The following is a 115,343-nucleotide window of genomic DNA, read 5'->3' on the forward strand; positions in this document are numbered from 1 at the left end:
ATCCACTCAAAACCAGAGAAAAAGCTGGGGCGCACGCTGCGCGTGCGCCCCAGCTTTTTTATATTCTAAGCAAACTTGCATTGCTATAGCAGTTCTAAATCATTTTTAAATTTTGGGGTTTGTGGAAGTGCATCCCTTCGGGGTAAGCTTCCACAAACAATTTAGGATTGCTATAATTTGTTGAAATTAAATACATGATGGGTAAGCGATCGCATAATCCATCATGAGATGTCATTAATTTAAATAGTTGGTTTAGAGGAGTTTCTGAAATTAAGAGCAATTGTTATGACTATAGAAAGCCTTCTAACACTTTATAAGTTGCCCGTTCTTCTGTTAATGATTTTGACTCCTTGGATCGCTTATTACATTTGTGTACTCATTCCAGGTACTAAAGAAGAACCTTTTGTATTAAGCGTAAATTTAAGTCTTGCCGCCTTTGCTGCTATGGTTTTTGCTGGTTACATCGCCTATGCCAGTAACACAGGAGGATGGGGAAGAATAGGCAAAGAAGCTGATATCCTCCTATTATTATCTGCCCCATATCATGTAATTTGCTCAATTATTCTTGCGAAGAAGCGCTTACCCCTCAACAGGATTCCTGCCTTTAAGTTTATTCAGGGGTTGATGTTGATGTCATTAGTTTTTATATTCTTTTCGTGGATTTCCAATCGAATTCATTTCTATTTCTTCTCATATATTCCCTTCAATGTATTCTTGATGGTCTTAGGGGGTGTTCTGTTGATAGGATATATCGGATATACCAAGGTCTTTGGAGAAGATTAAGACAATTTTTATAGCATTGCTTATTGATGTTGGACTTGGGCATAAATTAAAAACTGGTGGCATTTTATGGCACTCAAAATTGGTAGGGTTGAAGTTGGGCTGCGTTTATTGGTCTCTTTCACGACCATCGCGATCGCCTATGGATATTTAGGTAGTTACATCAGCACATTAATCACTGATCATAATTACCCGATCGCAAGTTTGTTATTGGGTTTAGCCGTTGCGGGGATATTTGCCATACCGCAAAGTCTGGGTGGACTACTTGCCGCGATCACATCGGTGATAATTGTCTATTGGCAAGCTGGTCTGATTCCCAGCCTGATCACCTTGGGTGTCTGTCTAGTCCTGTACTGGTTAGGTTTTGCGGATGTTGGTTATAGTGCTGAGCCTGACAAAAAACTTTCAATCATTGAAATTCTCTCGACAATAGTTACCTTTGCGCTGTCGATTGCCTTTACCATTTCCCTATTTCAAATTCCATCAAGTTGGATTGCTAGTTTGGCGATCGGGTTACTTGCCGCGACGATCACCCTAATTGGTAAGCAAATCCAGTACCTCGAATTAAGCACGATTAAAAATTTCATCATTCTGGGCATCCTTACAAGTAGCAGTCTCGCGATTGGCTTTGCGATCAGAGCAATTTTTTACACCCCTAAACCAACAGATTTTTTGTAACTGTAAAGCCCTTTTCACCCTGAAAAGCAAGGAAAAATGGTAAAAATCGCAAAGCGATTTTTACCATTTTTCTCTTTGTTGAACTGACGTTATGTAAACTTGCATTTCAATCTTTTGGAGCTTTTGGGCAAAATTGGGGGTGTACTTTACACTGCATTCATACCTGCCTAACTTGTAAATATGACTATGACTATCTCTGCGGTAAAACAAGATCTAAAACAGGTTTTGCTATGGATTGTTTTATGGATTCTTGTACCCTTTGGCATTTATTTCTGTTCTCATCTTGTGCACCCAGATTGGTATAAGCACTTTGTCTATCAAGCCTCAGGATTTTTGCAAGGGCGGCTTGATCTGTTTAATTTGCCAGAATATTATGTGGATTTAATTTACTGGAAGGACAAAATCTATCTGCCTAATCCACCCTTGCCATCAATTTTACTGATGCCTTTTGTGGCGATTTGGGGCATTGCCACAGAACAAATTCGAGTATGTATGTTGTTTGGGGCTGTCGATGTATTTTTAGTATGGACATTGTTGGGGCGGATGAACTTGCAAGGTGCTATGCGCGTTGGCTTAACCATTCTCTATGGCTTTGGGACTGTGCATTACAGCGCAAGCATCATTGGCACAATTTGGTTTTATGCCCATGTTGTCGCTGAGTGGGGAATGTTATTAGCTTTGGTGGAGTTTTTTGGGAAGCGAAGATTTGCGCTGATAGGATTCTTTATGGGGCTTGCCTTTCTCTCGCGTCAGGCTACAGTTTTGGGATCGCTATTTTTCTTAGGTTGGCTACTATGGGAACGTCCCGAAAAATGGATTCAAAAAGGCATCAGCTTTGGAGCAGGTTTTACACCACTTTTTTTATTCCAATCTTGGTTTAACTGGGCAAGATTTGGCGATCCTATGGAGTCGGGCTATATGCTGCAAAACTATTATTCATCAGTCCAAGCACCTGCGATTGAGAAGTATGGTTTGTTCAATAAAGCCTATATTCCTAAGCACATCAAGCTGATCTTTACAGAAATGCCTGAATTCTTACCACAATTTCCCTTTGTGCGCCCAAAACCAGAAGGGATGAATATCTGGCTAACGACACCTGCATTTTTCGCTCTGTTTACGGCTAACTGGTTTGATGTATTTGTAATTTTGGCGGGATTATCAGCATTTTTAATCTCGCTGCCTGCGATGATCTATACAGCAACGGGTTGGGTGCAGTTTGGCTATCGCTATGCCCTCGATTATTTGCCATTTTTATTTGTAGCGATCGCTAGTGGTCTACAAAGAATGCCTCAAGCCTTGGCATGGATATTAATTACTTTATCTGTGATCGTCAATGTATGGGGCGTTTATTGGGTAGTCAAACTAGGATGGTAATTCAATAAGAACAAGGTGATCTAAGACGAGTTCATTTAATAAAAACTTGAGTTCATCTTGGGCTTGGCGATCGCTGAGTTTGCCAACGGGTGCAACTGAGCCACCGATAATGGTCGAAACTTGGCGATAGGCTTCTAATCTGGGTTTGTGGCTACACCAATAGGTGACAATCTCTGCAAATTTACAGGGACGCTGCCAGAGAAATCGCAAGCAAAGAGTTACGGTGAGGGCATCAAGATGAGGTCGATGTAATTTTTGCAGATTGGGATTGGGGCGCATTTGGGCGATCGCTTGATCGAGGGTTTGAAAAAACTGAGATGTTCGCAAAACAGGATGCAAATGCATCATTGCTGAATTCCACATCCCTTCTGACCATTGACTGATCTCTACATATTCAGGCGATCGTCCTGAGTGACCGCACCAAATATCCAATAGACGGTTAACGGGTTGAAGCAGTTCAAAGGCATGGAGATTTTGCTCAGCCGTAGCCTTAGCCAAAAATTGAGTGAATTGCTCTGGCATTCCATTGGGAAATATATTTTGCCAACGCCAGTCCGCAGGATTGATCATGCTCACAAATTCTAAATTTGCCGATCGCAGCATTTGAAAAACATCTGGAATCGTAAAACCCTTATCTTCCTGCATCACATAATTCATCAAAACAAAGCCAAAGGATTTATCAGAGGGAGTCCAAGTACTTGCTTTGAGCATGGTTCCATCGCCTAAGGCTTCCATAATTGTGTAAATTTGTCTGTACTCTGTTTCCGTGGGATTACCGTCCAGAAATCCTAACAATTTGGCAAAGGTTTGGGCGCGAAAAAAATCGGCGCGTTGATATAGGCTATGAACATTAGTTCGTAATAAACCTTCAGATTTGAGAACCGATCGCATCGCTTGCAATCCTTCTGCTGGTGAGGGCAAAAAATAGAGCGTGTCTTCGCAGTTAATATAGTCAAATTCGATCCCCTGTTCTTCTTTGAAGCGTGGAAGCTCAGCGATAGGCAAATTATAAAATTCGGCATTAGGGAAACCATGATAAGTGAGGCGATCGCTTGCCAATTTTAAAGAAGCCTCCGATAGATCTATTCCCACAATCCGCGCCTTAGGATTTGCCATCGCTAATGCCAAGGTAGTTACACCCGATCCACATCCAATATCAAGGATCGTCAAATCTTGGCGATCGCAAACCCGTTGAGTTTTGGCATACCAAGCCGTGACAAAAGAATGCAAAATCAAACCACGATCGCCATCTCCTCCCATTTGCGATGCAGGTAGATTGGGATAGGGCATTAAGTCAAATTGCTGACGAATTTTTTCATTGGGGTTTGTATTCATTCTATTTAGAAATAGCAGGTTGGGCTTTGAGCTATATCTTTACCATAAACATAGAAAATACTGAATGAAAAATTATAAATTTTAGTGATTTACTCTAGCCTCGAAAAAATATGTCACTAGAAAAAAGATTTGTTAAACTAAGCTGTCACTTATCTAAAACAAAACATCAATGCAATGTCCTTTATGTGATAGTACACAGTTTAATAAACATGGCAAAACTATCAACGGGAGAAAAAATATAGTTGTAAAATTTGCAACAATATTTGGATAGATAGAAATGACTAAAATCTCTACTTCCCTGAAATTAATTTTCAAAGATTTAAAAATAAAAATTTAGGTCGAAAAGCATTGATTAAATTTTACGAAATAAACTATATTCTCAGATCTCTGATGCTCAAGTACAAGCTTGGCTATGCGGCTATTATAATTGTCTTTTGTACTATAGTCACATTTATTATTTCTTATTCTATAAGTGGTCATTTAGATGGCAGAAGTGGAGAAATGTTCTATGTACAAGCTGAAGCATTTTTGCAAGGTAGAGTTAATCTTGATGTCAATTGGGATCTTGATTTGATTCCATTTAATGGTAAATTGTTTCTCGCAATTCCACCATTAAATAGTTTCCTAATCCTACCATTTGTCTATTTTTTTAAAGGCAAAATTACAGAAACCATATTTTCTTTAATTCTCTATTTTATTCTTATTATCATTCAATTTATATATGTGGAGAAATTCGCCGCAAATCAAAAAATTGGTCAACGTAGTCTATTATTTATCTTTTTAGCACTGGGGACGATGCTGCTACCCTGTACAGTCATTGCCTCGTCTTGGTTTAATGCTGTCCTCGGTAGCTGCTTGTTCCTATCGTTAGCTTGGTTAACTTTTTATCATTCTAATAGTTTAAAACAAGATATTATTGCCATTACTTTACTAGCGATCGCCTCAATTGGTCGATTTCATTTAGCAGTAATTTTCCCAGCCTTTATTCTTAAAGCTTGGTTTCGTCGTTATTCAGGAAATCTTAAAGCACTGGCTGCTTTATGTATTCCAGCAGTTATGTTTATCATGTTTGTCGCTTGGTGGAACTGGGTGCGTTTTGGTAGTCCATTTTCGATTAAGTATGAAGAGCTTCTCTATGCAGACTTTTTTCAAGAAAATATTCAAAAATATGGGTTTCGGAATTTAATCTATATTTTCCCAAATATTTATCACGGCATTATTGCTATCCCAAAACTTGTTACTCAATTTCCCTTTTTCAAGATTGATGATATGGGTAATGGTATTTTGGCAATTAGTCCTTTATTTATATATGTTCTGAGAGATAACAACAGAGGCGATTCTTGGAAGAATTTTGCTTGGTTATGTATGGCGATCATTGCTATACCTGTATTTACACATTGTTCAACTGGTTGGCAACAATTTGGCTATCGCTACTTTTTAGATTTCTTTCCATTTGCTTCTTTTCTATTACTGAAATCTAAAGTTGACCCTACTCGTGCGCTTCCACTCACCTGTATCTTAATTTCTATTTGGTTTAATATGTTTGGTGCAGTTCTATTTCTAAACCCTAAACTATTTGGCGCTTAATCTTAAAGTTTGAAGTGCTATCAAATTTCTTATGTCTAAACTTGATATTTCTAAGTTTAAACTCCATAAATATCCATGTCCTATATGTGGTGGAGCAAGCCATCAAAAATTATACTCAATACATGGGTTTGATATTGTGAGATGCTCTACATGTAGTATGTCATTTGTTAATCCTAGAATTAGTAATAATTGTCTCTTTGATGTTTATCGCCATGAATATTTCCATCGCAATCAAGATGGATATAATGACTATGAAAGCATCGCCAATTTAAGAATTAAAACCTTTGAGAAATGGTATAGAGATCTTGCTCCATACTGTATCAACAAAGGAATTGCGCTAGATATCGGTTGTGCCGCGGGATATTTTCTTGATGTTTTACAAGAAAATCAGTGGCAGGTTGAGGGGATAGAACTGGAGCATCGTATGTATGATTTGCTTATTCAGAAAGGATATACGATCAGTAATGAGCCTCTAGAATATTTCACTGCCGCACATCAATATGATCTGATCACAATGTTTGATGTAATTGAACATTTACCTGAGCTACAAAAAAATTTTGCGAAAATTAGTAGTTTACTTTCTGAGCAGGGTATTATTGCGCTGTCCACACCTAATATTGATAGTCTCCAATATCGAATTTTTAGAAGACGATGGTTTCAGTTTAAACCTGTGGAACACTTATATTACTTTTCTCCTTCAACATTAAAACGATTGGCTCAAGCTCATGGATTGCGAATAGAAGTGATGAAAAAATCTGGTCAATACTCGGATATTCCCTTTATTGTCGATAGACTAGAGCATTATGGATTTTATAATCTGGCAAGATTATTTAGCCTGATTGTTAAATTGTTTGGTTTGGGTAATCTGAATTGGTATGCTGATACTGGAAGTATATTTGTTATTCTTCGTAAAGTTGAGTGAACTGAAAATGTAATTAGAAATGTAATAAGAATGTAAATAATGATCACATTACAAAGGTTTCTATTTCTCTCAAAAAATATATTTAACAGGGGATCTGGGGGAGATGAGCATATTGAGAAATCTCATGTTGCGGTAATGGATGGTTTACGGGGAATTGCCATTCTACTAGTATTTATTTTTCATGTCTGGCAATTATCTTGGCTGGATTTTACAACGGTATTTAATAGTCCCGTATATATAAACTTTATCGCCCGATTTGGATTTCTTGGGGTTGAAACTTTCTTTTTTATCAGTGGATTTTGTCTTTTTTATCCCCATGCTCGCCATTGCTTTGAGCAGTATCCACTAGCTTTATGGCGAGATTATTTGCGTAAACGCGCCTTAAAAATATTGCCTTCCTATTTGTTGGCAATCCTATTAATTCTGGTTTTATTTGAGTGGGAATTTCCTAAAGAGCAATTGTCTTGGCATTTAATTACCCATTTTCTCTTTATCCATAACTTTTTCCCTGAAACCCATTACTCGATTAATGGAGTATTTTGGTCTTTGGCTGTAGAAGTGCAGTTTTATCTAATCTTTCCTATACTGGCGAAGTTTTTCCGTACCCGACCACTACTGATTACGTTCTTGATGACAGGATGGGCGATCGCCTATCGCCAGTACATTATGGCAACACAGCAAAGTAGTGGAATGTTGACCCCGTATCTAAGCCAGATGCCTGCATTTTTAGATTTATTTGCGGCGGGAATGTTGACTGCCTATATTTTGGTCTGGCTCCGCAATCTGCAAAATATAGACCGTTACATGCCAATTTTTTCGATGATTATGCTTTTAGGTTTAGCTAGCTTTATAGCTCTCATCAAAGATGTTGGGACTGTGGCAAGTTTGCCTAATGGCATGATCCTGTGGCAAGCCCGTAATCGATTATTTATAGGGATAGCGTTGATGTTTGCCGCGATCGGTGGACATTTTGCTAATCCTTGGATACAAAAGATTTTGAATAATCGCTTTTTAGCATTTTTCTCCTTGATTTCTTATAACCTATATATCTGGCATCAGTTTATCGCTGCCAAATTATTTCATGCACGTTTTCCTGAGCCACTAACCCCAGATCCCCATGATGATCCACAATGGCAAATAGTTTTTACAGTCTTTGCTATGGGTTTAGCCATTGTGATTGCAACATTGATTACTCTGTTCTGGGAACGTCCTTTTTTGCGTCAGAAATTTAACTTTTTGCAGGCGAACCAACGTGAATAAAAAATTGCTGATCGGTATCTTTGCTCTGACTGTAGTTAGTGGCTGGATTACCTTTACTCACATTGATGGGTTTAACCAGATTCAGGATATTGTCCAAGATGTGGGACTGTGGGGCGATGCGATTTTTGTAATTGCCTATGCGATCGCCACTTTACTGATTTTGCCTGTGACTGCCTTTAATATTGCAGGTGGGGCGCTTTATGGTGGTGTAGAAGGTTTATTGCTAACCTCCTTAGGAGCTTTACTTTCAGCATTGCTAGGTTTTATTCTGGCGCGATCGCTTAGTCCAGAATTCACAGAAAAATTCGCATCAACCAATGAGCGATGGTCAACGGTGAGTGCAAATCTTGTGTCAGGAGGGATCGCCTATTCCTTTGCCGCAAGATTACTGCCCCTAATTCCCTATGGTGTAGTTAGTTTTGCCGCAGGTTTGAGTCCCATTAAGCGTCGCGATTATTTACTGGGAACTCTGCTAGGTACACCTTTAGGGATTGCGCCCTTTGTGTTTTTAGGTAGTACAGGAGTAGAAATGAGTACGAATCATGATGTGCTACCTTTGCTGGCGAGTAGTATGGGGCTAGCAATATTGATTGTGGTAGGGACATGGTACAGATCCCAGAAAAGCTAAACAAAGTCAATGCGTAGCATTGACTTTGTTTAGCTTTTCTGAGCGATGAGTTAGTACAGGACAAATATGCAGAACATAGAAAACAAACTCGATAAGAATGTTGATAGCCTTGAGCAAAGCCGATCTCAAGGATGGGATTGGTATTTGGTGTTAGGAAGCTTAGGAATATTTGCGATCGCCTTATTTCTCCATTTTTGGCAACTAGGCAAAATTCCCTATCCTGTCTTTGATGAATCCCTTTTTGGGCAATATGCCAAAGAATATCTAGAAGGAAACCCCACTTGGGAAGGTCATCCGCCCTTGGGGAAATATTTCATCATGTTGGGGTTGCTGCTTTTTGGGCAGAATGAAATCGGCTTTCGGATTCTCAGTGCAATTTTTGGTTCGGTTCTGCCCCTATTGGTGATTGGACTGATTTATCGTCTTACGGCAAAACGGAACTTTGCTCTGTTGTCAGGTTTATTTTTATTCAGCGATGGTTTGTTTTTGGTTGAGTCGCGTTTAGCCCTACTCAATGTATTTTTAGTTGCCTTTGGATTAGTCTCACAGATGTTTGTGTTAGGCGGATTAGCGGTACAGGGCAAACTACGCACATTTCTGCTATGTTGTGCGGGACTGATGCTAGGAGCAACTGCTGCGGTGAAATGGAACGGATTAGGATTTAGCCTGTTGCTATTTTTAGTTATTCTGCTCGTATGGGCGATCGCCAAATTCTTTCCCAAAAATCTTGCCAAGCTGGGGATACTTGCCGAACTTACCAAACTGCATTGGTGGCAATATCTCCTATGCTTTATCTTCATGCCGATCGCCTTTTATCTGGTGCAGTGGATTCCCCTGTTTTTACTAAATTCAGGTGGGAATGTTGCCGAAAATGCTTGGCAGGCGCTCAATGCTTTTCCAAAATTCCTAGTTGCAGTTCACAAACATATTCTCTGGTGGCATTCCACTGATATTGTCACCAGCATCGATCCTGACCATCCTGCCCATCCTTACTGCTCCTCAGCTATTTCTTGGGCAGTTTTAGCCAGACCTGTCGGTTACTATTTTCAAAGTCAAAATGAATTCTTTGCCGTGATCCAAGGACTGGGCAATCCACTTTTGTGGTGGTTCTCGACCTTGGCGATCGTCATCATCACCTTTGGTTCGATTTTGCCACAATTTCGGAAGTCCACGAATATTGGTAGTACTAACTATTTACTACTGGGATATTTCGCCAACTATGTGCCTTGGCTAATTGTAAAGCGCTGCTTATTTCTCTATCACTATATGTCTGCTGCGGTGTTTAGCTTTGTAGCTCTCGCATGGCTAGTCTGTCAAATGCTAGAGCAGAAGGGCATAATTCGTTATTTAGGCTATGGAATTATTGCCACCGTGATTGTCAGCCAGATTTTCTTTATGCCGATTTGGTTAGGGCTCCCTATCTTACCTAGTGAGTTCTATCAGCGCATGTGGTTTATGCCCGATAGAATTGCAGGATTTAACTGGATTTAAAGATGCAAAATTAAGTCCTAGAAAAAGAACACCGCTTTGCGGTCTTCTTTTTCTAGGTTTTAACGACATCGGCGATCGCGATATGATCGCGGCATTCCTGTTTGAGTTGCCAGCATTCCCAAAACATTTTCAGGATGACTTTGATATTTGCCCCCGTCGCTACGCCAAATTTGCGAGGAAAATGCCGTACAGGTAGTTCAATGATTGGCTCAAGCATAGGCAATTGCTGCAATTTTAAGAGAAATTCAGCGCTAAATAAGGCTCCATCGGACTTGATCGGTCTAATCGCTTGATAAATGCTACGGGGAAATAGTTTAAAGGCACAGTCAATATCTCTGACTTTGATGCCTAGTACCCACTGAATAAAAATGTGATAGAGCCAAGCATTTAGCGATCGCACAAATACATCGGCACGTTTTGCCCGATAGCCAATTACGACTTGCGAATGATGCTGTGAATTTTGAATATAAGGCAGAAAACTATCGAGGTCGCTAATGGCAAATTGCCCATCACCATCGGTCAGGAAAATATATTCATGGAGAGCCTGATCAAATCCACTGCGTAGGGCTGAGCCATATCCTAAATTGTGGGGATGATTAATTAGGCGAATCCTTGAGTTTTGGGAGGCTAACTTCATGACGATCGCCTTAGTTGCATCGATAGACCCATCATTTACCACAATAATTTCATATTGCATCGGGCGATCGCTCAAGTAATCAACGGCATTGGCAATCACCCGACCAATATTTTCCGCCTCGTTATAGGCAGGAATTACTACAGACAGAGATAGTGAATGGTTCATAGGTGAATAGCTCATAGTGCTGAAAGTTTGTTTGGCAATGGTTGCGATCGGAAGGTGTGGGAAAGAAGGACTACAAATAAGATGACGTTTAAGGCGCTTACTGTGTAGATTACGCTCTGAAACCACATTGTGGGAATCGTATTAAATAAAGCTTCATGGTTATAGCGCAGATAAACGTAGCCCACATTTATCGCCCCCGTAACCGTAAAGCCCCCATAGATCCATTTAATTGTGGGAATCACCGCAATCGCGATCGCCAAAAAAGCTAGTCCATACAACATATAACGTTCGTGCATTCGGGTCGGCAACATAAAAAATCCGATCAGTAATGTGGAGATCGCGAGAGCTTGAGCACCAAAATGACGCTGCTGATAGAGAAATATCCCCAACCACAGCATAAGGATTCCCAAAAAGGCTAAACCAATTACCTTGTAGTTAATTCCCAGAAATTTTGTATAGTCCCGTTCCCAATTTGCCCAACCCCAAATATTAAAAGCATTCACCGAGGCAAAGTCATAATAATCGGCAGTACTTTGCAAACGTTGGTAGAGCGCTAAAAATGGTGTAGCAAGACCATCTTTTAGCCCATAAAATGGCTCTACGATTAGCCAGATCAGGGCAAGTCCCCCAATTGCGATCGCCACCCATTTCCACCAAGCTTGTCGAAACCATTGCGAAAGTACCAAAAATGGCGCAAGAAAAAGTCCCTGCGGTTTAAAGATCACCATCACCGCAATTAAGAGTCCCGATCTAACCAAATAATTTTGTTGAATTAAATAAAAAGCTCCTAACATCAACAAAATCATTACCCCGTCAACCTGTCCCCACAGTGCTGATACAAACAACATCAATGGATTAAAGGCGTAGAAGAGAGCGAGTTTATGGGCATTGTGCAGTGAAGTATGCGGTTTGAGGATTTGGGCAATCAACCATGCCGCGCTGATATCCGCCAATATCGGTGGTAACTTAATCATTGCCATGAATAATAATCCATCCCGATGACTCAGAGTTGGATCAACAAGCTGATAAATCTTGCCAATCAGCCACAGTATATAGAGATAGGCAGGGGGATAGTCGCAGTTGGAGTAGCCATAGAAATGGGATATACCTTGCTGCACTAAATCTAGTGACCAAGCCTTAAAGAGATTCATATCAATCCAAAAGGCTATGGGAAAACTGATCAATATCAGGCGAAAAACTAGGGCGATCGCCAATCCTAGATGAAACCGACGGGAATCTAGTTCTAATGGGGCTTTTGCAATATTGGTCATTTTTTCGGATCTGTCACCAGACAAGTAATATAGCAATCGCTAGTCCAGAAAATCGGAACAATTGATTAATTGTCTCTATATGATCAGCAAAGATGAGTGGCGGCGCTTTGCGCCGCCACTCATCTTTACCCTAAGCAAAACTTTCGTTGCTATAGCAGCATAGGTAATGTGGCGCATCATCCCATCTTGAGGACTATGCCTGTTTTTTGATCAGATCAAAATATTTGCAACTTTTACAACTTGCTTGGGTAATATATTTCAGTCAGGTTGGTAGAAACTTTTATGTCCGACTCCAAGCAAAGCCGCAAACTCAATCGTTTTTTTGCCGAATTTCTTGCCAAGATTAGAAAATGGCTAAACAAAATCGGCAGCCCAATTCGGATTAGTCGCCGCTTTATCCGTCTATTGCTCAATGGCAGTAGTGGAAAAAAACGCAAGGCGGGCGGTTTCATCTTGCCAACTGTGACTTTGGTGACTTTAGTTGTCAGCTTGCTGGTAGTCTCCACAGTTGCCCGCTCAACTGACCGTGCTAGAGAAGCTTCTAATGCTCGAGTTGAACAAGTATATCGCAGCGCTAACTCGGCGATTCTCGATCGCGCTAGGGCAAAGATTAGCGCCCTAATCGAAGATCCCACTCTACCTGGGGGAACTCCACCTGAATCTTCCCTCTACCAAGCTATTACTAGCGACAATGGTAACTACACCTTTGCCGATGAAGTTCGCCTCCAAATCGTCGATCCCGCAGTAAAATCTCCATCTAACGTCATTAACTGGGGAGCAGTTGCGATCTCTGATAATGATGCTGTTGGTACGACTTGGAAGTTCCCTGTTGATACTGACAGCAATGGTAAGTTTGACTCCTTTGCAATTTACACTATTCTGTTCCGTACAACGCCACGGGATACGGTTACTAACCTCAATACCCGTGCGGTTAGCCCAATCGAAGTCCGCACACCACCGATGGACAATGGGGTGCTAAGTGGTGCTTGTGTAAATGCGGCTTCCTCTGGTGCTAGTACGACGGAAGGTTGGGTAACGACATCGGATAACGCTCTCAAAAAGAGTTTCTTTGTCTATGCACTAACGGTTCCAATTACTACGCCACTCAATGATCCATCTAGCCCTCTTACCGCAGCAGAGCAAGCGGGTGGAGCCTTTGAAACTTATGCTGGTAATCCATCTTTCAGTGCGCTCGAACTCCAACAAGACCGTGCGCGATCGCCTCAAAATAATAATGCGGTTTGGTTTGAAGGGGACTTAGAAATATCACGGGCAGCAGCCTTTGACTTGAACGGAAGAATCTATACAGCTGGGAATCTGATGTTGGGGGTTGAAAGTTCTCCGATCAGGCTTTTCCAAGTTAGTAGTCCTTCTTCTTGCTATTACAAAGAAGAAAATAGCAAAATTTCTGTAGCAGGGAATGTTGTTGAAGGGGATGCTCTCGTTAGTGACAACTCATTGAGTGTAAATTCAACGGTTGGGGTGCATTTGTTCCGAGGAGGTGGGGTAGATCCTACGGGTGGGAATCCTAATACTTTGGTTGGAACTAATGCTGGAGCTGCTGCAGGACAAATCAAGATTATTGATAACTCAACCCAAAGCGTAGAAGACAATGATTCAAATCGGGGACGTGATGTTGCTTTTAATGACTTTGCCTATAACTTTCGGGTAGATGCACTGGTTAACTTAGCTGATGCCACATTTTCAGGGGCGAATGTCATTACTTCAGGATTACCTTCCTACGCATCGATTACAGATAAGGATGTTCTGACCAGTGATCCACTGCCTGTCAAGTTAGATATTGTGAAGCGAGTAATTGATGAAGGTCTTACTACAGAAGCTGACTTTAGAGTTGCTCGCAGAAAGGCTTTAGATGCCTATTTTAGATTGCGGACACGCAAAGTTCCCTATCGTGAAGTTCCCTATGGTGCTTCCGATAGCGTAATTTACGGTGGAGTTACACCCGCAATTACTACAGTTACCACAGCTAGCGGGTCAGAATGGCAGCCTCCAATCGAGTGGATGTTTCCTGCCTATTCCAATGCAGCTCCAATGACAGGAGATGTCTCTGTAGCCGCCGATCTCGTGAATATTAAGGCTGGTAAATCTTTAATAAGAGGAAGTGCTGGCACAAATCCAACTACGGTTCCGCCTACAGTGGCAAAAATTGGTGACTTGACCCTAGGAAAAACCAGTACGATTTCATCAGCATCGATCGCTGCTTTGCCTGCCACCAAGCCCGAAGATGAGAAGGTTACTTACGAGCAATTTTTGGGCGATCGCGTATTAGTTGGTAATAACTTACCTGCACTATGGCTCAAAAATGATGGTGGCATCAATCGCTATGTAGGTTTGACGGAGGCAAATTACCTCACCAGTAACGATTCAATTCGCTGGAACAATACGGAGACTTCGGCGATCGCTGCCTCCACTGCTAACAGTCGCTATCGCTTTACCCAATCAAATTCGCTCAAGTCTTTGGGTGTGTCAGATCGAGGCGGTTTCTGGGAACTCAATGCGGCTGACAACCCCGGATTTGACGCTACTGGTAAGTCAACTCCCACCACCACACCAGTTAGTGGTGGTCTCAGAGTTGTTACTAGTGCAGGGGTGTATAGTCGTAAAGCAACCCAAACATTTCTACCCGCGCCACCTGCTTTAGTTGATAACCCGATTACCTCTAATGACACTTCCACTTCATCACCAGAATCTGATTTTCGTTACAGATTAAATGAAGCGAATTTCCCAGTTGTCTGGAGTGATGCGATGCCAATGACTGGCTCGGTCAAACTAGATACTTCCGTAACTCCTAATGTCTATCGTCCTTGGAATTGGACTGCTGGGCGTTGGGCAAATTCTACGGATGCTGCAACTGTTACTATCGATGCTCTGGGCAATACTGCACCCAATCCTGACAATCGGAAGGGTGATTTGCAGATGCGAGCCACTGCGGTCTATCACTACAAAACATCGGCATATGACCCAGCCGCTCCTGCTACATACCAAGCTCCGATCGCCTGTGTCAGTAGCTACTACGATCCCACTAATTCCGTTACTGCTCAAGATGTTTCTGTAGCAGGTGGGCGCTCAAATAATGGATATTCCTATGCTGTTGGTCAAACTGCTGCTAACATCACATCTGGCATCACCTTTACCAATTCAACAGGGCTATTTACAGTCACTTCTGGAGCTGACGATCCTGCGGACGCAGGTGTTGCTCTATCATCTCGTCTGGCATATCAAGCAAACTTAATGTTCCCTAATGGTAGATTTGCCAATGAACCATTACGGAATGCACTCATCAAAGTTTCAGGAAGCCAGACTCTGACTTTGCCTGACCAGTCAGCCATAGACTCGACACTCTGTTCACTACAAATTCTCGATGGAACGATCGCTAAGAGTACGACTCTTTTCCCTAACTTTGCAGTGAAGGAAGCCGCATTCTTAGATGGTCGTGAAGTGAAGGCTCTTAATCAAGATGAGTCATTAACCACACCAATTGCGAATAGTACCAATCGTTCCGATCTCTATAATCTCGAAATAGAACAGCGTGAGCCGCTAGAGATTCGGGTGACGGATCTCGATATGGAAATATTGCGATCGACAACTATCTCAGGGACTAACAACACTACTAATGGCGTAAATCCAGACTACTTACTACCCTACAGTGGCGTTGTCTATGCGACTCGTGATGATTCACTACCTGACCTCAGTTATTTTGATACTGACACAAGCGGAAATCCTGTCACTACTTTGATGAGCAAGCGGCGATCGCTAAGTTCAACCGATTTTCGTCTTGATCCCTCCCGTCGCCCCAATGGCATTCGTCTACGGAATGGAACTCGTCTCTGGCGTGGTACTGGTACTACGCAGCCAAATTATAGTACAGCCACCCAAGGCGAAAAGGGATTGATTTTAGTTTCTAACGATCCTGTATATGTCAAGGCTGACGGTGGTGGATTTAACCTGCATACGGCTGAGGAGTTTACAACTGCACTGGCTAGTGATTGGAGTAATTTCTACACTCGAACCACTCTAAATCCTAACTTTGCCTATCGTCCAGGACAGGCTCAAGCCTCATCAGGAGGATCTGGTGGTGATCAATGGCGACCAGCGACGGTAATTTCTGATGGTATTACGGTGCAGTCGGGTAGCTTCGCAGAAGGTTTCCGCGATCAAGGTGACTATGACCTTCGCAATAACCGTAACTCCTCGACCAATACGAACTGGGAAGATCGCAGTCAAACTACTAAATTACTCAGTCAAACGGTTGGGTTAGGCAGTGCTTCTCTCTCAGAGCGCCAAGATTTACCATCGATCAAGCGCCTGAGTATGGGCTTCTTGAACAATAACTTTGTCACTAGTTACAACTGGCTGCCTGATGCAACTGTTGCCGATACAATCTCAGGAAATTCGGGAACCTACCCCGCCTTTACCGCTCTTGGTGCTGCAACTGCTACCTCTGATGTTGACTCCAATCTCTGGCCTGGACTGGGTAGCACGAACACTAATAGTTATCTCTCTAATGGTGTCACTCCTGTCCAGCGTCGGGTGATCTTTGGTGAATATGGCATGGAGATTTGCCGTAAGGTTCCTGCCTCGGAATGTACTTTTAGTGATTGGGTCAAAGATGGTGCAGGGACAACAGCACTACCAAATGCTACTGGTACGACTGCACCAACACCAGCGGCTGCACCTCGATATATTGCGTCTGCGGATGAGCGGTTCCCCCGTCGTTTGTCATTCTTGCGCTATGACGATATCTATAATGATGGGAACCAAGCACTTATCATGGCAGCAGGTTCTTGTCCTGACCTCAACAACTGGTGGCCGATGCCCATTGGTGTTGTTAATGGGAATACTGATGCAACGGCGGCTTCTAATGCTGGCTATACCTATCCACAGGTACTAGGCGATCGCACTACACCCTTTAGTCTGTCTAACAGCACCGCCTATGGCAATGTTGGCTGTCCTTCAATACATCCTGTAGTCAGATTTGATAACAATAATGACATTGGTGACGTTGAGGGTAGAAGTATCTATACCTTGCCCCAAAGTCCTCCTGATGCGGGTGACCCCTTGCTTTCAGGCGCAATCACATCTTCTAACCCTCAGAACCCACCTCTACGCCAAGGTGATCTCCCCACAAGTTATCCTGCCCCAACTACTGCTAATACAACAGCATCCGACTATGTAAAGACCAATGACTATGCCCCGATTGTGGCTAGTGGCAATCTGCCCGAACCAAACTTTATTGTTCCTAATACCAATAACTCTACCGACAACCCCGTCACATGGCCCGGACATACCAAACGAAATGTTGTTCGTCAGTATCCTCCAGCCACTGGCACAAGTACAACTCTAGCTACTAATGATGGATCAGGCAATACCGCTTCCAATCCTCCGACAAACCTAAGATTGAACAATAACGCTATTTATCGCCCCTATACATTTAGGGTAATTGTTGATAATCCCAACACTGCGAATAACAGCGATCCAGCTACTGGAACTCCTGCAACTCCGATCACCGTGGAGATTTCTACGGAAGATCCTAATCCCACCTCATTAACGGGATTGGATAGTAACGCATCACATATTGCTAAGCGCGGACTGTACTTAGGCACAGGGGCAACAGGGCTGCAACCTCAGGTGAAAAACACTTCCTATGGAGGTAGTGCTACTCAAACTACGCCTGCTAATCAGATTGGGCTTGAAGAAGCGATCACCGCTCGTGGATCTGGTACTGGTACTGACTATCTCTCGACTATTTATCGATGGAATGGTACAACTTGGGTTCCTGCCGACTATGTGGGTACTCCTGCGGCGGGCGGTAAACAAGTTCTCAAATTCCCCGACACCACTAATCCTCAATGTTCAGCAATCACTTCTGGCACTACTACCTGTTTCCAATGGGTAACAGTCTTGGTTGTCCGCGATAGTGCGGTTGAGGAAAGAGAAAGATTCCGTGTGCGGATTGATAATCCGAATGAGAAGGATACAGGTGCTGTATTAAGAACCGTTACTGCTCCTAGCACCACAAGCAATGCCAATGCTTGGGATTATCGTTGGGTCAGGATTGACAATGACGATGCGCCATCAACTGGTGGAACACCAACACCAACACCAACGCCAACACCAACGCCAACGCCAATCCCAACGCCAACACCAATCCCAACGCCAACACCAGTACCAACACCAATCCCAACGCCAACACCGAAACCAACACCAACACCAGTACCAACACCAACACCAACACCGAAGCCTGTCACTCCAACACCAGTACCAACACCAACACCAGTAGCAACACCAACACCGAAACCAACACCAACACCAACACCGAAACCAACACCAACACCAACACCAACACCTATTCCTATTGGTCCTGGAACGATCTTCCCTCAAAGAGCCTTTAGTCATACACGCTTGCCATTCTCGGCAATCATGCCTCGTATTCCTGAATCTAGCCCCTTAGCTGCTGCCTATCCCGCAGCTCCTACTGGCACAACTAACTATCCTTTCCCCAGCTATGCAGGATCATCTGGCTATTCATTTGTTCCTAACACTAAAGGCAATAGTGCTTGGGGCGTACCTGTAGCCAACCAATTCCCCGACATTGCCCCTGATCAAGCACCTTATGTCTCTGGTGGTACTGCGGCAACTGAAAATGCTCAGACTCCGATGTTGCCTGGAATGTCTAAGCTTGTTCCTCAGAGGGTAGCGCGATCGCTATGGTATAGAACTACCTCTGCCAACAGCGATCCGACTGGTGATAGTGCTGACACCCAATATGAAAACACGCGCAACCTATTTATCTACAACACCAGCTATGACTCAACCGCAGCTAATCCCGCATCCAATGGCACATTTAACACCAATCAACCTGCGCCATTAATCTTGCCTGAAACAGTTTGTATCAATCCCACAACGGGCTTGGTAGATAAAACCTGTACTGATGCAGGAGCGACCCTCAATCTCAATTTACCTGCTAACACTACATTCCCCAATGGTAGTGCGACCAACCAACCTGCATCGTCATTTACAGTTTGTGGTGCAACGGGTGCTTCACGTCGATATCAAGCAACTCAGCAGCTTGGTACGACATTCCTCAATGACATTACAGGTAATAGTTGTCCGACTACATTGGGCAATCCAAGAAGTGCGATCGTGAGTTTTGCCTCAGGTTTGACTACTACTAACTTCACCACTGGTCAAGCAGTATCGCTGAGTGGGTCTGGTACTACTTGGTCGGTGAATGCCCTTAGCAGCACTAAACCTAATGTCTTAGATTTAACGGCTGCTAATTTCACCTCACTGCTTAATTCGACCCTTACCTTAAATGCCAATGGCAATACCGATCCGACATTCATACTACGCGCACCTGATTCTGCGGATATCACCATTGATGGTTTGTATGTCAAGTTGCAAGGTGTCGATCCTAACAAGGTATTTTGGCTATTCCCTAGATTGGGACCAAAAGCTCTAACGATTCAGGGTACTACTGTTAGCAAACCCACTGTACTGGTCGGTAACTTTATTGGAACGATGCCCGCCACTGGTGGAGCCAGAGATACTGTAACAGGGTTAAATATTGGACCCACTTACAGTGGTCAGGGTGTTGCGATTAGAAGTGCGAGATTCTTAGGATTTAGAGCAGTTAATGTCAAACAAGCTGCGACCGAATCAGCAGTTACACCTGTGGTCTCACCAGCAGCGATCGGAGTTGACTCCACAGCGATGATTACTGCCATGACTACCGTCAATCAGCCCGTCGTTGTTCCCGTGATCCAACTTCACTCACCGATCTCCAAAACAGTCGCAGCTTCTACCCCCGCTGCTACTGCCGCAGCAATGCCACAGCCCACTGGTTATAACCAGAAGTATCTGAATGGTATTAATGGTAATCCTGCCGCCGCCGCAACCCCAGGTGATGGCACAGGTCAATGGACACAGCGAGCAAGTGCCGCTACAGTCAATATTTACTTCGTAGCAGGTAACACCCCATCGCGTTCCTATGTGCCATATACCACATCGGCAACAGCTGTTACACCTAACACAACAATTTATACAGGTGAGACAGGCGGTGGCTTGCACAACTTTGTCCGCTTTATGGAGAACTGGACAGGTCAAACCCTACAGATCTCAGGTGGATTTATTCAAAATACCCGTAGTGTCTTTGCCACTGCACCATTCTCGGCAACTGCACCTTACAGCAGCCTTTCCGTCACTGGATGTACTACGACTTTGTCCTATGCGACCCGTGACACCTGTATTGAGACCAGTAGCGATATGCAGACTTGGTTTACCAATCCTTCTGCCGTTACTGATCCCCTCAGCAACTTTGCCAAGTATTACCAGTCCGTCACAGTGCAGTCAGTGCCTTTCTACTCACCACCTCGCAGAAAATGGGGATTTGACGTTGGTTTGCTAGTCCAACAGCCCGACTTGTTCGCGCAAAGGTTCTCGCAAGCGTTGCCTAACCCCAACGAGTTCTTTAGAGAGGCAACCAAAGATGATCCTTGGATCAAAACTATGCTCTGTGCCTTACAGCCTGATCCCACTAAACTTGAGACAGACAATACCGCAGCCGATATCATCAATGTTGGCTATAAGCAAAAACTAGGTACTAAACCCTCAAATTACACAAGCTATGCACTTGGTAGCAAAGAGCGTCCATCCGATTGCGATACGCTAACTGCAAACAAGGTCTATAATCCTGCTTAGATCCTCTAAAGAAAAAGTGTTTTTTTCATACGTCCTGAGTCTATGAAAAAAACACTTTTAGATCTTTTTTAAATAAGTTCTTGGCAGTAAAATCTAGAGCTTAGAATTTACGGAAAATAACTAAACAGACTAGTTGTATCAATCGCTCCTCATTAAGGTGATCCGCTATGCGAAAAATAAATACTCGTTTATTCCTCATCAAGTATTTGCTATCTACGCAAGCAGGATTTTCGCTGCTAGAGGCTCTTATGGCAGTGGTCGTAGTGAGCATTCTCATGACTGCGATTTTGCCTATGATCGTATTGACTACTGCTACAAGAGTCCAGTCGCGGCGAGTTGACCTAGCTACACAGGCAGCCCGTGGCTATGTCGATGGTGTCCGCTCAGGTGTAATTGACATCACATCGACAGGGGCATCCTTTCCATTTTTGAATACCGACACTGCCCGAAATCAATATTTCCAAAGTACACCAGCACCAAACAATACTAATATCAGTAGTCTGAATGCGATCCAAGGGGTCAAGATAGATACTAATTCCAATGGCTTTAGTATTAATGATCCGCAGGATTTAGTGATTCAGCCGATGCGTACTACTGGTACAGATTTATCAACGCAGGGCTTTTATATGCAGGTGCGGGTATACCGAGCTGATGCTTTTCAACAGGATGCTTCAGGAAATCTCACAGCACTGCAATCAGGACTGACATTGCAGACAGGAAATGATGAGTCAGCCTGTCCAAATGGTCGTCAAACCATCACTAATACTGGCGGAGCCAAAAATTGTCCTTTGGTAATTATGAAGGTTGATATTAATCCTCCAACAAGTACGCTTAGTCAGATTAAAAGTCGTTTATAGAGATGACTTGGATATTTGAAATTTTATAGATTTTTATTGAATATTCATTCTTAATAGCAACTTCTATCCCAACTTTTTGGACTGCCATGATTTTCTCAATACGTAAATTATTCAGGGTTAATCGTTCTTATCAAAGGCTGCATGGCGATCGCCATTTGCGGCTGTGGTTTGAGCTAAAGATATTTTTTAAACGGTTGCTCTCAAGAATATTCACTACAGGCGATCGCTGGACTGCGCGAGTTAAAGGTTTCACTTTAATTGAACTATTGATTGCGATTTTGATGGCTACTGTGATCATTAGTACATTGCTTGCCTTTACCGTCAATATTATGGATACGGATCGCAAGGAACAAGCAAAGGTGGAATCTCAAGGAGAAGTGCAAGCTGCTCTCAACTACATATCTGACGATTTACAAGAGTCTGTCTATATCTATAACGCTGATAGTTTAAATAACAACAGTCCCAACGGGATCAAAGATCAGCTTCCCAGTTTTACTAATAGCACTCCAGTTTTAGTCTTTTGGAAGCGTAAATACTTTGCGCCTACAGATATCGTCAATGTAGGCGGCGCAAACACCAAAGCTGTAGGCTGCTTGGAATATGGAACATCAACGACGAATGGAACTTGTAGTCCAACTACGCCAACTGGATCTGGTCGATATACCTATTCTCTGGTGGCTTACTATCTGATCTATGACAATGCTAATGGCGCAAATACAGACTGGTCTAATGCCGCAAGATTAGGACGTTGGGAAATCAGTGATGGTCTGCGTGCATCTTGCCAAGCGGATTACAATGCTACACCTACAGCTTGTAATGAGCCGAAGCCAATTGACAGGGTGGATGTGACTCCATCGACATCTACTCCATCTTCAGGAGTTAATTTTATTAATTATTGGACTTTACCTGATCGAGGTTTTAGACCATTTGATATTCAAGGTGGAACTTTAGAATTCCTCATGAATAAATGGACAAAAACTAGTGCAGCCTACACTGGTAGTTTGACAACCTTGATAGATTTTATTGATGACACGCCTTACAACACCTTGCAAGACAATACTACCCTTGGTGATACCCCCATTGATATTGTGATTGGTCCAAATACAACAGTTTCAGGTAAGACAGTTAATTCTGACTGTTTGGATCAGGGCAAAGGAGTTGGTGGCACATTAACAGCAGCAAATACAACTACTCAAAGAATTCCTGGTGCATTTTCTACTACTTCCTCTAATGCGGCGGAAAAGCTGAGTAGCTTTTATGTATGTGTGAACTCTAGTCAAAATGTTGCAAGGATCTATTTGAGAGGTAATGCTATAGCAAGGTTGAGACCAAATCAAATCGAAAGTCAAAGAAGTATCTCTACAGACAACACTGCATTTTTAACAACAGGTAATGTCAGAGCTTTTGGACGAGGTAAGGTTTTTACTCAATAGTTTTTTATTTTTCTATTGGGGGACTGCCCCAAGCAAGACCTCAATTCGCAAATCCTTTAGGAGAGATTCCAATGCTGTGGTTATCTAAACATAATAGAAAGTTATTGTTGCTATTAGTACGAAATCGCGATCGCGGCTTTACCTTGATTGAGGTTTTAGCAGTATTGGTGATCGTTGGGGTTTTATCAGCGATCGCGGCTCCCGGCTGGCTAGGATTTTTGAATAATAATCGTCTCAGCGCTTCTCAAAGTCGAGTTTTTAGTACGATCAAAGATGCTCAATCTACGGCTAAGAGAACTAATACACCTACAACTTTTACAATCGCTAACTCATCGAATGGAGCTTATGTTGTCACTAGCCGATCACAAGCTCAATATTTAGAACAAGGTGTACAGGTTCTATCGGTTAATAAACAGACTGCACCAACATCGGTTACATTACCATTAACAATTTCGTTTAACGCACAAGGACTGCCTACTACGGTTAATAATGCTGCCTTTACTGATTTTCCCCTGCGGATCACTTTAAATACTCCCGATACTCCCAACCGCAAACGCTGTACCACGATCACGACAATTTTGGGTTCAGTCAAATCAGGATCTGATACAGACTGCCCTTAAAATTAACGTCATTTCGACGAGGGCAGAAAATGGAAAAAATCGCTAAGCGATTTTTTCCATTTTCTGCCATTTGTGCGGCGCGAAGCGCCGCACAAATGGCGTTATCGAACTTACATTAAAATTAACCTCAGTTCGGGTTAAGCTGGCAAATTTTAAAAGCCCAAAAGAAAAAGCTTTGCTACGCAAAGCTTTTTCTTTTGGGCTTTGAGAGAGGGTTTGCGTAGCAAACCCTCTCTCAAAGCCCGTTTCAAAATTATCCCGAACTCGCGTTAAAATTATCTGTAAATAGAGTGTAAATATAGGAATAATTTGCTAAACTGACAATTACCCGATAATTACACTTAAAAGTCATAAGATACTATGTTACGGACTGTGAGGGGATATCGCCAAAGAAGCCGCGATCGCCATCGTAAAGTTAGGGGCTTTACACTACTGGAAATCTTAGTTGTCATCGCAATCATCGGCATTTTAGCGGCGATCGCGTCTCCCTCTTGGCTAGGCTTTGTCAACAACCAAAGGTTAAACGCTACCCAAAGCCGTACTGTTAGCATTTTGCGCTTAGCTCAGAGTAATGCCAAACGGAGCAACACAATGTGGCAGGCTTCTTTTAGAAATACGCCCAATGTTTCTCAATATGCAGTGCATCCTGCGCCTACTGCCAATACCAATCAAGCATATTGGGATAATCTACCTTGGCAAAACTTTGACGAAGGAGTGCGGATTGTCGAGAATACAGAAACTCCACCCAAGACAACATTGACGCAATTGACGGCAGTTCCTGAGCCAGATGTATATCGTGTACAGTTTACAGAACAGGGGAATCCTAATGGAATTGGAGAATTGGGACGGATTACGTTTGTCGCTAGAGTGGGCGATCGCAAAAAATGTGTGATTATTTCAACTTTACTAGGCTCAATGCGCCAAGCTGAAAGTTCGGGATGCAATCAAACTTAGCAAAATATCTTTATCTCTTTCGAGGTTTAGGAATAATTGTCTCAATGGGTAAATCTTCGCTCAATAGATAGGTAACGGCTTTATCACTAAGGAGCATGGCTTTGGAGAGAAGCGATCGCGCAGTGCTATGGTCAGGTAAATATAGCTTGAGGATTTTGCGCTTGATTAATGGAGCTGTTGTGGAAAGTTTACTTCTAGCATTGCGCCACTCGGCATCAGAGCGACAAAATAGGCGCAGAGCAAGATCAACTGTTGGCTGTCGGCAGTTGGTATCGTCATTATTCAAAAACGTAAAGAGTCTTTCATAACGACGGCTAATTTCGGGGGCAAGGCAGAGAATGAGTAGATCGCGCTCGAAATGACCTAGCTCTAAGCGATCGCACAGGGTCGGAATTGCTAAGCGAATATTATGGTGTTGGCTTGCTTCAAGGCGATCTCCATAGCGTCCGAGGGGATGGTGAATTTGGGGCGGGTGATTAGGAACTAAACTGCCACCTTTAGAAGGATCGATCGCGATAAAGCCTTTCCACCAATGACTGGTCGAGCGATCAATAGTTGACTTTGCCACACGATCAACCTCTTGATTAGTTTGACGTTGTTTTGATAGCGATCTCATCAACACACGATCAAGCCATGCCAGTTCCGCCTTGAGATACGACCAGTTATCCGCAAAGGGCTGCACATCAGGGAAAGTAGGAACTTCACCTGTCTCTGCGATCATGCTACGCCTCGGCGCAAAGTTCCACGAATTAATACCCCTACGCATAAACCAAAGCTCAATAGGGCGATCGCCGCATTAGCGATCGTCATATTTCCCCAAGGGGCTGTAAAGACAACGCTATTCCATGCCCATGTACTGTGGCTATAGACATAGCGAATTGGCTCAATTGCCCAAGATAAAGGATTGAGACTAGCGATCCATTGCAACCAAGTGGGCATAAATGCAAGGGGAGCAAGGGCTGTGCTTGAAAACATCAAGGGCAAATTAACTAAGAAAATAAAGGCAAGCATCTCTTGATGACCCGGCATCGCAAAAGCGAGACCTAGACTCAACATCGTAAAGTCAATAATTAGCAAAATCAAAATCAAGGACATAACGCCTAAACCGCTTAGACTGGGCAGCCCCGCCCCCATCAAACCACTCACTGAGACGATCGCTAGGGTTTGCACCATACTCAAAGCGATAATAAAAATTGCTGAGGCGACAATAATCGAAAATCGCGATACGAGTGGTGCAACTAAGATGCGATTTAAAAAGCCAAATTCGCGATCGAATAACATTGGCAATCCCGAATTCAGAGCGCTACTAAAGGCTGTAAAAACAATTATTCCCGCCGCTAAAAACTGTACATAGGTCTGACCATCACCCACTAAACCTTTAGGCAAACCACTAAACAATGCTCCAAACAGCAGCAACCACATTAAAGGTTGTAATACCCCTGCAATTAGTGTTGTCGGACGACGACGCAATTGGATAAATAGACGCTTGGTTAAGGCTGATACTTCTTGCCGAAAATCTGCCGACCATACAGTGGGTTGAGGGCTTTCGGGCGTAGCGAATTGCTGGATTTGTGTTTCTTGGGTTGATAAAGGTGGAAGGGAGGTTTGAGTCATATCGTTAATCTGCACAAATTTAGCCACATCATCCATCATAACGTTTTGTCAGGGAATCACTTCGCGATCTCAGCTAACTCACAATTACAGCGCTTTGCGCTGACTTGAAGCCTAGAGGAATTTTTGAAAGCGCAGCTTTGCCACGTTTTCAAAAATTTCTTTGTGCTAACTAATTTAAGCCTCAACAGGCTGTAACTAAGGATTCTCCGCTTGAGATTTTTTGTGGTGCGGCAAAGCTACACTACAAAAAATTGGTTCTTTAAGTAGGTGGACGCAATTAAATATAAAATCCCAAAACCTGTGGTGCACGCTGCGCGTGCGCCACAGGTTTTAGCTCTGATTTTTAATTATGCCTAGCTACTTACATCCAGACAAAGAAATATTAGGTAAAAGTACTTGGTTGCGCTAATCTAGGTTTAGTTTTGTAAAGTCACTAATCCGTCACTTTTTCCTAAGCACATTTTCTGATGACAGCCTTAAACCTTTTGCAAGCTCCGAATACTCCTTCTCGCGCTCAGCAACCTCTGAGGATTACAGCTTTTGGCGATAGCATTATCTATGGCTATGGCGATCCTGTTAATGGTGGCTGGGTAGAGCAACTGCGGCGGCAATGGATGGGGACAGCCGCAGGTCATGTTCTCTACAACTTAGGAGTCAGAGGTGATACGGCTGCCCATGTCAATCAACGCTTAGAGCGCGAATTTTTACTGCGGGGTGAACTTCGCAATAAGCTTCCTGATTTGATGATTTTGTCTGTTGGGGTGAATGATTCCGCAAGAGTTGCCAAGCGCGAAGGCAGAAGCATTACCGATTACGATCGCTTTACTTTAGAGATGGTTAACTTGCTCGACAAAGCACAGAGTCTCTGTCCCGTGATCTTTGTGGGCATGGTTCCCGTTGACGAATCAAAAATGCCTTTTCTCGATTGCTTACATTTCAATCACGAAGATCAATTCCGCTATAAGGAATTCACAAAATCCGCTTGTCAAATGCGAGATATTCCCTACTTAGATATCTTCGATCTATGGCAAGAACGGGGACAAACTTGGATGGGCGATCGCATCTGTCAGGATGGTTTACACCCAAATACTAATGGTTATCTGGCGTTGTTGGAGGATATTCGTAACTGGCAGCCATTAATGCAGTTGGAACAACTGGGATCTGTAGCCTAAGTTGATGTCGAGATACTTACTCAAGCATCAGGCGATCTCCTACTTCCCAATCAATGCTGGGTCTAGGACAGAATTTATTTTGTTATACTTACAACAATAATTGTGAATAAATAGGGAGGCAGGGATTAACATGCTAGATTTCCAGCTATCTGTACAACCACAAACAGAACGAAGACTAAAAAAAATCCTTAGCCAAGTTCAAAATACAGAAGCATTTGCTCTAAATATTATTGCTTACCAAGTTTCTGAACTCCAAAAGGGAATTCTAAATCTGCGTCTGGAATTAGATGATTTTGAGAGAAAATATAATATGACATCTGCCGAGTTTCATCAAAGCTTTTCGGATGGGCGTTTAGAAGATGAAGCGGATTTTATGATATGGGCGGGACTGTATGAAATGCTTTGTCAAAATCAGGTACAGCTTAGCGAACTACGATGATTGAAGATTATTTTGTGCAGCTTGAAGAGATTATCAAAGAGTTTCCCAATATACGCTTTGTCTCAATAACCAAAAAAATTTACAACATTTCGCAGGGGTATATTAGTGGTTCAATTATTTTTGAGAATAATTATCGCTTAGACTTTGTGGAAGTCAAGAATATTGAAGTTCTGAATAAAATAAAATATCGATATCATTACATGAATGATGAGCAGGTAATGATTTTTCGCTATGATAATGCTCCTCATCATGCAAATATTCCTACTTTTCCACATCACAAGCATGATGGAGATAATATTAGAGAAAGTGCTGAACTAAGTTTAGATCAAGTGCTTTTAGAAATATCTCGTCATCAGAGACAGCTATGAATATACATATCGCCCAGAAATGTAATGTAAGTAGCGAAGAGGGTAGAGCATTTGCAAATAGAGATTTTGGTGGGAAATTGAGGAATAGTAGTGCAAATGCTCAACCCCTACGTTAATTTTTGGCATATAGATTTGATCGATTAAAATGGGGGGTAATCTCTTACTACCCTAACAATATGATTGCAGCTAGAGACAACTTCCCTCAACTCACTCCTCAAGAATACTTTGCTTGGGAAGAAAAGCAACTACATAAGCATGAGTATATCGAAGGTGAAATCTATGCTATGAGTGGCGGTAGTGTTAATCATGGACGTATTGCTATTAGATTTACTAGCTTATTTGAGTCTCATCTAGAAGGGAGTAGCTGTATTGTCGGTAACTCTGATATCAAGGTGAAAATAGCTAAATCCGAAAAATATACTTATCCTGATGTCAGCGTCACCTGTGATGATCGCGACAAAACTACCACTCAATACATTACCTATCCATCTCTAATCGTTGAAGTTTTATCACCCAATACTGAATCCTATGATCGCGGTGGGAAGTTCAGACTATATCGTAACAATCCTGTATTAATAGATTATTTACTGGTTAGTTCCACCAGCATCGAAATAGACCTCTATCACAAAAAAGATAATGGGGAATGGATAATTATTAACTATCAAGAAGGTGACATGATCGAGCTAAAGAGCATTAATCTCATCTTTGCGATCGCCCAAATTTACCGAGGACTCACCCTGACTCCAGAAGATGATTTAGCGCAGGCTTAGCCTATGCCGCATCTAAATTTTCTGAATTGGTGCAATTTTAGGATCGATGATTTTTTTGCCTTGACCTGCGAAGGAAACTGCTAAATACATCTTGTCACCAGTACCTAGCAAATTCGCGACTTGACCTTCGCCAAATTTATCATGCATCACGCGATCGCCTACTTGCCAATTAACACTAGGCTTGGGTTTGACAGCATTAACCTTGGCAGGAGGTACGGATCTGAGGGAACCTTTGACGCTGGTAGCTTCAGCGCGTTGACTTGCCTTACTGATAAATTTATCGATGCCATGTCCCGTGAGATATTCTTTGGGAAGTTCGGCTAGGAATTGAGAAGGGATGGCATATTCACGATTGCCATAGAGACGACGGGCTTGAGCATGGCTCAGGAAGAGTTTCTCTTGGGCGCGAGTGATGCCCACATACATGAGGCGACGCTCTTCTTCTAATGCCATTGGATCATTAATGGAACGGAAGCTAGGAAATAGTCCTTGCTCTAAACCAACGAGAAATACCACAGGAAATTCTAAACCCTTAGCGGCATGGAGCGTCATCAGCGTCACTTTCTCCGCATTCTCGCTACTGTCATCGAGGCTAGAGGCTAGGGCTGCATTGGCTAAAAAGGCATCAAGGGAAGCATCTTCATTTTCTTCAGCAAATTGCACTGCTGCATTATAAAGTTCCTGTAAGTTCGCAAGGCGATCGTTTGCCTCATCATTGCTTTGAGCCTTCAGTTCATCGACATAGCCAGATTCTTGGAGAATCCCTTGAATGATATCCGCCGCAGGAGTGACGGGTACTTTCGCTTGCCATTTCTGCATCAGTTCCACAAAGGAGAGAACGCCACGCGCCGATCGCCCTGCGAGGGTTTTAACTGTAGTTTCATCGCTGATGATTTCCCAAATGGGGACGCTGAGTTCTTGGGCAGCCTGTTGCAGCTTATCGAGGGTTGCCTTGCCGATGCTGCGTTTAGGAACATTAATGATTCGCATCAAGCCAAGGGTATCGGAGGGATTCGATAGCAAGCGCAAATAGGAGAGAATATCTTTAATTTCTTTGCGATCGTAAAATCGTAAGCCACCTACGACTTTGTAGGGGATGTTCCAACGCACTAGCATTTCCTCAAAGGGGCGAGATTGGGCGTTAGTACGGTAGAGGATGGCGAAATGTCCGAGATTGGCGCTTGGAGTTTTGGACTTAACCCGACGAATTTGTTCAATTACAAATTGGGCTTCATCCACTTCATCATCGGCGCGATATAGCTCGATCAGGTCGCCATCGGGACGGGTTGCTTTGAGAACCTTATCAATGCGTTGGGAATTGTTGTCAATCAGTTGATTGGCAATTTCGAGAATATTCGCCACAGAACGATAGTTCTCTTCGAGCTTGATCATCGTTTTAGTATGGGCATCGGGCAAGCGATCGCCAAAAGCCTCTTGAAATTCCATCAAGATTGTGAAGTCGGCTGAACGGAAGCTATAAATCGATTGATCCGCGTCACCAACGACAAAAATGGAACGATTCTCCCAAGTGGGTTGATCGTCATTGGTGGATAGTAAGCGAATTAAATCGTATTGGGTGCGATTGGTATCTTGGTATTCATCAACGAGAATATGTGTAAAGCGATTGTGCCAATATTTAAGAACTTCAGAATTTTGCTGAAACAGTCGCACTGGCAAAAAGATTAAATCATCAAAATCGAGGGCATTATTGGTGGCGAGCTGATTTTGATAGAGATTGTAAACTTGCGCGATCGCCCGTTTGCGATAGGGAGAATCATCGCTTTGTTTCTCGTATTCTTCAGGAGTCCAGCCTTTGTTTTTAGCATTACCGATCGCAAAGCGTACCGACTTTGGCTCAAATTTCTTTTCATCGAGATTTAGTTGATTCACCACAATATCTTTGACTAAAGATTGCGCGTCCGAATCATCAAAAATCGAGAAATTCTTTGCCCAACTTCTACCATTACTATCTTTGTATTTATCAATATCTAGCCGTAAAATTCGACAGCACATACTATGGAAAGTCCCCATCCAGAGACCATCTTCAGCAAAACTATTGATATAGCGCTTATAAACTTTCTTCCGTAGTTTCTCCTGTTCCCATTCATTAATTTCGCTGAGAGCCTTCCCTAATTCTCTTTGAGCAATTTCTTGGACTAACAAAGATTGAATGCGTTCATTCATTTCTTTGCCCGCTTTATTGGTAAAGGTCACTGCAAGGATTTGCTCAGGTGCAACACCATGATTGAGCATTAAGTTGGCAATACGATAGGTCAATGTTCTTGTTTTCCCTGACCCCGCACCTGCAACTACTAGCATTGGCCCGTGAAGATGGCTGGCTGCTTTTTGTTGAGCAGGGTTGAGATGATGCAAAAAATTGGAACTCATGGGTGCAGGAGGGGAAAACTTAGGTAGACTCTAATACAGTATGCCAAAAATGTTTACTCATACGTTTGCACAGTGGATATTTACTGCACGCGCCCCAATTGTACTAAGCCTTTAAATTCCTTTGCTGACCTTGATAGTGGCAATACTCTCAAAACAATTACCCAAAAGTTTTGTACGAGTTGTGGGATGCCCCTATTGCTGGGTGGGCGCTATATCGTCGAGAGTCCGATCGCCAGAGGTGGTTTCGGTGCGACCTTTTTAGCCCGCGATCGCTATACGCCTGCGATGAAGCGCTGTGTGGTGAAGCTATTACAGCCCATTGGTTTCACCAGCGCTCAGATGGTGGTTGCTAAGCAAATGTTTGAACGTGAGGCAACGGTTTTAGAAGATTTGGGGACACATCCGCAAATCCCTGATCTGCTTGCCTATTTTGAGGTGCAGTCGGGACAGGATGAATTTTTTTATTTAGTCCAAGAATTTGTCGATGGCTTTACCCTAGAGCAAATTGTCGAGCAGCATGGGGCGATCGCTGAGGCAGATGTTTTAGAAATTATGCACAGCCTTTTGCCTGTCTTGACATTTATTCATGACAAAGGCTCGATCCATCGTGATATCAAACCTGCCAATATCATGGTGCGTAAGTCCGATCAGTCCTACTTTCTCTTGGATTTTGGTGCGGTGAAGCAAGTGGCAGGAGTAGCCCAAGGTCAAAAATCTACGGGCATCTTTACCCCCGGCTATGGCGCACCTGAGCAGATGCGCGGCGATACTGTATTTCCCTCAACGGATCTCTATGCCTTTGCCGTGACCTGTCTCTTTTTATTAACGGGTAAGGAGCCAGACGAATTATTCGATGTGAGTTACAACAAATGGCAGTGGGATCGCTTTGTTAAGCTTAGTCCTAATTTTAATAATGTGTTACATAAAATGTTGGAGTCGGCTCCCAGCGATCGCTTTACTTCAGCAGCAGATGTTCTCCAAGCCCTGAGTTCTCAAGCATCAGTACCATCAGTACCAATGGTGCAACCATCCGTACAAACCCCTGTAAAGCCAGCGCATCAGACCAGTATCCAAGTCCCTGTTCCTGCCCCTCTGCCCAATTCTGCCCCCGCAGTCCCCAAACCTGCTGCCTCGCGATCGCAAAAAACGCCTTGGTTACTATCAGCATCGATTCCTACTCAATTTATTGGCGCTTTTTTGTTAGGGGTAGAGGCGATGTTGCTATGGCAAGTAAGTACGACAGTTGGCATAGCTGTGATCGGGACTCCAGCTAATTTAATTGCTTTTGCAGCCGTATTGCTAGGCATCATTCTACTGAGAATTAGTTCTATTCTCGACAATAAAGATTTATTTGTATTCGTCAATTTGCTAAGTTTCGCCGCAGTATGGGGAGGTCAAATATTTGCCAAAGTTCAGTTTCAGAACTTCCCAAATTGGAGCGAAATTGCTCAATATTGTGGAATTGCAGGATTTAGTGCGATTGCCCTGATGGCAGCCTTTCGCCTCATCTTCCAATTACTCTATTCATTTCTATAATTCCAAAAGGCTCGCATAGCGAGCCTTTTGGATTAAATGACTCGATCATTACCGCCATCAATGGGAACTTGAGCCGCAGTCGTACAGGCAAATAACGCTCCACACATCTCCGCCGCAAGTTCAGCAACATGGTGACTCGTCACTTCTACTTTAAGCAGATTATTGGTTTTATATTCCTCAATCGTTAATCCGTAATGCTTGGCGCGAGAAGTTAATACTTCCTCTGTCCAGATGCCCGTATCAAAGACAGCATTAGGATGCAGGGTATTAATGCGAATGCGATCGCTACTCCACTCAAGAGCCGCTACTCGCATTAATTGGGTGAGCGCCGCCTTAGATGCTGAATATGCTGCAGCAGCAGGCCCGGGGGCAGGGACATTTTTCGAGCCGATCGCTACAACTCGACCACCGTTAGGCGCAAGTTTCAGCAATGGATAAGCTTCACGCATGAGGACTAGATTGGCTTCAAGATTGATCTGCATCACCTTTTGCCATGTGGCGGTATCGAGATTTTCGATGCGACATCCTGATGGGAAAATCCCTGCATTGAGAATGAGGATATCTAGACCACCAAAGGCTTTAACGGCTTGATCGAGCGAATTCGCGATCGCACTTTCATCACTGACATCGCAAGTAATGCCGACAAAATCGGGGCGATCGTAAAGCTTCTCAATGGCGGGATTAATATCTAAACCCACAACTGCCGCACCTCGCTTTAATAAGGAATCCACGCAAGCTTTACCAATGCCTGAAGCTGCACCTGTGACTAGAGCAATTTCACCAGTGAAAGCAGGAGAGGAACCACCTTTTTTCAATTTCGCCTGTTCTAATTCCCAATATTCCACCGCAAAGATATCGCTAGCGGGTAATGCTTGATAGCCGCCCAAAAGTTGCGATCGCTGAATGATTTCTATCGTGTGTTCATAGATATCCGCGACGATCTGGGCATCTTTTGCGGATTTACCAACGGTGACTAAGCCTAACTGGCGATCGAGAATCACGCGAGGTGCAGGATCGAGAATCGTGACTGGTTGGGCTGATTTAGGCGCTTCTTCGGCAAAATAAGCGCGATAGGATTCGGCATAGGCTTTGACATCTCTACCGACTAGGGGCAAGCGCTTCGTGCGAATCACATGATCGGGAGTCGCGCAACCCTGTTGGGAAATGATCTGCACATCTTCTCTTTGAGCAAAGGCTAAACTTTTCTCATCAGTATGGGAACTTAGAACGACGGGAAACCCTGCGACTTGAGAAACTTCAGAACGTAGCTTGGCAATCTCTAATCTCTGCTCACTTTCCCTAATCAAAGAAGCTGGTGGTGAGATCTCCCAAGCATGATGTTTTTTGAGATAAGCCTCTGCGCGATCGACTAGTGCAATCATACGTTCATAGGATTCTTGGGCGGTTTCGCCAAAGGAGAAAATACCGTGATTCATTAACACCATACCAATGGTGCGATCGCTTTTCTCCGCCGCAAATTTCTCGGCACAGACTCGCGCTAGGTCAAACCCCGGCATCACATAGGGAATGATCACCACATCATCGCCATAGATTTCTTGAATGCGTTCCCATCCATTGGCGGTATTGGTCACGGAAATGACCGCATCAGCATGGGTATGATCAACAAATTTATAAGGTAAACTCGCATGGAGAATTGTTTCAACCGATGGCGCAGGTGCACTTGCCTTGGTCATTTGCGTCTTCAGTTCATTCACCATTTGCGAATCGGAGAGAACCTGTAACTTTGCTAATTTCAATAAATGCGCCATCCGTACAGGTGCAAAACCTGCCTCTGCGATCGTTTCTAGATCCCAACCACTTCCTTTAACATACAGAATCTCTTCTTCTTCACCAACGATATTTTTTTCGCGGATTTTGACGGAAGTATTGCCCCCACCATGTAAAACAAGCGATGGATCGCGCCCCAACAACCTTGATGTATATACCCTTAAGCCTAAGTCGGTTTTATATTCAGCAGCTTCGCGATCGCTCCACAAACTTTTCATTTTTAAAATTCCTAGATATTTTTTAAATAACGTACAAAGAAAAAATTTATACTGTCCAATCTTCAATCCTTAGATTTGGTATCTTTTCAAAGTCTCTTCGGTTTCTTGTCAAGAGGATACCGTTATTGGCAATCACAATTCATGCTATACGCATATCCTGCGTGCCAACACGAATACGTTGAGCTTTTAGTGATTGATAAATTTCGCGGGCTTGAGCATCGTATTGCAAGACATCAAAATCTGACAGCATTAAAATTGTATCTGTGAGAAGTTGATACGCCGCAGATTGATTCTCTCCATCTTTTATTTCAGAAATCTGAGCTAGACGACCTCTTAATTGTTCTTCAACATTGATAACAGTTGTATTTAGCTGTATTTGAGTTGCTTGAAGTTTCGCAATTAAATATTGGTTAGCACGTCCATAAAGACTAAGGTGATCTGTGTCAAAAATGTAGCTCTTCATCAGACATCTACTTCTAGATTTGCTTCCTCACGGATACTTGTCAATTTCTCCATGAAATCATCAAAGATAGGATCATTAGCCAATATTCCTGCATACTTCCTCTGAGGAATGGGATGAGACGACTCAATGTTTGAGGTTATCTCTACGCTTACAAATTTGCCCCTAGCTAGTTGAGCTTCTAGAGCCGACTTAGCCTTAGAAATTGCTTCTTCCTCGGTTTTGCCCTCAGTTGTTACGCTCGACATACCCACAACTGAAGCTACAAAGCTTTGTTGAGACTGACTTTGGACAAAAATTTGATATTGCATAACGGCACACTTTTTGACACCTTCAACTATTCTAGTTGATTGATTAATTGGATAAGGTGGGCATTGCCCACCCTACTATTGAGATGCTTAGATGGCGACAATGCACTCAATTTCGACAAGGGCATCGAGGGGAAGGCGAGCGACTTGAACCGTAGAACGGGCAGGGAATGGAGCTAGAAAATACTTACCGTAGATCGCATTTACCTTGGGGAAATCTGCCATATCTGCGAGAAACACGGTGGTTTTAATCACGTTGGTGATATCTGCGCCTGCCTCAGCGAGAACGGCTTGAATATTTTTGATCACCTGTTCGGCTTGTTCTTCGACTGTGTTAGCAACGATTTTGCCAACGGCAGGATCGATCGCAATTTGTCCCGCCATGAACATTAATTTGCTAGTTGCCGAAACAGCGATCGCTTGGTTATAAGGTCCAACGGGTTCAGGAGCATTGGCGCTACGGATAACTTCTTTTTGACTCATCGTTATTATTTAATTACATATTTAGGATGGGATTATATAACGATCTCAAAGTCAAAATACTATTAGCAGCACCTCCTTGCTATATCTTTTGAAGGTTTTGCGTTATTCCAAACCTAAATCCTTCTTCAGTCTTGCCAAATAACCATCCTTACTGAGCAGAACATTAGGGCAACCGCACACGTTTCTTAACAATTAACGAGATTTAGACAGCGACTATGTTTAAGGCACTTAGGACATCCTTAAGATAGTTATTGTTCCAGCCAGCTTTAAGACGTTTAGTCTTGACCCCGACCTTACTAGTTTTATCTCTTGACAACAAATTTAAACTGATATGACGTATAACAGCTAAGTTTTCGGCAATATAGCCTCGACAGGATTGAGAAGCATCCTCATTAAAGCCAACATCGAGAATCCAATGTAGTCGATTTTCAATACTCCAGTGATTTCTGACAGATTGGGAAAATCTGTGGACATCACTCTCAAGACTAAGCAGATAGTATCGCTGTTCAGTAGAAATAGTTCCATTTATAATTCGATCTGATTCAACCATACCAATACTTTTCAAACCTATCCATTTCTCCGCACCAATTAAGTATTCGGTATTACCCATTGTCCAATAGCGACGGGTTTCAATGCGCCCATGTCCTTTCTCAACCGTTTCATAGAACTGATGTTCAATATTTTTGAAGTTCTGTTCTCGTGCAGAGGTAAATAGTTCACGCACATCTTTATGGAGATTACCTTGATTGCCTTTCAGCGCTAACACATAATCTGCTCCCTCTTCGATGATTGTTTTCGCGATTTCGGTCTGACATCCCATTGCATCTATGCTCACCACTGAACCTCGTATCGCTAACATTTTTAGCAATGATGGAATCGCTGTTATTTCATTGGATTTCTCGTCTACTTTTTTCTGTCCCAATACCAAATGTTGTGATGCTGACCACACACTCACCATATGAATCAGACTACGTGAATTTCCTGATCCCTTTGCCCCTCTCAGAGTTTTGCCATCTATGTTAATCAATTCTCCATCGGTTGATTTATGGACTGCTTCCATCCAACTAATAAAGCTTTTTTGCAATTCTTCTGGCTTTAGTCTCGCAAATAATCTCTCGAATGTATCTACTGATGGTATGCCGTTGGCTAATTCCAAAAATGTCTTTAACCATTCTTCTTTCTCTTTGCCATATTCGGCGATTGCGATGAAATTATCAGCTCCACAGATCACTGCACAAATCGTGATTATCAATATGTCGAGCAGCTTATGCAGGATACCGTGTGCTGCTCTGGGATCTTGCAAGTTCCCAAAGTGGGTTTCGATTAATCCGATGGGGTTGACTGTATCTAGCATTTTGGGCTGCTCATTCTAAATATTCTCTATTCTCTCGTTTCTACCTTTTTCTCCTTGTTAAAAATGCTTACTAGTTTGTTAAGAAACGTGTGCGGTTGCCCTAAGCAGAACATGATATTCCTTGACTGCTAGCTCTTTTTGTGGGATCAGTTTGAACCAAGCTGCGAAGAAATCCTTAAAATTGCGTACGTCGTAGACAACTTCATTCAAAATAGATTCATTCTCGTTCTGTGCTTTCAAATTATTCCATTTCTCATCAGTGTTACCTTGAATGCGATCGCCATTGGTATCGAAAATGATGCGCTTCCCTGCGTGATAAAATCCTTGTGCTTCAAATGGAACGTGGGGAACTAGATCGCCTTGATTGACAACGCGAAAATGTGTGCCATTAAAGTTTGTATCCAACTGATTTGCAAAATTCTTATTGCCAACACGAGGCGTACCAAAGGTATAGAGACCTCGCACATTAACTTTTTCAATGGATAGCATTGCTGTCATTAATACTGCTAAGGCTCCACCAAGGCTGTGACCAGTAATCCAAATATTTTTGGTTCGGTTGGGATCGAATTTATAAATTGCGGAGATAATTGAGATTACGACAGGGTAAAGAGCATCTTGAAATCCTTCATGGACGCGACTATTCAACAAAGGTCCTGGATCGGTAACAAGTTTGATATTAGTAATCCAATCTGTAGTAGATTCGCTACCTCGAAAAGCAATAATAAGGTTTCCCTCCTTTTCGGCAACAAAACCTTGAGTGTCAATAGATACTCCCAGATTTTTATTGAAGAATTGAAAGTTAGTAAATCCCCATGATGCTTGATTAAATGGTTGACTATACTTGTTACCATCCCTTTCCCAATACTCTTTATCATCTTTAGGGTTATAGGCATAGGCAAGCGCACAGGCAGAGGCAAAGGCAATTGCATCCTTGGGACTGTACTCGTTTGTCGTGGAAAATTCAGGAGTAAAATACTGCGCTAATTCTGGCATTTTATAAACCTCTTGCTAGAAGCATTTAGTCACATTGATAGTTGATTTAAATAACCCAAGTTGCTACCTATTCATTTAAGACTAAAGTTAAAATAAAAAATGCTAGATTTTTATATAAAAATAGCGTCATTTTGGACTTAGCGAGGCTGTTTTTAACTTGTTTTGAGCCGATTTTTAATAGGTAGCAACTTGGGTTAAATATAACTTTAGCCAGCATTTTTATGATACAAATCCCAAAATATTAAGAGGTGTTGCAACGCAACACCTCTTAATATTTTGGGATTTGTCAAAGAAGATTTTAAGTATTTTTATTTTCCTTGAGCATTTTTGCATATTCTTGATCCGTCAAATCCTGCTCAGTGGTGTAGGCAAGATTATTTTGATCGATTACCTCTTGCTTAGTGGCAAAGGTACGCGCAAAGTTCAGCTTTTCGCGCAGAGTCGATGAGGGATTTTGGAGTTGCTCAGCACGGGCGGCACGTTTTTGGTTGCGATCGCTAATCCCACCATTCAAATACTGCAAGACAAAATAGCGCACCAAAGGCGTAGACAAGAACAAAACGGCATAACCTAGCAAGAATCCATAGGCAGCTTTGATAAAGCCTAAAAATCCAACCAGAGATGTGGCTAATCTGGGATTACCTAACAAACTGCCCAAATAGAGCGAGGCAACTAGATAGAAAACACCTAAACCGATCGCTAGGGCAATCTTGCCTTGAGACGCTTGGCTAAACTGCCAGAGCTTTTCTTGCAAATAGGAATGATTAACCTTGGCTTTGCGCTCGGAGGCAACTTTTTGTAAGTCAGGAAACTTATAGGCAAGGGTTCCCGCATCACTAACTTCGGGGAAACCGTTAAATTTGGACAAGACAGGAATCACAAAATATTCATCACCTTCTAGGCGGCTAGTTTCATCGAGATAGGGGGCAATTTGCTCAGCAACGACGACACCATTATTACTGCGAATCATCGCTGCAATCTCGCGCCAACGACGCTCTTCGAGATCAGCGTTAGGATTGCCATCACCAAATAAAAATGAAAATACGCTTTCTAAAAAGCCCATTTCATCGGGATCGCGTTGGCGGATGCGCTCTGGCTCGTAGTAGTAAGGATCGAACATGATAAACGGATTACCAAAGGGATTGCCCCAGCCCCCTAGCCAGATAAATCCGCCGCCACCACCGCGATCACTACGACGATCATCACGGTCATTGTCATTCTTTTGGCTATTCAAGGCGATCGTAGCGGCAATAATGCCTAGCACCACGATAATAATCGAGACAATTAGCAAAATGCCAAAAGAAATCCGAATTCCGTAAAATACCCATTTCCAAACACCTTTAAGCCATTCCTTGACCTGTAGCCAAAATGAACGACTGACTAGGATTTGGCGGAAATTTGGCGCAAATTTATAGGCGATCTCGCCCGACTCGGCAACTTGGAGATTGCCACCTGTTTCCGAGGCAAGGGCTAATATTTCCCGTTGAGCGGTATTTAAATCAAGTCCAGACTGTGCCGCCACATCCCCTATCGTGACCTGATAGTTGAGCTTTTCGACGGCTTCCATTACTGCTGTACGAGTTGCCATAGGCTTTCACTAATCTAACTGCTAGCACTATTATGATTGAAATATAGCTTTTTTAAAGTAAGAGGGTGTCTTGTCTTCGGCAGGATACGCTCTAGTAAGCAAAATCTGAGATGCGTTATATTCTCATCTCAGAGATCCAACAGCAGTTTTTAAGGTATTTGTCATGCAGCAAGAACCAATGCGATCGCCTGCAAATCTAGATTTCACTTCAGAGACAACGGGGGAGGATGACTCTGAGTTTGTATTAACGCCTGCACAGGAAGCCTCCATGTTCTCGGAATATGGCACTGGTGATGATTCTGCTGACGATCTCCAAGATCCCGATGCTGAAAATGCAAATGCAGATCACTTAGCTCAGTCTAAGGATTTATTGCAGGGCGCTGATCCTAACTCGGAAATGAGACATTTTCATAATCATTACATTGGCAATATGGATCTGTTTGCCGATAAGCAAACGGTAATGAAATATTTAGATGCCCATCAAGGATGGTTTCGACGCTGTGCCCATCCCTTTAAAGCTGATCCGATCGGGGAAACTGGCTATGCGATGGGGATTGGTAAGGTGGGAGCCTTAGGCTTTCAGGTTGACGCAAGGGTGGGGCTAAATTTGTTGCCTCCCGATGCCAATAGTGTTTATCGGATTGTGACTATTCCCATTCCCGATCAGAAACCGCAGGGCTATGAAGTGGATTTTCAAGCGGAGATGCGCTTGGAGGAAAAAACTTTGGAATTACGGGCTGGGGAAAAGCTCGGTAATGATCCCTTAATTACATCGATTGAATGGGACTTAAATCTGACGGTTTCCCTTCACTTTCCCGCCTTTATCCAGAAATTATCGATGGATATGATTCAGAAAACAGGGGATAGCGTCCTCGGTTTCATTGTCCAGCGTGTCTCTAAAAGTCTGACTGCTAAGGTGCAAGACGACTTCCATAAAACCCACGCCATCAAGGTTCCGAAACAGATTAAGCTCAGAAGATAGCCTTTGTCCAAGGAAAAAGGAGAAAGGAAAAGAGAAAAATGCTTTATACTTTTGCGATTTTGCTTGCGCCAGCACCAGATGAGCGACCGTTGGGAATTACGGGCAAGCCCATTCAATATTTGCAATGCGATCGCCTGATTGCAGCAATTGAAACAGATGTGGATATCGAAGCGATGAAGCTATTGCCTGAGCAATCTTTGATGCAGGCGATTATTCACCATGATCGCTTAATTTGTGAACTGTTTAACCAGCGCACACTTTTACCTTTACGCTTCGGCACAGCTTTTGTTTCTATCGATGCCTTAGAGACCTATTTACAAACGGAGGGTGAGAGGCTATTCGCCAGTTTACAAAGACTAGATGGCTATGCCGAATATTTGATTACGGGCAATGCGATCGCGCCTAAGCTGGAGGTAGCGACAAATCTTAAGGGTAAAGACTATCTACTCGCAAAGCGATCGCAATATTTACAACAGGAACAATGGCGATCGCAACTACAAAAGGAGGTTCTGGACTATCGTCAGACCATTACTGACCATTTAAATCCTGATAATTTAAATCCTGAATATTCGCCTGAATTTCAGCACGTGGAAACGCAAGGTTCAGAGGATGTGCGTGTTTATGCCTTATTGCCGCGATCGCAGGTTGAGTATTTGCAAGAGGCTTTGCGATCGTGGCAAGAAAAACATCCCCATTGGCAAATTTCATGGAGCCAAGCCCTACCGCCCTATCATTTTTTAACGTGAGTTCGATAGCACCATTTGCGCGGTGTGAAGCGCCGCACAAATGGCGAAAAATGGTAAAAATCGCTTAGCGATTTTTACCATTTTTCGCCTTCGTTGAACTGACGTTTTTTTAAGTTTTGTTTAGGACATAAAAGCCCAAGAGATGAATGGCAGCACTTTGCGCTGCCATTCATCTCTTGGGCTTTTATTCAAGCATTTCTATGGATTTTGGAGCCTAGCAATATTGCCTCATATTGTGTGTAAATAATCGCTATAACACTTCCAAAATTTTTGAAGCGGCTGTTCCATCACCATATAAATTATTGGTAGATGATGGTATTGGTTGACACATTTGATTTTTGATTTTTTGATAGATTTCGCTACTGGATGTCGGTGCGACTAAGTGATTCCATCCTGCATCAACTAGTTCCACCCACTCAGTTTCATCACGTAAAGTGATACAAGGTACTTGATAGAAATAAGCTTCTTTTTGGATACCACCAGAATCTGTAACGATCATTTTTGAGTTTTTTTCCAGCAGAATCATATCGTAATAACTAACTGGATCTATTAAGCGTAATGTTTCTGGGATTTTGTCTAGCATCTGTAGATCTTTTAAGATTTTTTTAGTTCTTGGATGCAAAGGTAAAACCACAAGAATTTCTTGACTGAGTTTACTCAAAGCCTCAATAATTGCAGTTAGGCGATCGCTGGTGTCAGTATTTTCCGCTCGATGTATTGTGCTTAAGATATATTTTTGAGGTTGTAGCTTCAAGCTATCCAGAATGTGACTAGCTAATTCTGCCTTTTTAACATAATAAAGAGACGCATCATACATAACATCTCCAACGAGATGAATTAGATTACTTGCAATACCTTCTTTATATAGATTTTGATTAGCAACTTCTGTAGGAGTAAACAATAAATTAGCAGCATGGTCAGTTAGCACTCGATTTATTTCTTCAGGCATCTTACGATTAAAAGATCTTAAACCTGCTTCCACATGGGCTATGGGAATATGTAGTTTTGTTGCTGCAAGTGCTCCTGCCAATGTAGAATTTGTATCTCCATAAACTAATACCCAATCTGGTTTTTCTTTAACTAAAACTTCTTCAATTGCTCCGAGCATTTTGCCTGTTTGGATACCATGTGTACCTGAGCCAATACCGAGATGGTAATTAGGTTTAGGAATATCAAGTTCCGTAAAAAATACATCGGACATATTTTGATCGTAATGTTGTCCTGTATGTACTAAGACCTCGGTAATATGTTCTAGAGATCTAGCAATTCTAGATACTGCAGCAGCTTTGATAAACTGAGGTCTTGCTCCAACGATTGTTAAGATCTTTAATGAAGAATGTTGCATATTAATTAGGTTAAAAAGTTAGTGCTAATGAAGGGTGAAGTTCAGTATATATGACATGAAACAATTGCTATACATGACGCATACGCTGAAGAATTTTGCTTGCGATCTCTTCCCACGTAAAATTCTTTTCTGCATAATTACGGGCAGTTTTACCCATTATTCCCAATTGATCGGGATTTGAAATCATGGTGATCGCATGATTTGCTAAATCGTGATAGTTGCCATTTTCATGCAAAGTAATAAATCCTTGTGATTCTAGCTCCCGAACACCACGAAAGTTAGAGGATAAAATAGGCTTTCCCGAAGCTGCATAAGCATATAGCTTAATTGGAGAAAAGCCAATATTTGAAAATTCTAATAACGGTAATAAAGCTATATCAAAACAATTAATATACTCATTAGACTGCTCATAAGGAACTTCATTCATAAAGGATACGCATTCAAGATCACGATAGGTTTCCTGCAAATAACCTAACTGGCGACCACTACCTACTACCAACAGTTTTGCTTGAGGGTATACTTCACAAATAATAGGCATTGCTTGAATAGCCAGTTCTGCACCTTTCCAACGCTCAAGATCTCCAATTAAACCCAAATAAAAGTAAGTAGGATCAAGTTTATATTTCTGGAGAATCTCTTGTCGTGGCAAAGGATAAAAGATTTTAGGATCAGTACCATTACCTGCTACCAATACTTTTTCTTGAGGCAACCCATGTTCAATAAGTTTTTCTTTTATTCCTTCGACTACAGTAATTACAAAAGTAGCTAGACGCGCATCAAGTAATTGCATGTACTTAATTACATCAAGCCAAGGACGAGAAACTCCCATTTGCACTAATTCATCAGCAAACCAGCCATTTTGTTCGGTCACAATATGACGAAATCCTTTGATGCGTAAGGCAGCAACCGACAGCGCTGAGATGATGCTACTACGCAAATATACCCAATCATAGCGATCTGATCTTTGCAAAAGGATTGTCAAAATTTGCGCCAGACTATTAAGACTGGTTTTACCAACAGGAATAATTCGGGTTAAAGATGACGTAAATGTGACATTATCAAAAAATTTATCAGCAATTAACTGATTTTGATGAGAATCACCTGTACTTGGAATGATTGCATCAACCGTATGTCCTGCAAGTCGAAATTCCTTAGCGATCGAAGTAAAGTGAACTGTCCCCCCATTAGGTAGTGATAGGTTTAATGTAGAAATCATCAAAATTTTCATAGGCGCTTTCATATTTTCACATCAAATACCTTTAACCACCGACTGAAGCTAATTACACGCCAGATCACACCTTGCATTCCTGAATTACCATCAAGTGTTGCTTGAAAGATTTTTTGAAGCACATCAGGCTGTACCCATTGACCTAAACTTGCTATTGCCTTTTGCAACTCTATCTCAAAGCGATCGCTTAATCCATGTTTTATCCATTGAGATTCAGGTGTGACAAAGCCCATTTTGTCCTGACGAGTGCGGATTGATTCAGGGATGATATTACGCATTGCCTCACGCAAAACTGCTTTAGTTTGCCCTTGCCGAATTTTGGTGGTGTCATCAAGAGAATAAGCAAATTCAACGAGTCGATAGTCTAAGAATGGCACGCGCGATTCAACAGAATGGGCCATTGAATTACGATCTTCCCAATGCAAAAGCATAGGTACGCTGGTAGAGGTGATCTGTAGGTGTGATAGCTGATGAATTGATGTTGGGGTAGTGAGCGCAAATTTAGCACTCACCTGTGGCGCAACCCCCAAAGCTTGTAAGTAACTACCATTGAGCCAACTAGGCACAGCAGTCTCTGACGCATAGCCTAATAGACGACGTAGCGGTTGGCGCACCCATATAGGGAGTAGTGGCTCGATCATGCGTTGGATTTCCGTTGCATTTTGGTAACGGCGGCAGGTAATTAACTCATTAACTAGTTTGCACCAATGCCATTTTCTAAATAAATTTGCAAATAGGGCTGCATAAAACTTCGTATATCCCGCTAATAATTCATCTGCCCCCTGCCCATCAAGCATAACTTTTACACCAGATTGTCCCGCCTGTCGAAATACACACCATTGAGCGAAGATACTGGTTGAACCAAAAGGTTCATCTTGCTGCCATGTTAGATGATCAAGTTCCTCAAATAATTCGCTAGCATTGGGGAAAATGAAGTTTGGGTGTACTTGTGTTTGGGCAATTACATCCTTAATGTACTGTCGCTCATCGTAGCGAAGATCATCAAAACAGGAAGAAAAGGTTTGAAAAGGAATATTATTTGCTGACTCTTGGCGTAATTGATCGCTAAGGCAAACGATTGATGTGGAATCCAGCCCACCTGATAGACAAGAACCAACGGTGACATCTGCTCTTAACCTTAGTTTGACTGAGTCCTTCAACAAATTTTGAAGCTGTTGCTTTGCTTCTGGCATTGAGAGATCTTGTTGGTGTGATGGCAGGCTATACCACTGTTTTACGGTGAGCTTGCCAAAATCAGCATCTTGGCGATCGCTATTGAGCGTTAAATATTGCCCACCGCGTAATTGCCAAACATCTTTAAACATTGTTTCACTAGTGTGATCAAGCATTCCATAGGCAAGGAAGTCGTAGCAGCGTTGGGGGTTTGCTTGAGCTTTCCAGTTAGGCAGTTTTGTAAACTGTTTAATTTCCGACGCAAAAGCAATGAAGTTAGGTGATTGCTCCCATATATATAGTGGTTTCACCCCGAAGCGATCGCGGGCTGCCCATAGTAATTGTTTGCTGCTATCCCATAACAAAAAGGCAAACATACCGTTAAAACGGTCGAGGCAAGCATAACCCCATGCTTGATATGCAGCCAAAATCATCTCTGTATCAGAATGACTACGGAACTGATATCCCAGATCTACTAGTTCAGCTGTCAGTTCCAAATAGTTATAAATTTCACCGTTATATACCAACCAATATTTTTGATCGCCACTAGCCATTGGTTGATGCCCTGCCGATGACAAATCAATAATTGATAACCTACGGTGTCCTAAACCTAAACCACAATCATCATCAAAATAATAGCCACTATCATCAGGTCCTCGGTGAGCGATGACTTGGGTAAAATCCCGCAAAAGTGATCTGTCTACAGGTTTTTGAACACGATTCCAAATTCCACTGATGCCACACATTAAATATTATTGATATATTTTGAACAAATACTAAAAAAGAGAGCAAGCAATTACTTCAAATTAGATTTTTGCGAGCGACAAACCAATAGTTTTGACATAGTGGTGAAAATATTTTTGAAAGTAAATTATCAAGATTATTGTAGAGTTTTGCTAATTGTATTGAATTCGCAATTTTAGGTGGTAAATTCCCCAACCAATTTCTGGGCAAGAAGCCATATGTTTTTATTTCTACGACTTCTAATCCTGACTGCTGGCAAAGCTTGTAGATATCCCCAGAGGTATATCGATATTGATGATGATATTTATGTGGAATTAAGGATGCTAGTGCCTCGACCCAACTAAATTGGTTAGGGAAGTGATAGCAAATAAAGTAACCATCGGGTTTTAAGATTCGATAAATCTCTTTGAGATTTTCTATTTCACAACCACCAGTTTCACGGACATGCTCTAAAACTCCCACAGACACAACAGTATTAAACGAAAAATCTTCATAGGGCAGCTTAACTGGCTCATCGGCATTGCCCTGTGTGAAATAGTAATCATTACTTTGCAATCTATTTAGGGGTGGGCAGGGATTAAGGGAAAAACCCGAAGTATGGTATCCCGACTGGAGCAGAAAGTACGAGAAATGACCATTACCACAACCCCAATCCAATACATGCTTGCCAATTTCGGCGTAGCGTAACACCAAATTATAGAGATGATTATATTGATAAGCACTCACTAGACTTTTAAACTGGAGAAGCTGGTAATTTTTATCTTTAGCTTGCAATTGCACAAGTTCTGATAGTACTGAGTTTAGGCGTTGTTTCACTAGCACTTTCATATCTTTATGGCTCACGACTCCAAATTCCATTGATGCCACACATGAGTTATTTTGATCAACGCTGATAGACTTATTAAACGCTTGCTTGTCTAACTTTACTTGATTATGTGTGTATGAAGGCTATAAACGTGGAGCAACCATCCACTTTTGCAAATTTGCAAACCAAAATTAAAGATCATTCAGCGCTAGTAGGCGTTATCGGGCTTGGTTATGTTGGCCTACCTTTTGCTGTCGAAAAAGCAAAGGTAGGCTATTCTGTGATTGGCTTTGAGCAAAATCCTCAGCGTGCAGCACAAGTGAATGTAGCTGACAACTATATTCCTGATGTCAAATCCGAAGAGCTAAAAGCCATAGTTGACAGTGGCAATCTCAAAGCTGTGACAAGTTATGAATTAGTGTCACAAATGGATGCGATCGTTATTTGTGTTCCTACGCCACTTACGAAAAACCTCACACCGAACTTGAGCTATATTGAGTCGGTTACACAAGAATTAGCCAAATATTTGAGAGCAGGGCAATTAATTACGCTTGAATCTACTACCTATCCTGGAACAACTGATGAGGTAATGCGACCAATCTTGGAACAGGTGAGTGGACTAAAGCAAGGAGAAGATTTTTTCTTAGCCCACTCACCTGAGCGAGTTGATCCCGGTAATCTACGCTACACCACCAAAAATACGAATAAAGTGGTTGGTGCGTCCGATCCACATTCCCTAGCAATTGCCAAGCTATTTTACGAACAGACTATTGATCATGTGGTTCCTGTTAGCAGTGCGAAAGCCGCTGAGTTAGTCAAAGTCTTTGAAAATACGTTTCGGGCGGTCAATATTGCCCTTGTTAATGAGTTGGCAATCCTTTGCGATCGCATGGGGCTTAATGTCTGGGAAGTGCTAGATGCGGCTAATACTAAGCCCTTTGGTATCATGCCATTTTATCCAGGTCCAGGGGTGGGCGGTCACTGTATTCCCATCGATCCTCACTACTTAGAGTGGAAAGCAAAGGAATTTAATTTTGAAACCCATTTCATTGCCTTGGCAGGTGAAATTAATCGGCGCATGCCCGAATTTGTCAGGGAGAAGGCGTGGCGTGTACTTAACCAAGTTGGGGTTGCTCCATCTCGATCCACTATTTTAGTAATGGGTGTCGCCTACAAAAAAAATATTGATGACTGGCGTGAATCTCCCTCAATCAATGTGATTAAGCGCCTGCTAGAAGATCATGCCCATATTGTTTACCACGATCCCTTTGTGCCTGAGATCAAAATTCGTGGTCAAATTTTTCAGTCAATTCCGCTAACAGACGAGGCGATCGCCAATGCAGATATAGTCATCATTTTGACAGATCATAGTCAAATCGATTATACGAACCTCGTTGCTAAAGCTAAGGCAATTCTTGATACCCGTGGCGTGACAAGACATCTACAAGGTAATCTCTCTAACGTTACACTTTTATAAAATTTATAAACTGGAGTCTTGAGACGACTCTCAAAAATTACCTATGCAAAAAGTTATTGTGGTTGGGGCAGGTAGTTGGGGCAAAAATCTTGTCCGTAATTTTCATGCCCTCGGTGCATTGGCGGGTGTTGCCGAAATGAGTCCAGATCTGCGTGCAGGGATAGCAGCCAATTTTCCCGATGTGACTCTTTACAACGATCTGCAATCCGCCTTAGAAACGGATGCAGCGATCGTCCTTGCAACGCCTGCACCATCTCATTACAAACTTGCCTTGCAGGTTTTACAGGCAGGCAAAGATGTATTTATTGAGAAGCCGATGACCCTTAAAACGTCAGAAGCTCGGCATCTTGCAGAGTATGCAGACAGCCAAAATCGCATTTTGATGGTGGGACATTTATTGCTATATCAACCTGCGATCGCGTGGATGCGCGATTACTTAGCTACGGGTAAGGCGGGCAAAGTTTTTCATGTCTCTACCCAGAGAGTCAAACTTGGTAAAGTTCGTCGCGAAGAAAATGTCTGGTGGTCTTTTGCCCCCCATGATGTTTCAGTGATTTTAGATCTATTAGGAAATTCTTCAACAAGCCTCAAATTGCAAACTGTTCAAGCCAATGGTCATGCGATGTTACAGTCGGGCATTGCTGATAATGTGCATGTCGATCTGCAATTTGCAAGCGGTCAAACTGCCCATGTCCATACCTCTTGGTATTACCCCCTATCTCAGCGCTCGACCATTGTCCTCGCGGAAAAGCAAATGCTGGTCTATGACGAAGTTGCCCAAACCGTAACTATTCACAACAAAACTATTGATGCCGAATTAAACAATCAGGATCAAGGTAGTGAGATTGTGGAAATAGCCGCAGCAGAACCACTCAAAATTGAATGTCAACATTTTCTTGATTGTCTTGCTACAGGTCAGCGTCCAAGATCCGATGGATGGAATGGGGTAGCGGTTGTGGAAGTTTTAGAAAAAGCACAGGAGGCAATGTATGGTTGAGATAAATTCTGCTAAGGTATCCTCAAGTTCTGATTATTTTGCCCATGAGTCAGCTTATGTGGATGCAGGTGCAAATATTGGTACAGGGACAAAAATCTGGCATTTCTCCCACATTATGGGCAAAGCCAAAATCGGGAATAACTGCATCCTCGCCCAAAATGTATTTGTCGCTGATAACGTGATCATTGGCGATCGCTGCAAAATCCAAAATAATGTATCGCTCTATGAAGGCGTAATTTTGGAGGACTATGTGTTTTGCGGACCTAGCATGGTGTTTACCAATGTGAAAACACCACGCTGTGAATATCCTCGCAACACTAGTGCTGACTATGCAACGACAAGAATCAAACATGGATCGAGTATCGGTGCAAATGCTACGATTGTCTGCGGCATCACCTTAAATGAACGCGCCTTTGTTGCCGCAGGTGCAGTAGTTACTAAAGACGTTCCCGCCTATGCCATGGTTGCAGGAGTTCCCGCAAAAATCATTGGCTGGATGAGCGCCTACGGCGATGTCCTTGAATTCGATGCTAAAGGATATGCAGTAGACTCAATCGGTGACAAATACCAAAAAATATCAGATATAGAAGTCAAAAAATTAGCATGAGCGATTCAAAAGTACCAATTCTCGACCTCTCTCCCCAGTACCAAAGCCTCAAATCTGAAATTTATGCGGCAATTGATCGAGTATTGGAATCAGGTCAATTTATCATGGGGCCCGATGTCAAACAGTTCGAGCAAGAGGTAGCAAATTATTTAGGTGTTAAACATGCGATCGCCGTTAATTCTGGGACAGATGCTCTGGTGATTGGCTTGCGATCTCTCGGCATTGGTGCTGGCGATGAAGTGATTACTACGCCTTTTTCCTTCTTTGCTACGGCTGAGTCGATTAGTAGTGTTGGCGCAACACCCATTTTTGTCGATATTGATCCTAAGACTTTTAACATTGATCCTGCCAAAATCAAGGACAAAATCACATCTCGGACTAAGGCAATTATGCCTGTGCATCTCTATGGTAATCCTGCGGCAATGACGCAAATTATAGAGATTGCCCAAGCTCATGGATTGAAAGTAATTGAAGACTGTGCCCAATCCTTTGGTGCTCGTTATGCAGGTTCCTGCTCAGGTTGTGAGAACTCTTGTAGTGACTCGATCCGCGCAGAAATTACAGGCAAAATGACAGGGACAATTGGTGATGTCGGTGCATATTCCTTCTTCCCTTCTAAAAATCTTGGGGCTTACGGAGATGGGGGACTCATCGCTACCAATGATGATGCGATCGCTGATCTTGCTAGAATGCTCCGCGTTCATGGCGCTAAGAAAAAATATCACAATGAAATCATTGGCTATAACTCACGTCTCGACACCTTACAAGCTGCTATCCTGCGGGTCAAACTGCCCCACATTGATGAGTGGAACGCAGGTCGCCGCCGTGTCGCCAGTCTATACACCCAACTGCTAGCAGATATCCCTGAAGTAGTTGCCCCCGAAGTAGTAACTGGGCATGTATTCCATCAATATACAATTCGGATTCTCAAAGGCGATCGGGACAAAATTGCCAGTACCCTTGCAGCACAAGGTATTAGCACCATGATCTATTACCCCATTCCTCAAGATCAACTCCCTATATACGCAGGTAAGTATCCGCCTAATCCTATCAGTGACGAACTTGGTACACAGGTATTAAGCTTGCCAATTTGGCCAGAACTGGATGAAGTAACTATCACGAGAATTATTGATTCTCTCAAGTTGGCTATTTATCAATAAGCTATAGATTTTTGTGTAATTCAATCAAAATACTTAATTAATGGACATTCGCGGTAAAAATATTCTAGTTATTGGTGGAGCTGGCTTTATAGGCAGCCATGTAGTTGCTGAGCTTTTAAAAACCGATGTAGGTCAAGTAGTCATTTATGATAACTTTGCTCGTGGGAAATTCAGTAACATTGCCACTTACTTACAGGATTCCAGATGCACTATTTATCCTAAAGGAGGGGACATAAGAGATATCGATGTCCTCAATGATGCAATGCAGGGAATTGATGGTGTTATCCATCTGGCAGCAATGTGGTTGCTTCACTGCAAGGATTTTCCGCGTACTGCTTTCCATGTCAATATTGAAGGCACTTTCAATGTGTTGGAAGCCTGTGTAAAAAACAATATCCAACGATTGGTTTATTCGTCATCCGCATCAGTATATGGTGATGCTGTAGAAGTACCGATGACTGAGGAACATCCCTTTAATAATCGTAATTTCTATGGAGCAACAAAAATCGCTGGTGAAGCCATGGCAAGAGCTTTTCATGATCGCTATGGACTTAGTTATGTAGGTTTACGCTACATGAATGTATACGGGCCACACCAAGATCAAACTGCTGCCTATACAGGCGTAATCCCAATCATGTTGAACAAAATAGATGCCAATGAAGCACCAATAATCAATGGGGATGGCAGTCAAGCCTATGACTTTATTTCAGTTCAGGACACCGCTAGATGCAATGTACTAGCTCTACAAGCAGATATTACGGATCAGTTCTACAACGTAGGTACAGGTATACAGACCAGTATTCGAGATTTGTGCAATTTGATTTTGGAACTCAAGCAATCAGATCTCAAGGTTACTTATAACCCCTACAGTGCTGATGATGCTCGTCGATTAGTACAAAACCGAATCGGTTGTCCAGAAAAGGCTAAGAAGGATCTAGGCTTTGTTTATAAAGACTCATTACGAGATGGTCTGCTAAACCTAATTTCTTGGCGTGATGCTAATCGGGGACAATACTAATGGAAAAGCGGAAAATTGCGATCTCTTTACCTAGTACTGGAGATGACGAGTGGCAAGCAGTCCGTGAACCTCTAAAAACTGGATGGCTCACTCAAGGTCCGAAAGTAGCTGCATTTGAAAAAGCTTTTGCCAAGCGTCATCAAGTTAAGCATGCGCTTGCTACAACTAGTTGCACGACTGGCTTACATTTAATCTTAGCTGCGGCTGGTATTGGTGCTGGTGATGAGGTAATCATCCCAGCATTTACTTGGGTATCTACAGCAAATGTTGTCCTTTATTGTGGTGCAACACCAGTATTTGTCGATGTTAGTCCAGTCACCAATAACATAAATACAGAAGACCTTGTTAAACGCATTACTCCTAAAACCAAAGCAGTAATCGCAGTACATTTGTTTGGATTATGTGCTGATATTCCATATATTCGTTCAGTACTGCCACCTGAAGTACTTTTAGTTGAGGACTGTGCCTGCGCTGCTGGTGCTAGCCTCAACGGTATACATGCTGGTGGGTTAGGAGATGCTGGAGCATTCTCTTTTCATCCCCGTAAGTCTATCACCACAGGTGAGGGTGGTATGGTGACCACCAACAATGACGCTTTAGCAGAAACTGCGAATATTCTCCGTAATCACGGAGCAAGTATTTCAGAAGAACAGAGACATACTGGCTCTAGTCCTTATTTGTTGCCAGAGTTTAATTTGTTAGGGTTTAACTATCGGATGACCGACATTCAAGGGGCTGTAGGTTTGGTTCAGTTGGGCAAATTAGATCGATTTATCGCTGAGCGACAACAATGGGCTGAGTTTTACCGTGAGCAATTGTATGACATTTCTTGGCTACGATTGCCATGCTTCCCGACCAATGGCAATCATGCTTGGCAAGCCTTTGTCACCTATGTAGATCCAGATAGAGCGCCAGTATCTCGTAATCAAATCATGGAGCAATTGCAATCTAAAGGTATAGCGACTCGTCCAGGTACTCATGCTGTCCATATGCTGGGGTATTACCGAGATTTATTGGGCTTAAAGCCAGATGACTTCCCTGGGGCTAAACAATGCAATGACAATACAATGGCTATCCCTTTGCATAACCGCATGACTGCGGAAGACTATGAATATGTGGTCAAAGCGCTGAAGGAAATTTAGCTTATGTGCGGTATCACTGGCATTTTTAATCTTACTGGTGAGCCTGTCTCACCAGTGATCTTGCGAAAAATGACTGATGCGATCGCCCATCGTGGTCCTGATGGCGAAGGATTCTATATTGATTGTTTCCTTGGTTTAGGACATCGGCGCTTAGCAATCATTGATCTTTCAGCAGCGGGACATCAGCCCATGATATCGAGAAATCAAGAAGTTGTTCTAAGCTATAACGGTGAGATCTATAATTTTCAAGAACTACGGGTAGAACTTGAGTCTTTAGGTCATCAGTTTCGATCACGTACCGATTCTGAGGTAATTCTCAATGCTTGGGTGGAGTGGGGTGCAGCCTGTGTTAACCACTTTAATGGTATGTTTGCCTTTGCCATTTGGGACAAGCGTGATCAGTCGCTATATTTAGTACGCGATCGCTATGGTATCAAACCTCTTTACTATGCATGTTGGGGGCAGACTTTCCTATTTGGCTCAGAGCAGAAGGCAATTCTGGCACATCCTGAGGCTAAACGAGAGTTAGACAAAAAAGCTTTACTAGAGTATTTTACCTTTCAAAATATCTTTACTGATCGCACCCTATTAGAAAACGTAAAACTACTTCCTGCTGCTAGTATTGCTCGTATTGCACTCGGTAGTAACGGCATTCCCAAAATTCATCACTATTGGGATTATCGATTCCGTGAGCCAGATCATCCACACGATCCTAGAGAATATCGCGAAGAACTAGATCGCCTCATGCGTCAAGCGGTCAGCCGTCAACTGATAACGGATGTGGAGATAGGAGCGTATCTTTCTGGTGGCATGGATTCGGGAACCATCACCGCTTTAGCATCCCGTGAATTACCTTATATTAAAACTTTTACTTGTGGTTTTGATTTAAGTTCAGCTTCAGGTATTGAACTAGCTTTCGATGAAAGAGGTAAAGCTGAAGCAATGTCGGCTAGATTTAAAACTGAGCATTATGAAATGGTACTCAAAGCAGGTGACATGGAGCGATGTTTACCTAAGTTGGCTTGGCATATTGAGGAACCAAGAGTGGGGCAGAGCTATCCCAATTACTATGCTGCTCAGTTAGCAAGTAAGTTTGTTAAAGTTGTGCTATCTGGTTCAGGTGGCGACGAACTCTTTGGTGGCTATCCATGGCGCTATTATCGTGCGACTGTTTGTCGAGATTTTGAAGACTATATAGATCAGTATTATTTCTACTGGCAAAGACTGATCCCTAATACCTCAATTGCTAAGGTGTTTGCCCCTATCTGGAATGATGTGAAAGATGTCTGGACACGAGATATTTTTCGAGATGTTTTTTTTACCCATGATAACCAACTTGAAAGACCAGAAGACTATATCAATCACTCACTATACTTTGAAGCTAAAACTTTTTTGCATGGCTTATTTGTGATTGAAGACAAGCTCAGTATGGCGCATGGGTTGGAAACTCGTGTTCCTTTTATGGATAACAATCTGGTGGATTTTGCTATGAGTTGTCCAGTAAACCTAAAGCTCAATAAACTGTCTTCGGTAATGCGGATTAATGAAAATGAGATAGGAAATAAACAAGTCAAGTATTTCCAAAAAACAAAGGATGGCAAGCAGATTCTTCGTGATGTTATGGCAAAATATGTTCCAGAAGATATCACTAATGCCGCAAAGCAGGGTTTTTCAGCCCCAGATGCTAGTTGGTTCAAAGGTGAAAGTATCGACTTTGTGAAACGAAAGCTAATAAGCGGAAATGCCCAAATATATAACTGGTTAGATCGAGAGACGTTGCAGAATCTAATTGGTGAGCATCTTTCTGGTGAAAAGAATCGTCGATTGTTGATATGGTCGTTATTAAATGTTGAAATATGGCTTGAAGGGAATTAATTTATATAACCGATAGGTCATCAAATTTGCAAATTAAGTTTAGGGTTATATGAAGCATATCCTTAAGATATATGAAGATGCTTTTCAAAAGTATGGTGATTCGCAGCAAGCTGTACTTTGGCCTAAGGGACGACAAGAAGTTCGGTTTCATTCGCTAACACGTCATATCAGAGAAGAACGAAATTTCTCATTGCTTGATTACGGTTGTGGACTTGCACACCTAAAGCCATTTCTCGATGAGCGTTATAAAAATGTGGATTACTATGGTGCTGATGCTGTTAATACGTTTGTCGAAACTTGTCGGTTAAAGTATCCTAAATCCCAATTCCTTCACGTGGAATCTCCAATTGATATTCAGGGAGAATTTGATTATATCGTTTCTTCTGGAGCGTTTAATATATTGTATAACGCTGATTTTACAGTGCACCGTACAATCGTTTTCGAGATAATCAAAGAACTGTTTCGTAAAACAAAAGTCTATCTCTCAGTGAACATGATGACGGATATAGTCGATTTTCAGCAATCAGGTGCTTATCATCAAAATGTCTTAGACATATATAGCTTTGTTTCTGAAAACTTGTCGCGCAGATTAATACTTGATCAGTCATATATGCCCTACGAATTTACGCTAACAGTTTGGAAGGATCAGCACATTCAGCGACCAGCAAACCTTTATGAAATTAGATGATCTGTCTATTGTTCAAATCAACTCAGTAGATGAGAATACCTATAACAACTTTGTGACAGGTCATTCCGAGTCAATGCTTTATTACTCTTTACCGTATATCAGAATGATTGCATCAATTACTGGCGGAGAAGAGACAACTTTAGTAGCGGTAGATAAATCCAATACAATCAGAGGCGTATTACCCATAATTGAGAGAAATGGTTTATTGGGGCGTGTATTGAATTCTTTGCCATATTATGGTAGCCACGGAGGCATATTAGCATCAGATTCGATAGCATCAGAGGCTCTAGTAAATGAATACAATAAGCTTGTATTATCAGATGAAATCTGCACTGCGATGGTTGTTGGTAATCCACTCTCTACTACATCTGTATCTGGATTAAGTTATTCGATTACGGATTATCGTATTGGACAGTTTACATGTATTGATTATAAAGAAAGCCATGCTGAGCAACTGATGCAGTCTTTTCATAGTAAGACAAGAAATATGATTCGTAAAGGAGAAAAATCCTATATTAGAACAAGTGAAGAGAATAATATGGTGGATTTTCTCATGAGAATTCATTTCGGTAATATGAAATCAATCGGTGGACGAGCAAAGTCGGAAACATTTTTTCGTCTCTTTCCAAGATATTTTCAAGCAGGCAGGGATTATAAAATTTTTGTTGCCCGCATTGGGGGGGAACCTGTAGCAGCACTACTACTATTTTATTTTCGCAATACTGTAGAATACTTCATGCCTGTGATATGTGAGCCATACCGTGAAAAACAGCCGCTTAGTCTACTGATCTATCATGCAATGGTAGAAGCATCAGAACGTGGTTTTTGTCTGTGGAATTGGGGTGGAACTTGGGCTAAACAAGAAGGGGTATATCACTTTAAGAAACGATGGGGTACTTATGATATTAACTATAAGTATTACATTCAAGTTAATAATCAAGATGTTTTTAATTTAAGTCGAGAAACTATACTAGAGCAGTACCCAGATTTTTTTGTCGTTCCCTTCAATTTACTTACATCATTGGATTGAACTATGACGGGAAAGATTGTAATAAGTGGTTCGGGTATTTCAGGATTGTTGTGCGCCCTACTTCTTTGCCTCAAAGGTCAAGGCGACAAGATAATTATTATTGAAAAAAACAATGAGCTAGGTGGTTTACTTAGGCGTTTTCATTATGGAGAATGGGGCGATTTTGATTATGGTATGCACAACTTACTAGAAACGGGTATCGATGAACTTGATGCCCTCCTTTTTAGTCTTTTGCCTGAAGAAGAATGGCAAATATTAGATGATAACAAACGCGATCTTGCGGGGATTTACTTTAATGGCAAACTCCAACAACACACACCTTACATAGACTTGCGAAGTCTTTCACAAGAAGATTATCATGCTTGCCTTGCAGATTTTTTGGCACATCTCGATAAGCAGAACCTAAAGAATGCTGCGGAAACTCATTTGACTGCATATGATTATGCTATACAGCGCTTTGGGGAATTATCAGCAAGCAAAACAATTCTTCCTTCTATTGAAAAAGTGCATAAGAAGAAAGCCTCTGAGCTTGATTTTATGGCAACCATATTCACCCCCATGACACGTCTTGCTTTCTGCGATGAAATTCTTGCTCGTGAATTAACTTTGTCACCTTTGCTCCGCGACCATATTGCTTGGTCTGACCAACGCACACTTCCCAAAGAGCGTACATCTGGGCGAAGAGCTCTTTATCCAATAAACTATGGTATGTACCGAATTGTGGAAGCGATCATTTATAGAATTAAAGATGCGGGTGCAAAAATATTCACTCGTTCAGAAATTATTGAACTTAAAAAAAGTAATGGAAAAGTTCGGAGTGTAACATTTAGCTGTAATGATCAGAATCAAAATATTGAAAATGTTGAACAACTGATCTGGACAGGAAATATCCCGATGTTGGGGAATTACCTCGGCGTAGATTTTACGGGTTTAAAATATGACAAGCCACTAAAAACAATCGTTGTCAATATGGTGGTAGACGTTCCTCCGAAATCGATGGGAGATCTATACTATTTTTTCTGTTACGATAAGCTATTTCATACTTATAGGCTTACCAATTTTAGGAATTATTGTCACGGTGCAGGTCGAAATGGTGGTTATCCCATTTGTATGGAGATGCTAATGGACGATGAAACAGTAAAAATGTCTGATCCATCTCAAATTGCTAGTCATGAGTATAAGCTTTTTGGCTTTTTAGAAAATTCAAAAATCCTTTTCTCCAAAGCTGAATTTCTAGATAGCGGATTTCCAATGCCTACAGTTAATAACATCAACAACATTAGAGTAATCCGTAACGCTATCTATGATATGAATTTGGACAATGTTCAACTTCTTGGGATACTAGCGAAAGACAATTTGTTTTTTCAGACGGATGTGCTTATTGACGTTTACCAAAAAATGATTTGGAATTAATTTATGGAAAAACTATCTCTCGGACAGATTTCTTTTTATTGGCGGATGACATCAAAACCTAACGTCCCTATAAATCCTGTTCCTGATTTTGTTGAATTTGAATTCGATTTTCTTAAGGATTATCAACTTATTATTCAAAGTCGTAACGAGAAAACGTGGACTTATCTAGAAAGGATTTATCGTGAAAACTACAATGTAGGATATTTGCAAGAAGGGCATTCTCTAGCGGACCAATATGGCGGCGATTTTATTGCCTGTATCGAAAGCGCGTTAGCCAAGTATAGTCCAAAAGCAAAGCGGATTACAGAGATAGGAGCAGGTGGAGGCTATATTCTCAAAAAGTTTAAGGAGAAGGGCTATGAAGTAGCGATGATCGATCCTAGTCCTATTGCTGCTGCAAAAGGTAAAGAATTTGACATTGAGGTTATTCCTGAATTTTATCCAACTCAGAGTTCCATTCCCAACTCAGATGTTATCTTGCATTACGATGTCCTAGAGCATATTCCAAATCCATCTGATTTTATTTCTCACCATATTGCTAATCTTAACCCTAACGGAATAGTTGTCTTTGCTGTTCCAGATTGTTCGCCCTATATCGCATTTGGCGACATTTCAATGATTTTGCATGAGCATCTCAACTATTTTGATGCGGAATCATTGCGTAATGTAGTTGAGGCAGGAGGTCTAGAAGTATTAGAAATTCTTAAAGGTGGATATGGTGGTGTATTATATTGCATAGCTAGAAGTTCTAATGCTAATCCCCAGGTTTGGAGTTCAAAGAGTGGTACAAATAAATTTAATGATTTTATATCTAGTGTGAAGTCACTTAGCAGCCAGTTAGATCAATTTATAACTGAAGGTCTCATGGCAGGAAATACTCTTGGGTGTTATGTCCCTCTACGTGCTATTCCTTATCTTTCGAGAATTGGTGTGACTAGTGGGTTTCGCTTCTTTGATGATGATTCGGGTATTTACGGGAAATATTTTGATGGCTTCCCAGTTCCAATCGAGAATATGAATGATTTGAAAGAAAATCCAGTTTCGCATTTAATAATTCTGAGTTTTGCTTTTGGGAATAAAATCAGAGATCGTATTAATGAACAAATATCTGATCATAAGATAAACATTTTTTGTCTGAGCGATATACTACCAAATCTATGATTATTTTTACTGTAGATATTGATTGGGCAAATGAAATTGTTATAGCTGATACACTCAATCTTTTTTCAAGTTACAACGTAAGATGTACTTTGTTTGCCACGCATAACTCCCCAGTATTAAATAAATGTGATCGTTCGTTTTTTGAAATAGGACTGCATCCAAACTTTAATACACTTCTACAAGGAAAAGGTGGAAACCCAGATAATATTTTAGACGAATTACAAACTATATATCCTGAAGCAATTGGTGTTCGCTCACATAGCCTTACTCAAAATGGCTGGTTGCTAGATAAATTTAAAGAAAAAGGTATGTGCTATGAAGTTAATCAATTTCTACCTTACCATCAAGGACTGAAACCATTTAAACTATGGAATGGCTTATGGCGTATTCCGTTTAACTGGGAAGATGATTATCATTTTGCATTTGGATATGATTTTGAAGATACCCGAATTGATCTTAGAGACGAAGGTTTGAATATCTTTAATTTTCATCCTATTCATGTTTTTCTTAATTCAGAAAACAATATTCGCTATCTTGCAGTAAAAAATAATCTTGAAAATATCGATATATTGAATAAAATGCAGAATAAATCAAGCACAAAAGGAACACGAGATGTTTTGATTTCACTACTCGAATATGTACATAAAAATAATATTAATACATTATTGCTTAAGAATATTTATAAGTCTTGTGAAGCTATTAACGAAACTTTACTATAAAAATATTTTGTATTAAAACTTTCAAATTCTTGTTGAATTAAAGACCTATTAAGCAGAAAATATTTAATTAGTTAGGAGGAATGAATGATCTTATTGTTGGAGTCGGAGCTGCGTTAATGCGTATTGCAATTATTGGTAGAACTGAAATTCTTTATGAAACTGCATTACTGCTGAGGAAAAATGGTTATGAAGTAGTTTTAATTTTTACAGCAAAAGAATCTCTTGAGTACACTAAAACCTCATCAGATTTTCTAGCACTTGCAGATGAGTGGAAAATACCATTTATTTGCAGTCATCACATTAATGAGATGATAGATGTTATGCAAGATATGGAACCTATAAATATTGGTGTTAGCCTAAACTATACTGGGATTATTCCACAGTCAATAATAGATCTTTTCTCAATGGGTATTCTCAACGCACACGGTGGTGATTTACCCCGTTATCGTGGTAATGCCTGCCAATCATGGGCAATTTTAAATGGAGAAAGTTATGTAGGCTTGTGCATTCATAAAATGATTGGTGGTGAAATTGATAGCGGTGATATTATTGCGCGTGATTACTATCCACTAACTCTTAATACCAAAGTTACTGAAGTTCACTCATGGATGAGTGAGAAAATTCCTCAACTATTTGTGATCGCTCTGCAAAAACTTGAAAAAAATCCCAACTATTTTTTAGAGCAACAATCTAAAGAGCCTAGAGATTCATTACGTTGTTATCCGCGCAAGCCAGAAGATGGTCGAATAAATTGGGATAAGAGTAATGTAGAGATTTTACGACTTATTAATGCTTGTAATAGACCTTACGCAGGTGCATTTTGTGAATTTAAAAGCAAAAAAGTAATCATTTGGGATGCTGAATTAGCCATAGATGAAAACTTTTTAGCAATATCAGGACAGATTACTTTTATAGGTGCTGATTTTATTGAAGTTGCAACGGGTAGGGGTAAGTTGAGAATTAAAGAAATTGAAATAGAAGGACAATTAAAAAATCCAAGTCTTGTCTTTCGTTCCATTAGACAAAGACTATCTTGAAGATATTCAAGAATCTTCAAGATTAACTTACAAAGCTTAATCAATATGTATGCATTGGCAAATTAATGAAGGATAGATGTTAAAATACTCATCTAATGTAGACAAAAAAGATACAAATATGTCGATCTAGATTTAAATTTTTAGTACCTGATTTTCATAAGTTGTTGCTTTTATTCTGTGTTTTCTTATACAGACTAGATTAAATAAATTTTTTGTTTATATTGTATGGAGAAAACATTGAAAGTGCGAATAACCTTTATACTCTAACTAAGTGATTTTCTGAGGTTTTCCTGCTCAATGGCTCTTACACAAAAAATAATTGCGAAAGGTGAAAAACTCTTCAAAAAATATCTTAAGTGTTTCTGGAATCAAGCAAAGAACTTAAAGAATCTTCGTGATTATTCAACTTGTCCACCTACAGACCTTGAGAAAATTGCTTTGGCTGATGAGTATATCGCTGAAGCGAACCGATTTATTAATTTGGGAAAGCCCGCTAATGCTGTAGATTATTATCAGAAAGTTCTGGCTATATACCCAAACCATGCAAGGACATTTTTTTTTCTTGGGATGGCTCTTGTTGAGTGTAATAAAATTGATGCTGCCAAGGATGCATTTTGTAATTCGGCTAGATTTTTTGAAAGAAAAGAAACTGAGTTGATTTGGGGAACTGTTCCATTAATCAATAACAAGTACTTATCAAATGCAATGTCAGATATTGGTTGGAAATCAAACACCCTTGTTACTCATTATTACTCAGTGTATAAGAGAGAAGATTTTGATATCTACTTTGAGGAGCTCATACCAACATGGCTAACTAATGAGATATTAAAAACGCGATTATCTCCATATTTTTCAATGCTCTATATCCTAGAACATGCAAGTATTGTATTTATTCCATTTTTAGGTGGAGCCTTTGGCTCTACACCATTATGGGATTTTGAATCACAATTGCTACAACAAGCAGGTATTAAGACTGTTCTAGCTTCCTATGGTGGAGATACATGGCTTTATTCCCAAATCCTCAATCCTTGTCTTAGGCATGTCTTAATTTCAGATTATCCTCAAGCAGGAAGATCTGAAGAAACTATTGCCGCTAAGGTGAGATATTGGCAAGAAAATGCCGACATTGTAGTCTTTGGGGTAGTCGATGGTATTAGTCGATGGGACGTGCTACCAGTTAATTATGTATGCATTGATGAATCTCAATGGCAACCTAAAAAATATTATTCTCAGAATGACGGAATTAATGGAGTTGTGAGAGTCATCCATACTCCCAATCACAGAGCAGTTAAAGGAACAGAATTTTTACTTCATGCCGTTGAACAGTTGAAGGCTGAAGGCTTACAAATTGACTTAATTTTGTTGGAAGGAGTACCAAATGAACGAGTAAGGGAACTTATGCAAGAGGCTGATATCTTAGCAGAGCAGTTTATTCTTCGCTATGGGCTCAGTGGTATTGAGGGAATGGCATCAGGTTTGCCAGTCATGTCACCACTAGATTTTGAAGTATATACTCGGTTACTTCGTCGCTATTCTTATTTAGATGAATGTCCTATAGTATCTACTACACCAGAAAACTTGCTCATAAACCTAAGGACTCTAATCAAACATCCAGAACTAAGACAAGAGCTAGGTATTGCTGGCAGACAGTATGTGGAGAAATATCACTCCCGTAAAGCGGCACAATATATATTTGGATCTGTTTGTGAAAAGCTTCTCTATGGTAAAGACATAAATTTGATGAATCTTTTTCATCCACTCTTGTCTTCATACAATAAGAGTTCTCCATACATACATCATCCTCTACTGGAAAATAATTTGCCTAAAAAGTACCTAGAATATTAATAGCCTAATTTGCTATAATTTTAGTCTGCAAAAAACATGTTCTTACGTCAGAATAGTAATTCTAACTCATTTTTGAGATGAAATTATTAGAGGGCGTTTATACCCATTCGATGTCTATTCTCCATAATAACTTAGAAATCCTTGCCATGGATACTTTATTTAAAGATTTAATTTAGGAAAAACAATTTAAATAATAGAAAATAGCAAATATCATGACTAATCTCAACAATACTGAAGAAAGTTTTAGGAACAAATGGTCTAATAATCCTGATACAGCTTTTTTAGAAACACTTCGTGAAAATTCAGATATTTTTAATTGGATTTTGACTAGAAATGGATTTAAAAACAAGCAATCTTTACAAAACTTTCTGTCTGCGAAGAAAAAAATCCTAGATGCTGGTTGTGGCAATGGTAGAGTTACTGCATTACTAAGAAAGTATTCCGATCCTATTGTAACAAAAATAGTTGGGTTTGATATAGTCTCTTCTGAGATTGCAAAAGAAAATCTATCAGGCAGTGAAAATATCTTTTTTTACAAGAAGGATCTTTTAGAAGACTTATCTGATTTAGGTCAGTTTGATTTTATCTATTGTCAAGAAGTTCTTCACCATACAAATAATCCAAAACAATCATTTCTTAATTTAGTTGATTTACTTGAAAATGAGGGAGAAATTGCAATTTATGTATACAAGCAAAAAGCTCCAGTCCGTGAATTTGTGGATGATTTTATAAGAGAAAAAATAGCAGGCTTGCCATATGAAGAAGCAATGAAGATCTCTGAACAAATTACTATGTTTGGTAGGGCTTTGGCTGAACAAAATAAGTTAATAAAAGTACCTACTGTTGAAATTTTAGGAATAGAGGGGGGGGAATATGACATTCAAAGATTAATTTATCATTTCTTTATGAAATGCTTTTGGAATGCTGAAATGTCAATGAGAGATAATATTGTAATCAACTATGATTGGTATCACCCGCAAAATTGCACTAGACATACTGTTGAAGAGATAAGAGGATGGTTTGAAAATGCCAACTTGTACGTAACTCACGAGTATGTTGATTTCTATGGCATTACTATGCGAGGTTCAAAAAAATAACTTATCAGAAATAAAAATAGTAATATAAATTGCATCTGTCCCATCACAACAGCAGGCTTAAATTATTCGTAGATTTTGAGTTTGAGGAAGCTTCTACAAAATATTTAAGATTGCTATGTATCAACTATTGTGTTTTGTAAAATTTAAGAAACAATTATTAACTATGATGCCACGGATACTGATTACTGGTGGAACTGGGTTTATCGGGAATCACCTTCTTACAAGATTGCAGCAAAGATTTCAAATATATGCTTTTACGAGAAATATAGCTGCTACTTCTAATAATGACGCAGTTCATTGGATTGAGCAAGACCTAACCAAGCCTCTGGATTTTAAATTATTGCCTGAAAGTATTGATGGAGTGGTACATCTTGCTCAGTCCAAAGATTATCGCTCTTTTCCAGAAATGGCAATAGAAGTTTTTCAGATAAATACTTATAGTACTATTCAATTATTAGATTATGCGAGAAAAGCTAATGCTAAAACTTTTATTTTAGCATCCACAGGTGGGCTTTATGGCTATGGAGAATTACCATTTCAAGAAGAAGAAATAATTCATCCTGAAGAGTTCCACAAGATGCCCCTTTCACATTATTTTGCATCGAAATTTGCTGCAGAGCTATTTGTTAAAAGCTATCAGAACTTATTCTCAACTATTATTTGTAGATTCTTTTTTGTCTATGGCGCTAGACAAAGTGGACAACTTGTAGCCAATCTTATAAGAAAAATACAGTCTGGAGAATCAATATCAGTCGCAGGTAACCCAGGAATTATGATGAATCCTATCTGCGTTTTTGATGCTGTCAGAGTTATTGAATCTGCACTCCTTTCAACAGAGTCTGGGATATTCAACATTTCTGGCGATGAAAAAGTAACAGTTACCGATCTCGTCCATCTGATCTCTAAAGTAACTGGAAAATCATCAGAAATTGTTTATAATTCAGATATTACAACTGGTAATGTATTAGGGGATAACGCAAAAATGAAAAAAATATTAGGCGTGTATCCACAGATATCATTGTTAGAAGGACTACGTATGATGATTGATTAGCGTATATACGAGATAGTACATAAATGTCTTCTTTTACCCATGAACACTATAGATACATAATGCATTCTGCATTGCAAAGTGGTTATAAGTTTATAAGTTATAGTGATTTAAGACACCATCTTACAAGCACACAAAATATTTGCTTATTACGCCATGACTGTGACAACGATCTCAGTGCTGCCTTATCAATTGCGCGAATTGAATTTGAAATGGGAATCCGTAGCACTTATTTTGTAATGCTGAGATCTGCAATCTATAATCTTATGAGTTTCCCCTGCAAGAAAATTGTTAAAGAGATAATAAGTTTGGGGCATTGGGTAGGGCTTCATTTTGATGCTCAGCCATATGAAAATTTGGAAAGTTATGAAATAGCTATTCATGTTGATCAGGAAAGAGCATGGTTGTCAGAAGAATTTAATGTATTGGTTGATGTTGTATCATTTCATCAACCCTCATTTAGGATTCTAGATAACCAAATTAAACTAAATTGCTTAAACACCTATGATCGTTTTGATATGGCTGGTGTTCACTATCTATCTGATAGTAATATGAGTTGGAAAGAAGGGTGTCCAAGTGATCTATTTTATCAACATCAGTATCAAAAGTTGCAATTACTTTTACATCCTGAATGGTGGACTAAAAAAGAAATTAACCTAGATCAAAAATGGATGATGATTCTCTTTAATCAGTTTGATATTATTCAAAATAGTCTCATGGAACGTGAGGCGACTTATAATAGTCTAAGATTATTTCAAATTGATCATGTAGATATTGCAAGTCTTCAATAGTAATTTCCAAAGGTTGACTATGCTTAAATCTACCCATATATATCTGAGTCCGCTATTGCAAGAAGATTTGTCTATTTTATTTACTTGGATAAATAACCGAGAGCAAATATTGCTTAATTCTTCCTATAAACCAGTTTCTGAAATACAGCATCAAGAGTGGTTTGATTCCCAAAGTATTAAGAAAGACTCCTTTATCTTTGGTATTCGATTAATAGAAAAAAATCAATTGATTGGCTCTTGTCAATTACATAGTATTCATCCAATCCATAAATCTGCTGAGTTACAAATTCGTATTGGTGAACCAAGTTATCGTAGACTGGGGTACGGAACACAAGCATTAAAGCTTCTCTTGTATTTTGCATTTTACGATCTAAATTTAAATCGGATCTTCTTACAAGTTTTTCAAGATAATATAGCAGCTTTGAAAGTCTACAGTAAAATTGGTTTTCTCAAAGAAGGTGTTTTACGACAGTCAGCGTATATTGATGGTAAATATATAGATGTTATTATTATGGGGCTTCTTAGAGATGATTATATTGTGCAATAATAACCGTAATAGGTAAGTTTTGATGTTAATAAAGAATTCTCAGAAGCCAAATATCGTTGTTGCAATCCATCAACCAAACTTTTTTCCTTGGTTAGGCTTTTTTAACAAGATTGCACGCAGCAATATTTTTATCCTCGCCGATACTATGCAATTTCCTAAAAGTCAATGCAAAGGCAATTGGCTAAATCGGGTCAGAATATTAATTAATGGAAAACCACATTGGATAACTGCTCCTATACAACGTTCTTATCATGGAGTTTTACCAATAGATCAAATTCAATTTGATCCATCTCAACCATGGAGACAAAAGTTATTAAGAACTGTTAAGATGGAGTATGGTTGCTCACCTTTTTTTAATTCTGTCTTTCCATTTCTCCAAGATTTAATTGAACAACCAACCTCAATGCTTTGTGATTTTAATGTATCTGTAATTTGTGCAATTGCTAAAGAACTTGATCTTAATTCTATTGAAATAATCAATACATCCTCATTGGCACTAGAAGGCAAGGCGACAGATCTGCTTATTTCAATTATTAAGAGTGTTGGAGGTGATGCATATTTGTGTGGTGGCGGAGCAAGTGAATATCAAGAAGATGAAAAATTTTCTAAAGAAGGAATTGATTTGATTTATCAAGATTTTATACATCCACACTACTCACAAATCAAATCGTCTGAATTTAATGCTGGGCTCTCAATTATTGATGCACTTATGAACTGTGGATTTGCAGGAACCCGTAAGCTAATTCAATAGATAGGGAAGAGAAATTTTTAAACTTAGTTAAAATATAAATGTGATAACCCTACAAATGATTTATTGGCTATATCTGTTTTTGTCTTTATTAATTGTTGTTGCTATTGCTGGATTAGTAATAGCACTTTTATTCTTTAGACGTGCCTATAGAAGATATAAAGAAACCCAGAATTCATTTCGTAGTAGAATTAGCCTGTTAGAGGGCAAAATCGATTTACTAGAGTGTAGACTTGGCTCATTAGAAAGCAAGCTTACAGCAAAATTTAATTTCTTGAATAGAGATTTAAATCCATTAATTTCTGATTTTAGAATAAAGCAAATGCAAGAGGCTCGTAGAGAGATGCTTGGAGAAGTAGGAGCCATCTCGTATCGCTCTCGCAGTGTCATTTTTTTAAACAATAGTTATTATCATTTCTTCTACCTCGCTCAAGCATTAAGACGTAGGGGGTGGGATGCTATTAGTGTTAGTTATGAAGATCCGATTAATGGCTCGAATGCAAACTTTTATCATGGCGAAGATTATAATCTTTATTCATCTAATCATCAATTGATGACTAGCCAGATAGAAGAACTATTTGAGAATGCCAAACAGCGATTTCAGCTGCTTCATTTTGCAGGAGATGGATTAATGTCGTTCTTTCCCGAACATTATCTCAGCGATCAGCCACCTGACATCATGGAATGGAAACGTATGGGCAAAAAAGTTGCATATACTATTAGTGGATGTAGTAGTGCTGTTTCTCAAACATCTGTTACTTTATGGTCATCTATGGATCCTGGAAAAAATTTTTGCTCTAATTGTCCTTGGCAAGATATACCCACTGTTTGCTCCGATCAAAAAAACTTACACTGGGGACGGAAAATCGATCAGTTTTGTGACGTGATTTTCGCCGAAACATATCCTGCCCTAGATTATCTTGATTCTCCAAAGGTTTATTTTGAGCCAACTACTATGTGCCTCGATCCAAATTTTTGGAATTCTGATCTACCTATTCCTGATGCTTTCAAAGTTGAACGTCAGGTAGGTGAATTGATTGTGTATCATGCTGTTGGCAACTATGAATTGAGAACAAAGCAAGGACGTAATGCCAAAGGAACCTCCTACGTTTTTGAGGTGATTGAGCAATTAAAAGCTGAGGGAATGCCAGTGCGTTTAATATTTGCTAAAGATATGAAAAATTCAGAGGTTCGTTATCTACAATTGCAATCAGACGTTATTGTTGACCAACTTTATGCAGGTAGGTATGGGGCTAATGCCAGAGAGGGTATGATGCTTGGTAAGCCTGTTATTTGCTATATTAATTCTTATCATGTTAATCCCTCTCGTAGAGCGCTTAGTTTGGATGAATGTCCTTTAGTATCAGCGACTCCTGAAACACTGTATGATGTGCTAAAGGATCTGTTGTTAGACGAGAATAAAAGAAAACAATTAGGAAGACTAGGCAAAGACTATGCATTAAAATGGCATAGTGCTGATCTCTGTGCTGAGAGATATGAGATGGTTTATGATGCACTAATGCAAGGGAACCTAGAGCAATATATTGCTATAAATAAAGTTACCTAAAGCACTAAATAGTAATTTTGACCTTTGTCTGTAACCTAAAGATTATGCAAAAAACAACAGAAGATACGGAATTTGCATTGATCTGTGATGATGTCAGTAAGGTCTTTCTGGTTAGTAACACTAAAGCTTATTGGCAAATGCTATGTGGACATAGTTCTCTAAAGAAAATTCTGGCTTTGGAGAATGTTTCTTTAAATATACCTAAAGGGGAAGTAGTTGGGATTATAGGAAATAATGGTTCAGGAAAAAGTACTCTTCTCAGAATTATGGGAGGTAATTATACTGCTACAAATGGAAGTGTATATCTAGAAGGAAGTTTGACAGGTATTTTTGAACTTGGTGGAATTGGTAATCCAAATCTCACAGGAAGAGGTTATGCAGCAAGACTTTTGTCTCTTCAGGGAGCAAAGAGGAAAGACTTAAAAGTTTTACTTGATGAGATTTATGAATTTTCAGAACTCTTCGATTACTTTGATGCACCAATCTATACCTATTCATCGGGAATGAGAGCCCGTCTATATTTTGCAACTGCCACAACTCTAGATTGGGATATTTATTTAATTGATGAGGCTCTTTCGGTGGGCGACGAACACTTCCAAGCGAAATGTTGGCAGAGGATTCGGAAACGACTACTAAAAGGAGCTTCAGGGGTTCTGGTGACCCACGACTTTACAGCTATTCTCAAGCTTTGTTCTTCAGCTTGTATTCTTGAGCGCGGTAGTCTAATAAAATCAGCACCTACCCTTGAGCTTGTTAGATTCTATATTCAACAATCAGCTACAAAAGCTGAATCTTTACAAGGAGCTACTTTTGACAAAGATATGGCAAAGGAGTGGATTGTGAACTTTGGCGAAGATGTTGAGATCTGTTTCACAATTCATTTAACTCTCCCTGTCTCGGTTAGCTTAGCTTACACAATCGAAATGTTTGTTCCAGGGATAGGTTGGGAAGTGATGATGATGCAAGTTAACTTGCCACTCACTTCTAAAGTCGGAACTCATAAAGTGTGTCTGAAGATCCCAAAGTTGCCGCTTTCTCCGGGGCGATATCTACTTGGGTTAGCACTTTGCAAACCTGCAGAGGCTGGAAAAGTTTTTGCTATTGGCTATGATGGACGTAACTGGATCAGTGGTTCTCCGCTCTACTTGATAGTTCAAAATAATGAAAATAAAAATGTTAATGCCTGTGATAATGGTATTAATCTTCCTTTGAAATGGAATAGACTGGAGAACTTGTCTTAAAAATGTTTATTCGTGTTAAAAATCTCTCAAAAATTTACCATATTCAAGTATCAGAGGTTCAACCTTCATCTCAAGGCAAGCGAGCTAACACAATGTCTAAGGGAAGAAATGACAAGGTTGTTATCGATGATATCTCTTTTGAGATTTTTAATGGTGAGCGGGTTGGCATCATTGGATCTAATGGTGCAGGTAAATCAACATTACTACAAATCATCGCTGATATTGCTAAGCCAACTTCTGGAATTGTAGAAAAAAAAGGTAAAGTTACGGCAGTAATGACACTTGGTGTTGGTCTACGAGAAGAATTGACTGGTCGGGATAATATTTATATTGATGGTGAAGTTCAAGGTAAAAGTCGTCTAGAAATTGATGAAGTGATTGATAAAATCATTGCCTTTGCAGATCTTAGCGATTTTATTGACTATCCTGTTCGTACATACTCTACAGGAATGAAGAGCCGCTTAGCTTTTTCGATGTTAGTGTGTATTGAGCCAGAAATCCTAATCATAGACGAAGCTCTTTCAGCAGGAGATGCAAACTTTTCAATTAAAGCAAGCAAGAAAATTCGTGAGATCTGTGATCTTGGGAGGATTGTTATTTTAGTTTCGCATTCTATGCCAACTATTGTTGAGATGTGTGATCGTTGCATCTGGATGGAGCATGGAAAGATTGTTATGGATGGCGATCCTCAAACAGTTACCGATGCTTATCTGGACGCTGTGCATCATGACGATGAAATTGCGTTGCTTGAACAAAATATTCGCCTAATCAAGGATACTTCATTCAGGAAAGGTTGCCAAATCAACCAAATTTCTATTAGTTATAGCGATAATCAGCAATCACAAACGATCTTGGTTGCTGGTAGAGATATAACTATTACTTTACACATCAGGGTTGATACTTTACTTGAGTGTCCTGATGTTCGTCTAAAAATCACACGGCTTGATGGCAAAATATTTGTAAATACTTTACTCAGCGATCAAAGTACTATTACAAGTAACGATTTTCATGGCATTCTTGCATTTGTAATAAATATGACTCCACTCGTTTTAGGTCAGGGTAAGTATGTTGTTGCCTGTGAGCTACTTGATAGGGGTGAAATAGTGGCTGCAAAGTCTACTATCCTGCAAGTACTGCCGCCACCTAATGCTCCTACTGGTGGAAGACCTGCACTATTTTATCCATGTTCTGTCGAGACCTATGAAATCTGTTCGGAAACAAATTAGAAAAATTTCTATCGCTGGCTTTACATCACAAGATGCAAGATTTATTTTTAACTTTCTTAAGATGAACATTCATGATCGCTACCTTGGATCAACACTTGGTAGCTTATGGGTGATCTTAAATCCTATGATTATGTTTGCAATCTATACTTTTGTATTTGGTTATGTTTTCAAAGCAAAGATACCAGGTGCAGAAACAAATTTGGGATACGCAATATGGCTTATTGCGGGATATGGCCCTTGGCTGGCAATTTCCGAAGGTTTATTGAATTCTACAACGTCAGTTGTCGCCGGAGCAGGGCTAATCAAAAACCTTGCCTTTAAAACCGAGTTGTTACCAGTTGCTGCGGCTCTTACAGGAATGGTTCCCCTATTTGTGAGCCTTTGTTTTTTGACAATTCTACTAGGAATTGACGGAAATCCCATGAGTTGGCATGTAATTTTTGTGATTCCTGCAATAATACTGCAATTTACATTTATCATTGCGATAGGTTTTTTCTTTTCAGCAATTAATGTTTTTGTAAGAGATTTTGGTATCATTTTGCCAAACTTATTAATTATGCTGGTGTTTGTGACTCCTATTTTTTATCCTGAAACTAGCACACCACCATTGCTACAGTCTATATCTGCCTTTAATCCATTTTATATCATTTGTCAAGCTTATCGACAAGCTCTAATATTTCATCAAATACCTAATATACTTTCTTTAATTTATGTTGGTTTGATTAGCTGGATATTAGGCAATTTTGGATTACAATTTTTTCGGCGACTTAAAGGGAATTTTGAGTCAATGCTATAAGGCATTTTGTATATATTTTGTAAATTAATTGTATATCATTTTTATGTTTTTAAAGGAGGGTTGTTATGCAGGGAGATATTGATCGTAAGAACTCAGAATTTTGGGATGAGCTTTGTGGATCTGGGCTAGCTAAATCTTTAGGGATTAATGAAATTAATAACGCAACCTTAAAGGAATTTGACAAAGCTTACATCGAAATTTATCCATACTTACCTAAATATGTTGAAAATAAGAATCTAGAAGATAAAAAAGTTTTAGAAATTGGCTTGGGCTATGGAACTCTTAGTCAATTACTGGCATCAACTAACTGCGACTATTTTGGATTGGATATTGCTACTAATCCTGTCAAAATGGCACAATATAGGCTAAATCAGTTAGGAAAAGCAAACAAAGACGAGCAAATAAAAGTAGGCTCGGCACTCAGCATTCCCCATGAAGATAACAGTTTCGATTATGTTTACTCAATAGGATGTTTACACCATACTGGAGACTTACCCCAAAGTATATCGGAAGTTTATCGTGTGCTAAAACCAGGTGGGCAGGCAGTTATTATGCTGTACAACCGCAACTCTTTTCGTCAGCTTGTGCAAGTTCCTTGGCAAAGATTTAAGCAATTTTTTAAGAGAAATTCTAAACAAAATTTTGCTACATTTGTCAGATCGCTCTATGATTCTAATGCTGTGGGAGAAGCTGCACCGCATACTGACTATGTGTCTTCTAGTCAAGTAAAAAGCCTGTTTTCTGATTTCTCAAATGTTTCTATTGAAGTTCAGAATTTCGATACATATGTTTTGTTTGACGGGAAGCTAGTAATTAATAGGGAAAGCTTATTGAACAATTTTGCCCGTTTTTTAGGTTTAGATTTATATATAACTGCAATTAAGTAAACCTCAATGTAAATACTTGTAAAAAAAGAAAATTAGATATATGAGTAAAAGGGGGAGGAGGCTAAACATATTAATACTATGTGACATGAACTCACTGTATACAAGTACAGTCAGAGAATATGTTGAAAGTTTCAGCCTATTTTCAATCCATCATATTTTCTATGTTCATGCTACTTCTAGTAACCCACTTTGTATTGACATATCAATATTTGATGTTGTAGTTACTCATTACTCAATCAGGCTAAGTTTTGATTGGCATTTATCCTCTTTTTATCGTCAAGCGCTCAAGGGATATAAAGGATTAAAGATATCATTTGTACAAGATGAATATGATGAAACAGAAACAATAAGGAGATCGATAGAAGAACTGGGTATCAATATATTATTTACTTGTGTACCTGAAGAATTCATTGAAGACATTTATCCATCATCAAGATTTAGAGGAGTAAAGTTTATCCAAACTTTAACTGGATGGGTACCGAGCAATCTAGAAAACAGAAATGAATTTAAGCCAATATCAGAAAGACAGAAAGTAATTAGTTATAGGGGTCGTCCACTAGCATACTGGTATGGAGATTTAGGACAAGAAAAAGTAAACATTGGCAAAGTAGTAAAGGCAGAATGTGAAAAGAGAGGAATATCTGTTGATATAGAGTGGGATGAGGATAAAAGAATCTATGGAGATCAATGGTATACCTTTCTTTCTAACGCCAGAGCTACATTAGGTACTGAAAGTGGCTCAAATGTTTTTGATGACTATGGAGAAATTCGTAGAAATATAAAGGGGGAAATAGATAAGAATCCCGCAGTGACCTATGAGGAAATACATCAAAAGTATTTGGTAGAACATGAGGGGAAAGTAAAAATGAATCAGATTTCTCCTAAAATGTTTGAGGCGATCGCATTGAAGACAGCTCTTGTTCTTTTTGAGGGTTCTTATTCTGGGATACTAAAATCTGAGGTACATTACATTTCTCTCAAAAAAGATTTTAGTAATTTAGATCAAGTATTGGCTAAATTAGATAATATCTCTTATTTAGAACATTTAACAGAGACAGCTTTCAGGGATATAATCCTATCTGGTAAATATAATTATGAGCAATTTATTCTTCAATTTGATGATGTTATTGCTCAATATGAAATTCAAAGTAAGAATGTATCAGGATTCACTATTCAAAAGGCTTTTGAAGAACCTCTAATGATTGATCTACTTAGAATGAATGAATTACAAGACTATATCTTGAAAGTAGAAAATAGCAAGTTTTGGAAATTAAGAGGGATATGGATGAAGTTTAAAAATCTTGTGTTTTAGTATATATAAATACAACAATACAAATCAATATTAATTTGTATGTAAATCATTAAAACTATTAGCGTGATTAAAACAAAAGAAATGCTAAACATATTAATACTATGTGACATGAACTCACTGTATACAAGTACGGTCAGAGAATATGTTGAAAGTTTCAGCCTATTTTCAATCCATCATATTTTCTATGTTCATGCTACTTCTAGTAACCCACTTTGTATTGACATATCAATATTTGATGTTGTAGTTACTCATTACTCAATCAGGCTAAGTTTTGATTGGCATTTATCCTCTTTTTATCGTCAAGCGCTCAAGGGATATAAAGGATTAAAGATATCATTTGTACAAGATGAATATGATGAAACAGAAACAATAAGGAGATCGATAGAAGAACTGGGTATCAATATATTATTTACTTGTGTACCTGAAGAATTCATTGAAGACATTTATCCATCATCAAGATTTAGAGGAGTAAAGTTTATCCAAACTTTAACTGGATGGGTACCGAGCAATCTAGAAAACAGAAATGAATTTAAGCCAATATCAGAAAGACAGAAAGTAATTAGTTATAGGGGTCGTCCACTAGCATACTGGTATGGAGATTTAGGACAAGAAAAAGTAAACATTGGCAAAGTAGTAAAGGCAGAATGTGAAAAGAGAGGAATATCTGTTGATATAGAGTGGGATGAGGATAAAAGAATCTATGGAGATCAATGGTATACCTTTCTTTCTAACGCCAGAGCTACATTAGGTACTGAAAGTGGCTCAAATGTTTTTGATGACTATGGAGAAATTCGTAGAAATATAAAGGGGGAAATAGATAAGAATCCCGCAGTGACCTATGAGGAAATACATCAAAAGTATTTGGTAGAACATGAGGGGAAAGTAAAAATGAATCAGATTTCTCCTAAAATGTTTGAGGCGATCGCATTGAAGACAGCTCTTGTTCTTTTTGAGGGTTCTTATTCTGGGATACTAAAATCTGAGGTACATTACATTTCTCTCAAAAAAGATTTTAGTAATTTAGATCAAGTATTGGCTAAATTAGATAATATCTCTTATTTAGAACATTTAACAGAGACAGCTTTCAGGGATATAATCCTATCTGGTAAATATAATTATGAGCAATTTATTCTTCAATTTGATGATGTTATTGCTCAATATGAAATTCAACCCAAACTAATTTCTTCGTTAACTATCCAAGCTGCTTTCGCGAAAGCCTTAGAGACGGTATATCAAAACAATCAAAAGTTTAAAATAAGAAAATTACTAGGAAAAATAAAGCGAGCAATTTTTGGGATTATTTCAATTAAATAGAAATCAAGCTCATAGAAAATCTAATGGTGAAAGACAATCAAACATCTAACAACTATCTGTTATCTATATTTGACTGTGTGGTAATATTGTGTCTAGAAGAAAATAGTCAAGAATTTAATTTAGAAGAACATCAATTTACAAAAAAATTGTTTGACTATCTTCCTATTGTATATATTGTGCCAGACCTTAATGAAAAAAATATAAACCATGAAATATTAGATAACAAAACAATTATTCTTCATGTTTATAAACTATATGGTGAGGTGCAGTCATCTTTAATCAGAAGATTTATGGTGGAATCGTATTTTATAAAGCCTATTGTTTGGATACATAATATTTTATTTATAGACTTTATTATTAATGGTTTCTCATCATTAAAAGTATTTCATCCAACAAAAGAATGTCGAAAATTTGATTTTTTAAGTCTTGATGATAACTACTTTAACAATATTTTAAATGCTACTTTATATACATCAGATGTATTGATTAGTAAGTCAGATGAAATTAGAAATAGTTATCTAGCAAATACTTTTCACAAACTGCCAAGTTTTAGCTTGGAAAGTGTAAATATTTTAGGCATATATAAAATACTTTGCCAAATATCAAAAGATAATCTGAGTAAGAATAAGAAAGATATAAATGCTTTAAAGCCTCACTTTAATGTCCTTATATTATATGATGCTCAGTCAATACACGTTAATACCGTTAGAGAGCATTTAGAAAGTTTTAAGAAATTTTCTAAATGCTATATAAACTATGCTCCAGCTACAGGATTTGTAAAGCCTGAAATCTCTCTACAAGACTACGATATTATAGTTGTTCACTACTGTATTCGCGTCAATATAAATAACTATTTATCGCCATATTATTCTCAGGCTTTGAAAGATTTTAGTGGCTATAAAGTTTTATTTATTCAGGATGAGTATGACACTACGGAAATTGCTCGTGTTTGGATAAGAGATATTGGTATTCACGCTGTATTTACTTGTATACCGAGTCAATATATTAATCAAATTTATCCTTATTCTCGATTCCCCATGGTTGAATTTATTCCAACCTTGACTGGTTTTGTTCCTCAATGCCTTGAAAGTGGAGATGATTTGCAGACTTTTAAAGTAACTCCTACTTCTGAACGTCATTTGTCAATTGTCTATCGAGGTCGAAAGCTTCCCTATTGGTATGGAGATTTAGGTCAAGAGAAGTTGGAGATCGGTCTGAAGATGAAACAAATTTGCTTAGAAAAATCGATTGATAATGATATTGAATGTGATGATAGTAAACGCATATATGGAGATAGTTGGTATGATTTTTTGTCTAGTGGTAAAGCAACTTTGGGTACAGAAAGTGGATCCAATATTTTTGATGAATTTGGCAATATCAGAGCAAATATAGAATTAGCCCTTAAAAAGAATCCTCAAATGAGTTATGTTGAGGCGCGCAATCTTTTTTTTAAAGAAGACCCCAAAAAGGTGAAGATGAATCAAATATCACCAAAGATGTTTGAAGCGATCGCACTTAAAACAGCCCTGATTTTATTTGAAGGAGAATATTCGGGAATCCTCAAGCCAGATATTCACTATATTTCCCTCAAGAAAGACTTTAGTAATATTGATTCTGTGTTATCTAAACTTCAAGATCCTTATTATTTAGAAAGATTAGTTGAGACCGCATATACTGATATTGTTGCATCAGGTAAATATAGCTATCAACAGTTTATAGATGAATTTGATCGTTTTTTATTAGAACATTTACCAATAAAAAAAGAACGCCAAAAAATTCTCACAGAGAGTTCTCTGTTATTACTGACAAATAGCAAGTTGTATTCATTTAAACTTCTAATCATATCTATATTTAATAACCCAATTTTTTATATAAGAAGACTTTTTCTATTGCCAAAGCTCATTAAGTTGAAGTTGCAGTCATTTTGGTTTAAACTAAAGCAAATAATTAAAAAGAATTTGCAAAAAATTAGGCAAAAGCAGTTCCTTCAGTAAAGTTTGGGGTATTTATGTGTGGTATTGGTGGCACTGTTAGTCTTTCCCTACAATCGCTCCCTTTTATAAATCGTCATCTAAAAGCTATTAACCAAATACAACAGCATCGTGGACCTGATGGTTGTGGTGTTTGGGTTCATCCTCAGCAGCAAGTTGGTTTCGCACACAGACGTTTAAGCATTATCGATCTAGATTCGGGTAGTCAACCCATGCGCGATCACTTTAATAACTGGGTGACTTATAACGGGGAGATTTACAACTACTTAGAGCTACGTTCTGAGCTAGGATCTGATAACTTTGCAACCCACTCAGACACTGAAGTGATTTTACATGCTTATCGTAAATGGGGCAAAGACTGCGTTAAGCATTTTCGAGGGATGTTTGCTTTTGCCCTTTGGGATGAAGCAAATCAAGAACTATTTTGTGCTCGCGATCGCTTTGGAATTAAACCTTTTTATTACACGCAGGTTCGCGATGTTCTTTACTTTGCATCGGAAGTAAAAGCTCTTTTGCCTTTTGTCTCAGAAATATCTACAAATCCAAATGGATTTCAGGACTACCTTACATTTCAATTCTGTTTAGCAGGCAAAACGCTATTTAAAGATATTTATGAACTCTTGCCTGGTCATACTCTAACAGTTAGAAATGGGCGATTACAGGTTGAACGATATTGGGAAGTTTATTATGAATTGGACTTTGATCATACCGCTAAATATTTTGAGGAGAAAATCCAATCATTACTTCAAGAATCTGTTGAGCTTCACCTACGTAGCGATGTTCCCTTAGGAGCTTATCTAAGTGGTGGTCTAGACTCAAGTATTGTGGCATCTCTTGCTTCTCAAGTGTCAAATAGTAGCTTTGAAGGGTTTACCGGGAAATTTGCGATCGGGGCAGATTATGATGAAAGTTATTATGCTCGCGAAGTAGCCAAATTTGGTAACTTTAATCTGCATGAGATCGATATTACTGCTCAAGATTTTCTGGACAACATTCGCAAAGTGATCTACCACCTTGATTATCCTGTGGCGGGACCTGGGTCTTTCCCACAGTATATGGTTTCTCAACTTGCTAGCCAGCACCGCAAAGTTGTACTTGGTGGACAGGGTGGAGACGAAATTTTTGGCGGCTATGCACGCTATTTAATTGCTTATTTTGAGCAATGTATCAAGGGGGCGATCGATGGGACGATGAATTCTGGTAATTTCATTGTTACCTATGAATCAATTATTCCTAATTTACAGACCCTAAAAAGCTATAAGCCTCTACTACAGGAATTTTGGAGAGAAGGTTTATTTGAAGATCTTGATCGCCGCTATTATCGATTAATTAACCGTGCATCTACTTTACAAGATGAAATTCGTTGGGATGCAATCAATTCTGATCACTACGACTCATTTGAAACATTTCTAGATATTTTTAGAGTAAAAAATGTTCAACAAGAGTCTTACCTCGATAGCATGACTCACTTTGACTTCAAGACCTTGTTGCCAGCTTTACTACATGTTGAAGATCGGGTCAGTATGGCTCATGGATTAGAATCTCGCGTCCCTTTTCTCGATCATCCTTTGATTGAACTAGCTGCAACAATTCCCTCAAATATTAAATTCAAAGATGGTACGATGAAACATGTTTTGCGAAATGCGATGCAAAAATACTTGCCAAAAGCAGTATCAGAGCGTAAAGATAAAATGGGTTTCCCTGTCCCACTAAACTCTTGGATTCAAAATGAAGCCAAAGAATTTATCTATGATGTATTTTCTTCGCAATCAGCACTCAATCGAGAGCTAGTTAACAGCCAAGTTATTTTAGATAAGTTGAAGCAAGAACCAAAGTTTGGTCGCAAGATTTGGGGATTGCTTTGTCTAGAACTCTGGCAACAAGAGTTTCATGACCGCGCAGGTTACTACAGGGAAGTTTTAAATTTAGTAGAGGAATAGTAATTATGAAAGTTTTAATCACTGGTGGAGCTGGTTTTATTGGTTCTCATCTTGCTGATCGTTTATTGAGTCGTGGTGATCAAGTATTCGTTATTGATAACTATTCTACAAGCCGACGTGATAATCTTACACCTCATGATAATTTGACTGTTGTGGAGGGAACCATTGCTGATGCTGGTTTAGTAGATAAATGTTTTGATGAATTTCAACCAGAGCTTGTTATTCACGCTGCTGCTTCTTACAAAGATCCAGAAAACTGGATAGAGGATGCCAATACCAATGTGGTAGGTACTATTAACATCACTAAAGCGTCAAAAAAGGTAGGGATTAAAAGGCTAATCTATTTTCAAACAGCTCTATGCTATGGCTTAAAACCATTAGAGCAGCCCATTACTTTAACTCACATCATTCAATCAGAAGGTAGCAGCTATGCGATTAGTAAGACGGGTGGTGAGCAGTACATCAAATTGAGTGGCTTAGACTATATCTCTTTCCGCCTTGCTAATGCTTATGGACCAAGAAATTTAAGTGGTCCTTTGCCAACTTTCTTCTATCGTTTGACTAATGGCAAGCCTTGCTTTGTGATGGATACCCGTCGTGACTTTATTTTCGTAAGTGATCTTGTAGATGCCGTTATGGGCGCAGTTGACGGTAAGGGAGAATGTGGTCCGTATCATATTTCTTCAGGTGGAGATTACTCTATCAAAGAATTGTTTGATATGACAGTCAAGGCACTAGATATTAAACTAGATCAAGAGGTGGAGGTTCGTCCACGCAATGCTGATGATGCTTATACAATTTTACTTGATCCATCTAAAACTAATCAAGACTTCAATTGGAAAGTTACAACTTCTTTGGAGCATGGAGTGAAAGCTGCAATTGATTGGTATAAACAGTATGGAATCAGTCAAACTTTTACTCACTTGAAGCTCGTAGATGAGAAGAAGTAGATTTTTCCAGTAATCACCAAAAGCAAATTATTGCTTTTGGTGATGTTTTTGTTAAATTAATCATGTCTAAATCTTAAGTGAGGTAATACTTTGGAAGGTTTCAAATCGCAAAAAGTTTTGGTGGTGGGTGGTGCTGGATTTGTCGGTAGCAACCTTGTAAAAATGATATTACAATCCTTTCCTAAAGAGGTAATAGTTGTTGACAATTTGTTGTCTGCAGAAAAAGAAAACCTCCCTGAAAATCCAGCTTTAACATTTGTTGAAGGTTCAATTACTAATGATTCTATATTGGACAGCTTACCAACAGATTTAGACTATGTTTTCCATCTTGCTACATATCATGGAAACCAAAGTTCCATTCATGATCCTCTTGCCGACCATGAGAATAATACCCTAACAACTCTTAAGCTCTATGAGAAGATCAAAAACTTCTCCAACCTGAAAAAAGTTGTTTATTCATCCGCAGGCTGCACAGTAGCTGAGAAGACTTTTGATACAGCTAAAGCAACTACAGAAGATGATCCCGTCTCTCTTTATCTAGATAGCCCTTATCAAATCTCGAAAATTATTGGAGAATTCTATTCTAATTATTATTTGAGACAACATGGATTGCCTGTGGTTAAAGCACGTTTTCAAAATGTCTACGGACCTGGAGAAGTATTAGGTGCAGGGCAATGGCGTGGAACACCTGCAACCATTTGGCGAAATGTCACGCCGACATTTGTCTACCGCTCTTTGAAAAATATGCCATTAACAGTTGAGAATGGTGGTATTGCCACAAGAGATTTTATCTATGTTGATGATATCGCTCGTGGCTTAATGCTTTGTGCAACACGTGGTATTGCTGGAGGGGTATATAATTTAGCTAGTGGCGTTGAAACAACGATTTTGGAACTAGCTACTTTGATTAACCAAATTACAGGTACTTCAACTCCTATTGATTATCGTCCAAAACGCAATTGGGATAACTCTGGCAAGCGATTTGGTAGTACAGATAAGGCTAAACAAGAGTTAGGCTTTGAAACGCAAGTTGATTTGTCAAAAGGTTTAGAACAAACTGTGCTGTGGACAAAACAACATATTGATTTTATTGATGCATGTATTTCTAAGCACAAGCCTTATATGTCATCACTCAACTGAGAAAATAGTATTTTCAATATGTTTGAGAATAAGCATCCAGATGTTTGCATGGTTGTGCATAACTCTCTAGTTCACGATGCTCGTGTTCTAAGAGAAGCCAATAGTCTTACACAATATGGCTGGTCAGTTATTGTTTTAGCAATAACTCCAGATAGACATGACTTACCAAGTATAGAAGTAGTAAAAGGATTTACTATTTGTCGTATTTCTCTGCCAAGTAGTTATTGTCAAATCTCTGATTTTTTAAGTAATCGTATATCAGAGTACCAAAAGCAAGAAATAGATCATGAGGATAATTCAGCAAAAAGTTGGTACAAGTTTAAATATGGAATCAAAAAGGTATTACATAAGTTTTTCTTTTCTATACATCGGTTTCTACTATCTGACGATAGTATTGTAGCAATCGTACTTGTATTAATACGGGGTGCATACTTTATAAGGTCTATCAATGCTCGTATATATCATGCCCATGATTTTCCTGCACTTTTACATGTAGCGATCGCAGGTATTTGGAATAGACCGATTATTTATGACTCTCACGAATTATTTTTTGATCAATGGTATCCCAATGAATCTCCCCGACTTTATCGTAACTTACGTCCTTGGGAAAAATATTTAGCTAAAAGAGCTAGTGTAATGATAACTGTAGGTGAAATGGTTGCTGATCGACTAGCAGAGACTCTTGATGTTAATAGACCAGTTGTAATTTTTAATACTGTTGATCTACGGACTGTTCAACCCTCTTCTACATTTTATGATACTGGCAAGAGCCGAACGATTGTTCATAGTGGAGCATTAAACTTTGGAAGACACCTACCTGAATTGCTATCTTCTTTGCTGTATCTACCAGAAGATGTTGTACTTGTCTTAATGGGAGATGGAATTCTTAAAAACAGTTTGGAATTACAAGCTAAAGAACTAAATATAGAGGAACGTGTCATCTTTGTTCCGCCAGTTTTACCAGATAACATTGCGTCAACATTAGCTCAAGCTGATATAGGTGCTGTTTTAATTACTGATCAGAGTGTACATTATGATTATTCTATGCCAAATAAACTCTTTGAGTGTATTGCCGCAGGTTTACCAATAATCGTAAGTCAGTGTAAAGAAATTTCTGCCCTAACGAGAAAGTATGAGTTAGGAGTTATTTGTAATCCAAGTCAACCAACAGATATTGCTGCAGGTATTATTAAAATTTTGGAACCGCAAAACTTATTACGATACAAACGTAATGTCTGTAATGCTCGTGATTCTTTTTTAAACTGGGAAAATGAAGAAAGAAAGCTTGTAGATATATACCAACGATTAACTAAAGATTGTTCAATAGTTTAGATAATCATTAGTTAATGCATGGCACAAATGGCTATATTGAACTTACGTTAATATTAACAAACTTAAATTGATCATCTGACTACTGATATACAAATATCAATTGACTAATCTAATCTAACGTTAGTTCGGGTTAATCTGGCAAAATTTAAAAGCCCAAAAGTAAAATCCTTGCTATGCAAGGATTTTACTTTTGGGCATTGAGAGAGGGTTTGCATAGCAAACCTTCTCTCAATGCCCTTTTCAAATTATTCCTAACTCGCGTTAATCTAAATTTTAAAAATTCATTGACGTTCAAATTTAACAAAGTTGTAGGGTGCGGTGAAGTCGTTGTAGCGAATTCTGAGGCGATTTTCAAATTGTTTATCTAGCTCTTCAACAGATGCAGCAAATTCAGTTTCTGTATCCCAATCAATGAGAAAAGAGCCGTTATAGATCATACTTTCTGTGAGTAGTTCACCTTCTGCGTAGTCATGGGATAAAGGCTTGAGGGTATTTATAAATGCTTCAACAATGATTTGTTGACGTTGCTCGATCGCAGCTTCTAGTTCTTGCCCGATCGCGATCGCTTCATCCATACTCAAAATTTTTCCGACTAGTGCTTCGCGGCGTTGGCGCAGGCCTTCATTTTCTGCAACTGCAAGATTTAACTCTTCGGTTTGATTCCAAAATAGCTTGACGCTAACTTCTCGTTTACCGATGAGATTATTAATGAGATCCTTGAGCTTGGATTCATAGGGAATAAGTAAATCGCGTTGGACTTCTTCCCATTCATCAACTACTAGTCCAAATTGGAGTGGTAAGGGAACTGCTTGATGCGGATTGATCGCTTTCATGAGCGATTCTAAAACAGTTTCATGGGCAATGAGGTTGGCACGGCTAGCGAGATAACGATCCTGTTGAGATTCACTGTAAACGATCGCGAAAGGTGGCAATGAGTGAAACTGGACTGGCTGAGCATTCATACCTTTGAGATCGAGATTTTTAATCAGATCCAGACTTTCAGCTTGCAAAATCGCGTACAGGTATAAGCTCATAGGAATTAGTAGTTTAGTTAGATTGATACAAGTGACACTTTGGGACACTCCTATCAAATGGTTTTCGTAATTATGGAGCGATCAAATACTTTGCCATCGGTAGCGATCGCTTTGGTGATGATTTTATCTTGATAGACATCAAAAGTCATGAAGCTAAACTGTGAACTCACAAAAGCGGTTTGTGGCGATCGCCCGAATTTATATAAAGGTGCGCCGCCGCCGCCATTGACAATATAGGTCGTGCCATCAATAGGATTAAATCGCTCATAGCCGTGATCGTGACCGCAGAGATATAGTGGGACTTTGTGTTTGGCAAATATGGGCGCAAGCTTAGCCGCTAATTCGGGATTGCTACCATGTCTACCCGATGAGTACAGGGGATGATGTCCATAGACAATTTTCCAAGGGGCAGTGCTTTTAGCGAGTTGCTGATCGAGCCATGTAAGTTGTGCATCCCAAGGGGCATTGTTATTTGTATCGATCGCAAAGAATTCTACGGTTCCTTCGTTAACTTCACCTTTGGTGAAGGAATAGTAGCGATCTCTCATGTTAAAGGGTTTGTAATTAATCTGGTCTAGTCCATTGTTAGATTTAATAATGTCATGGTTGCCTAGCACTGCATAAAATTTCACATTTTCTTTGAGCAATGGGGCATAGGGTTCTTCAAAATATGCCTTGGCTAATTTAATTTCGCCATAGGAATAAATGTTATCCCCTGCCATTAGTACGAAGCCATAGGGCTTTTGCTGATAGGTGTCCCACATGGACTTAGCAACGGCAAACTGATCGGGGCTACCAAAGCCATTATCGGCGATCGCTGCAAATCTTAGTAGTGGCTCCTCCGTAGTCTCAAGGGTGATTTCTGCGTCTGAATTTACTTTTGCGTCAGCGATATTTGACGATTTAGCTATAGGGGATTGAGCAGTGGCTGGTTCGTATGAGGTCTGTTTTTGAGCTTTGGATTTGGCGATCGCATCATAAATCAAGGAACCAATGACGGGTACTCCAATCAATGCCCCACCGAATGTCAGTAAAAATTGACGGCGTTTCATAAAATTCTTTGACATCCTACTTGTACAAATCCCAATTTACCAAGAAATTTATGACAGAGGCTCTATTAAGTTACAGTAATGATTCTAATTTTTGAGTAAGATCATTATAGTTGTACCATTTGCTACGTTGCCATGATTGCCAATACCTTGCCCAATTCCGCTAATAAAGTCCTACCACTATTGGGGCGATCGCTATCTGAGCTGACGGAATGGGTGGAATCACAAGGTCAACCACGCTATCGAGGGAAACAGCTTTATGAATGGCTATATACAAAAGGGGCAAGAAATCTAGAAGATATTACAGTTTTCCCCAAAGCGTGGCGCGAACAATTTTCTCAAAACCCAACTGTGGAAATTGGGCGATCGCAGATTCATCTCCATAAGCAAAGTCGCGATGGCACAGAGAAATTTCTTCTGCAATTAGCCGATGGTGAAATTGTCGAAACCGTTGGCATTCCCACCAGCAAGCGTTTAACAGTTTGTGTCTCGACTCAGGTTGGTTGTCCGATGGCATGTGATTTTTGTGCCACAGGCAAAGGGGGATTTCGGCGCAACTTAGCCAAGCATGAAATTATTGACCAAGTGCTGACGGTACAAGAGGTGATGCAGCAGCGCGTCAGCCATATCGTCTTCATGGGTATGGGCGAGCCATTGCTGAATTTTGAGAACCTTGTTGGGGCAATCCATGTCATCAATAAAGATATTGGTATCGGTCAACGCAACATTACCGTTTCTACCGTTGGCATTCCCAATCAAATCCCCAGATTTGCCAAGGAACATCTCCAAGTAACGCTTGCAGTCAGCCTCCATGCCCCTAATCAACAGGTTCGTGCTCAAGTGATTCCTTCCGCCGATCGCTATCCGCTAGAAGCCCTAATGGATGATTGTCGTGAGTATGTGGAAATTACTGGTAGAAGAATTAGTTTTGAGTATACGCTTCTATCTGGAGTTAATGATTCTGCTGAACAGGCGCAGGAATTAGCACATTTAATTCGTGGCTTCCAAAGTCATGTAAATTTGATCCCCTATAATCCTGTCACTGATGCCGATTACAAACGCCCCAGCGAGAAGGCAATTCAAACCTTTGTACAGGTGTTAGAAGATTACAAAATTGCGGTGAGTGTGCGCCGCACTAGGGGGCTAGAGTCAGATGCTGCTTGTGGACAGTTACGAGGACAACATGAGAAGGCTTTAGCCAAATAAAAGAAATGAGGCGCTTTGCGCCTCACTTCTTTACTCGGATGCAACTTCTACTTGCTCTTGTTCAGTCATAAATTCTGGGGCGGGTAAAACTAGGCGATCGCTACACATTGACCGCAGCTTGTCTACAAATATTGAGGTCTCTGCTAACAAAGTCATATTTTCATAGGCAGAACGATAGGCTTCTGAATATTCTGCTTTTAAATTTGTAGGTGAGGCTTGAGTAGATTTAGTTGTGCCTGAAGGTAAAGAAGCTAGACGCATAGGATATTTTGGGGACTTAGGTTGAGGAGCTGGAGCGATGGGAATACCTGCAATCTTGGAACGACGGGGGAATGGAATCGGCGCAGTAATCTTTTCGGCTGGAGCAAAGGGAGCTATTTCGGTAATTGGCACTTCACGAGTAGATGTACGTGGGGGCGTATAGTAAATTCGATCTTCATAAATTACCGCTACATCACCACATACCAATCGCTCAAATTCTCGGTTATAGCGACAGTTTGGTTCTCCTTTGCGTTCCCATAGCTGCAAAATTTGGCTTACGGAAATTGCTTTGTATCTGCCTTGAAACAATGATTCGATGACAGCTTGGCGCACCCACTCAGGCTTAAACTTATTCCATGCACGAGTCAAATCATTGATGGTATATCCACCAAGATCAAAGCTGTAATGTTGCAAGAGGGCGATCGCAATTTCCATTGGGGCGACGTTAGCTCAAATTTTGTATCATAATCTTACATTTAAAATCAAGAAATTGGAAGAGTATGATTTAAATCTTAGATTTACAGAGAAACGCAGATTGTCGCTTCAGTATTATTTTTAGTATTATTTCTTGTGATTTGCCTTCTATAAAAAACAGGCTAGTCAACGATGACTAACCTGTTAATTTGCATAGTTAACTCGCAAGATTAGGCACCTTACTGCAAGACGAGTTTGACATTGGCATTGCTGAGACCAGGACGCTTCACTTCAGTCAGAGCCTTGTTAACAGCATACTTTTGGTTGATCGAATTGATCAGCTCAGTTTGGTTGTGCTTTTTGGCAACACCCCAAAGGTCAGCAATCAGGTCAAAAGAACCGTCAGCATTACGAGACCAGCCTAGATCATAGTCACCTTCAAGAGTTGCTACAATATCGGCACGGATGCGCTGGCTGTTATAGCCACGAACATCAGCTTCAGTATTAACGGTAATACCCAGATCGCGCAAAGACGACTTGAGGACTTCGGCATCAGTAATTTTTGTGCGAAGAGTGCTGAAATGAGACATAATAGTGTAGCTCCTGTAAATAATTGTTAATTCAAGTGTGAACTCAACGGTTAACTCAAACGGGAGACATAAGAGATTTGGTGGTTCTTAACTCTTATGTTAGCTGCTAGCCTAAAGATCTTTTGATAAGAGATTCTTTAGAATCTAGCCTTAACTCTGCTGCCTGCAAAAACAGCAGAATAAGCTTTTTAAAACTCCATACGCTGATACTCAGCGACAGAAGTTGCGGCGGGTCTAGCCCGCATCCTTGCCCAGTCACGCAGAGCAGCAACCTGCTCAGTCATCGTGCGCGAGAGGGGAGTTGTCGATTTCACAGCCGAAATGATGTCTAGCTGTGTAAACTCCCGATCTTGGGCAAAAGCTTCATACATGGCAGCAATTACTGCCTGTTCGATTTCCGCCCCCGAAAAACCATCGCTTACTTTTGATAGTTGCTCAAAATCGAATCTGTCTAATTTCTCAATATCTGGACGACGCTTGCACAGATGGATTTTAAAGATATCTCTGCGCTCTTCACCGTTAGGTAAGTCCACAAAGAAAAGCTCATCAAAACGCCCCTTGCGGAGAAATTCCCCTGGTAGCTTTTCAATACGATTGGCGGTTGCCATCACAAATACAGGTGATTTTTTCTCCTGCATCCATGTCAGAAATGTACCAAAGATACGCGATGATGTGCCACCATCGGAATCTGCTGAACCTGCACCACCAGCAAAGGCTTTATCTAGTTCATCAATAAATAGAATCATTGGTGAAATCGACTCGGCAACTTTGAGGGCATTGCGTAAATTTGCTTCTGACTTACCTACAGTAGAACCATCATAAACGCGACCCATATCAAGGCGAATAAGTGGTAGCGACCATAGTCGAGCCGTGGTCTTGGCAATTAAGGATTTTCCACAACCAGGGACTCCGAGAATCAGCATTCCCTTCGGTTGAGGTAATCCATAGTTTCTGGCTCTTTGGCTAAAGGCATTTGATCGCTGTTGCAACCAATGCTTTAACTCTTCAAGTCCCCCAACTCCATCCAAATCTTCCTCATCTTCGATATATTCGAGGATGCCATTGCGCCGAATTAATTGTTGTTTCTCGGAGAGAACAATATCAACTTCTTCTTCGGTCAATTTGCCATTAGTAACTTGAGCTTTGCGGTAAACCTTTTCGGCTTCATCTTGAGTTAGACCTAGGGTAGCTCTGACTAACTTCTCACGGGTTTCCGCAGATATCTTCTTCGTGCGAACCTGTCCGAGTTGTTGGTCGAGAACTTCTTCGATCGCTTTAATATCTGGCAGAGGAAAATCAAGTACAACGATGTCTTTCTCTAGTTCAACAGGAATTACTTGGATTGGCGACATCAAAATGATCGTTTTTTGAGTGCCTTTGAAGTTAGCAACTGCATCACGTAGACAACGGACGGTTACTGGATGATCAAAGAAAGGATGCGCGTCTTTAAATATATAGATAGCAGGATCTTTTTGATCAGAGCGAATCACCCATTGCAAAGCCGCTTGGATCGACTCCGTATTGTGTTGGGCTGCTCCCGTTGCTTGACCATACTCAACAATGCCACGGGTCGAAGTCCATACGAACACTCGACGGATTGGCTTAAGTTGAGAAATGTTAGCGATCGCCCGTTCTGCTCTTTCTTCCTCTGGGGTGTTGAGGTAGATCAAGGGATATTGGGCTTGAATTAAAATGCTAAGTTGTTCTTGCATATAGTAATACAGAGGTTTACGCCTCCATCCTCACCTTGTCTACAGATAAATTAACGTCTAAGGTCTAGAAATTCAGTTAACGGATACTAGCTCCTCGCCTGTGCTGTCAGCCTTACCAACAGTTACAGGTAGAGTCTGAGTACGATTGCCCCCGATCGCTAGCAAGTCACCATTACGGATTACGACTGTCTGAGAACAGCTTGGACAGTTATAAGTTTGATGAGTATGCCCGATACCTGCGGACTCCACAATATCAGCATGGGCTAAGTAAAAGCTGATAGCCTTTTCTGCCAAGTCTGACATCGAATCACCATCAATAGCAGAGCGAATCTTAAGCTGCTGATGTAGTCGTTCGGGGAGATAAAAAGTTACCTTTTGCTTGTCTTGCATAGTGGTTAAGAACAGTGAATACCCGGGTATGCAACTAAGGTACAGGGAGAATCTGATGCTGTCAAGGAGTCATGCCGTTATGACAGCAATAACTTAATATTTTGTTACAATAAGCTTATAGCATTCTTTGTGGTTTTAAAGCGAGTTCGGGATAATTTGAAACTGGCTTTTAGAGAGGTTTTGCTATACAAAACCTCTCTAAAAGCCCAAAGGTAAAAAACTTGCTTAGCAAGTTTTTTACCTTTGGGCTTTTAAAATTTGCTAGCTTAACCCGAACTGACGTTAAGTATCTACGAAAAAGTCTGTGGCACAAGTGCAGCAATGCTTTTTGAGTCTTATCGTTAACTGTGCCCAGCTACTCATATGAAGTATTGCAAGAATGGGATCGGGAACAAAATTACTGCTATTTTGTCCTGATGTTTAGTACAGTGCATCCTCGAAGTAAAGCCTGACAGTACAGCAAGTACCAAATTAGTGCATTTAAGTTAATGTAACTAGACCTAAATGGAGTCAAGTATGGACATTTATAAGAATTGCCAAGTGAATATGGCTAATCTAGGCTGGGGAGCCTTGGTAGGAATTGCCGCAACTTTGGCGATCGCAGCTCCTAGTTTTGCTCAAAGCGCGATCTCTTTAGGTCGCAATTTTCGACCAGATCCAGCAACGTTGCAAGGAAATGGAGGGGGGAATGTTAGTCTTGCGAGTCTTGCGGGAATTGCGGATAATTGTCGTGGTTTCGCAAATGCTGCACCAAATCACACGATTACTTTGAATGAAACTTTTCCTTTGCTAGATCTATTGGTTTATACCAGTAATGTTAATGATGACCCAACTATGCTGGTCAAAGGACCTAATGGCATTGTGATTTGTGCCGATGATGAGTCAGGTGGGCGTTATCCACAAGCCAATCGACGCTTACCTAAAGGTACTTATCAAGTTTGGGTTGGTTCTAAAAATGTCAATCAATCCTTTAGTTATACCTTGTCTTTGAGTGAAATAGTTCAAAAATGAAATTCTTGAAACAGTCAATTACTTTACTAGGAGTTGCTTTAGTCCCGATTTTGTTATCTGTCGCTCCAGCCATGAGCCAAGAAACACTTAAGCCACTCTCACCAAGATTTACTCCCGATCCTCAAGTTTATTATGGTAAGGCAGGGGGAGATGTGCCTTTGCAAGCGATCGCTACCAGTAAAGCTAATGGTTCATGTCAGGGATTAGCTGATCAATCTCCCAACCATACTTTAACAATCTTGAAAAATTTTGGTTTTTTAAGCTTGAGTGTATCGGGCGATCGCAACTTGTCTTTATTGGTCAAAGGTCCTGATGGGATTTATTGTCGCAGTGGTAAGAGTCCTGAACTGTCAGGTGCTTGGGTATCAGGACAATATGAAATTTGGGTTGGTACGACAAATGGCGAGCGCGCAAATTATCAATTATCGGTTAGCGAAACTAGTCCATAAAAAAAGCCCCGCAATGCGGGGCTTTTTTTATGGACTAGTTTCGTGCATTATAGCTGTCGCCATTTCAATGTAAGGCAGCGCGAAGCGCCGCCTTACACTAGCTATACATCATGACTTGAAAATATTCCAATAGGGAAGCTGTTGGTTAGGTTCGATTTTGACTCCATTAACTCCTTTTTGAGCAAAGGCATATTCTTTGTTTTGCCAGAGAGGAATGAATGGCACATCTTGCGCTAACAGGTCTTGAATTTGTTGCAATATTTGCGATCGCTTTGCTAAATCACGCTCTTTACGCTGATTAGCAATCAATTCATTCATTTTCGGACTGTTATAAAACGAGCCTTGGAACTGGCTACCACCTTTTTTGCAGCGATCACCTTCCGCCTCTTCACAGTCTAGGAAAGGCTTGATGTAGTTATCAGGATCGAGAATATCAGGAGTCCAATCTAGCAAGTAGCTAGGATATACACCCTTGTCAAGGAAAGCATATCCAACTGTATTTTCCACCCGTTCAGTCTTAACTTGGAGAATTTTACCTACGGTTTTCTGAATGGAGGCACGGAGGGTACTTGCCACAAGGTCGCCATTGCCACCATATTTTGGCGAATACCAGATCGTTACTTGAGCAGGTTTATCGTCGGAATATCCTGCATCTTGGAGGAGTTGCCTTGCGAGCTTACCGTTGCCTTCGCCGCTATATTTTTGCTCAAATACAGGCTTAGATTCCGCAAAAGCACTAGGAATTAAACTATAGAGTGGGGCGCGTTGATTAAAAAATATGCGTGATTCGAGTAGTGGGCGATCAATCGCCGCAGCAAGAGCTTGACGCACGCGCACATCATTGAGAGGTGATTGCTGCGTATTCAAAACCATATAGAGAATCGTTGCCCCCTGTCCTGAAGCGATCGTCCAGCCATTCTGCTTGGCATTGGCTTCAACATTCTTGACTTGAGTAGGCGTGAGTGTCTGAAAAGCAACATCCACGGCTCCCGTTTTAAAGGCATTGAGCAAGTTGGCATTAGATGAGAAAAACTGGATATCAATACCCTTGTTAATTGGCTTTTTGCCCCAATAGTCAGGGAAAGCATCAAGGCGTAAATAACTACCTTCTACAAACTGGGTGACTTGATAGGGGCCTGTACCTACTAATTTGTCGGGCAGGAATAACAGTGCACCTGTCTTTTCATCCTTAATATGTTTGTAGACCTGAGGCGAAATTGCGGCTGCACCTGTAAAGGCTAAAAACTTCGGAAAAAATTGTAAAGGTTGTTTGAGTTTGAAAATTAGCTCGGTGTCATTAGGAGCAGAAATTGATTCGATCACATCGCCCAAAATATAGGCTGGTGTCCCCTTGGAGTTGATGAAGCGTTCCAAGGCAAATTTCATCGTATAGGCGTTAAAGTTGGTGCGATCGTGAAATTTGATGCCTGTCCGCACGGGTACGGTGTAAGTTAAGCCATCATCGCTAACTTTGGGCATATCTGTCGCAAGTTGCGGCACTATCTCATTGGAGCCTTCTTTGTAAGTGTAAAGGCGTTCGAGAGTATTGTAAAAAACATTACTTATAAAAAATTCATTAGCATCGGCAGGATCAAGGGTACGGATTTTGCTGGTCGTACCTAAAACGATGCGCTCCTCTGTGCGATCGCTTATCCCCAATTTATTCCCGTTATTGATATTTTTGCCATTGGTACAACCAAACATGGCAATTGCTATTAGTAAGGCGATCGCCAACCAAGCCCAAAAGCGCCGCAGCAAATATCTCATTGATCCCTTGATTGATTTATTAGCCAAAAACATAACTGTACTTAATACTGCTCAATCTTCTCACAATGTCGTAACTACAGCTCTTTGCGCTGTCTTAAAACCAGATAAATTTTCAAAAAGCTTGCAAAACAGGCTTTTTGAAAATTTATCTATACTACACAAAAACTAAATAAGCGGTAAGTAGCTGAGCATAATTACAAACCAGAGTAAAACCTATGGTAGACACTACAAGTGTGCCAAAGGTTTTTAGATTTTATATTTAATTGTGCTTAGCTACTTAGGCTAAACTTCATCAATATAAAGTCTTAACTGAATTCTTGAATTTAAGAACAATTATGAAGAACTTTAAATCGTCTCTGTTATTAATAGCCTGTATCTCTTGGATAACATTTCCCGTGATCGCAACCTATGCTGACAATAATCAAGATGAGCGATCCCAAATTACCACTCCGATCAAGTCAAAGAGACAGCTAGCAAGAGAAGTTCTCGTTGAATTAGGTATTGGTAGACAGTATGACTTATATTTCTGGAACAGTGTGGATATTGCAGTAGGGAATCCCTCAAGATCTAAATTTAATGTTTGGCTGCAAAAGACTTTGGCAAGAGTGGCAGGATGGAAATATGTGGAATCTCAATATGTATCACGTTTAGAAGCTAACTTTTCAGAATTAGAATTACAGGAATTGCTGGAGTTATCTAAACGTCCATTGATGAAAAAGCTACTTCGTTCTGAGATTCAAGCCTATGAGGAGACAGGAGAGAAAAGAGCAAAATTACTGTATCAAGCTTGGGATGATTATAATTCAGGCAAGATCGTAATCCCCTCCAATCTGATGAAGTAACTATGTCTTTATTCAATTCTCTAGCATCAAAAGTCAAAATACTAGGTGGCTGTCACTGTGGAGCCATTCGCTTTCAGGTGAGCGTGAGTAAATATGAAGCTCTCGATTGCAATTGTTCAATTTGTCAGAAAAAGGGAATCTTACATTTAATTGCTTCCCCAGAAGACTTTGAGCTATTGCAAGGAGAGGAGAACCTATCTACTTACACCTTTAATACAGGAATTGCGAAGCATCATTTCTGCAAAACCTGTGGTATTCATCCCTTTTATCGTCCGCGATCGCATCCTAATGATTATGATGTCAATGTGCGCTGTCTAGATGGTGACGCTATGTCTCTCTTTGAAATCGTGCCTTTTAATGGCAGGCATTGGGAAGAAAATATTCAACAAATTACTTAGGACTTAAGCGATGAGTAGATTCGGAGGGTGCTTCGCATCCTCCAAATCTACTCAAAATCTATTAAATCTATTGGACTTGCGTAAGTCCTATGACTTAAAAAAGAAGCCTCACATTGCTGTGAGGCTTCTTTTTTTGGGAGAGGGGATTAGCTACAAGCTACAGGTGCGCCAATTTCTTTGGGAGTGGCGAAAGAAGTGCCACAACTGCAAGACTTGCTAGCATTAGGATTACGAAAACGGAAACCACCGCCTAAGAGGTCTTCGGTATAGTCGAGTTCTAAACCTTGCAACTGGGGTAAATTGCTGTTATTGATCACAATTTTTACGCCATTGTATTCGTATTGATTGTCATCGACTTCGAGTTGATCGACAAAGTCCATTAGATAAGACAAACCCGAACAACCGCCCTGTTTAATTCCTAAACGTAGTGGGGCAGTGGTAGCCCGCTGGCTCTGAAGATTTTTTACGCGCGCGATCGCGGCATCAGTCAATGTAATCATATGAAAAATTCCTATATAAGAAACGTGCTAAGGGCAATATTAGTCTTCTAGCAAGACAAGCGCAATACTCGCAAGGGAAACGTTAGTGTAACCAGCAACTTTGACTGCTTTATATAGGGGTTTGGTCAGAGGAAATTTATGCACTCCAAATAAACGTACGCCTTGATCGAGCAGCAGTCCTGTTTTGAAATGAAAATTGCGGTGTAATTTTACAGCCTTAGCCAGTTTGGCTTTTGCACAACAAACCATTGCTTTGCTCCAGATAATTTCGACAACTGCCTCTATGTTATCGCAATCCCCTGAAAGTGTGGTGTGTACAGTTGCAGCCTTTCTTATTAGGGGAGTTGGCGTAAAATTGTTTGTATCATAATTTTTTCTATACTATGCAATTTGCCGATCGCCTTCAGCCTCTCCAGTCCAATGTGTTTGCCGATATGGACAATGCCAAAAGTCGCGTCAAAGCATTAGGCAAACAAGTAATTGATCTATCCTTGGGGTCATCGGACTTGCCCGCGGATAAATTTATTTTAGAGGCGATCGCTGAAGCATTAAACGATACCAGTACTCACGGCTATTCTCTGTTTGGGAGTACATTAGACTTTCGGGAAGCCGCAGCAGGATGGATCAAACAACGATTTGGAGTAACTGTCGATCCTGAGACAGAAGTATTGCCCCTGATTGGCTCACAGGAAGGGACAGCACATTTACCACTAGCCCTACTAAACCCCAATGATTTTGCCCTTTTGCAAGACCCCGGTTATCCCTCCCACTATGGCGGGATTCATATGGCAAGCGGTCAAGTTTATGGAATGCCCTTACTTGCCGAAAACAACTTTTTGCCAATATTTGCTGATATTCCAGCGGCAGTATTAGCCCAGTCGAAAATGATGGTATTGAGCTATCCCCACAATCCCACAACGGCAATCGCTTCTTTAGAGTTTTTCCAGTCGGCGGTTAACTTTTGCCAACAGCATAATCTGGCACTAGTTCATGATTTCCCCTATGTCGATCTCGTATTTGATCGCTCAGCCCAGCCTTCAATCTTGCAAGCCGATCTCGATCGCCAAGTCTCTATCGAATTTTTCACAATGTCCAAGTCCTACAATATGGGTGGTTTCCGTGTTGGTTTTGCTGTGGGCAATCGCGAACTGATCAAGGCACTACGCCAAATCAAAGCTGTGGTCGATTTCAATCAATACCAAGGAATCATGCGGGGAGCCATCAAAGCCCTAGCAGGCGATCTCGCACCAATTGATCGCGTAGTCACAACATTTCAAGAGCGCCGTGATGTCATGATCGATGCCCTCAAAGCGATCGGCTGGCAAGTCCCCATACCCACTGCCACCATGTACCTCTGGGCAAAATTACCAGAGCGCTATGCCCATGATTCCGTCAACTTCTGTCTTGATTTAATTGCTAAAACTGGAGTTGCTCTCTCCCCTGGCGCAGGTTTTGGCAAACATGGTGAAGGCTATGTGCGATTTGCTTTAGTCCATTCCCCTGAAGTTTTACGAGAAGCTGCTACTAAAATTGGTCAGTTTATTCGCTAATAAATCATTTACATCGACAAATCTATAGTTAACTGATGTCTAACTTTTATTTAACTATTTTGACCGATTAAACATATTAAGTTTCTTGAAATCACATTAATGTTATTGATAAGCTATAGTTTGATGCAATAAAAATAATAGCTAGCAATTTGTGAGCTAAAACTTGTGAGCTAAAACTAAAAGTGCCTAGCGGTGCAAGTCTGAAAATAATGCTGAGGATTGATTCATGGCTTCTAATAGAAATATCCCCAAAAAAGGTCAAGGCGCTAATGAGCCAGAACATAATCGGCAATCAGTAGATGCTGATGCGGCAAGTGTTGATTGGATGATTATGTCCGATCTTAGTACGCGAATTGGCGGATCTTCTCAGTCAAAGCAGCAACCTCAGCAAGATGTCAAAAATCCACCATCACCCCCCACTCCTCAAGCATTTAATAATCAGTTAGGTGATGATGATTTAGAAGATGTAGAATGGCTGCGATCGCTAGGTTTAGATGAGCCAATTGAACGCTCTACTAACCAAAAAAATACTGGATCAGGCAGTCTGGATAGTAATACCCAAAATAGTAATCCTGTTGGTGATATCGATTGGCTAATTGTTAGCGATCTGAAGACAAGAATGGATAGTCCAGAGGTAGATAGAGTTAACTCTGGATATCAGAATATATCCTCCTCTAATGTAACGACTCAACCCATAGATCTAGGTGGTTTAGATAGTCTCCTTGATGATGATCTAGGGCTAGATGGTTTGGAATTTACAGGGGATTCTGATTTCTCAGAGCTAGATTCTTTAGATGATTTAGGATTTGAAACTTCAGAAAACCTAACTAGTAATGAGCTACAGGATGAACTAGATATTACGGAGGGTAAGATCCTTGGTCTGTCTGAATTTCTTGATGATAGTCTTGAGGCAGATAACTCAGTAAATGATAACTGGGATGAGATTTTAGAGGTAGCAGAAAATAACGATAGGCAATTTAGTCCCCCTGCTAACTTAGGGATGATTGAAGAATCCTTTGAAATACCAACTCAAATCACAGGATTTGTCAGCCATGATGAAGATCTCGATTTAAATTATGACGAGAATGTAAATATAAGTGCTGAGCAACTATCTGAACTGATATCTGAAAATATCCAAGAAGAATCATTGGGTAATGATTTAGAAATTTCTGACGAGCTATTAGTTGAAGACTTCCTTTCAGAAAATGTCGAAGAAGTTGCGATGCAATCTTTTGCTGAAGATCAATTTCAAGATATTCTTGAGGAGCCTCAAGATATATCTATACATGAAGAAGTCAAGGTAACTAATAACCTAGTAGAAGATTTAGCAGCTTCTCTAGAAGATGGATTTGGCGAGGAGTTAGGAGCTTCTCTAGAGGATGGATTTGGCGATTTTCAGCCCATCACTGCCTCAGAGATGAATGCGGCAGAAGATGAAGGCTTTTGGGGAGAGTCAAATGTCACAAACCTTGATGCTGGATCGGTTAATGATAATCATGATGACGTTTTTGCTAGCGATTGGCAACCTCTCACTACAGATACTGAGAATCATATAGATGATGCTATTTGGGATAGTGCCGCTAGTATTGTTGCAGAGGAACTCTCGTCTACCTCTATCGATAACGCCTTTGGTACATTCGATGATGTTGCGATCGCTCCACCAATAGAGCAGTCTGGATTAGATATTGGTTTAGAGGAAAATGTAGGTTTTGATGTACCTAGCGATAATGATGCAGATTGGAGTGTAGAGCTAGAAGCCGTAATTGATGCAGAAACTGAAAACAACTCAAATTGGGACTTAGCGTCAGCAGTAGAGGTTGGTAATCCTGATGCAGAACGAGATTCGGAGGTTGCTAATGATTTGCAATGGAATGTAGATTTAGACACACCAACTATTAGCCATGATATTGCTGATATTGATATCAATCAAGATGCGGATTGGAACTCTGGGCTAGAAGTTGAAAGCACTAATTCTCATGAAGAGTGGAATGAAGAACTATTAACTGAGCTGCGTACCGAGAACGAAGTCTATGTTGAAGAACCATTAACCGAGCTGCGTACCGAGGACGAAGTCTATAACGATCTGGGCTGGAATGCTGAACTAGAATTAGCAGAAACTGACCATGCTATTGACCACAACGTTGATTTATTAGATTCCTATGAAAGTGATCTGGCTGAAGGTCTGATCGCAGAATCAACCGATGAAGACTTTAACTTTAGCGACAATCTTGGTGATGACGATTTTGCGATCGCTAACGATTCATATAACTCAATCCCAAATAAATTGATTGACGATATCGATGATGCTGACTTGGGTAATCCTGATAGTTATCAACCGCAAAACCTAAGTGCTACAAATTTTCAACCTCCTGAAAATCTAATGGATCAAGCATCAGAATGGGAAAGTTTTAGTGAATCTTTTAGTGGACAAATTACTGATTCAGATTTTGAGAGTGACTTTGCTAACTATGTGGTGAAGCCAGTAGAACCTATTCCTGTAGAAAATAAAATTGATCCTCCACAGAACTTGAGCAACTCTGAAGATGCGGCATATTTTGCAGACCTAGATAGTATGATCGATGATGATTTCGATCTCGCATCTTTTGATGAAAGTGGATTTTCAGAAAACCCACCTAATCCGAATGATTATGTTTCTACGACTTTGACTCCAAGTCGAGGAGCAGTTCCACCCCCTGTAGATTCGTCTAATTTAGGAGTAACGCCGCCGCCTTCCATTACTCCTGTCAACTTCATTCCGCCTAACAATCTAGCAAGTAATCCCTTGCCAGATTCATTAACAGATGGCTTGCTCAATGATGACTATGACTTGGAAGTAGATTTACGTGAAGAAGCCTTAGCTAATGACTTACTGAATGGTTATACGGACTCAGATGCTGTTGATCATCCTGTTCCTCAAGGAGAAAGTTTCGCAAATATACCCTTACAATCGTCATCACCTACTTCTTTTGACATGGCCACTATCGATCACGATTTTCTAGATGATTTTGATCTAGACAGTATGGATACACAACTTACTGGTAGTGATTTTGATTCTGTTTCACCTGCTGCTATCTCTACAGGGCTAACTCCCCCAGCACCTCCTATCGCTCCAGCCCTCCCCACAGATCCACCTATTAACCAAGATATTACTTTCCCATCTGTCGGTAATCCTCCCACTTCTCCACCCCCACCCCCACCTTTTTTACCACCGCTACCACCAAAACGTAGTCATACTCAACCCAAGGCTTCATCTTCATCATCTTCTAGCTCAAGTCTTGGTCATCAGCTACCGTCTCGCAACAGACCTAATAACCAAATGAGAGATGATGATTTTGATAGCTTTCATAGCCAGCCAGACCTCAATAAAAGTCGGAAGCCCATTAATCCGATTGATGAAGGTTGGTCAGAGTTATTAGACGCTGATACAGTTCTATCTGGGGTATTGAGATCACCAACAGGATCTCCTTACTCAGATCCCAGTGGTGGTCTGCCTCCCAAAGTTGGAGGAAATGTTGGAGCTAGTGCAGGACGAGCATCACAAGGTCGAGATAGAAATGCTTCTAGCATTCCTAAGCGGAGAGATACTGGGTTGCCTGATTTTAATGATTTAGGTTTAGAAATTCATGACGATAATACTGATTGGTCAGGTTTACTAGATAGTGCCGATCTCTCGGATAGTATTACCTCTATCAGTAGTACTGAGCTGCCCTCTAGAATTAGAACTGCACCACTTGCTGCATCCCCTCGTTCCGAAACAAGTGGTATCAGTGAGACTAGAGAAATACCACGCGATCGCCGTAAGACAATAGCAGGATTTGATTCGACCCAAGCGCGGATGGCGGCTACGCCCGATCAGATTGATTTCAATCGATTTACTGATGATAGCTATGATGCCTATGGCTATGAGTCACAAGCACAACCAGAGCCTGCGGCACCTAAGAAACAGACCAAAATGACCATGCCTAGTGTCAGTTTGGAATCACTATGGCAAGATTATCTCAAAATTCCTGTGATTGGATTAGGTGCGATCGGTGGTGTGTTCCTGTTGTATGTTTTTCTCAATCGACCAATTTTCGATATTGGCTTACGCTGGGGAATCTTCAAGGATGCAAGTGGTAAGGACTTTACCAATGCCGACTTTAGAGGAGCCAAACTAGACAATGTGGATTTTAGTAAGGCGATTCTCACAGGTGCAAAGATGCAGGATGCAAGTCTTGTTGGGGCTAATTTTCAGGAGGCAAATCTTGATGGCGTGAACTTTACTAAGGCGAACTTGAATAGGGCAAGATTAATTAAAGCGAGCGTTATTTGGGCAGAGTTCAACAATGCTCAAATGAATCTTGTTGATCTTGCAGGTGCAGATTTAACCCTATCTAATTTTGCTAGTGCCAAAATGGAAGGTACAAACTTAAAGGATGCGAAAATCGGCGCTCAAGGTACTGACAAAGCGACTAAGTTTAATTCCAAAACTCTACTATCTTGGCAGATCGTCAACCAACCTCTTGAAGGTCGTAATTTAGCTGACCAAGACCTATCAGGTTTAAATCTTAGCTTCACTAGTCTCAAGCGAGCTAATCTCTCCAATACAAAGCTCAACTATACAGATCTAACTAGCACAGATTTGAGAGGTGCTAATTTGACTGGTAGTCAAGTTAATGGGGCTAATTGGAGTGGTGCAAAGTTGGCAGGTATCAATCTCACTAATGTTGTGTTTGATAAAACTAAGCTACCTAAAACCGATGAAGAAACTATTTGTCCTAATGGTAAAAAAGGTCCTTGCCAATTCTAATTAAAAGATTATGTCCTACGCAGTCATTTATGATGGGAATTGTAATCTCTGTGCTAACTTTGTCAGCATTTTAGAGAAGTGCGATCGCGGTCGTCTGTTTGGCTATATCCCGATGCAGGATGTTCAGACCTTGCAGCAGTTTAAGGTCACACCTGATGATTGTGAAATGGGGATGATTTTAATTAATCGGGAAGATCCTACCCAGAGGTGGCAGGGTAGTGATGCTGCTGAAGAAATTGTACGGCTATTACCTATGGGATTACCTTTGATATCTGCCTATCGGGCGCTGTCTCCTCTCAAAAGTGTGGGAGATTCCGCCTATGTACAAGTTCGTGATCATCGTTATCAATTATTTGGAAAACGCGATCGCACTTACCATACTGCTTATCCGATCGGTTGTGCAGTAAAGGCTGAAGAATAAACTGTGATTGTTTTTTGTTTTGCAAATGAGTACGCACTCACAAAACGCTATAAACTTGTGATGAATCCAATTGATAATCGACATTTTTATAGATTCTTGTAGGACAAAATCTGTGTATAAAGTTTCCTCTCAGCAACAGCAATACAATACCTATACTCTGTCTGATGACAGCACTAACTCTCAAATGGAAGTTGTACCAGAACGTGGTGGTATTGTTACAAGTTGGCGAATTAATGGTCAAGAAGTCTTCTATCTAGATACTGAGCGCTTTACTCATCCTGATTTGAGTGTTAGAGGTGGCAATCCAATTTTGTTTCCTCTGTGTGGTAACTTGCCCAATGACACCTATGCTGTGGATGGAAAGGAATACAAAATCAAACAACATGGATTTGCCCGTGAGTTGCCTTGGACAGCGACTACGCAAAGTACTGACGGTAAAGCAGGTCTGACTGTTGAGTTAGGTAGTAATGAGCAAACCAAAGTTGTTTATCCCTTTGATTTTCATTTGGCTTTTACCTATGAGTTGCGTGGGAATACCCTAGAAATTCGCCAAGAATACAAAAATCTCTCGTCTACACCGATGCCATTCTCTTCTGGCTTCCATCCCTACTTTCTCTGTGGTGATAAAAATCAGCTTAAGGTTGAGATTCCTTCCACAAGTTATGAGGACAATCGCACTAAGGAAAACTTTGCCTTTGATGGTAAGTTTAACTTCGATCAAGATGAGATTGACTCTGTATTTGGAAATCTTGCCAGTCGTTCCACGTCTGTAGTCGATAGCGATCGCCAACTCAAGATCGTCATTGACTATGATGATTCCTATACCTATCTGGTATTTTGGACAGTCAAGGGTAAGGATTTTTATTGTCTAGAGCCTTGGACTGCGACTCGTAACGCTCTAAATACGAAAGAGTATTTGACTGTCTTGGCTCCGAATGCTAGCCATACATCTGTAGTAAAAATTACTGCTAACTTCTTTTAACTATAGATGCCGCTAAGTGTATCAGGACGTAAAACCTAAAAGAGAGTTGGCACCGCAACTCTCTTTTAGGAACATGACTGGCTACAGCGATAAAGGCGGTACATCGTACCGTCTTTATCGCTTTTAGAAACTACCTCGCATAACTTGGTTCAGCATTAATTCAACCTGTGAAGCAAGTTGTGTGTTGCTCATACCTAATTGATCGAGTGTACTGAGGGATAATTCTAGCGATCGCAATGACTTGCCTTGATATTGATATTGCAACTGGGAATTACTGCATAACTGATAAAGACAAGCTAAGTCATAGAGGACTTTGGCGTAATCAGACATCATGCCAAATTGCTCAAAAGTCATTGAAGCATCTACCAAAGAATCTTCGGCGGTTTCAATTGAATCTTCATCTAGGCTGTCTAGACCTTCTAGTAAGCGATGTATATAAATTCGTCCTCGGATATGTTTGGCAATTGCGATTCCCCTAAGATATTGAAAATCACGAAAACGGGGTAAGACATTGATCCTGATGCAGATAAGGCTATCTTCAGTTTGACGATTGCCTAGCAGTGCTTCTGCAAGATCACAGTATAAATAACCTATTTCAATACTATCTACAGGTTCCTTGAGTAAATCAATGGCATCTTTAATCAACTCGATCGCAGTTTGCCATTGAGCTTCAGCGAGTGCAACTTTGACTAGCCCCTTTAAGGCTTGTAATCGTAAAAAATTATCAGAATTGGCGATCGCAATATCTAAAGTATTTTGAAAAAGGCTAGCCCCTTGGTTAACCTCCCCCGATAACACATACAATTTTCCTAAGTAAGCATAGCTTTTGCCGATCCCCGATTCATCACTGGATTCAAGGCGCAATGATAGCGATCGCTCAAAACTCATCAAGGCTGATTGATAATCACCAACTTTGATGTAGTAGTGACCGATGGCATCGTCTGTGAGCGATTGCCCCTCAAGATTATCACCATAGACATTAGAAGCATTTTGTAAGAGTGGCAAAACATCGCGCAATTCCCCCAATTCCATTGCTAAAATTGCCCGCACATAGAGCAAATAAGCCTGTTGCTCATGGCTAGATTCTAGACTTTGATTTAAAATATCCCCTGCTTGTTGTACCAGAATTTTAGCTCTTTGCAACTGTGCTAATTGTTTTGTGGCAATTAGTTCTACTGCTAAGTCAAGCAAAACTCTTACGGTTGTCCCAAGCGCCCCCTCGGAATTTTCGTCAGTTGTATTGTGAAGACATTGTTCAAAATAGGCGATCGCAGATGTGCGATCTTGTTGACGCAATTGCTGCCCTTGCATAAGAAATTCAGCTAATTTCATGAAGTTCTCCAAAATTATGCGTACAAGTTACTTAGCTCTGGGCTTTGTACTTCATATCTAATAGCTTACCCAAAATCATCCAGAGTGAGATCGCTAAAATTAAGTAGCTGGGCGCAATTAAATATAAAATCTCAAAAGCTATGGCGCATACACAGTGTGCGCCATAGCTTTTGAGATTATAGGTGCTTTGATTCTTGCTTGAGTGCAACGCTATTGGATATCCTTACCAAGGACTGCCAAAATGAATGAATTTGTTTACTGACAGATTGTGCTTGTAAATAATGAAAAAAATGCTTACCCTGTGGACTGATCCATAGGCGATCGCAATCTTTTAAATAGGATTGCCACTTGTGACAGGCATTTTCGCCACCAATTACATAATCATCCATTGCTCCACAGACCAACATTGGTACAGGAATTGGGGCAGGAGGAATATATGTTGGTGCATACAGCGAATGGGGAACTAAGGAATTATCGAGATCTTGCTTGAGGAGGTCAGCTAACCAATACAACATCTCCTTATCTCGATAGCCAAATAAATAAAAGGCGGTGCGAGCTAATATGGTTTCACGACTACAGCCCATTAGTTGACGCTGCTCGTAATAGTGACTATGCCAGCTAGTCGCTAGGTTAACTCCCACGGATAACAAAGTAAGCGATCGCACTCTTTCGGGATATTGCCTTGCATAGAGCCAACCCACTAAACCTGCGATCCCATGTCCCACTAGATGTACTTCGCCTTTGCAAGTTTGTAAGTATTCATGGAGAGAAGTAATTGCTAGATGAAGATCAATTGGTTCATCAGGCTCTTGGCAAAATTCCCATTGGGCAATGGCATATTGCCGTGATAGGGATCTGAGTAAAGGTAAATCAAAACGACGCAGAGATGGACTCGTGCAGATACTAACGACTTGGGGTGATGCAGATGGTCTAAATGTCATAAATTATTGAAAGTATTTATTAATAAGGATTTAGATAAAATTTTAATAAAAATCTTGGTTAGAGATATTGTTGCTTAATCTTTTTAATTCTCTTTAATTCGGTCTGTTTTAGACAAAATAAAGGATCGAGTGATGAGTGCTAGCTTCATCCCAGTTTATTCAGCAATCTACGGAAAAACATCCCATCTCTCAATCCTATGAACGCATTTGAACTATGAATAATGAAACGGTGCTGAGTCAAACCGCATCAGAACTTATTTGCTAAGTTAACCTTATTGAATATATTTGTCAATAGATAGCTAAAAATCTGCAAAGGGTTGACTAGTCAATGCGGTATCTATTTAGCCAATAGTTGCCATACTTTGACTGTGCGATCGGCACTGCCACTAACTAGAGTTTCATCCTTGGGGCTAAAGCTGAGGGCAAAGATTTGGGCTTCATGATTGCTGAGGACTTGCATCGACTGTCCTGTTTTCACATCCCACAGGCGAATGCTTTTATCTGCACCACCAGAGGCGATGACATTCCCATCACGATTAATCGCTACAGCTAAGACACCTCCTGTGTGACCTGAGAGGGTTTTCAGCAATTTGCCTGTGCTGGCATCCCAAATTTTCACGGTTTGATCTTGACTACCACTAGCGAGCAGTTTGCCATCGGGACTAAAAGCGATCGCATTAACGGGAGCCGTATGTCCATTAATCGTAAGAATTTTCGTACCCGTACTGATATCCCAAATTTTGATGGTTTTGTCAAAACTGGCACTAGCAAATTTTTTGCCATCGGGATGGAACACCACAGACACCACTTTATCTTGATGTCCTTCAAAGGTTTCTAGGAGAGTACCCTTGCGCCAGTTCCAGAGCTTGAGCGTTTTATCGGCACTGGCACTAATTAAGGTCTTTCCATCGGGACTGTAGGCAACGCTGTAAACCTGTCCATCATGACCATTGAGATTGCGAACTGGTTCTCCACTACGGAAGTTCCATAATTTAATCGATTTATCAATACAAGCAGTGGCAAAGGTGCTGCCATTGGGATGGACTGCGATCGCATTAATCCCTGAAATAGAACCAAAGTGTTTAGATAGGGTCTCAAAGGGTTGATTGTCGCGGACATTCCATAGTCGTAATGTGCGATCATAACTGCCACTAGCAAAACTAAATCCATTGGGAAAAAAAGCGACAGCCCTCACCCAGCCATTATGCCCCTTGAGGGTTTGGCGTAATTCATAATTAACTACTGGATTAGCTACTGGTTGTGTAGGTGCAATGGTGACCGTAGGCTTAGGAGTCGGTAAGGTCGAAATGGGAAAAAGTTTCTGAATCTGTTGAAAGTTAAGAGTTGCCCAACCAATGCCGAGGAGACAAACTGTGATAATCGCCCAGCGACCAGTATTTTCGCCAATTGCCAATGTTGGCATTTGAAAATCATTATTGATCTGTGGTGATGGCAAATTATCGAGATCGTAGAGAACTTCTTGAGCGCTTTGATAACGATCTTCTGGATGATGTTTTACCATGCGATTGAGAATTGCCGCTAGTTCAGAACGTACCGTCGATCCCATTTGCCAGTTTAAAAGATTGAGATCTTCACGACGAACTAGTTGACTAGGATGGAGTCCTGTGAGCAGTTGAATGGCTGTTAACCCAAGAGCATAGATATCGCAACTAGGCGTAAAATGTCCAAGGGCTTGTTCAAAGGGCATATAGCTGGGTGTTCCTAGTACTACTCCATTTTGAGCCGCAGGAGCATAGATACCTTTGAGAACCGCAAAATTTGTCAGAACAAAGTGATGATTGCCTGTCGAGTCATGTTTACGGCGGATAAGATTGCGAGGATTGATATCACCATGCACCATATTGGCAAGATGGGCAGTATGCAAACTTGCGAGCAGTTGCTGCAAGAAACTAATTACTTCCGACTCGTTATATAGTCTGCCTGTGGCAATTTCATCACTGAGTCGAGTTCCATCAATGGCTTCTTCAACGATATAAAATTCCTCCTCTTGTTCAAAATAGGTTGTGATTTTGGGGAAGTCAGTACTGCGATCGCTAAGTTGCTGTAATTTAGGAACTTCATTCCGAAATAGTGATCGCGCCCAGTCGAGTTGGAGGTTAGTTTTATTAATTAGACAGAAACTTTTCGCAATCCAGCGTGGCATCTCCGCCGCCACTGTATCTTCAACCAAGTAAGTTTGCGTGTAGGTATCATCGGCGATTGTTTGCACAACTCGAAAGCGTCCGCCTAACAGATTGCCAAACGCTTTGCCTAGTGTTTGTGATGTCGCCATGAGAACCTTACTCCAACCGCAACTCTATATGATTATAATCCAATGAGTTTCTCTTGCTGCTCGTAAGAAACACTTAATTAAGTATAACTAGCTCTTAGAAGCTGGCACAACATAGAGAATGCCAGAAATCAACGTGAGTGCAACTGCAATCCAGAAAAAAGTGATCGCATAGGGTATTTTGACTAATAAAGCTGCGATCGCCACAATTTGCATCACTGTTTTCGTTTTTCCCCACAAATTTGCGGCGATAATTGGGGACTTACCTGTGTCTTCAGAACTACTAGGAGCGCCACGCCATGCTGTAATTAGTAACTCGCGGGTAATAATTAAAAACACTGCCCATGCGGGGACTTGACCTAATTCGATAAATAAGAGAAACAATGCGATTGTCAGAACTTTATCAACTAGGGGATCGAGAAATTTTCCAAGTTCTGTAATTTGATTAAGTTTTCTTGCTAAATATCCATCTAGCCAATCGGTAATCGCCGCAATCAGAAATACACTCAGGGCAATGAGGCGGGTAAGTTCACTATCTTGCCAGATGAAGAGTCCAAAGATAATTGGAATCGCAATTAGGCGCGATAAAGTAACCCAAGTTGGTAGTGTAATTGTCGAGAAAGTCATAAAACTTAAATGTAATTATATGGATATATAGCGTATACCAATCTAGTCTTGTGTCCCCGCCGAAAGCGGGGACACAACTGCGCTATATAAAGTGGTGAGAAATACCGCTTTATATGTTATTTGGTTTGGGTAACTCGCCAGCTAAGTTTGAGATTAAACCAGAAGTTCCAAATGGTAACGATCGCGATCGCAATCAAATTGGCAAGATATTTATTAACCCCAAAATAGTTGTAAAGAATATTGAGAATAATTAAATTTAGTCCAATCCCCAATAAACAAATTAAATTGAACTTGACAAATCGTTTGATTCGCTTGCGCCAACCACTTTGCTGACTCGAAAAATCTCGAAAAGTCCAGAGATCATTCCATAAAAAATTATTGAGAATGGCAACTTCAGAGCCAATAATTTTACTACGTGTCAGTCCCCATCCTAACGTTGAGGCATCACTGAGTAAATAGAGGATTGCCATATCCACAAATACCCCGCTAAAACCAACAAGTCCAAATTTGATAAAGCGTTTAATTGGAACTCGCCATTTTTCACGTAATTTGGTAATTCTTCCCCGCGATCGCAATCTCAATAGATGCACAATATAGTCTATATATTGCCGCCAAGTGACCTTGCTTTCACCTTCCTGCCGTTCCTGAAATACATAGCCAACCTCCGCAACTGTGCCAATATTGCCCCGTCCGAGGACTTCTATCAAAATTTTGTAACCTGATGGATTCATCAGACAATTAGCGATCGCTTCACGTCTGACCATAAAGTACCCACTCATAGGGTCAGACACACGCCCAATCACATTTGGCAAGATAATTAAACCAAGCATCTGCGCTCCCCTTGAGAGAACACGGCGAATAAACCCCCAATCGCTTACCCCACCACCTTCCACATGGCGACTAGCAACAGCCAAATCGGCTCCCTTTTGCATCTTGTCAAGCATGTTAATGAGAGTTTCAGGTGGATGTTGTAAATCTCCATCGATCACACCTAAAATTTCTCCCTGTGCCGCTTGCCATCCCCGAATCACTGCCGTGGAAAGTCCTTTCTCCCCTTGGCGGCGCATTACTCGCAACTGCGGATATTTGGGCATTAACGCCAATCCCACTTGCCAAGTTAAATCGGGGCTATCATCATCAACAACGATTAACTCATAACTTCCATCCCAATAGCTATTTAAAAGTTCACTGAGAACTTCAACCAACTTCTCTAAATTTTTGCTCTCATTGTAGGTGGGGATAACTAAAGAGAAAGTTATGGCTTGTGGAGAACTTGCCCCCAATATGTCTCTAGAAGAGATAAGCTCATTAATTTGTAAGGAACCTAAAGGAACGGGGACAAGAGAATAAGACATTGATGACAAAGATGGCAAGTTAAGTTAAGGATGATCACAAAAGATATAAATTAATTCTAGCCTTCAGATTCGACAAAAATTTATTCTCTTTTGGGAAGTCCTAAAGAGGAAAGGATTTATTGGGGTAAGAATGGGCGGCGCTTCGCGCCACCCATCCTTACCTATTTAGTTTTGCTCTAGACAACAGGAGCAGTATTATACAAGAGCTAAAAAACAGTTGTAGTACAAATTCTGAGCATTATTAGCTGATAATGTATTGGGTTGGGTAGCGAAAACTTCCCTATCTATGTAGCTCACAATACCTGCACAGATAACATTATGGTTCAAAACGCCGCGAAAACCAGCTTTATTGCTTTAGAGAGTATTGGGAAGTCTTACTTACAACCAAATGGGCAGACCATCTCAATTATTGAAAATATCAATTGCCAGTTACAAGTAGGTGAAATTATTGCTTTGCTTGGTCCTTCGGGGTCAGGTAAATCAACACTAATGCGAATGATTGCAGGGTTGATTCCACCTTCTAGCGGCAGGGTGTTGTATTACAACCGTCCTCTAATGGGGCTGAATCCTGGAGTAGCGATCGTCTTTCAAAATTTTGCACTTTACCCTTGGTTAACCGTTCTGGAAAATGTGGAACTAGGTTTAAAAGCTAAAGGAGAACCGAAAGATACAAGAGTCCAGAAAGCACTTCGCATGATCGATGTCATTGGTTTAGATGGTTTTGAAAATGCTTATCCCAAAGAGCTTTCGGGCGGAATGCGTCAACGGGTTGGTTTTGCTAGGGCTTTAGCAGTTGAGCCTGAGCTTTTATGTATGGACGAGCCTTTTTCCGCTCTAGATGTCCTGACTGCGGAAAACTTACGCTTTGAATTACTTGACCTATGGCTGGAGAAGCGTATCCCGACGAAATCAATTTTAATCGTCACCCACGGGATCGAAGAAGCAGTTACACTTGCCGATCGCGTCATCGTGTTAGGTCGTAACCCCGGACGCATTCGTGCCGATTTGCCAATCACGTTGCCCCATTATCGCGATCGCAAGAGTCCTGAATTTCAAGCTTTAGTTGACCAAGTTTATAAAATTCTCACTAATCCTGATCTACCTGATATTTCCCCGCAACCAACGACCACAACATCTATTCCCGAAATCAAGCCACCTTCGCAGCCTAAATATCAATCCTTACCCCATGTACGCATTGGTTCAGTGGCTGGTTTATTGGAACTACTAGAAGGTCGCCAAGAGAAGGATATTTATCGCATTGCCCAAGAATTATTACTAGAAGTTGACGATTTATTACCGATTGTGGAAGCTAGTAAATTAATGGAACTAGTTGCTGTTACTGAGGGTGATATTCAACTGTCAGCCAATGGTGAGAAGTTTATCAATAGTAATATTGACGAACGAAAAGCAATTGTTCGTGATCTATTACAACAACATATTCGCCTAGTACAACAGATTTGTCAGCTTTTGCAAGCCAAGCGTAATCATCGGATTTCAGAAGAACTGGTTCTCGATATTTTAGAGAATTACTTCACCAGTAAAGAAGCCCAACGCCAACTCCGGACAGCAATGGATTGGGGGCGCTATGCTGAGTTGTTTAGCTATGATGAACCTTCTGGCGAAATCTTTATTGAAGAAAGTACAACCGATGTAGAAGATTCTGAATAGAATTTAATGCTGGTATAACAATCAAATAAATTTTTAGAAGCCATGCTTAGCAAGACTTTTAAAAATTTACTTGATTATTTCTGATGTCTCAATTGCGATGTATAGCCGTAGCCAGTTATGTTAAGACAAAAACAAAAAACAGAAGAGAGTTGCGGCGCAAAGCGTCGCAATTCTCTTCTAGCTATATATCAACTATCTAACTCCCATGTAATTTGTTTTTTAGTATGGATTGCTTATGTTTCAGCCCACTATCGATCCCAAGTCCGAGTTTCGTACTAGATGGAGTATTGGCGATGTATTATTGCCTTTAGCGATCGTCTCTCTCATCTTTATCATTGTTCAGACTGCTAGTAAATTCGCAGGTACTTACGATAGTGAATATGTAATTAATTTATCCCTTAGTCTTTTACCAAACTATGCCTTGCAAACTCTGGTAAGAATGCTTGCTGCCTATGGACTATCACTATTATTCAGTCTAGTCTATGCTTATGTCGCCTATCGTTCCAGCACATGGTCAAAGATTCTCATTCCTTTATTGGATATTCTTCAGTCAATTCCCGTTCTCTCCTTTTTACCCGCGGTGGTGTTAGCCCTAGTAGGTTTATTCCCTGGACAAAGATTAGGCATTGAATTAGCTTCGATTTTGCTGATTTTTACAGGGATGACTTGGAATATGACCTTCAGCTTTTATCAATCTCTGAGTAGCATTCCTAAGGAATTGATCGAAGCTAGTCAAGTCTATCGCCTCAGTGCATGGCAAAGGTTCTGGACTGTGGAGCTACCATCGGGAGTAGTGGGCTTGGTATGGAATAGTGTGATGTCAGTGGCAGGAGGATGGTTCTTTTTAATGCAAACGGAATCGTTTACCCTTTCTAATCGTAACTTTACGCTTCCGGGTTTAGGCTCATTTCTGAAGGCAGCCGCAGACCAAGGAGATAATGTCGCTATTCTCTGGGGAATTATTGTTTTAATCAGCATCATTACAATTATTGATTATTTTGTTTGGCGACCAATGATTGCTTGGGCGGAGAAGTTTAAACATGAGACTGTAGAAGCAACTCAAGTACCTGAATCACGAGTATTAGACTTTTTAAGGCGATCGCCTACGATGCGAATTATAGGCGATCGCCTATTTTCACCTCTATCAGAATCTGTCAATCATGTCTTTCGGACTAAAGCCGATTTTGCTCCTCTCCAAACCCATAAAAACTATAAATGGATTAATTGGCTCAATTGGATCTTGATCGGGCTAGTTGGGTTTATTGTTTTAGGCGGAACCTTAGAAGCGGCTTTATTACTTGGACAGATGCCACTGAGTTCTTGGCAACAGGTACTTACAGGTGCATTGTTTACTTCGATTCGGGTTTTAGTTGTTCTCATTTTGTCTCTGCTAATCACAGTACCCATTGGCGTAACAATTGGGCGCAGTCCGAAACTAGCACAAATACTCCAACCAATTGTGCAAATTGCTGCTTCTGTTCCTGCTACAGCTTTATTCCCAATTCTATTATTAGGATTGGCAAATATTGGTGGAGGACTAGATATTGGTGCGGTCATTCTCATGACCTTAGGAAGTATGTGGTACATTCTCTTTAATGTGATTGCAGGAGCACAAGCAATTCCATCGGAGCTTTTTGAAGCAGCTAGAGTTTACAAGCTTTCGCCGCTAGAGCGTTGGCGGACATTGATTTTGCCTGGAATTTTTCCCTATTTGGTAACGGGCATTATTACCGCAGTTGGTGGTGCTTGGAACGCAAGTATTGCAGGAGAATATATTAAATTTCAGGGTAAGGTACTGACAGCGACAGGGCTAGGTTCAACTATTACCCAAGCTTCGGATATTGGTGATTTTCCACTTCTATTAGCTTCTACTATTGTCATGTCATTGCTAGTTGTTACTACCAATCGCTTGGTTTGGCGACCACTTTATCGATTGGCACAAGTGAAGTACCAATTGCTAGTCTAAAAAAGAAACGGCGCATCGCGCCGTTTCTTTCTACACAAGTTGCGGCGCGAAGTGCTGCAACTTGTATTTTGGGGTTTGTGTCCTAAGCAACTCTTGTATTCCTATATTTTATTTGAGTTCGTTTTGTAAGTATTCGACAACTGATTCAATTTCTACCAACGTTGCCACCTTTGTAGCCCGATTGACGATTTCTACTTTGCCCTCAGCGATCGCTTTACCTGTGACCACCCGATAGGGAATACCAACAAGATCGGCATCCTTAAACTTGACACCAGCGCGTTCGTCGCGATCATCGAGCAATACTTCTACACCTGCGGCATCGAGGGCAGTATAGAGCCTTTCGCCAACATCCATTTGCTTTGCATCGCCCACATTCGGTACGGTGACGATTACATGGTAGGGCGCGATCGCTTTATTCCAGATGATGCCATCCTTGTCGTAGGACTGCTCGACGGCAGCTTGAGCGAGGCGCGAGACACCTAAACCATAGCAACCCATGACTAAAGGCAGTTCTTCGCCTTGCTCATTAGTGAAGGTCGCCTTCATCGCTTGCGAGTATTTGGTTCCCAATTGGAAGATATGTCCAACTTCAATACCTCTGGCGGTTTGCAAGATTTGCGAAGGATCATGAACGGCGCGATCGCCTGCTTTTGCCTTATCAAGATTTACAACAGGTGGTAATGGGAACTCCTTGCCCCAATTTGCCCCGACAACGTGATAATCGGCTTCGTTTGCACCTGTGACAAAGTTTTGCAAATCCGCCGCAGTGAGATCGACTAAACGCAAGAATTTTGGCGCAAAGCCTTTGACTTGATCAATATAGGTATCTGCTAAATCTGGCGCAATAAAGCCAACGGGAAGTTTGGAATGTGCCCATTTTTGTTGCGACTCCGCATCGGCAACTTGGAGATTGATAATCGTTTTGCCACCGTAACTATCAGCAAGTTTAGTCAGTTCATTCTGTAGCTTCACTTCATTGACATCGCGATCGCCACGAATGCTGACTAACACTAATACCGTTGTGCCATTGTCATAGATGACTTGATAAAGCACCTGTTTCACGACTTGGGTGGCATCGCATTTCAGCATCTTGCAGACCGTCTCGATCGTGCCTGCCTTGGGCGTATGCACCTTTTCAAATTTATCGAAATGGGAAGGAATCGCATCAGGGGGAAGTGATATCGCTTTCTCGACGTTGGCGGCGTAGCTGCTATCTTCGGTAAAGAGAATATCATCTTCACCAGCTTCCGCTAGTACCATAAATTCCTGTGAACCCGAACCACCGATCGCGCCTGAGTCTGCCTCTACTGCCCTGAATTTTAAACCACAGCGATCGAACATCTTCCGATAGGCGCGATCCATTTCGTAGTAGGTCTCTTTGAGGCTTTCTTCATTTTCATGGAAGGAGTAGCCATCCTTCATGATGAACTCGCGCCCACGCATTAGCCCAAAGCGAGGACGAATCTCATCGCGGAACTTAGTTTGGATTTGATATAAATGCTGTGGCAATTGACGGTATGAACGAATCGTATCTCTAGCGATCGCGGTAATAATTTCTTCGTGGGTAGGGCCCAAACCGACTTCACGATTAGCGCGATCGGTGAGGGCAAACATGATCCCTTCGGCTTTAGTGTAAGTATCCCAGCGTCCTGACTCTTGCCATAGTTCCGCAGGTTGCAGTTGTGTCAATAGGCATTCCTGCGCCCCTGTGTCGTTCATCTCTTCGCGGACGATCGCAGAAATCTTTTGCAAAACGCGCCACATGAGCGGCAAGTATACATACAAGCCTGAACCTACGCGCCTGATGTAGCCCGCACGGAGTAATAGTTTGTGACTTGTGAGTTCTGCTTCGGCGGGATCTTCACGCAGAGTGACCCAGAGCATTTGAGATAGACGCATATTGCTGGAGGTATTCGCTGATGTTCGCTAGGGATATTCGCTAGAATTTCGTTAATCTGTTAACGATGATTCTGCTTGACGATCATATCAGGACTTGTAGCCTTGGTGTTGTCGCAGTAGGCAATCTAACAAATCGGGGTAGTTATAGCGATCGCCGCCCAGTATCCTAACAAAGAGAATGGCGGCGCTTTGCGCCGCCATTCTCTTTGTTAGATGAAATTTTTACTTCTTTTTATCTTCAAGGGTGGTGGTATCGTCGATCGTACCATCACTGCCCTTATCAAGCTCGATCGTTAACTTAGCTCCATTTCCCGTCCACTTAGCATAATCCAAGTACAATGTATCCCCTGAAACTAGAGTTAAATCTTCTCCTTCAAATTTCTGCTCAGTCTTGTCGTCAATCCTCCCAATCATTAAATTGAATTTGGCTTCCTTGCCACTGTCGCTAATCTTGATGCCGAGACGGCCTTTAAGAGTATCCAAATTTGCGCTGATTGTGCCACTAGCATCAATTTCTACGCCATCTAGTTCAAACTCGTAGTCATCATTCTTTGTGGATAGACCAAACAAAATATTAGGAGCTTCAGGA

96 protein-coding genes (1 of these 96 running past the window's edge) are annotated in these 115,343 nt (G+C 40.7%); 62 read left to right on the plus strand and 34 right to left on the minus strand.

The annotated features are described in order from the left end of the window. Nucleotides 1-94 precede the first annotated feature (94 nt). Entirely contained in the window at nucleotides 95-235 is a 141-nt protein-coding gene (locus NMG48_RS10305) for a hypothetical protein (protein ID WP_271255129.1), read from the minus strand. 50 nt (nucleotides 236-285) lie between these two features. Between NMG48_RS10305 and NMG48_RS10310 the strand changes: the two genes are divergently transcribed. The 3 genes from NMG48_RS10310 (at nucleotide 286) to NMG48_RS10320 (ending at nucleotide 2,832) form a co-directional block, all read left to right on the plus strand. After that, a complete protein-coding gene (locus tag NMG48_RS10310; protein WP_271255130.1) occupies nucleotides 286-783 on the plus strand; it encodes a hypothetical protein in 498 nt (165 codons plus the stop codon). Nucleotides 784-849: 66 nt separating this feature from the next. Further along, nucleotides 850-1,458, plus strand: a complete 609-nt coding sequence (locus NMG48_RS10315; RefSeq protein ID WP_271255131.1) for a hypothetical protein — start codon at nucleotides 850-852, stop codon at nucleotides 1,456-1,458. Nucleotides 1,459-1,638: 180 nt separating this feature from the next. Next, a complete protein-coding gene (locus NMG48_RS10320) occupies nucleotides 1,639-2,832 on the plus strand; it encodes a hypothetical protein (RefSeq protein WP_271255132.1) in 1,194 nt (397 codons plus the stop codon). On the opposite strand, the gene NMG48_RS10325 is transcribed toward NMG48_RS10320, so the two are convergent. Then, nucleotides 2,821-4,167, minus strand: coding sequence for a class I SAM-dependent methyltransferase (locus NMG48_RS10325; RefSeq protein ID WP_271255133.1), 1,347 nt, complete (start codon nucleotides 4,165-4,167; stop codon nucleotides 2,821-2,823). The genes NMG48_RS10320 and NMG48_RS10325 overlap by 12 nt on opposite strands. 390 nt (nucleotides 4,168-4,557) lie before the next feature. Here NMG48_RS10325 and NMG48_RS10330 point away from each other — a divergent pair, with 390 nt between their 5' ends. The 5 genes from NMG48_RS10330 (at nucleotide 4,558) to NMG48_RS10350 (ending at nucleotide 10,055) form a co-directional block, all read left to right on the plus strand. Beyond that, a complete protein-coding gene (locus NMG48_RS10330) occupies nucleotides 4,558-5,754 on the plus strand; it encodes a hypothetical protein (protein WP_271255134.1) in 1,197 nt (398 codons plus the stop codon). Between the two features lie 157 nt (nucleotides 5,755-5,911). Continuing rightward, a complete protein-coding gene (locus NMG48_RS10335; protein ID WP_271255135.1) occupies nucleotides 5,912-6,676 on the plus strand; it encodes a class I SAM-dependent methyltransferase in 765 nt (254 codons plus the stop codon). A gap of 39 nt (nucleotides 6,677-6,715) precedes the next feature. Continuing rightward, nucleotides 6,716-7,936, plus strand: coding sequence for an acyltransferase family protein (locus tag NMG48_RS10340; RefSeq protein ID WP_271255136.1), 1,221 nt, complete (start codon nucleotides 6,716-6,718; stop codon nucleotides 7,934-7,936). Then, nucleotides 7,929-8,564 carry a TVP38/TMEM64 family protein gene (locus NMG48_RS10345; protein WP_271255137.1) on the plus strand — a complete coding sequence of 212 codons (636 nt, stop codon included), beginning with the start codon at nucleotides 7,929-7,931 and terminating at the stop codon, nucleotides 8,562-8,564. The genes NMG48_RS10340 and NMG48_RS10345 overlap by 8 nt, the downstream gene beginning before the upstream one ends. A 66-nt stretch (nucleotides 8,565-8,630) precedes the next feature. After that, complete coding sequence (locus NMG48_RS10350; RefSeq protein WP_271255138.1) at nucleotides 8,631-10,055, plus strand: phospholipid carrier-dependent glycosyltransferase; 1,425 nt, start codon at nucleotides 8,631-8,633, stop codon at nucleotides 10,053-10,055. 52 nt (nucleotides 10,056-10,107) lie between these two features. Here NMG48_RS10350 and NMG48_RS10355 read toward each other — a convergent pair whose 3' ends face one another. Continuing rightward, a complete protein-coding gene (locus NMG48_RS10355; RefSeq protein WP_271255139.1) occupies nucleotides 10,108-10,857 on the minus strand; it encodes a glycosyltransferase family 2 protein in 750 nt (249 codons plus the stop codon). An 11-nt stretch (nucleotides 10,858-10,868) separates the two neighbouring features. Further along, nucleotides 10,869-12,128 carry a glycosyltransferase 87 family protein gene (locus tag NMG48_RS10360; RefSeq protein WP_271255140.1) on the minus strand — a complete coding sequence of 420 codons (1,260 nt, stop codon included), beginning with the start codon at nucleotides 12,126-12,128 and terminating at the stop codon, nucleotides 10,869-10,871. Between the two features lie 282 nt (nucleotides 12,129-12,410). Between NMG48_RS10360 and hpsA the strand changes: the two genes are divergently transcribed. The 5 genes from hpsA to NMG48_RS10385 all read left to right on the plus strand — a co-directional run bounded on the left by hpsA (nucleotide 12,411) and on the right by NMG48_RS10385 (nucleotide 24,713). Beyond that, nucleotides 12,411-20,849 (plus strand): hormogonium polysaccharide biosynthesis protein HpsA, encoded by an 8,439-nt coding sequence (gene hpsA, locus NMG48_RS10365; RefSeq protein WP_271255141.1) that lies wholly within the window; start codon nucleotides 12,411-12,413, stop codon nucleotides 20,847-20,849. A 167-nt stretch (nucleotides 20,850-21,016) separates the two neighbouring features. After that, nucleotides 21,017-21,706: a prepilin-type N-terminal cleavage/methylation domain-containing protein gene (locus tag NMG48_RS10370; RefSeq protein WP_271255142.1), complete on the plus strand. Its 690-nt coding sequence runs from the start codon at nucleotides 21,017-21,019 to the stop codon at nucleotides 21,704-21,706. Between the two features lie 86 nt (nucleotides 21,707-21,792). After that, a complete protein-coding gene (gene hpsC, locus NMG48_RS10375; protein ID WP_271255143.1) occupies nucleotides 21,793-23,139 on the plus strand; it encodes a hormogonium polysaccharide secretion pseudopilin HpsC in 1,347 nt (448 codons plus the stop codon). Between the two features lie 71 nt (nucleotides 23,140-23,210). Then, the gene (locus tag NMG48_RS10380) at nucleotides 23,211-23,759 is read left to right on the plus strand and encodes a pilus assembly FimT family protein (protein ID WP_271255144.1); all 549 of its coding nucleotides are present in this window, start codon (nucleotides 23,211-23,213) and stop codon (nucleotides 23,757-23,759) included. Nucleotides 23,760-24,119: 360 nt separating this feature from the next. Beyond that, complete coding sequence (locus NMG48_RS10385; protein WP_271255145.1) at nucleotides 24,120-24,713, plus strand: type II secretion system protein; 594 nt, start codon at nucleotides 24,120-24,122, stop codon at nucleotides 24,711-24,713. A 10-nt stretch (nucleotides 24,714-24,723) separates the two neighbouring features. Here the strand turns inward: NMG48_RS10385 and NMG48_RS10390 are convergent, their stop codons facing one another. Together NMG48_RS10390 and NMG48_RS10395 are read right to left on the minus strand one after the other, a co-directional pair. Further along, a complete protein-coding gene (locus NMG48_RS10390; RefSeq protein ID WP_271255146.1) occupies nucleotides 24,724-25,434 on the minus strand; it encodes a hypothetical protein in 711 nt (236 codons plus the stop codon). After that, nucleotides 25,431-26,327, minus strand: a complete 897-nt coding sequence (locus NMG48_RS10395; RefSeq protein ID WP_271255147.1) for an ABC transporter permease — start codon at nucleotides 26,325-26,327, stop codon at nucleotides 25,431-25,433. The genes NMG48_RS10390 and NMG48_RS10395 overlap by 4 nt, the downstream gene beginning before the upstream one ends. 467 nt (nucleotides 26,328-26,794) lie before the next feature. Here NMG48_RS10395 and NMG48_RS10400 point away from each other — a divergent pair, with 467 nt between their 5' ends. The 4 genes from NMG48_RS10400 to NMG48_RS10415 all read left to right on the plus strand — a co-directional run bounded on the left by NMG48_RS10400 (nucleotide 26,795) and on the right by NMG48_RS10415 (nucleotide 29,076). Next, complete coding sequence (locus NMG48_RS10400) at nucleotides 26,795-27,499, plus strand: GDSL-type esterase/lipase family protein (RefSeq protein ID WP_271255148.1); 705 nt, start codon at nucleotides 26,795-26,797, stop codon at nucleotides 27,497-27,499. 130 nt (nucleotides 27,500-27,629) lie between these two features. Next, on the plus strand, nucleotides 27,630-27,938 hold the full coding sequence (locus tag NMG48_RS10405) for a hypothetical protein (RefSeq protein WP_271255149.1): 309 nt from the start codon (nucleotides 27,630-27,632) through the stop codon (nucleotides 27,936-27,938). Continuing rightward, nucleotides 27,935-28,306: a toxin-antitoxin system TumE family protein gene (locus NMG48_RS10410; protein ID WP_271255150.1), complete on the plus strand. Its 372-nt coding sequence runs from the start codon at nucleotides 27,935-27,937 to the stop codon at nucleotides 28,304-28,306. The genes NMG48_RS10405 and NMG48_RS10410 overlap by 4 nt, the downstream gene beginning before the upstream one ends. A 176-nt stretch (nucleotides 28,307-28,482) precedes the next feature. After that, nucleotides 28,483-29,076 (plus strand): Uma2 family endonuclease, encoded by a 594-nt coding sequence (locus NMG48_RS10415; RefSeq protein WP_271255151.1) that lies wholly within the window; start codon nucleotides 28,483-28,485, stop codon nucleotides 29,074-29,076. Nucleotides 29,077-29,088: 12 nt separating this feature from the next. Here NMG48_RS10415 and pcrA read toward each other — a convergent pair whose 3' ends face one another. Continuing rightward, a complete protein-coding gene (gene pcrA, locus NMG48_RS10420) occupies nucleotides 29,089-31,464 on the minus strand; it encodes a DNA helicase PcrA (protein WP_271255152.1) in 2,376 nt (791 codons plus the stop codon). A 72-nt stretch (nucleotides 31,465-31,536) separates the two neighbouring features. Between pcrA and NMG48_RS10425 the strand changes: the two genes are divergently transcribed. After that, the gene (locus NMG48_RS10425; protein ID WP_271255153.1) at nucleotides 31,537-33,000 is read left to right on the plus strand and encodes a protein kinase domain-containing protein; all 1,464 of its coding nucleotides are present in this window, start codon (nucleotides 31,537-31,539) and stop codon (nucleotides 32,998-33,000) included. Between the two features lie 32 nt (nucleotides 33,001-33,032). On the opposite strand, the gene NMG48_RS10430 is transcribed toward NMG48_RS10425, so the two are convergent. The 7 genes from NMG48_RS10430 to NMG48_RS10460 form a co-directional block, all read right to left on the minus strand. Then, complete coding sequence (locus NMG48_RS10430; RefSeq protein ID WP_271255154.1) at nucleotides 33,033-35,006, minus strand: bifunctional aldolase/short-chain dehydrogenase; 1,974 nt, start codon at nucleotides 35,004-35,006, stop codon at nucleotides 33,033-33,035. 139 nt (nucleotides 35,007-35,145) lie between these two features. Then, entirely contained in the window at nucleotides 35,146-35,469 is a 324-nt protein-coding gene (locus tag NMG48_RS10435) for a type II toxin-antitoxin system VapC family toxin (RefSeq protein WP_271255155.1), read from the minus strand. Next, nucleotides 35,469-35,777, minus strand: coding sequence for a type II toxin-antitoxin system HicB family antitoxin (locus NMG48_RS10440; protein WP_271255156.1), 309 nt, complete (start codon nucleotides 35,775-35,777; stop codon nucleotides 35,469-35,471). The genes NMG48_RS10435 and NMG48_RS10440 overlap by 1 nt, the downstream gene beginning before the upstream one ends. Before the next feature lie 87 nt (nucleotides 35,778-35,864). Next, nucleotides 35,865-36,257, minus strand: a complete 393-nt coding sequence (locus tag NMG48_RS10445; RefSeq protein WP_271255157.1) for a Rid family detoxifying hydrolase — start codon at nucleotides 36,255-36,257, stop codon at nucleotides 35,865-35,867. A 202-nt stretch (nucleotides 36,258-36,459) separates the two neighbouring features. Continuing rightward, complete coding sequence (locus tag NMG48_RS10450) at nucleotides 36,460-37,611, minus strand: ISAs1 family transposase (RefSeq protein ID WP_271252233.1); 1,152 nt, start codon at nucleotides 37,609-37,611, stop codon at nucleotides 36,460-36,462. A gap of 78 nt (nucleotides 37,612-37,689) precedes the next feature. Next, nucleotides 37,690-38,604: a lipase family protein gene (locus NMG48_RS10455; protein ID WP_271255158.1), complete on the minus strand. Its 915-nt coding sequence runs from the start codon at nucleotides 38,602-38,604 to the stop codon at nucleotides 37,690-37,692. Nucleotides 38,605-38,902: 298 nt separating this feature from the next. Further along, the gene (locus tag NMG48_RS10460; protein WP_271255159.1) at nucleotides 38,903-40,192 is read right to left on the minus strand and encodes a hypothetical protein; all 1,290 of its coding nucleotides are present in this window, start codon (nucleotides 40,190-40,192) and stop codon (nucleotides 38,903-38,905) included. Between the two features lie 163 nt (nucleotides 40,193-40,355). On the opposite strand from NMG48_RS10460, the gene NMG48_RS10465 reads away from it, so the two are divergent. Both NMG48_RS10465 and NMG48_RS10470 read left to right on the plus strand, forming a co-directional pair. Further along, nucleotides 40,356-41,174: a DUF1997 domain-containing protein gene (locus tag NMG48_RS10465; protein WP_271255160.1), complete on the plus strand. Its 819-nt coding sequence runs from the start codon at nucleotides 40,356-40,358 to the stop codon at nucleotides 41,172-41,174. A 38-nt stretch (nucleotides 41,175-41,212) separates the two neighbouring features. Further along, a complete protein-coding gene (locus NMG48_RS10470; protein WP_271255161.1) occupies nucleotides 41,213-41,920 on the plus strand; it encodes a GvpL/GvpF family gas vesicle protein in 708 nt (235 codons plus the stop codon). 250 nt (nucleotides 41,921-42,170) lie between these two features. Here the strand turns inward: NMG48_RS10470 and wecB are convergent, their stop codons facing one another. From wecB to NMG48_RS10490, 4 genes are all read right to left on the minus strand, one after another. Further along, nucleotides 42,171-43,265: a non-hydrolyzing UDP-N-acetylglucosamine 2-epimerase gene (wecB, locus tag NMG48_RS10475; protein WP_271255162.1), complete on the minus strand. Its 1,095-nt coding sequence runs from the start codon at nucleotides 43,263-43,265 to the stop codon at nucleotides 42,171-42,173. 67 nt (nucleotides 43,266-43,332) lie between these two features. Further along, nucleotides 43,333-44,493: a glycosyltransferase family 4 protein gene (locus NMG48_RS10480; RefSeq protein ID WP_271255163.1), complete on the minus strand. Its 1,161-nt coding sequence runs from the start codon at nucleotides 44,491-44,493 to the stop codon at nucleotides 43,333-43,335. Between the two features lie 8 nt (nucleotides 44,494-44,501). Continuing rightward, nucleotides 44,502-46,412, minus strand: a complete 1,911-nt coding sequence (gene asnB, locus NMG48_RS10485; protein WP_271255164.1) for an asparagine synthase (glutamine-hydrolyzing) — start codon at nucleotides 46,410-46,412, stop codon at nucleotides 44,502-44,504. Nucleotides 46,413-46,467: 55 nt separating this feature from the next. Further along, the gene (locus tag NMG48_RS10490) at nucleotides 46,468-47,268 is read right to left on the minus strand and encodes a class I SAM-dependent methyltransferase (protein WP_271255165.1); all 801 of its coding nucleotides are present in this window, start codon (nucleotides 47,266-47,268) and stop codon (nucleotides 46,468-46,470) included. 83 nt (nucleotides 47,269-47,351) lie between these two features. On the opposite strand from NMG48_RS10490, the gene NMG48_RS10495 reads away from it, so the two are divergent. From NMG48_RS10495 to NMG48_RS10645, 31 genes are all read left to right on the plus strand, one after another. Further along, the gene (locus NMG48_RS10495; RefSeq protein WP_271255166.1) at nucleotides 47,352-48,692 is read left to right on the plus strand and encodes a nucleotide sugar dehydrogenase; all 1,341 of its coding nucleotides are present in this window, start codon (nucleotides 47,352-47,354) and stop codon (nucleotides 48,690-48,692) included. A 43-nt stretch (nucleotides 48,693-48,735) separates the two neighbouring features. Then, the gene (locus NMG48_RS10500; protein ID WP_271255167.1) at nucleotides 48,736-49,689 is read left to right on the plus strand and encodes a Gfo/Idh/MocA family protein; all 954 of its coding nucleotides are present in this window, start codon (nucleotides 48,736-48,738) and stop codon (nucleotides 49,687-49,689) included. Beyond that, a complete protein-coding gene (locus tag NMG48_RS10505) occupies nucleotides 49,682-50,296 on the plus strand; it encodes an acyltransferase (protein WP_271255168.1) in 615 nt (204 codons plus the stop codon). The genes NMG48_RS10500 and NMG48_RS10505 overlap by 8 nt, the downstream gene beginning before the upstream one ends. Then, on the plus strand, nucleotides 50,293-51,456 hold the full coding sequence (locus tag NMG48_RS10510) for a DegT/DnrJ/EryC1/StrS family aminotransferase (protein WP_271255169.1): 1,164 nt from the start codon (nucleotides 50,293-50,295) through the stop codon (nucleotides 51,454-51,456). Before NMG48_RS10505 ends, NMG48_RS10510 begins: the two co-directional genes overlap by 4 nt. A gap of 40 nt (nucleotides 51,457-51,496) precedes the next feature. Further along, nucleotides 51,497-52,474, plus strand: a complete 978-nt coding sequence (locus tag NMG48_RS10515) for an SDR family NAD(P)-dependent oxidoreductase (RefSeq protein WP_271255170.1) — start codon at nucleotides 51,497-51,499, stop codon at nucleotides 52,472-52,474. Then, nucleotides 52,474-53,616 (plus strand): DegT/DnrJ/EryC1/StrS family aminotransferase, encoded by a 1,143-nt coding sequence (locus tag NMG48_RS10520; RefSeq protein ID WP_271255171.1) that lies wholly within the window; start codon nucleotides 52,474-52,476, stop codon nucleotides 53,614-53,616. The genes NMG48_RS10515 and NMG48_RS10520 overlap by 1 nt, the downstream gene beginning before the upstream one ends. 3 nt (nucleotides 53,617-53,619) lie before the next feature. Then, complete coding sequence (asnB, locus tag NMG48_RS10525) at nucleotides 53,620-55,491, plus strand: asparagine synthase (glutamine-hydrolyzing) (protein ID WP_271255172.1); 1,872 nt, start codon at nucleotides 53,620-53,622, stop codon at nucleotides 55,489-55,491. Between the two features lie 49 nt (nucleotides 55,492-55,540). Beyond that, a complete protein-coding gene (locus NMG48_RS10530) occupies nucleotides 55,541-56,179 on the plus strand; it encodes a class I SAM-dependent methyltransferase (protein WP_271255173.1) in 639 nt (212 codons plus the stop codon). Beyond that, nucleotides 56,166-57,209, plus strand: coding sequence for a GNAT family N-acetyltransferase (locus NMG48_RS10535; RefSeq protein ID WP_271255174.1), 1,044 nt, complete (start codon nucleotides 56,166-56,168; stop codon nucleotides 57,207-57,209). Before NMG48_RS10530 ends, NMG48_RS10535 begins: the two co-directional genes overlap by 14 nt. Nucleotides 57,210-57,212: 3 nt before the next feature. Beyond that, on the plus strand, nucleotides 57,213-58,622 hold the full coding sequence (locus tag NMG48_RS10540; protein WP_271255175.1) for an NAD(P)-binding protein: 1,410 nt from the start codon (nucleotides 57,213-57,215) through the stop codon (nucleotides 58,620-58,622). Between the two features lie 3 nt (nucleotides 58,623-58,625). After that, nucleotides 58,626-59,783, plus strand: coding sequence for a class I SAM-dependent methyltransferase (locus NMG48_RS10545; protein ID WP_271255176.1), 1,158 nt, complete (start codon nucleotides 58,626-58,628; stop codon nucleotides 59,781-59,783). After that, on the plus strand, nucleotides 59,780-60,502 hold the full coding sequence (locus NMG48_RS10550; RefSeq protein ID WP_271255177.1) for a polysaccharide deacetylase WbmS family protein: 723 nt from the start codon (nucleotides 59,780-59,782) through the stop codon (nucleotides 60,500-60,502). Before NMG48_RS10545 ends, NMG48_RS10550 begins: the two co-directional genes overlap by 4 nt. A gap of 80 nt (nucleotides 60,503-60,582) precedes the next feature. Further along, nucleotides 60,583-61,539: a methionyl-tRNA formyltransferase gene (locus NMG48_RS10555; protein ID WP_271255178.1), complete on the plus strand. Its 957-nt coding sequence runs from the start codon at nucleotides 60,583-60,585 to the stop codon at nucleotides 61,537-61,539. A gap of 297 nt (nucleotides 61,540-61,836) precedes the next feature. Further along, nucleotides 61,837-63,384 carry a hypothetical protein gene (locus NMG48_RS10560; RefSeq protein WP_271255179.1) on the plus strand — a complete coding sequence of 516 codons (1,548 nt, stop codon included), beginning with the start codon at nucleotides 61,837-61,839 and terminating at the stop codon, nucleotides 63,382-63,384. Between the two features lie 212 nt (nucleotides 63,385-63,596). Then, on the plus strand, nucleotides 63,597-64,481 hold the full coding sequence (locus tag NMG48_RS10565; RefSeq protein WP_271255180.1) for a class I SAM-dependent methyltransferase: 885 nt from the start codon (nucleotides 63,597-63,599) through the stop codon (nucleotides 64,479-64,481). Nucleotides 64,482-64,644: 163 nt separating this feature from the next. Then, nucleotides 64,645-65,532, plus strand: a complete 888-nt coding sequence (locus NMG48_RS10570; protein ID WP_271255181.1) for an NAD-dependent epimerase/dehydratase family protein — start codon at nucleotides 64,645-64,647, stop codon at nucleotides 65,530-65,532. 23 nt (nucleotides 65,533-65,555) lie between these two features. Further along, nucleotides 65,556-66,320 carry a hypothetical protein gene (locus NMG48_RS10575; RefSeq protein ID WP_271255182.1) on the plus strand — a complete coding sequence of 255 codons (765 nt, stop codon included), beginning with the start codon at nucleotides 65,556-65,558 and terminating at the stop codon, nucleotides 66,318-66,320. A 55-nt stretch (nucleotides 66,321-66,375) separates the two neighbouring features. Next, nucleotides 66,376-66,867, plus strand: coding sequence for a GNAT family N-acetyltransferase (locus NMG48_RS10580; protein WP_271255183.1), 492 nt, complete (start codon nucleotides 66,376-66,378; stop codon nucleotides 66,865-66,867). A 22-nt stretch (nucleotides 66,868-66,889) separates the two neighbouring features. Further along, complete coding sequence (locus NMG48_RS10585) at nucleotides 66,890-67,618, plus strand: WbqC family protein (RefSeq protein ID WP_271255184.1); 729 nt, start codon at nucleotides 66,890-66,892, stop codon at nucleotides 67,616-67,618. A 79-nt stretch (nucleotides 67,619-67,697) separates the two neighbouring features. Beyond that, on the plus strand, nucleotides 67,698-69,182 hold the full coding sequence (locus NMG48_RS10590; RefSeq protein WP_271255185.1) for a glycosyltransferase: 1,485 nt from the start codon (nucleotides 67,698-67,700) through the stop codon (nucleotides 69,180-69,182). A 44-nt stretch (nucleotides 69,183-69,226) separates the two neighbouring features. Continuing rightward, nucleotides 69,227-70,423, plus strand: coding sequence for an ABC transporter ATP-binding protein (locus tag NMG48_RS10595; RefSeq protein ID WP_271255186.1), 1,197 nt, complete (start codon nucleotides 69,227-69,229; stop codon nucleotides 70,421-70,423). Between the two features lie 2 nt (nucleotides 70,424-70,425). Further along, entirely contained in the window at nucleotides 70,426-71,649 is a 1,224-nt protein-coding gene (locus tag NMG48_RS10600) for an ABC transporter ATP-binding protein (RefSeq protein ID WP_271255187.1), read from the plus strand. After that, nucleotides 71,624-72,445, plus strand: a complete 822-nt coding sequence (locus NMG48_RS10605) for an ABC transporter permease (protein WP_271255188.1) — start codon at nucleotides 71,624-71,626, stop codon at nucleotides 72,443-72,445. Before NMG48_RS10600 ends, NMG48_RS10605 begins: the two co-directional genes overlap by 26 nt. Nucleotides 72,446-72,510: 65 nt before the next feature. Further along, a complete protein-coding gene (locus tag NMG48_RS10610) occupies nucleotides 72,511-73,332 on the plus strand; it encodes a class I SAM-dependent methyltransferase (RefSeq protein WP_271255189.1) in 822 nt (273 codons plus the stop codon). An 85-nt stretch (nucleotides 73,333-73,417) separates the two neighbouring features. Then, nucleotides 73,418-74,644 carry a hypothetical protein gene (locus tag NMG48_RS10615; protein ID WP_271255190.1) on the plus strand — a complete coding sequence of 409 codons (1,227 nt, stop codon included), beginning with the start codon at nucleotides 73,418-73,420 and terminating at the stop codon, nucleotides 74,642-74,644. 63 nt (nucleotides 74,645-74,707) lie between these two features. After that, nucleotides 74,708-75,958, plus strand: a complete 1,251-nt coding sequence (locus NMG48_RS10620; protein WP_271255191.1) for a hypothetical protein — start codon at nucleotides 74,708-74,710, stop codon at nucleotides 75,956-75,958. A gap of 23 nt (nucleotides 75,959-75,981) precedes the next feature. Then, nucleotides 75,982-77,952 carry a hypothetical protein gene (locus NMG48_RS10625; RefSeq protein WP_271255192.1) on the plus strand — a complete coding sequence of 657 codons (1,971 nt, stop codon included), beginning with the start codon at nucleotides 75,982-75,984 and terminating at the stop codon, nucleotides 77,950-77,952. Between the two features lie 14 nt (nucleotides 77,953-77,966). Continuing rightward, nucleotides 77,967-79,889, plus strand: a complete 1,923-nt coding sequence (asnB, locus tag NMG48_RS10630) for an asparagine synthase (glutamine-hydrolyzing) (protein WP_271255193.1) — start codon at nucleotides 77,967-77,969, stop codon at nucleotides 79,887-79,889. A gap of 5 nt (nucleotides 79,890-79,894) precedes the next feature. Next, nucleotides 79,895-80,839 (plus strand): NAD-dependent epimerase/dehydratase family protein, encoded by a 945-nt coding sequence (locus tag NMG48_RS10635; protein WP_271255194.1) that lies wholly within the window; start codon nucleotides 79,895-79,897, stop codon nucleotides 80,837-80,839. A gap of 90 nt (nucleotides 80,840-80,929) precedes the next feature. Beyond that, entirely contained in the window at nucleotides 80,930-81,979 is a 1,050-nt protein-coding gene (locus NMG48_RS10640; protein WP_271255195.1) for an NAD-dependent epimerase/dehydratase family protein, read from the plus strand. Between the two features lie 18 nt (nucleotides 81,980-81,997). Then, nucleotides 81,998-83,311: a glycosyltransferase gene (locus tag NMG48_RS10645; protein ID WP_271255196.1), complete on the plus strand. Its 1,314-nt coding sequence runs from the start codon at nucleotides 81,998-82,000 to the stop codon at nucleotides 83,309-83,311. Between the two features lie 281 nt (nucleotides 83,312-83,592). Here the strand turns inward: NMG48_RS10645 and NMG48_RS10650 are convergent, their stop codons facing one another. Next, nucleotides 83,593-84,345, minus strand: a complete 753-nt coding sequence (locus NMG48_RS10650; RefSeq protein ID WP_271255197.1) for a GvpL/GvpF family gas vesicle protein — start codon at nucleotides 84,343-84,345, stop codon at nucleotides 83,593-83,595. Nucleotides 84,346-84,398: 53 nt separating this feature from the next. Continuing rightward, on the minus strand, nucleotides 84,399-85,412 hold the full coding sequence (locus tag NMG48_RS10655) for a metallophosphoesterase (protein ID WP_271255198.1): 1,014 nt from the start codon (nucleotides 85,410-85,412) through the stop codon (nucleotides 84,399-84,401). Between the two features lie 117 nt (nucleotides 85,413-85,529). Here NMG48_RS10655 and rlmN point away from each other — a divergent pair, with 117 nt between their 5' ends. Next, nucleotides 85,530-86,600 (plus strand): 23S rRNA (adenine(2503)-C(2))-methyltransferase RlmN, encoded by a 1,071-nt coding sequence (rlmN, locus tag NMG48_RS10660; RefSeq protein ID WP_271255199.1) that lies wholly within the window; start codon nucleotides 85,530-85,532, stop codon nucleotides 86,598-86,600. A 30-nt stretch (nucleotides 86,601-86,630) separates the two neighbouring features. Here rlmN and NMG48_RS10665 read toward each other — a convergent pair whose 3' ends face one another. The 4 genes from NMG48_RS10665 to NMG48_RS10680 form a co-directional block, all read right to left on the minus strand. Further along, entirely contained in the window at nucleotides 86,631-87,296 is a 666-nt protein-coding gene (locus NMG48_RS10665) for a hypothetical protein (RefSeq protein WP_271255200.1), read from the minus strand. A 218-nt stretch (nucleotides 87,297-87,514) separates the two neighbouring features. Beyond that, entirely contained in the window at nucleotides 87,515-87,865 is a 351-nt protein-coding gene (locus tag NMG48_RS10670; protein WP_126384940.1) for a DUF1257 domain-containing protein, read from the minus strand. Between the two features lie 188 nt (nucleotides 87,866-88,053). Beyond that, on the minus strand, nucleotides 88,054-89,577 hold the full coding sequence (gene ycf46, locus NMG48_RS10675) for a stress-responsive protein Ycf46 (RefSeq protein ID WP_271255201.1): 1,524 nt from the start codon (nucleotides 89,575-89,577) through the stop codon (nucleotides 88,054-88,056). A 72-nt stretch (nucleotides 89,578-89,649) separates the two neighbouring features. Then, nucleotides 89,650-89,967 (minus strand): hypothetical protein, encoded by a 318-nt coding sequence (locus tag NMG48_RS10680; protein WP_271255202.1) that lies wholly within the window; start codon nucleotides 89,965-89,967, stop codon nucleotides 89,650-89,652. 516 nt (nucleotides 89,968-90,483) lie between these two features. Here NMG48_RS10680 and NMG48_RS10685 point away from each other — a divergent pair. Further along, nucleotides 90,484-90,978 (plus strand): hypothetical protein, encoded by a 495-nt coding sequence (locus NMG48_RS10685; RefSeq protein WP_271255203.1) that lies wholly within the window; start codon nucleotides 90,484-90,486, stop codon nucleotides 90,976-90,978. Continuing rightward, nucleotides 90,975-91,427 carry a hypothetical protein gene (locus NMG48_RS10690; protein WP_271255204.1) on the plus strand — a complete coding sequence of 151 codons (453 nt, stop codon included), beginning with the start codon at nucleotides 90,975-90,977 and terminating at the stop codon, nucleotides 91,425-91,427. Before NMG48_RS10685 ends, NMG48_RS10690 begins: the two co-directional genes overlap by 4 nt. A 108-nt stretch (nucleotides 91,428-91,535) precedes the next feature. On the opposite strand, the gene NMG48_RS10695 is transcribed toward NMG48_RS10690, so the two are convergent. Further along, a complete protein-coding gene (locus tag NMG48_RS10695) occupies nucleotides 91,536-93,194 on the minus strand; it encodes an ABC transporter substrate-binding protein (RefSeq protein ID WP_271255205.1) in 1,659 nt (552 codons plus the stop codon). A gap of 335 nt (nucleotides 93,195-93,529) precedes the next feature. On the opposite strand from NMG48_RS10695, the gene NMG48_RS10700 reads away from it, so the two are divergent. Then, on the plus strand, nucleotides 93,530-94,036 hold the full coding sequence (locus NMG48_RS10700) for a hypothetical protein (RefSeq protein ID WP_271255206.1): 507 nt from the start codon (nucleotides 93,530-93,532) through the stop codon (nucleotides 94,034-94,036). Between the two features lie 2 nt (nucleotides 94,037-94,038). Then, entirely contained in the window at nucleotides 94,039-94,434 is a 396-nt protein-coding gene (locus NMG48_RS10705) for a GFA family protein (RefSeq protein ID WP_271255207.1), read from the plus strand. 146 nt (nucleotides 94,435-94,580) lie between these two features. Here NMG48_RS10705 and NMG48_RS10710 read toward each other — a convergent pair whose 3' ends face one another. Beyond that, nucleotides 94,581-94,934, minus strand: a complete 354-nt coding sequence (locus NMG48_RS10710) for a HesB/IscA family protein (RefSeq protein WP_271255208.1) — start codon at nucleotides 94,932-94,934, stop codon at nucleotides 94,581-94,583. Nucleotides 94,935-94,973: 39 nt separating this feature from the next. After that, nucleotides 94,974-95,183, minus strand: a complete 210-nt coding sequence (locus NMG48_RS10715; RefSeq protein ID WP_271255209.1) for a hypothetical protein — start codon at nucleotides 95,181-95,183, stop codon at nucleotides 94,974-94,976. 134 nt (nucleotides 95,184-95,317) lie between these two features. On the opposite strand from NMG48_RS10715, the gene NMG48_RS10720 reads away from it, so the two are divergent. The 4 genes from NMG48_RS10720 (at nucleotide 95,318) to NMG48_RS10735 (ending at nucleotide 102,676) form a co-directional block, all read left to right on the plus strand. Continuing rightward, nucleotides 95,318-96,484, plus strand: a complete 1,167-nt coding sequence (locus NMG48_RS10720) for an LL-diaminopimelate aminotransferase (protein ID WP_271255210.1) — start codon at nucleotides 95,318-95,320, stop codon at nucleotides 96,482-96,484. Between the two features lie 226 nt (nucleotides 96,485-96,710). Next, nucleotides 96,711-101,273, plus strand: coding sequence for a pentapeptide repeat-containing protein (locus NMG48_RS10725; RefSeq protein ID WP_271255211.1), 4,563 nt, complete (start codon nucleotides 96,711-96,713; stop codon nucleotides 101,271-101,273). Between the two features lie 10 nt (nucleotides 101,274-101,283). Continuing rightward, nucleotides 101,284-101,694 (plus strand): thiol-disulfide oxidoreductase DCC family protein, encoded by a 411-nt coding sequence (locus NMG48_RS10730; protein WP_271255212.1) that lies wholly within the window; start codon nucleotides 101,284-101,286, stop codon nucleotides 101,692-101,694. A gap of 112 nt (nucleotides 101,695-101,806) precedes the next feature. Then, nucleotides 101,807-102,676, plus strand: coding sequence for an aldose epimerase family protein (locus tag NMG48_RS10735; RefSeq protein ID WP_271255213.1), 870 nt, complete (start codon nucleotides 101,807-101,809; stop codon nucleotides 102,674-102,676). A 123-nt stretch (nucleotides 102,677-102,799) separates the two neighbouring features. Here the strand turns inward: NMG48_RS10735 and NMG48_RS10740 are convergent, their stop codons facing one another. The 5 genes from NMG48_RS10740 to NMG48_RS10760 all read right to left on the minus strand — a co-directional run bounded on the left by NMG48_RS10740 (nucleotide 102,800) and on the right by NMG48_RS10760 (nucleotide 109,221). Next, nucleotides 102,800-104,008, minus strand: a complete 1,209-nt coding sequence (locus tag NMG48_RS10740) for a tetratricopeptide repeat protein (RefSeq protein WP_271255214.1) — start codon at nucleotides 104,006-104,008, stop codon at nucleotides 102,800-102,802. 176 nt (nucleotides 104,009-104,184) lie between these two features. After that, nucleotides 104,185-104,949: an alpha/beta fold hydrolase gene (locus NMG48_RS10745; protein WP_271255215.1), complete on the minus strand. Its 765-nt coding sequence runs from the start codon at nucleotides 104,947-104,949 to the stop codon at nucleotides 104,185-104,187. A 337-nt stretch (nucleotides 104,950-105,286) separates the two neighbouring features. Continuing rightward, nucleotides 105,287-107,242 (minus strand): WD40 repeat domain-containing serine/threonine-protein kinase, encoded by a 1,956-nt coding sequence (locus tag NMG48_RS10750; RefSeq protein ID WP_271255216.1) that lies wholly within the window; start codon nucleotides 107,240-107,242, stop codon nucleotides 105,287-105,289. 87 nt (nucleotides 107,243-107,329) lie between these two features. After that, on the minus strand, nucleotides 107,330-107,866 hold the full coding sequence (pgsA, locus tag NMG48_RS10755) for a CDP-diacylglycerol--glycerol-3-phosphate 3-phosphatidyltransferase (RefSeq protein ID WP_271255217.1): 537 nt from the start codon (nucleotides 107,864-107,866) through the stop codon (nucleotides 107,330-107,332). Between the two features lie 116 nt (nucleotides 107,867-107,982). Next, on the minus strand, nucleotides 107,983-109,221 hold the full coding sequence (locus NMG48_RS10760; RefSeq protein ID WP_271255218.1) for a glycosyltransferase: 1,239 nt from the start codon (nucleotides 109,219-109,221) through the stop codon (nucleotides 107,983-107,985). A gap of 318 nt (nucleotides 109,222-109,539) precedes the next feature. Here NMG48_RS10760 and NMG48_RS10765 point away from each other — a divergent pair, with 318 nt between their 5' ends. Beyond that, nucleotides 109,540-110,889 (plus strand): ABC transporter ATP-binding protein, encoded by a 1,350-nt coding sequence (locus NMG48_RS10765; protein ID WP_271255219.1) that lies wholly within the window; start codon nucleotides 109,540-109,542, stop codon nucleotides 110,887-110,889. Nucleotides 110,890-111,124: 235 nt separating this feature from the next. After that, the gene (locus NMG48_RS10770) at nucleotides 111,125-112,855 is read left to right on the plus strand and encodes an ABC transporter permease (RefSeq protein WP_271255220.1); all 1,731 of its coding nucleotides are present in this window, start codon (nucleotides 111,125-111,127) and stop codon (nucleotides 112,853-112,855) included. Nucleotides 112,856-112,963: 108 nt separating this feature from the next. On the opposite strand, the gene NMG48_RS10775 is transcribed toward NMG48_RS10770, so the two are convergent. Next, nucleotides 112,964-114,754: a proline--tRNA ligase gene (locus tag NMG48_RS10775; protein WP_271255221.1), complete on the minus strand. Its 1,791-nt coding sequence runs from the start codon at nucleotides 114,752-114,754 to the stop codon at nucleotides 112,964-112,966. A gap of 222 nt (nucleotides 114,755-114,976) precedes the next feature. Then, a protein-coding gene (locus tag NMG48_RS10780; protein WP_271255222.1) for a hypothetical protein crosses the window boundary here: on the minus strand, nucleotides 114,977-115,343 show its end. 1,358 nt of this gene lie beyond the right edge of the window; 367 of the gene's 1,725 nt are visible here — the last part of the coding sequence; its start codon lies beyond the right edge, outside the window; the stop codon is at nucleotides 114,977-114,979.

The sequence above is a fragment of the Pseudanabaena sp. Chao 1811 genome, assembly GCF_027942295.1.
Classification (GTDB): domain Bacteria; phylum Cyanobacteriota; class Cyanobacteriia; order Pseudanabaenales; family Pseudanabaenaceae; genus Pseudanabaena.

Coding starts and splice junctions, on each gene's coding strand:
- NMG48_RS10305 (WP_271255129.1), bottom strand. CDS start 235: ATGACATCTCATGATGGATTATGCGATCGCTTACCCATCATGTATTTA.
- NMG48_RS10310 (WP_271255130.1), top strand. CDS start 286: ATGACTATAGAAAGCCTTCTAACACTTTATAAGTTGCCCGTTCTTCTG.
- NMG48_RS10315 (WP_271255131.1), top strand. CDS start 850: ATGGCACTCAAAATTGGTAGGGTTGAAGTTGGGCTGCGTTTATTGGTC.
- NMG48_RS10320 (WP_271255132.1), top strand. CDS start 1,639: ATGACTATGACTATCTCTGCGGTAAAACAAGATCTAAAACAGGTTTTG.
- NMG48_RS10325 (WP_271255133.1), bottom strand. CDS start 4,167: ATGAATACAAACCCCAATGAAAAAATTCGTCAGCAATTTGACTTAATG.
- NMG48_RS10330 (WP_271255134.1), top strand. CDS start 4,558: ATGCTCAAGTACAAGCTTGGCTATGCGGCTATTATAATTGTCTTTTGT.
- NMG48_RS10335 (WP_271255135.1), top strand. CDS start 5,912: ATGTCATTTGTTAATCCTAGAATTAGTAATAATTGTCTCTTTGATGTT.
- NMG48_RS10340 (WP_271255136.1), top strand. CDS start 6,716: ATGATCACATTACAAAGGTTTCTATTTCTCTCAAAAAATATATTTAAC.
- NMG48_RS10350 (WP_271255138.1), top strand. CDS start 8,631: ATGCAGAACATAGAAAACAAACTCGATAAGAATGTTGATAGCCTTGAG.
- NMG48_RS10355 (WP_271255139.1), bottom strand. CDS start 10,857: ATGAACCATTCACTATCTCTGTCTGTAGTAATTCCTGCCTATAACGAG.
- NMG48_RS10360 (WP_271255140.1), bottom strand. CDS start 12,128: ATGACCAATATTGCAAAAGCCCCATTAGAACTAGATTCCCGTCGGTTT.
- hpsA (WP_271255141.1), top strand. CDS start 12,411: ATGTCCGACTCCAAGCAAAGCCGCAAACTCAATCGTTTTTTTGCCGAA.
- NMG48_RS10370 (WP_271255142.1), top strand. CDS start 21,017: ATGCGAAAAATAAATACTCGTTTATTCCTCATCAAGTATTTGCTATCT.
- hpsC (WP_271255143.1), top strand. CDS start 21,793: ATGATTTTCTCAATACGTAAATTATTCAGGGTTAATCGTTCTTATCAA.
- NMG48_RS10380 (WP_271255144.1), top strand. CDS start 23,211: ATGCTGTGGTTATCTAAACATAATAGAAAGTTATTGTTGCTATTAGTA.
- NMG48_RS10385 (WP_271255145.1), top strand. CDS start 24,120: ATGTTACGGACTGTGAGGGGATATCGCCAAAGAAGCCGCGATCGCCAT.
- NMG48_RS10390 (WP_271255146.1), bottom strand. CDS start 25,434: ATGATCGCAGAGACAGGTGAAGTTCCTACTTTCCCTGATGTGCAGCCC.
- NMG48_RS10395 (WP_271255147.1), bottom strand. CDS start 26,327: ATGACTCAAACCTCCCTTCCACCTTTATCAACCCAAGAAACACAAATC.
- NMG48_RS10400 (WP_271255148.1), top strand. CDS start 26,795: ATGACAGCCTTAAACCTTTTGCAAGCTCCGAATACTCCTTCTCGCGCT.
- NMG48_RS10405 (WP_271255149.1), top strand. CDS start 27,630: ATGCTAGATTTCCAGCTATCTGTACAACCACAAACAGAACGAAGACTA.
- NMG48_RS10410 (WP_271255150.1), top strand. CDS start 27,935: ATGATTGAAGATTATTTTGTGCAGCTTGAAGAGATTATCAAAGAGTTT.
- NMG48_RS10415 (WP_271255151.1), top strand. CDS start 28,483: ATGATTGCAGCTAGAGACAACTTCCCTCAACTCACTCCTCAAGAATAC.
- pcrA (WP_271255152.1), bottom strand. CDS start 31,464: ATGAGTTCCAATTTTTTGCATCATCTCAACCCTGCTCAACAAAAAGCA.
- NMG48_RS10430 (WP_271255154.1), bottom strand. CDS start 35,006: ATGAAAAGTTTGTGGAGCGATCGCGAAGCTGCTGAATATAAAACCGAC.
- NMG48_RS10435 (WP_271255155.1), bottom strand. CDS start 35,469: ATGAAGAGCTACATTTTTGACACAGATCACCTTAGTCTTTATGGACGT.
- NMG48_RS10440 (WP_271255156.1), bottom strand. CDS start 35,777: ATGCAATATCAAATTTTTGTCCAAAGTCAGTCTCAACAAAGCTTTGTA.
- NMG48_RS10445 (WP_271255157.1), bottom strand. CDS start 36,257: ATGAGTCAAAAAGAAGTTATCCGTAGCGCCAATGCTCCTGAACCCGTT.
- NMG48_RS10450 (WP_271252233.1), bottom strand. CDS start 37,611: ATGCTAGATACAGTCAACCCCATCGGATTAATCGAAACCCACTTTGGG.
- NMG48_RS10455 (WP_271255158.1), bottom strand. CDS start 38,604: ATGCCAGAATTAGCGCAGTATTTTACTCCTGAATTTTCCACGACAAAC.
- NMG48_RS10460 (WP_271255159.1), bottom strand. CDS start 40,192: ATGGCAACTCGTACAGCAGTAATGGAAGCCGTCGAAAAGCTCAACTAT.
- NMG48_RS10465 (WP_271255160.1), top strand. CDS start 40,356: ATGCAGCAAGAACCAATGCGATCGCCTGCAAATCTAGATTTCACTTCA.
- NMG48_RS10470 (WP_271255161.1), top strand. CDS start 41,213: ATGCTTTATACTTTTGCGATTTTGCTTGCGCCAGCACCAGATGAGCGA.
- wecB (WP_271255162.1), bottom strand. CDS start 43,265: ATGCAACATTCTTCATTAAAGATCTTAACAATCGTTGGAGCAAGACCT.
- NMG48_RS10480 (WP_271255163.1), bottom strand. CDS start 44,493: ATGAAAATTTTGATGATTTCTACATTAAACCTATCACTACCTAATGGG.
- asnB (WP_271255164.1), bottom strand. CDS start 46,412: ATGTGTGGCATCAGTGGAATTTGGAATCGTGTTCAAAAACCTGTAGAC.
- NMG48_RS10490 (WP_271255165.1), bottom strand. CDS start 47,268: ATGGAATTTGGAGTCGTGAGCCATAAAGATATGAAAGTGCTAGTGAAA.
- NMG48_RS10495 (WP_271255166.1), top strand. CDS start 47,352: ATGAAGGCTATAAACGTGGAGCAACCATCCACTTTTGCAAATTTGCAA.
- NMG48_RS10500 (WP_271255167.1), top strand. CDS start 48,736: ATGCAAAAAGTTATTGTGGTTGGGGCAGGTAGTTGGGGCAAAAATCTT.
- NMG48_RS10505 (WP_271255168.1), top strand. CDS start 49,682: ATGGTTGAGATAAATTCTGCTAAGGTATCCTCAAGTTCTGATTATTTT.
- NMG48_RS10510 (WP_271255169.1), top strand. CDS start 50,293: ATGAGCGATTCAAAAGTACCAATTCTCGACCTCTCTCCCCAGTACCAA.
- NMG48_RS10515 (WP_271255170.1), top strand. CDS start 51,497: ATGGACATTCGCGGTAAAAATATTCTAGTTATTGGTGGAGCTGGCTTT.
- NMG48_RS10520 (WP_271255171.1), top strand. CDS start 52,474: ATGGAAAAGCGGAAAATTGCGATCTCTTTACCTAGTACTGGAGATGAC.
- asnB (WP_271255172.1), top strand. CDS start 53,620: ATGTGCGGTATCACTGGCATTTTTAATCTTACTGGTGAGCCTGTCTCA.
- NMG48_RS10530 (WP_271255173.1), top strand. CDS start 55,541: ATGAAGCATATCCTTAAGATATATGAAGATGCTTTTCAAAAGTATGGT.
- NMG48_RS10535 (WP_271255174.1), top strand. CDS start 56,166: ATGAAATTAGATGATCTGTCTATTGTTCAAATCAACTCAGTAGATGAG.
- NMG48_RS10540 (WP_271255175.1), top strand. CDS start 57,213: ATGACGGGAAAGATTGTAATAAGTGGTTCGGGTATTTCAGGATTGTTG.
- NMG48_RS10545 (WP_271255176.1), top strand. CDS start 58,626: ATGGAAAAACTATCTCTCGGACAGATTTCTTTTTATTGGCGGATGACA.
- NMG48_RS10550 (WP_271255177.1), top strand. CDS start 59,780: ATGATTATTTTTACTGTAGATATTGATTGGGCAAATGAAATTGTTATA.
- NMG48_RS10555 (WP_271255178.1), top strand. CDS start 60,583: ATGAATGATCTTATTGTTGGAGTCGGAGCTGCGTTAATGCGTATTGCA.
- NMG48_RS10560 (WP_271255179.1), top strand. CDS start 61,837: ATGGCTCTTACACAAAAAATAATTGCGAAAGGTGAAAAACTCTTCAAA.
- NMG48_RS10565 (WP_271255180.1), top strand. CDS start 63,597: ATGACTAATCTCAACAATACTGAAGAAAGTTTTAGGAACAAATGGTCT.
- NMG48_RS10570 (WP_271255181.1), top strand. CDS start 64,645: ATGATGCCACGGATACTGATTACTGGTGGAACTGGGTTTATCGGGAAT.
- NMG48_RS10575 (WP_271255182.1), top strand. CDS start 65,556: ATGTCTTCTTTTACCCATGAACACTATAGATACATAATGCATTCTGCA.
- NMG48_RS10585 (WP_271255184.1), top strand. CDS start 66,890: ATGTTAATAAAGAATTCTCAGAAGCCAAATATCGTTGTTGCAATCCAT.
- NMG48_RS10595 (WP_271255186.1), top strand. CDS start 69,227: ATGCAAAAAACAACAGAAGATACGGAATTTGCATTGATCTGTGATGAT.
- NMG48_RS10600 (WP_271255187.1), top strand. CDS start 70,426: ATGTTTATTCGTGTTAAAAATCTCTCAAAAATTTACCATATTCAAGTA.
- NMG48_RS10605 (WP_271255188.1), top strand. CDS start 71,624: ATGAAATCTGTTCGGAAACAAATTAGAAAAATTTCTATCGCTGGCTTT.
- NMG48_RS10610 (WP_271255189.1), top strand. CDS start 72,511: ATGCAGGGAGATATTGATCGTAAGAACTCAGAATTTTGGGATGAGCTT.
- NMG48_RS10615 (WP_271255190.1), top strand. CDS start 73,418: ATGAACTCACTGTATACAAGTACAGTCAGAGAATATGTTGAAAGTTTC.
- NMG48_RS10625 (WP_271255192.1), top strand. CDS start 75,982: ATGGTGAAAGACAATCAAACATCTAACAACTATCTGTTATCTATATTT.
- asnB (WP_271255193.1), top strand. CDS start 77,967: ATGTGTGGTATTGGTGGCACTGTTAGTCTTTCCCTACAATCGCTCCCT.
- NMG48_RS10635 (WP_271255194.1), top strand. CDS start 79,895: ATGAAAGTTTTAATCACTGGTGGAGCTGGTTTTATTGGTTCTCATCTT.
- NMG48_RS10645 (WP_271255196.1), top strand. CDS start 81,998: ATGTTTGAGAATAAGCATCCAGATGTTTGCATGGTTGTGCATAACTCT.
- NMG48_RS10650 (WP_271255197.1), bottom strand. CDS start 84,345: ATGAGCTTATACCTGTACGCGATTTTGCAAGCTGAAAGTCTGGATCTG.
- NMG48_RS10655 (WP_271255198.1), bottom strand. CDS start 85,412: ATGTCAAAGAATTTTATGAAACGCCGTCAATTTTTACTGACATTCGGT.
- rlmN (WP_271255199.1), top strand. CDS start 85,530: ATGATTGCCAATACCTTGCCCAATTCCGCTAATAAAGTCCTACCACTA.
- NMG48_RS10665 (WP_271255200.1), bottom strand. CDS start 87,296: ATGGAAATTGCGATCGCCCTCTTGCAACATTACAGCTTTGATCTTGGT.
- NMG48_RS10670 (WP_126384940.1), bottom strand. CDS start 87,865: ATGTCTCATTTCAGCACTCTTCGCACAAAAATTACTGATGCCGAAGTC.
- ycf46 (WP_271255201.1), bottom strand. CDS start 89,577: ATGCAAGAACAACTTAGCATTTTAATTCAAGCCCAATATCCCTTGATC.
- NMG48_RS10680 (WP_271255202.1), bottom strand. CDS start 89,967: ATGCAAGACAAGCAAAAGGTAACTTTTTATCTCCCCGAACGACTACAT.
- NMG48_RS10685 (WP_271255203.1), top strand. CDS start 90,484: ATGGACATTTATAAGAATTGCCAAGTGAATATGGCTAATCTAGGCTGG.
- NMG48_RS10690 (WP_271255204.1), top strand. CDS start 90,975: ATGAAATTCTTGAAACAGTCAATTACTTTACTAGGAGTTGCTTTAGTC.
- NMG48_RS10695 (WP_271255205.1), bottom strand. CDS start 93,194: ATGAGATATTTGCTGCGGCGCTTTTGGGCTTGGTTGGCGATCGCCTTA.
- NMG48_RS10700 (WP_271255206.1), top strand. CDS start 93,530: ATGAAGAACTTTAAATCGTCTCTGTTATTAATAGCCTGTATCTCTTGG.
- NMG48_RS10705 (WP_271255207.1), top strand. CDS start 94,039: ATGTCTTTATTCAATTCTCTAGCATCAAAAGTCAAAATACTAGGTGGC.
- NMG48_RS10710 (WP_271255208.1), bottom strand. CDS start 94,934: ATGATTACATTGACTGATGCCGCGATCGCGCGCGTAAAAAATCTTCAG.
- NMG48_RS10715 (WP_271255209.1), bottom strand. CDS start 95,183: ATGGTTTGTTGTGCAAAAGCCAAACTGGCTAAGGCTGTAAAATTACAC.
- NMG48_RS10720 (WP_271255210.1), top strand. CDS start 95,318: ATGCAATTTGCCGATCGCCTTCAGCCTCTCCAGTCCAATGTGTTTGCC.
- NMG48_RS10725 (WP_271255211.1), top strand. CDS start 96,711: ATGGCTTCTAATAGAAATATCCCCAAAAAAGGTCAAGGCGCTAATGAG.
- NMG48_RS10730 (WP_271255212.1), top strand. CDS start 101,284: ATGTCCTACGCAGTCATTTATGATGGGAATTGTAATCTCTGTGCTAAC.
- NMG48_RS10740 (WP_271255214.1), bottom strand. CDS start 104,008: ATGAAATTAGCTGAATTTCTTATGCAAGGGCAGCAATTGCGTCAACAA.
- NMG48_RS10745 (WP_271255215.1), bottom strand. CDS start 104,949: ATGACATTTAGACCATCTGCATCACCCCAAGTCGTTAGTATCTGCACG.
- NMG48_RS10750 (WP_271255216.1), bottom strand. CDS start 107,242: ATGGCGACATCACAAACACTAGGCAAAGCGTTTGGCAATCTGTTAGGC.
- pgsA (WP_271255217.1), bottom strand. CDS start 107,866: ATGACTTTCTCGACAATTACACTACCAACTTGGGTTACTTTATCGCGC.
- NMG48_RS10760 (WP_271255218.1), bottom strand. CDS start 109,221: ATGTCTTATTCTCTTGTCCCCGTTCCTTTAGGTTCCTTACAAATTAAT.
- NMG48_RS10765 (WP_271255219.1), top strand. CDS start 109,540: ATGGTTCAAAACGCCGCGAAAACCAGCTTTATTGCTTTAGAGAGTATT.
- NMG48_RS10770 (WP_271255220.1), top strand. CDS start 111,125: ATGTTTCAGCCCACTATCGATCCCAAGTCCGAGTTTCGTACTAGATGG.
- NMG48_RS10775 (WP_271255221.1), bottom strand. CDS start 114,754: ATGCGTCTATCTCAAATGCTCTGGGTCACTCTGCGTGAAGATCCCGCC.